Source organism: Pseudomonas sp. MWU12-2037, from assembly GCF_023242345.1.
GTDB lineage: Bacteria > Pseudomonadota > Gammaproteobacteria > Pseudomonadales > Pseudomonadaceae > Aquipseudomonas > Aquipseudomonas gingeri_D.
The window spans coordinates 1-114233 of record NZ_JALLIZ010000001.1; the positions used below are offsets into that span (position 1 = coordinate 1).

The 114233-nt window shown below is 62.0% G+C and carries 110 protein-coding genes and 1 pseudogene (1 of these 111 running past the window's edge); 91 read left to right on the top strand and 20 right to left on the bottom strand.

What is annotated here, in order from left to right; all coding sequences use genetic code 11:
* Positions 1–157: 157 nt before the first annotated feature.
* The 3 genes from M5B42_RS00005 to phhA all read right to left on the bottom strand — a co-directional run bounded on the left by M5B42_RS00005 (position 158) and on the right by phhA (position 2598).
* Positions 158–1357: an amino acid aminotransferase gene (locus M5B42_RS00005; RefSeq protein WP_248744995.1), complete on the bottom strand. Its 1200-nt coding sequence runs from the start codon at positions 1355–1357 to the stop codon at positions 158–160.
* Positions 1354–1710, bottom strand: coding sequence for a 4a-hydroxytetrahydrobiopterin dehydratase (locus M5B42_RS00010; RefSeq protein WP_100938979.1), 357 nt, complete (start codon positions 1708–1710; stop codon positions 1354–1356). Before M5B42_RS00010 ends, M5B42_RS00005 begins: the two co-directional genes overlap by 4 nt.
* 102 nt (positions 1711–1812) lie before the next feature.
* Positions 1813–2598: a phenylalanine 4-monooxygenase gene (gene phhA / locus M5B42_RS00015; protein ID WP_248744688.1), complete on the bottom strand. Its 786-nt coding sequence runs from the start codon at positions 2596–2598 to the stop codon at positions 1813–1815.
* Between the two features lie 292 nt (positions 2599–2890).
* Between phhA and M5B42_RS00020 the strand changes: the two genes are divergently transcribed.
* Positions 2891–4450: a sigma-54-dependent transcriptional regulator gene (locus tag M5B42_RS00020; RefSeq protein ID WP_103496528.1), complete on the top strand. Its 1560-nt coding sequence runs from the start codon at positions 2891–2893 to the stop codon at positions 4448–4450.
* Between the two features lie 24 nt (positions 4451–4474).
* Here M5B42_RS00020 and M5B42_RS00025 read toward each other — a convergent pair whose 3' ends face one another.
* The gene (locus M5B42_RS00025) at positions 4475–5197 is read right to left on the bottom strand and encodes a TylF/MycF/NovP-related O-methyltransferase (protein ID WP_100938982.1); all 723 of its coding nucleotides are present in this window, start codon (positions 5195–5197) and stop codon (positions 4475–4477) included.
* A complete protein-coding gene (locus tag M5B42_RS00030; RefSeq protein ID WP_103496529.1) occupies positions 5194–6060 on the bottom strand; it encodes a hypothetical protein in 867 nt (288 codons plus the stop codon). The genes M5B42_RS00025 and M5B42_RS00030 overlap by 4 nt, the downstream gene beginning before the upstream one ends.
* Before the next feature lie 333 nt (positions 6061–6393).
* Between M5B42_RS00030 and M5B42_RS00035 the strand changes: the two genes are divergently transcribed.
* The 51 genes from M5B42_RS00035 (at position 6394) to flhB (ending at position 60684) form a co-directional block, all read left to right on the top strand.
* Positions 6394–7134 (top strand): flagellar basal body rod protein FlgF, encoded by a 741-nt coding sequence (locus M5B42_RS00035; RefSeq protein ID WP_177100078.1) that lies wholly within the window; start codon positions 6394–6396, stop codon positions 7132–7134.
* Between the two features lie 46 nt (positions 7135–7180).
* The gene (flgG, locus tag M5B42_RS00040; protein ID WP_152738447.1) at positions 7181–7966 is read left to right on the top strand and encodes a flagellar basal-body rod protein FlgG; all 786 of its coding nucleotides are present in this window, start codon (positions 7181–7183) and stop codon (positions 7964–7966) included.
* Between the two features lie 55 nt (positions 7967–8021).
* A complete protein-coding gene (gene flgH, locus M5B42_RS00045) occupies positions 8022–8699 on the top strand; it encodes a flagellar basal body L-ring protein FlgH (protein ID WP_177100080.1) in 678 nt (225 codons plus the stop codon).
* An 11-nt stretch (positions 8700–8710) separates the two neighbouring features.
* Positions 8711–9820: a flagellar basal body P-ring protein FlgI gene (locus M5B42_RS00050; RefSeq protein ID WP_152738450.1), complete on the top strand. Its 1110-nt coding sequence runs from the start codon at positions 8711–8713 to the stop codon at positions 9818–9820.
* Positions 9821–9830: 10 nt separating this feature from the next.
* Positions 9831–11126, top strand: coding sequence for a flagellar assembly peptidoglycan hydrolase FlgJ (flgJ, locus tag M5B42_RS00055; RefSeq protein WP_248744689.1), 1296 nt, complete (start codon positions 9831–9833; stop codon positions 11124–11126).
* A gap of 10 nt (positions 11127–11136) precedes the next feature.
* Entirely contained in the window at positions 11137–13188 is a 2052-nt protein-coding gene (gene flgK / locus M5B42_RS00060) for a flagellar hook-associated protein FlgK (protein WP_103495987.1), read from the top strand.
* Between the two features lie 13 nt (positions 13189–13201).
* Positions 13202–14767, top strand: coding sequence for a flagellar hook-associated protein 3 (locus M5B42_RS00065; RefSeq protein ID WP_103495986.1), 1566 nt, complete (start codon positions 13202–13204; stop codon positions 14765–14767).
* Between the two features lie 112 nt (positions 14768–14879).
* The gene (locus M5B42_RS00070; RefSeq protein ID WP_248744690.1) at positions 14880–18473 is read left to right on the top strand and encodes a glycosyltransferase; all 3594 of its coding nucleotides are present in this window, start codon (positions 14880–14882) and stop codon (positions 18471–18473) included.
* Between the two features lie 170 nt (positions 18474–18643).
* Positions 18644–19417 (top strand): glucose-1-phosphate cytidylyltransferase, encoded by a 774-nt coding sequence (rfbF, locus tag M5B42_RS00075; protein ID WP_103495984.1) that lies wholly within the window; start codon positions 18644–18646, stop codon positions 19415–19417.
* Complete coding sequence (gene rfbG / locus M5B42_RS00080) at positions 19399–20481, top strand: CDP-glucose 4,6-dehydratase (RefSeq protein WP_152738459.1); 1083 nt, start codon at positions 19399–19401, stop codon at positions 20479–20481. The genes rfbF and rfbG overlap by 19 nt, the downstream gene beginning before the upstream one ends.
* Positions 20478–21038: a dTDP-4-dehydrorhamnose 3,5-epimerase gene (gene rfbC, locus M5B42_RS00085; protein WP_152738462.1), complete on the top strand. Its 561-nt coding sequence runs from the start codon at positions 20478–20480 to the stop codon at positions 21036–21038. The genes rfbG and rfbC overlap by 4 nt, the downstream gene beginning before the upstream one ends.
* Positions 21035–22261, top strand: a complete 1227-nt coding sequence (locus tag M5B42_RS00090) for a class I SAM-dependent methyltransferase (protein WP_248744691.1) — start codon at positions 21035–21037, stop codon at positions 22259–22261. Before rfbC ends, M5B42_RS00090 begins: the two co-directional genes overlap by 4 nt.
* Before the next feature lie 5 nt (positions 22262–22266).
* Positions 22267–23124, top strand: a complete 858-nt coding sequence (locus tag M5B42_RS00095; RefSeq protein WP_103495997.1) for an NAD(P)-dependent oxidoreductase — start codon at positions 22267–22269, stop codon at positions 23122–23124.
* The gene (locus M5B42_RS00100) at positions 23114–24184 is read left to right on the top strand and encodes a class I SAM-dependent methyltransferase (RefSeq protein ID WP_248744692.1); all 1071 of its coding nucleotides are present in this window, start codon (positions 23114–23116) and stop codon (positions 24182–24184) included. The genes M5B42_RS00095 and M5B42_RS00100 overlap by 11 nt, the downstream gene beginning before the upstream one ends.
* Positions 24185–24201: 17 nt before the next feature.
* Positions 24202–24939, top strand: a complete 738-nt coding sequence (locus M5B42_RS00105; protein WP_103495979.1) for a cephalosporin hydroxylase family protein — start codon at positions 24202–24204, stop codon at positions 24937–24939.
* Between the two features lie 53 nt (positions 24940–24992).
* A complete protein-coding gene (locus tag M5B42_RS00110) occupies positions 24993–27935 on the top strand; it encodes a TIGR00180 family glycosyltransferase (protein WP_248744693.1) in 2943 nt (980 codons plus the stop codon).
* Positions 27936–27965: 30 nt separating this feature from the next.
* Entirely contained in the window at positions 27966–28967 is a 1002-nt protein-coding gene (gene pseB, locus M5B42_RS00115; protein ID WP_103495977.1) for a UDP-N-acetylglucosamine 4,6-dehydratase (inverting), read from the top strand.
* Positions 28964–30133, top strand: a complete 1170-nt coding sequence (pseC, locus tag M5B42_RS00120) for a UDP-4-amino-4,6-dideoxy-N-acetyl-beta-L-altrosamine transaminase (protein WP_177100100.1) — start codon at positions 28964–28966, stop codon at positions 30131–30133. Before pseB ends, pseC begins: the two co-directional genes overlap by 4 nt.
* Before the next feature lie 34 nt (positions 30134–30167).
* Positions 30168–30788, top strand: coding sequence for a pseudaminic acid biosynthesis-associated methylase (locus M5B42_RS00125; protein WP_152738474.1), 621 nt, complete (start codon positions 30168–30170; stop codon positions 30786–30788).
* Positions 30785–31495, top strand: coding sequence for a pseudaminic acid cytidylyltransferase (gene pseF, locus M5B42_RS00130; protein WP_248744694.1), 711 nt, complete (start codon positions 30785–30787; stop codon positions 31493–31495). The genes M5B42_RS00125 and pseF overlap by 4 nt, the downstream gene beginning before the upstream one ends.
* Complete coding sequence (pseG, locus tag M5B42_RS00135; protein WP_248744695.1) at positions 31492–32997, top strand: UDP-2,4-diacetamido-2,4,6-trideoxy-beta-L-altropyranose hydrolase; 1506 nt, start codon at positions 31492–31494, stop codon at positions 32995–32997. Before pseF ends, pseG begins: the two co-directional genes overlap by 4 nt.
* Positions 32990–34042, top strand: coding sequence for a pseudaminic acid synthase (pseI, locus tag M5B42_RS00140; RefSeq protein WP_103495972.1), 1053 nt, complete (start codon positions 32990–32992; stop codon positions 34040–34042). The genes pseG and pseI overlap by 8 nt, the downstream gene beginning before the upstream one ends.
* A gap of 229 nt (positions 34043–34271) precedes the next feature.
* Positions 34272–35198, top strand: coding sequence for a ketoacyl-ACP synthase III (locus M5B42_RS00145; RefSeq protein ID WP_103495971.1), 927 nt, complete (start codon positions 34272–34274; stop codon positions 35196–35198).
* A gap of 79 nt (positions 35199–35277) precedes the next feature.
* Entirely contained in the window at positions 35278–36570 is a 1293-nt protein-coding gene (locus M5B42_RS00150) for a 6-hydroxymethylpterin diphosphokinase MptE-like protein (protein WP_177100106.1), read from the top strand.
* Positions 36567–36836 (top strand): hypothetical protein, encoded by a 270-nt coding sequence (locus tag M5B42_RS00155; RefSeq protein ID WP_248744696.1) that lies wholly within the window; start codon positions 36567–36569, stop codon positions 36834–36836. Before M5B42_RS00150 ends, M5B42_RS00155 begins: the two co-directional genes overlap by 4 nt.
* Positions 36837–37028: 192 nt before the next feature.
* Positions 37029–37880, top strand: a complete 852-nt coding sequence (locus tag M5B42_RS00160; RefSeq protein ID WP_152738494.1) for a flagellin domain-containing protein — start codon at positions 37029–37031, stop codon at positions 37878–37880.
* Positions 37881–37953: 73 nt separating this feature from the next.
* The gene (locus M5B42_RS00165) at positions 37954–38325 is read left to right on the top strand and encodes a flagellar protein FlaG (RefSeq protein ID WP_152738497.1); all 372 of its coding nucleotides are present in this window, start codon (positions 37954–37956) and stop codon (positions 38323–38325) included.
* 82 nt (positions 38326–38407) lie between these two features.
* Complete coding sequence (gene fliD / locus M5B42_RS00170; RefSeq protein WP_248744697.1) at positions 38408–39844, top strand: flagellar filament capping protein FliD; 1437 nt, start codon at positions 38408–38410, stop codon at positions 39842–39844.
* 129 nt (positions 39845–39973) lie between these two features.
* Positions 39974–40369: a flagellar export chaperone FliS gene (gene fliS, locus M5B42_RS00175; RefSeq protein ID WP_103495966.1), complete on the top strand. Its 396-nt coding sequence runs from the start codon at positions 39974–39976 to the stop codon at positions 40367–40369.
* Positions 40370–40379: 10 nt separating this feature from the next.
* Positions 40380–40676, top strand: a complete 297-nt coding sequence (locus M5B42_RS00180) for a flagellar protein FliT (protein WP_152738503.1) — start codon at positions 40380–40382, stop codon at positions 40674–40676.
* 171 nt (positions 40677–40847) lie between these two features.
* Positions 40848–42323, top strand: coding sequence for a sigma-54 dependent transcriptional regulator (locus M5B42_RS00185; RefSeq protein WP_248744698.1), 1476 nt, complete (start codon positions 40848–40850; stop codon positions 42321–42323).
* A gap of 128 nt (positions 42324–42451) precedes the next feature.
* A complete protein-coding gene (locus M5B42_RS00190) occupies positions 42452–43651 on the top strand; it encodes an ATP-binding protein (RefSeq protein ID WP_248744996.1) in 1200 nt (399 codons plus the stop codon).
* Positions 43648–45060 carry a sigma-54 dependent transcriptional regulator gene (locus M5B42_RS00195; protein WP_248744699.1) on the top strand — a complete coding sequence of 471 codons (1413 nt, stop codon included), beginning with the start codon at positions 43648–43650 and terminating at the stop codon, positions 45058–45060. Before M5B42_RS00190 ends, M5B42_RS00195 begins: the two co-directional genes overlap by 4 nt.
* 132 nt (positions 45061–45192) lie before the next feature.
* On the top strand, positions 45193–45522 hold the full coding sequence (gene fliE / locus M5B42_RS00200; protein WP_103495961.1) for a flagellar hook-basal body complex protein FliE: 330 nt from the start codon (positions 45193–45195) through the stop codon (positions 45520–45522).
* 21 nt (positions 45523–45543) lie between these two features.
* Positions 45544–47331, top strand: a complete 1788-nt coding sequence (gene fliF / locus M5B42_RS00205) for a flagellar basal-body MS-ring/collar protein FliF (RefSeq protein WP_103495960.1) — start codon at positions 45544–45546, stop codon at positions 47329–47331.
* Complete coding sequence (gene fliG / locus M5B42_RS00210) at positions 47324–48343, top strand: flagellar motor switch protein FliG (protein ID WP_100939016.1); 1020 nt, start codon at positions 47324–47326, stop codon at positions 48341–48343. The genes fliF and fliG overlap by 8 nt, the downstream gene beginning before the upstream one ends.
* A gap of 10 nt (positions 48344–48353) precedes the next feature.
* The gene (fliH, locus tag M5B42_RS00215; RefSeq protein ID WP_248744700.1) at positions 48354–49136 is read left to right on the top strand and encodes a flagellar assembly protein FliH; all 783 of its coding nucleotides are present in this window, start codon (positions 48354–48356) and stop codon (positions 49134–49136) included.
* Positions 49126–50484 carry a flagellar protein export ATPase FliI gene (fliI, locus tag M5B42_RS00220; RefSeq protein WP_103495958.1) on the top strand — a complete coding sequence of 453 codons (1359 nt, stop codon included), beginning with the start codon at positions 49126–49128 and terminating at the stop codon, positions 50482–50484. The genes fliH and fliI overlap by 11 nt, the downstream gene beginning before the upstream one ends.
* A gap of 6 nt (positions 50485–50490) precedes the next feature.
* Positions 50491–50940 carry a flagellar export protein FliJ gene (fliJ, locus tag M5B42_RS00225; RefSeq protein ID WP_103495957.1) on the top strand — a complete coding sequence of 150 codons (450 nt, stop codon included), beginning with the start codon at positions 50491–50493 and terminating at the stop codon, positions 50938–50940.
* A gap of 88 nt (positions 50941–51028) precedes the next feature.
* Complete coding sequence (locus M5B42_RS00230) at positions 51029–51334, top strand: STAS domain-containing protein (protein WP_040069840.1); 306 nt, start codon at positions 51029–51031, stop codon at positions 51332–51334.
* Between the two features lie 6 nt (positions 51335–51340).
* On the top strand, positions 51341–53047 hold the full coding sequence (locus M5B42_RS00235; protein WP_248744701.1) for a SpoIIE family protein phosphatase: 1707 nt from the start codon (positions 51341–51343) through the stop codon (positions 53045–53047).
* Between the two features lie 41 nt (positions 53048–53088).
* Positions 53089–53433: an Hpt domain-containing protein gene (locus M5B42_RS00240; protein ID WP_152738612.1), complete on the top strand. Its 345-nt coding sequence runs from the start codon at positions 53089–53091 to the stop codon at positions 53431–53433.
* A gap of 104 nt (positions 53434–53537) precedes the next feature.
* Entirely contained in the window at positions 53538–55031 is a 1494-nt protein-coding gene (locus M5B42_RS00245) for a flagellar hook-length control protein FliK (protein ID WP_248744702.1), read from the top strand.
* Between the two features lie 245 nt (positions 55032–55276).
* On the top strand, positions 55277–55783 hold the full coding sequence (gene fliL, locus M5B42_RS00250; protein ID WP_103495953.1) for a flagellar basal body-associated protein FliL: 507 nt from the start codon (positions 55277–55279) through the stop codon (positions 55781–55783).
* 9 nt (positions 55784–55792) lie between these two features.
* Positions 55793–56761, top strand: a complete 969-nt coding sequence (fliM, locus tag M5B42_RS00255; RefSeq protein WP_103495952.1) for a flagellar motor switch protein FliM — start codon at positions 55793–55795, stop codon at positions 56759–56761.
* 56 nt (positions 56762–56817) lie between these two features.
* Positions 56818–57285: a flagellar motor switch protein FliN gene (gene fliN / locus M5B42_RS00260; protein ID WP_103495951.1), complete on the top strand. Its 468-nt coding sequence runs from the start codon at positions 56818–56820 to the stop codon at positions 57283–57285.
* Positions 57286–57720, top strand: a complete 435-nt coding sequence (fliO, locus tag M5B42_RS00265) for a flagellar biosynthetic protein FliO (protein ID WP_152738520.1) — start codon at positions 57286–57288, stop codon at positions 57718–57720.
* Positions 57720–58472, top strand: coding sequence for a flagellar type III secretion system pore protein FliP (gene fliP / locus M5B42_RS00270; protein WP_152738523.1), 753 nt, complete (start codon positions 57720–57722; stop codon positions 58470–58472). Before fliO ends, fliP begins: the two co-directional genes overlap by 1 nt.
* 15 nt (positions 58473–58487) lie before the next feature.
* A complete protein-coding gene (gene fliQ / locus M5B42_RS00275) occupies positions 58488–58757 on the top strand; it encodes a flagellar biosynthesis protein FliQ (protein WP_100939027.1) in 270 nt (89 codons plus the stop codon).
* Position 58758: 1 nt separating this feature from the next.
* The gene (gene fliR, locus M5B42_RS00280) at positions 58759–59541 is read left to right on the top strand and encodes a flagellar biosynthetic protein FliR (RefSeq protein WP_248744703.1); all 783 of its coding nucleotides are present in this window, start codon (positions 58759–58761) and stop codon (positions 59539–59541) included.
* A 3-nt stretch (positions 59542–59544) separates the two neighbouring features.
* A complete protein-coding gene (gene flhB / locus M5B42_RS00285) occupies positions 59545–60684 on the top strand; it encodes a flagellar biosynthesis protein FlhB (protein ID WP_248744704.1) in 1140 nt (379 codons plus the stop codon).
* A 38-nt stretch (positions 60685–60722) separates the two neighbouring features.
* On the opposite strand, the gene M5B42_RS00290 is transcribed toward flhB, so the two are convergent.
* Entirely contained in the window at positions 60723–61976 is a 1254-nt protein-coding gene (locus tag M5B42_RS00290; protein WP_248744705.1) for a hypothetical protein, read from the bottom strand.
* Between the two features lie 446 nt (positions 61977–62422).
* Between M5B42_RS00290 and M5B42_RS00295 the strand changes: the two genes are divergently transcribed.
* The 15 genes from M5B42_RS00295 (at position 62423) to M5B42_RS00365 (ending at position 77600) form a co-directional block, all read left to right on the top strand.
* On the top strand, positions 62423–63082 hold the full coding sequence (locus M5B42_RS00295) for a hypothetical protein (protein ID WP_248744706.1): 660 nt from the start codon (positions 62423–62425) through the stop codon (positions 63080–63082).
* A gap of 119 nt (positions 63083–63201) precedes the next feature.
* A complete protein-coding gene (flhA, locus tag M5B42_RS00300) occupies positions 63202–65331 on the top strand; it encodes a flagellar biosynthesis protein FlhA (RefSeq protein ID WP_177100135.1) in 2130 nt (709 codons plus the stop codon).
* Positions 65332–65342: 11 nt separating this feature from the next.
* On the top strand, positions 65343–66671 hold the full coding sequence (gene flhF / locus M5B42_RS00305; protein ID WP_103495943.1) for a flagellar biosynthesis protein FlhF: 1329 nt from the start codon (positions 65343–65345) through the stop codon (positions 66669–66671).
* Between the two features lie 121 nt (positions 66672–66792).
* A complete protein-coding gene (gene fleN / locus M5B42_RS00310; protein WP_040069867.1) occupies positions 66793–67626 on the top strand; it encodes a flagellar synthesis regulator FleN in 834 nt (277 codons plus the stop codon).
* A complete protein-coding gene (fliA, locus tag M5B42_RS00315; protein WP_103495942.1) occupies positions 67623–68363 on the top strand; it encodes an RNA polymerase sigma factor FliA in 741 nt (246 codons plus the stop codon). Before fleN ends, fliA begins: the two co-directional genes overlap by 4 nt.
* A gap of 172 nt (positions 68364–68535) precedes the next feature.
* Entirely contained in the window at positions 68536–68907 is a 372-nt protein-coding gene (locus M5B42_RS00320) for a chemotaxis response regulator CheY (RefSeq protein WP_003183998.1), read from the top strand.
* Positions 68908–68929: 22 nt separating this feature from the next.
* On the top strand, positions 68930–69718 hold the full coding sequence (locus M5B42_RS00325; RefSeq protein WP_103495941.1) for a protein phosphatase CheZ: 789 nt from the start codon (positions 68930–68932) through the stop codon (positions 69716–69718).
* A gap of 14 nt (positions 69719–69732) precedes the next feature.
* Positions 69733–71997 carry a chemotaxis protein CheA gene (locus tag M5B42_RS00330; RefSeq protein ID WP_248744707.1) on the top strand — a complete coding sequence of 755 codons (2265 nt, stop codon included), beginning with the start codon at positions 69733–69735 and terminating at the stop codon, positions 71995–71997.
* A 52-nt stretch (positions 71998–72049) separates the two neighbouring features.
* Entirely contained in the window at positions 72050–73183 is a 1134-nt protein-coding gene (locus M5B42_RS00335; protein WP_103495939.1) for a chemotaxis response regulator protein-glutamate methylesterase, read from the top strand.
* The gene (locus M5B42_RS00340) at positions 73183–73923 is read left to right on the top strand and encodes a flagellar motor protein (RefSeq protein ID WP_103495938.1); all 741 of its coding nucleotides are present in this window, start codon (positions 73183–73185) and stop codon (positions 73921–73923) included. Before M5B42_RS00335 ends, M5B42_RS00340 begins: the two co-directional genes overlap by 1 nt.
* Positions 73924–73933: 10 nt before the next feature.
* Positions 73934–74821, top strand: coding sequence for a flagellar motor protein MotD (gene motD / locus M5B42_RS00345; protein WP_103495937.1), 888 nt, complete (start codon positions 73934–73936; stop codon positions 74819–74821).
* A 51-nt stretch (positions 74822–74872) separates the two neighbouring features.
* Positions 74873–75661, top strand: a complete 789-nt coding sequence (locus M5B42_RS00350) for a ParA family protein (RefSeq protein WP_103495936.1) — start codon at positions 74873–74875, stop codon at positions 75659–75661.
* A gap of 84 nt (positions 75662–75745) precedes the next feature.
* The gene (locus M5B42_RS00355; protein WP_248744708.1) at positions 75746–76651 is read left to right on the top strand and encodes a CheW domain-containing protein; all 906 of its coding nucleotides are present in this window, start codon (positions 75746–75748) and stop codon (positions 76649–76651) included.
* Positions 76652–76724: 73 nt separating this feature from the next.
* Positions 76725–77207 carry a chemotaxis protein CheW gene (locus tag M5B42_RS00360; RefSeq protein ID WP_040069887.1) on the top strand — a complete coding sequence of 161 codons (483 nt, stop codon included), beginning with the start codon at positions 76725–76727 and terminating at the stop codon, positions 77205–77207.
* Positions 77208–77600, top strand: coding sequence for a DUF2802 domain-containing protein (locus M5B42_RS00365; RefSeq protein ID WP_248744709.1), 393 nt, complete (start codon positions 77208–77210; stop codon positions 77598–77600). It abuts the gene before it with no gap.
* Positions 77601–77651: 51 nt separating this feature from the next.
* On the opposite strand, the gene M5B42_RS00370 is transcribed toward M5B42_RS00365, so the two are convergent.
* Together M5B42_RS00370 and M5B42_RS00375 are read right to left on the bottom strand one after the other, a co-directional pair.
* Entirely contained in the window at positions 77652–78446 is a 795-nt protein-coding gene (locus M5B42_RS00370; RefSeq protein ID WP_103495935.1) for a hypothetical protein, read from the bottom strand.
* A 252-nt stretch (positions 78447–78698) separates the two neighbouring features.
* A complete protein-coding gene (locus M5B42_RS00375; RefSeq protein ID WP_248744997.1) occupies positions 78699–79700 on the bottom strand; it encodes an alpha/beta fold hydrolase in 1002 nt (333 codons plus the stop codon).
* A gap of 79 nt (positions 79701–79779) precedes the next feature.
* Between M5B42_RS00375 and aroC the strand changes: the two genes are divergently transcribed.
* The 6 genes and pseudogenes from aroC to M5B42_RS00405 all read left to right on the top strand — a co-directional run.
* On the top strand, positions 79780–80871 hold the full coding sequence (aroC, locus tag M5B42_RS00380; protein WP_152737249.1) for a chorismate synthase: 1092 nt from the start codon (positions 79780–79782) through the stop codon (positions 80869–80871).
* Entirely contained in the window at positions 80871–82031 is a 1161-nt protein-coding gene (locus tag M5B42_RS00385; protein ID WP_248744710.1) for an MFS transporter, read from the top strand. The genes aroC and M5B42_RS00385 overlap by 1 nt, the downstream gene beginning before the upstream one ends.
* Entirely contained in the window at positions 82028–82648 is a 621-nt protein-coding gene (locus tag M5B42_RS00390) for a methylthioribulose 1-phosphate dehydratase (RefSeq protein ID WP_248744711.1), read from the top strand. Before M5B42_RS00385 ends, M5B42_RS00390 begins: the two co-directional genes overlap by 4 nt.
* A 101-nt stretch (positions 82649–82749) precedes the next feature.
* Entirely contained in the window at positions 82750–83295 is a 546-nt protein-coding gene (locus M5B42_RS00395; protein WP_248744712.1) for an acireductone dioxygenase, read from the top strand.
* Between the two features lie 29 nt (positions 83296–83324).
* A complete protein-coding gene (gene mtnC / locus M5B42_RS00400; protein ID WP_248744713.1) occupies positions 83325–84008 on the top strand; it encodes an acireductone synthase in 684 nt (227 codons plus the stop codon).
* 405 nt (positions 84009–84413) lie between these two features.
* Positions 84414–84608: pseudogene (locus M5B42_RS00405) on the top strand (helix-turn-helix transcriptional regulator); the annotation flags it as partial.
* 93 nt (positions 84609–84701) lie between these two features.
* Here the strand turns inward: M5B42_RS00405 and M5B42_RS00410 are convergent.
* On the bottom strand, positions 84702–84974 hold the full coding sequence (locus tag M5B42_RS00410; RefSeq protein WP_103495929.1) for a DUF3509 domain-containing protein: 273 nt from the start codon (positions 84972–84974) through the stop codon (positions 84702–84704).
* Positions 84975–85301: 327 nt separating this feature from the next.
* Here M5B42_RS00410 and M5B42_RS00415 point away from each other — a divergent pair, with 327 nt between their 5' ends.
* Positions 85302–85820, top strand: a complete 519-nt coding sequence (locus tag M5B42_RS00415) for an ankyrin repeat domain-containing protein (protein ID WP_103495928.1) — start codon at positions 85302–85304, stop codon at positions 85818–85820.
* A gap of 33 nt (positions 85821–85853) precedes the next feature.
* Here the strand turns inward: M5B42_RS00415 and M5B42_RS00420 are convergent, their stop codons facing one another.
* The 6 genes from M5B42_RS00420 to M5B42_RS00445 all read right to left on the bottom strand — a co-directional run bounded on the left by M5B42_RS00420 (position 85854) and on the right by M5B42_RS00445 (position 91042).
* Positions 85854–86762, bottom strand: a complete 909-nt coding sequence (locus M5B42_RS00420) for a MurR/RpiR family transcriptional regulator (protein WP_100939052.1) — start codon at positions 86760–86762, stop codon at positions 85854–85856.
* Positions 86763–86864: 102 nt separating this feature from the next.
* Complete coding sequence (locus M5B42_RS00425; RefSeq protein WP_248744714.1) at positions 86865–87629, bottom strand: ABC transporter ATP-binding protein; 765 nt, start codon at positions 87627–87629, stop codon at positions 86865–86867.
* A 19-nt stretch (positions 87630–87648) separates the two neighbouring features.
* Positions 87649–88761: a succinylglutamate desuccinylase/aspartoacylase family protein gene (locus M5B42_RS00430; RefSeq protein WP_248744715.1), complete on the bottom strand. Its 1113-nt coding sequence runs from the start codon at positions 88759–88761 to the stop codon at positions 87649–87651.
* A gap of 9 nt (positions 88762–88770) precedes the next feature.
* Entirely contained in the window at positions 88771–89469 is a 699-nt protein-coding gene (locus tag M5B42_RS00435) for an ABC transporter permease (protein ID WP_103495925.1), read from the bottom strand.
* Between the two features lie 14 nt (positions 89470–89483).
* Positions 89484–90173 carry an ABC transporter permease gene (locus M5B42_RS00440; RefSeq protein ID WP_103495924.1) on the bottom strand — a complete coding sequence of 230 codons (690 nt, stop codon included), beginning with the start codon at positions 90171–90173 and terminating at the stop codon, positions 89484–89486.
* Between the two features lie 92 nt (positions 90174–90265).
* Positions 90266–91042, bottom strand: coding sequence for an ABC transporter substrate-binding protein (locus M5B42_RS00445; protein WP_152737255.1), 777 nt, complete (start codon positions 91040–91042; stop codon positions 90266–90268).
* A gap of 262 nt (positions 91043–91304) precedes the next feature.
* Between M5B42_RS00445 and M5B42_RS00450 the strand changes: the two genes are divergently transcribed.
* From M5B42_RS00450 to speE, 4 genes are all read left to right on the top strand, one after another.
* On the top strand, positions 91305–91835 hold the full coding sequence (locus M5B42_RS00450) for a hypothetical protein (RefSeq protein WP_248744716.1): 531 nt from the start codon (positions 91305–91307) through the stop codon (positions 91833–91835).
* Between the two features lie 89 nt (positions 91836–91924).
* Positions 91925–92113 (top strand): PLDc N-terminal domain-containing protein, encoded by a 189-nt coding sequence (locus M5B42_RS00455; RefSeq protein WP_103495922.1) that lies wholly within the window; start codon positions 91925–91927, stop codon positions 92111–92113.
* A 228-nt stretch (positions 92114–92341) separates the two neighbouring features.
* Positions 92342–92545 (top strand): hypothetical protein, encoded by a 204-nt coding sequence (locus tag M5B42_RS00460; protein ID WP_247263009.1) that lies wholly within the window; start codon positions 92342–92344, stop codon positions 92543–92545.
* A 177-nt stretch (positions 92546–92722) separates the two neighbouring features.
* Positions 92723–93598 carry a polyamine aminopropyltransferase gene (speE, locus tag M5B42_RS00465; RefSeq protein WP_152737257.1) on the top strand — a complete coding sequence of 292 codons (876 nt, stop codon included), beginning with the start codon at positions 92723–92725 and terminating at the stop codon, positions 93596–93598.
* A 66-nt stretch (positions 93599–93664) separates the two neighbouring features.
* Here speE and M5B42_RS00470 read toward each other — a convergent pair whose 3' ends face one another.
* Positions 93665–93817, bottom strand: coding sequence for a DUF3309 family protein (locus M5B42_RS00470; protein ID WP_103495920.1), 153 nt, complete (start codon positions 93815–93817; stop codon positions 93665–93667).
* A gap of 309 nt (positions 93818–94126) precedes the next feature.
* On the opposite strand from M5B42_RS00470, the gene M5B42_RS00475 reads away from it, so the two are divergent.
* The 3 genes from M5B42_RS00475 to csrA all read left to right on the top strand — a co-directional run bounded on the left by M5B42_RS00475 (position 94127) and on the right by csrA (position 95709).
* Positions 94127–94942 carry an SDR family oxidoreductase gene (locus M5B42_RS00475; RefSeq protein WP_103495919.1) on the top strand — a complete coding sequence of 272 codons (816 nt, stop codon included), beginning with the start codon at positions 94127–94129 and terminating at the stop codon, positions 94940–94942.
* A 65-nt stretch (positions 94943–95007) separates the two neighbouring features.
* Complete coding sequence (locus M5B42_RS00480; RefSeq protein ID WP_103495918.1) at positions 95008–95340, top strand: YnfA family protein; 333 nt, start codon at positions 95008–95010, stop codon at positions 95338–95340.
* A 168-nt stretch (positions 95341–95508) separates the two neighbouring features.
* Entirely contained in the window at positions 95509–95709 is a 201-nt protein-coding gene (gene csrA / locus M5B42_RS00485) for a carbon storage regulator CsrA (protein WP_103495917.1), read from the top strand.
* Between the two features lie 3 nt (positions 95710–95712).
* Here the strand turns inward: csrA and M5B42_RS00490 are convergent, their stop codons facing one another.
* Positions 95713–95940, bottom strand: coding sequence for a YheU family protein (locus tag M5B42_RS00490; protein WP_103495916.1), 228 nt, complete (start codon positions 95938–95940; stop codon positions 95713–95715).
* A gap of 185 nt (positions 95941–96125) precedes the next feature.
* Here M5B42_RS00490 and M5B42_RS00495 point away from each other — a divergent pair, with 185 nt between their 5' ends.
* Positions 96126–96935 (top strand): DNA/RNA non-specific endonuclease, encoded by an 810-nt coding sequence (locus tag M5B42_RS00495; protein WP_248744717.1) that lies wholly within the window; start codon positions 96126–96128, stop codon positions 96933–96935.
* Between the two features lie 280 nt (positions 96936–97215).
* Entirely contained in the window at positions 97216–102075 is a 4860-nt protein-coding gene (locus M5B42_RS00500; RefSeq protein WP_248744718.1) for an NEL-type E3 ubiquitin ligase domain-containing protein, read from the top strand.
* A 20-nt stretch (positions 102076–102095) separates the two neighbouring features.
* On the opposite strand, the gene mnmC is transcribed toward M5B42_RS00500, so the two are convergent.
* A complete protein-coding gene (gene mnmC, locus M5B42_RS00505; RefSeq protein ID WP_248744998.1) occupies positions 102096–104108 on the bottom strand; it encodes a bifunctional tRNA (5-methylaminomethyl-2-thiouridine)(34)-methyltransferase MnmD/FAD-dependent 5-carboxymethylaminomethyl-2-thiouridine(34) oxidoreductase MnmC in 2013 nt (670 codons plus the stop codon).
* A gap of 140 nt (positions 104109–104248) precedes the next feature.
* Here mnmC and pap point away from each other — a divergent pair, with 140 nt between their 5' ends.
* Together pap and M5B42_RS00515 are read left to right on the top strand one after the other, a co-directional pair.
* Positions 104249–105757, top strand: a complete 1509-nt coding sequence (gene pap, locus M5B42_RS00510) for a polyphosphate:AMP phosphotransferase (protein WP_248744719.1) — start codon at positions 104249–104251, stop codon at positions 105755–105757.
* A 108-nt stretch (positions 105758–105865) separates the two neighbouring features.
* Positions 105866–107050 carry a thiolase family protein gene (locus M5B42_RS00515; RefSeq protein WP_248744720.1) on the top strand — a complete coding sequence of 395 codons (1185 nt, stop codon included), beginning with the start codon at positions 105866–105868 and terminating at the stop codon, positions 107048–107050.
* A gap of 20 nt (positions 107051–107070) precedes the next feature.
* Here the strand turns inward: M5B42_RS00515 and M5B42_RS00520 are convergent, their stop codons facing one another.
* Positions 107071–107280, bottom strand: coding sequence for a DUF6316 family protein (locus tag M5B42_RS00520; protein ID WP_103495911.1), 210 nt, complete (start codon positions 107278–107280; stop codon positions 107071–107073).
* 211 nt (positions 107281–107491) lie between these two features.
* Between M5B42_RS00520 and M5B42_RS00525 the strand changes: the two genes are divergently transcribed.
* Positions 107492–108451: a DMT family transporter gene (locus M5B42_RS00525; protein WP_248744721.1), complete on the top strand. Its 960-nt coding sequence runs from the start codon at positions 107492–107494 to the stop codon at positions 108449–108451.
* Positions 108452–108460: 9 nt separating this feature from the next.
* Here the strand turns inward: M5B42_RS00525 and M5B42_RS00530 are convergent, their stop codons facing one another.
* Positions 108461–109855, bottom strand: a complete 1395-nt coding sequence (locus M5B42_RS00530; RefSeq protein WP_248744722.1) for a class II fumarate hydratase — start codon at positions 109853–109855, stop codon at positions 108461–108463.
* 191 nt (positions 109856–110046) lie between these two features.
* On the opposite strand from M5B42_RS00530, the gene M5B42_RS00535 reads away from it, so the two are divergent.
* The 5 genes from M5B42_RS00535 to M5B42_RS00555 all read left to right on the top strand — a co-directional run.
* Positions 110047–110571 (top strand): DUF2059 domain-containing protein, encoded by a 525-nt coding sequence (locus M5B42_RS00535; RefSeq protein ID WP_103495908.1) that lies wholly within the window; start codon positions 110047–110049, stop codon positions 110569–110571.
* A 12-nt stretch (positions 110572–110583) separates the two neighbouring features.
* Complete coding sequence (locus M5B42_RS00540) at positions 110584–110880, top strand: BolA family protein (protein ID WP_100939074.1); 297 nt, start codon at positions 110584–110586, stop codon at positions 110878–110880.
* 117 nt (positions 110881–110997) lie between these two features.
* Complete coding sequence (locus tag M5B42_RS00545; RefSeq protein ID WP_248744723.1) at positions 110998–111936, top strand: rhodanese-related sulfurtransferase; 939 nt, start codon at positions 110998–111000, stop codon at positions 111934–111936.
* 36 nt (positions 111937–111972) lie between these two features.
* Positions 111973–112575 (top strand): DsbA family protein, encoded by a 603-nt coding sequence (locus M5B42_RS00550; protein WP_177100248.1) that lies wholly within the window; start codon positions 111973–111975, stop codon positions 112573–112575.
* Positions 112576–112606: 31 nt separating this feature from the next.
* Positions 112607–114233, top strand: partial view of an ABC transporter ATP-binding protein gene (locus tag M5B42_RS00555; RefSeq protein ID WP_177100246.1) — the 5' portion only. The gene runs 152 nt beyond the window's last position; 1627 of the gene's 1779 nt are visible here — the first part of the coding sequence; it begins with the start codon at positions 112607–112609; its stop codon lies beyond the right edge, outside the window.

Here is a 114233-nt window from a genome sequence, read left to right on the forward strand (position 1 = left end):
CACTCACCGCTCTCACCACCAGTCTAATCCTGACGCCAGACACAAGACGGCTTGCTGGCGATGCAGACGCTGCGGTGTCTCAGACAGACCGCGTTATCGTTCATCGCCAGCAAGCCGGCTCCTACAGGACCATGTCCAGCCAGCACGTGTCGTTGTGTCAGTCCTTGCAGACCGCGGCAATCGCCTGCGCCAGCGCATCCAGGCGCGTCGCGTCGATACCTGCCACGTTGGCCCGGCCGGAGCTGACCATATACACGCTGTGCTCGTCGCGCAGGCGTTTGACCTGGGCCGGTGACAAACCGGTGTAGGAGAACATGCCGCGCTGTACGCCAATATGCGCGAAGCGCTCGGCCAGGCCATGGGGCTGCAGGGCTTCCACCAGGCCGCTGCGCAGTTGCGCAATACGCAAACGCATGGCTTCCACTTCATCGGCCCACAGGCTTTTCAGCTCGGGGTCGCCAAGAATGGTGGTGACCACCGCCGCGCCATGATCCGGTGGGTTCGACCACAGGTTACGGGCCACCGCCGCCAGTTGACTGCGCACATCCAGCAGTTTTTCAGCATCGCCGGTGCAGACGATCAGTGCGCCGGTGCGCTCGCGGTACAGGCCGAAATTCTTCGAGCAGGAACTGGTGATCAGCACTTCCGGCAATTCCCGGGCGAACAACCGCGCGGCCCAGGCATCCTGCTCCACGCCATCGCCAAAGCCCTGGTAGGCGAAGTCGATCAGCGGCAGCAGTTCGCGGCGACGGACGATGTCCAGCACCTTGTACCAGTCGTCGTGGGACAGGTCGAAACCGGTCGGATTGTGACAGCAGGCGTGCAGCAGCACCACGTCACCCTGCGGCACCTGTTCCAGGGCGGCGAGCATGCCTTCGACATCCAGGCGGTTATCGCTGTCGACATAAGGGTAGTGACTGATCTTCAAGCCGGCGGCGGCGAAGATGGTCTCGTGGATCGGCCAGGTCGGATCGCTGAGCCAGATGCCGCGACCCGGCAGGCAGTGGGCGATAAAGTCGGCACTCAGGCGCAAGGCGCCGGTGCCGCCCGGGGTCTGGGTCGCGCCGACACGTTGGGCGGCGATCAGCGGCGAGTCCGCACCCATCACCAGCTCGTTGAGCAGGCTGCCAAAGCGCAGGTCGCCGTGGCCACCGATATAGGACTTGGTCCGCTGCTCGTCCACCAGCCGTTGTTCAGCCAGCTTGACCGACCGCAGGATCGGGGTCAGGCCCTGGGCATCCTTGTAGACGCCTACGCCCAGGTCGAACTTGCGAGGATTGGGGTCCTGGGCATAAGCCTCCAGCAACCCGAGGATCGGGTCGCCGGGTACACGCGCGATGGCGTCGAAATGCATTATTTACGGCCCTCGGCGGCGTGGCTGACCTCGTCGGTGCGTGCCGCCATGATGAAATCGTTACGGTGCAGGCCCTTGATCGAATGGCTCCACCAGGTGACGGTGACTTTGCCCCACTCGGTCAGCAGACCCGGGTGATGGCCTTCGGCTTCGGAAATCTCGCCGACGGCATTGGTGAAGGCCAGGGCGAACTTGAAGTTCTTGAACAGGAAGACCTTCTCCAGCTGCATGATGCCGTCCCGCACTTCGATGTTCCAGTCCGGAATCTGTTTGATCAGCAGCGGCAGTTCTTCGTCGCTGACCTGGGGGGCATCGGCGCGGCAGGCTTCGCAGTGGGCTTGGTTCAAGGTGTTCATGATGGATTCCTGAAATCGTTTTTTTATTCAAGGACGCCGTTCGAATACGCTATTCGAAAACGTCGGTTCGAGAAAGACGCACGTAGCGCTCAATGTCGCGGATCAGGCGGCCTTGGGCGGGAATTTCGGGGCGTGCAGACCCAACTGCATGCCGCGCTCGACCATGCCCATGATGTCTTCGTGGGCCAGGTCGAACAAGCGCTTGAGGTTCGGCAGGACAAAGTACAGCGGTTGCAGGATGTCGATGCGATACGGCGTGCGCATGGCTTCCAGCGGATCGAAGGGCTGATGCTCGGGCTGGTTGGACAGGCTGTACACGCTCTCCTTCGGCGAGGAGAGAATGCCGCCGCCATAAATGCGCCGACCTTGCGGGGTGTCCACCAGGCCGAATTCGATGGTCATCCAGTACAGGCGCGCCAGGTACACCCGTTGCTCCTTGCTGGCTTGCAGGCCGAGCTTGCCGTAGGTGTGGGTGAATTCGGCGAACCAGGGGTTGGTCAGCAGCGGGCAGTGGCCAAAGATCTCGTGGAAAATGTCCGGCTCTTGCAGGTAGTCGAGCTCTTCTTCGGTGCGAATGAAGGTCGCCACCGGAAACTGCTTGTTGGCCAGCAGTTCGAAAAAAGTCTGGAACGGAATCAGCGCCGGCACCCGGGCGACTTGCCAGCCGGTGGTGGCGCCGAGGACCTGGTTGATTTCGCCGAGTTGCGGAATCCGGTCGTGGGGCAGGGCCAGTTTTTCGATGCCGTCCAGGTATTCCTGGCACGCGCGGCCTTCGATCACTTTCAGTTGACGAGTGATCAGGGTGTTCCACACGGCATGCTCGGCGGCCGGGTAGTCGATAAAACCTTGCGCATCGGGCTCGCGAGCCACGTAGTGCGTCTGCTTCATACCGCTCTCCTGCTGGGGGATTCGTTCTTGTTATGTGCTGCGATGGGCTTAGTGTTAACCCGTTGAGGGGGTGTGCGCATCCAGGGCAAAGCGCGAAGGGGTAGGATGCATGCCGATATTTCGTAAAGAAATCGTTACGAAATGGCGTTTTGCTGATGCGTAAGGCGTTTTGACGTGGCGATCAAGCGGGTTTTCGTCACATAATCTTTACGACTAACTGCGGCGTACTGAAAAAAGTGCCCGCTCCGCAGGGGCCCATGGGGCCCGGCTATCACCCTTTTCGAGCCTTTCCATGCGTATCAAAGTGCACTGCCAGAACCGCATCGGCATTCTTCGCGACATTCTCAATCTGCTGGTGGACTACGGCATCAACGTCGCCCGTGGCGAAGTCGGCGGTGATCAGGGCAATGCCATCTACCTGCACTGCCCGAATCTGATCAACCTGCAGTTCCAGGCCCTACGGCCGAAGTTCGAAACCATCGCCGGGGTGTTTGGCGTCAAACGCGTCGGCCTGATGCCCAGCGAGCGTCGGCATATGGAGCTCAACGCCTTGCTCGGGGCGTTGGAGTTTCCGGTGCTGTCCATCGACATGGGCGGCTCGATTGTCGCGGCCAACCGCGCGGCGGCGCAGTTGCTCGGGGTCAGGGTTGACGAGGTGCCGGGCATCCCGCTGGCGCGTTATGCGCCGGATTTCGACCTGCCGGAACTGGTGCGCGCCAACCAGTCGCGGATCAATGGCCTGCGGGTCAAGATCAAGGGCGACGTTTTCCTGGCGGATATCGCGCCGTTGCAGTCGGAACACGATGACAGCGAGGCGATGGCCGGCGCGGTGCTGACCTTGCATCGCGCCGACCAGGTCGGCGAGCGCATCTACAACGTGCGCAAGCAGGAGTTGCGCGGCTTTGACAGTATTTTCCAGAGCTCGAAAGTCATGGCCGCGGTGGTTCGCGAGGCCCGGCGCATGGCACCGCTGGATGCACCGCTGCTGATCGAAGGCGAGACCGGGACCGGCAAGGAATTGCTGGCGCGGGCCTGCCACCTGGCCAGCCCGCGCGGACAGGCGCCGTTGATGGCCCTCAACTGCGCCGGCTTGCCGGAGTCCATGGCTGAAACCGAGCTGTTCGGCTACGGCCCCGGCGCGTTCGAGGGCGCACGTGCCGAGGGCAAGCTCGGGCTGCTGGAACTGACCGCCGGCGGCACCTTGTTCCTCGACGGGGTGGGGGAGATGAGTCCGCGCCTGCAGGTCAAGTTATTGCGCTTTCTCCAGGATGGCGGGTTCCGTCGGGTCGGCAGCGACGAGGAGGTGTACCTGGATGTGCGGGTGATCTGCGCGACCCAGGTCGACCTCTCGGAGCTGTGTTCGCGGGGTGAGTTTCGCCAGGACCTCTATCACCGTCTCAACGTGTTGTCCCTGCATATCCCGCCCCTGCGTGAGTGCCTGGACGGGCTGACCCCGTTGGTGGAGCATTTTCTCGACCAGGCCAGTCGGCAGATCGGTTGCCCCTTGCCGAAGCTGGCGCCGGCGGCGATGGATCGTCTTGCGCACTATCACTGGCCGGGCAATGTCCGGCAGTTGGAGAACGTGCTGTTCCAGGCGGTTTCCCTCTGCGAGGGCGGGGTGGTCAAGGCCGAGCATATCCGGTTGCCGGACTATGGCGTGCGCCAACCCCTGGGGGATTTTTCCCTGGAGGGCGGGTTGGACGAGATTGTCGGGCGGTTCGAGCGGGCGGTGCTGGAGCGTCTGTACTCGGAGCATCCGAGCAGTCGCTTGCTGGGCAAGCGGCTGGGGGTTTCCCATACCACCATTGCCAACAAGCTGAAGGAATATGAGGTCGTCAAGGGCGGGCAGTAACCAGGCCTCCCGCCCCTGGCTCGATCAGATGTGGAAGTAACCCACGCACGAGTCGAACGGCAGGCGCTTGAGCTCGATCTTGTTCATGTCGAAGACTTCGCGCAGGGCCTTGGTTTCACCCGGGAAGTTGCGATAGGCAACCTCGTCGAGCACCACGATGGCGCCTTTGGGCATGTACGGCAGGAAGGTTTCCAGGGCGACCTTGGTCGGTTCGTAGAGGTCGGTATCGAGGATCAGCATGGCCACCACCAGGTCCGGACGGGACTTGACGAATTCCGGCACGGTCTTGCAGATATCGCCCTTGACCAGTTCGCAGCGCGGGATGCGGTTGACCGGACGCAGCAGGTCGTTGGCATCGATCATGTCCTGGATCAGCGACTGGTCGGTGTCGGAGAACATGTTCTCGTTGATGTCGGCCGGGTCTTCATCCTTGTTGATGCTGGTGAAGCCTTCGAAGGTGTCGAAGCCGACGATCGAACGGTTGATCGCGTACGGCTCGAGGATCATCGACAGGTGCATGTAGAGCATCAGCGAGTTGCCCTTGTACACGCCGCATTCGATGATCGCGCCCGGCACGTCCATGACCTTCTTGAACAGCTCCATGCGCGACAGGGCGGCGGTCACGTTGATGCGGTTGGCGAACACGAACGGCGCGTCGGCCACGTATTCGGCATCGACCCGCTTGAGCACGCCGGCACGGGTTTCGTTGTATTGAGCCTCGGCAGGCGTAATGCGGCGCTTGGTCATTGATAGATTCCTTGGAAATTCGAGAAGTCGTGGGCGTGGAAGTAGTCTTTGAAGCCGGCCCCGACATCCGGGCAGGCGCTGTCGACGTTGGGGGCGCCGCGCTTGTGTTGCAGGTCGTCCAGGTGCATCAGGCGGAAGTCCACGCTGAAGCGGGTCTGTTCGGTGTAATTGGGTACGGTGCCATGCAAATGTGAACCGGAGAAGATCAGCATCTCACCGGTGTTGCCGGCAATGCGGACTTCCGACGACGTATCGATGTCGGCCAGCGGCACCGGGTGCACGCGCACTTCCTCGGTCAGGTTTTCCTTGGCCTTGTGCCGCTGGTTGTTGATCCAGTCGTTGAGGCTCCAGTCCTTCGAGGTATTGAGCACCGGCTTTTCGAAGTAGCCGGCGTTGATCATCATGGTCTGGTTCGGGGCGATGGTGTAGACCGGCATCCAGGTGTTGATCTGGCAATCGACGCTGCCGTACCAGGTGTCGCGATGGGGCTTGTAGGCGTAGCTGACGCCGGCGTGCAGGTAGTTGTAGTTGGGCACGACGCGCAGGCGCGGCACATCGAAGATGTACTCGCGCGGGTCGATGCCGACTTCATGGATGAACGCCAGGATCAGGTCCTTGACGCGCTGGCTGTTGGTGAACTGGCCCTTGAGGCGGGTCACCCGGCTGACGAATTCCTCGACCGGCATCATCGTGTGCAGGGACTGGTGATCGGTCTCGCCGTCAAAGGCCAGGGTGATGCTTTCCTTGGCAAAACCACAGAGCTCCTTGGCGGTCGCCAACTGGGTGTCCAGGAAGATGGCGCCTGAATAGATCTCTTCCTTGAAGTCAGCTTTTTTCTGTAGTTGGTTGATGTACAGGTTCACGTCAGCCCTCCTGAATACTGTGGCTAATTCTGAATGTCGGCAGTCACGGGGCAAACTTGACGTTGGTTGCCGTCTGCCGGGTTGGCTTGCAAGGTCTATTCCAGGGTGGTTTTCTGGCGCCCACCGCACGAGGGGAAACGACCGATACTTGCCGCCAGCGGCATAACCGCGCCGTTTTTTCGTCTGCCCTCAAGACCTTGAAAGCCAGCCAAAGGTACTCAAGCCCCGTCACGAGGGCTTGTCCTGCGTCAAGAAAAAAGTTGGTTCGGAAATTGCTTGCGCCTCTCGCAGTACAGCGGTGGCGGCAAACGCCCGTCAGGAAGAGGAAAGACTGTGGACAAGTACCTTTACGTGGCAATGACCGGTGCGGCCCAGAATGCTCTGGCGCAAAAGGCCCATGCCAACAATCTGGCGAACCTCTCGACCAACGGTTTTCAACGTGACCTGGAACAGGCTCGTTCCATGCCGGTGTTCGGTGACAGCTTTCCGTCACGTGCCTACGCCATGTCCGAGCGCCCGGGCACGGATTTCGACTCGGGTCCGATGGTCGAGACCGGTCGCGATCTCGACGTGGCGGTGGCCGGTGACGGCTGGGTGGCCGTGCAGACACCTGACGGCGGCGAAGGTTACGTGCGCACCGCGAGCATGAATATTGACGCCCTCGGGGTGCTGCGTGCCGGCAACGGCATGCCGGTCATGGGCAATGGCGGGCCGATCGCCGTGCCACCCGAGTCGAAGATCGAAGTGGGCGAGGACGGCACCATCAGCATTCGCGCCATGGGTGAAGGGCCGCGGGTGGTGGCGGAAGTCGACCGCATCAAGCTGGTCAACCCGGATCTGAAGAACATGATCAAGGGGCCGGATGCCGTGGTGCATACCAAGGACGGCACGACCGCGCCGGTCGACGCCAACGTCAAGGTGGTCTCGGGCTTCCTGGTGGGCAGCAACGTCAATGCCGTGGAGGAAATGACCTCGGTGCTGGCCCTGTCCAAGCAGTTCGAATTGCACATCAAGATGATGAACACCGCCAAAGAAGATGACACGGCTATGGCTCGGGTCTTGCAGAACAGCTAATCACCAGAACGTAGCGCCGTAAAACAGGCGCGCGAAGGAGAACAGAATGCTTCCGGCTCTATGGGTTGCAAAAACAGGTTTGGCGGCACAAGACACCAACCTGACGACTATTTCCAACAACTTGGCCAACGTCTCGACCACCGGCTTCAAGCGTGATCGCGCCGAGTTCCAGGACCTGCTGTACCAGATCAAGCGTCAGCCGGGTGCCGAGTCGACCCAGGACAGCGAACTGCCGTCGGGCCTGCAACTGGGTACCGGTGTGCGGATCGTCGGCACCCAGAAGAACTTCGCCGCCGGTAGTCTGCAAACCACCGACCAGCCGCTGGACATGGCCGTCAACGGTCGCGGTTTCTTCCAGATCCTGCAACCGGACGGCACCACGGCCTACACCCGTGACGGTACCTTCCACCTGAGCAACACCGGGCAGATCGTCACCGCCAACGGTTTCACCCTGCAGCCGGCGATCATCATCCCGAACAACGCCCAGACCTTCACCGTCGGCCAGGACGGCACGGTCTCGATCACCGTCGCCGGCAGCCCGACTTCGCAAGTGATCGGCAATATCCAGACCGCCGACTTCATCAACCCGGCCGGCCTGCAGGCCAAGGGCGGCAACCTGTTTCTGGAAACCGCCGCCAGCGGCGCGCCGCAGGTCGGCACCCCGGGTCTCAACGGTTTCGGTACCACCGAGCAGAGCACCCTGGAAACTTCCAACGTCAGCACCGTGGAAGAAATGGTCAACATGATCACCACCCAGCGTGCCTACGAGATGAACTCCAAGGTGATTTCCACCGCCGACCAGATGCTCCAGTACGTTGCACAGAACCTGTAATCAAGTCTATGAGGCGGCCTGAAGGGCGCCTGCAACACCGTGAGGTAATAGGGTCATGAATCGGTTGTTTTCCATGCTCGCGTTGAGCGCGATGGCGCTGTTGGCCGGCTGCATGAGCCCGCCACCCAAGCCCAATGACCCGTATTACGCGCCGGTGTTGCCGCGTACCCCGTTGCCCGCCGCGGCGAACAACGGTTCGATCTACCAGGCCGGCTTCGAGCAGAACCTGTATGGCGACCGCAAGGCTTTCCGGGTCGGTGACATTGTCACCATTACCCTTAATGAAGCCACCCAGGCGAGCAAAAATGCCAACTCCGACCTGTCGAAGAAAGATGCCAACAACTTTGGCCTGACCACGCTCTTCGGCTCGGCGGTGACCAGCGGCAACGCAAACCTGAATATCGGCTATGGCGGTACCAAGACCACCGACGGTTCCTCCAAGGCCGCGCAGAGCAACAGCCTGACCGGCTCGATCACCGTGACCGTGGCTGACGTGCTGCCCAACGGCATCATCGCCGTACGGGGCGAGAAGTGGTTGACCCTCAATACCGGCAATGAGCTGGTGCGCATCGCCGGGATGATCCGGGCGGATGATATCGCCACCGATAACACCGTTCCGTCCACTCGCGTGGCCGATGCACGCATCACCTACTCGGGTACCGGCGCCTTTGCCGATACGAGCCAGCCGGGTTGGCTCGACCGCTTCTTCCTCAGCCCGCTCTGGCCTTTCTAGGTGCTACGACCATGTTCAATCTCAAGCATCTGATGGCGGCTGTGCTGCTGATGTCCACCGCTCTCGGTGCCCAGGCCGAGCGGTTGAAGGACATCGCCAGTATTTCCGGTGTGCGCTCCAACCAGCTGATTGGTTATGGCCTGGTAGTCGGTCTCAACGGTTCGGGTGACCAGACCACGCAGACACCGTTCACCCTGCAGACTTTCAACAACATGCTCTCGCAGTTCGGCATCAAGGTGCCGGCCAACGCCGGTACCGTGCAGTTGAAGAACGTCGCGGCGGTGTCGATCAGTGCCGACCTGCCGGCGTTCGCCAAGCCGGGGCAGGTGGTGGATATCACCGTCTCGTCCATCGGTAACGCCAAGAGTCTGCGCGGTGGCACCCTGTTGATGACGCCACTCAAGGGTATCGACGGCAACGTCTACGCCATCGCCCAGGGCAACCTGGTGGTGGGCGGTTTCGATGCTTCTGGCGCGGACGGTTCGAAGATCACCGTCAACGTTCCGTCGGCCGGGCGGATCCCCGGCGGGGCTTCGGTGGAGCGCGCGGTACCGAGTGGTTTCAACCAGGGCAACAGCCTGACCCTGAACCTCAACCGTTCCGACTTCACCACCGCCAAGCGGATCGTCGACAAGGTCAACGACCTGCTCGGCCCGGGCGTGGCCCAGGCCATCGACGGCGGCTCGATTCGCGTCACCGCGCCGCTGGATCCGAGCCAGCGGGTCGACTACCTGTCGATGCTGGAAAACCTCGAGGTCGACCCGGGCCAGGCGGTGGCGAAGGTCATCATCAACTCGCGCACCGGCACCATCGTGATCGGCCAGAATGTCAAGGTGTCGCCGGCCGCGGTGACCCACGGCAGCCTGACCGTGACCATTACCGAAGACCCGATCGTCAGCCAGCCGGGGCCGTTGTCCAATGGCACCACGGCGGTGGTACCGCGTTCGCGGGTCAACGCCCAGCAGGAAGCCAAGCCGATGTTCAAGTTTGGCCCGGGGACCACCCTGGACGAGATCGTCCGTGCGGTGAACCAGGTGGGTGCGGCGCCAGGCGACTTGATGGCGATCCTCGAAGCCTTGAAACAGGCCGGCGCCTTGCAAGCCGACCTGATCGTGATTTGAGGCCGTCGCTATGGTGGATATGCGCAAGAGCGGGTTGGCAAGCACCGGCGACTCCGGTGCCTACAGCGACCTGAACCGGATGAACAGCCTGAAGGTCGGCAACCGCGACAGCGATGCCAACATTCGCAAGGTGGCGCAGGAGTTCGAGTCGCTGTTCGTTGGCGAAATGCTCAAGTCCGCGCGCGCGGCCACTGATGTAATGGCCCAGGACAATCCGCTCAATACCCCGGCGACCAAGCAGTACCAGGAAATGTACGACCATCAGTTGGCCGTGACCATGTCGCGCCAGGGTGGCGGTATCGGCCTGGCCGATGTGCTGGTGCGCCAGATGAGCAAGAACAAACCGACGCATCCCTCCCAGGGCGGGCTCAAGGTCGGGCCGCCGGCCGGTACGGTTGCGAGCGAAGCACCGGTGCCGACACCGATCAATGCTGGCACCACCACGGCCGCGACCGCGGCTTCGCCGTTCGCGCGCTCCAATGGCCAGCGGCCGTTGTGGGCCTCGCGGGTCGCCAGCCCGATCCACAACAGCGACGGCAGCCTGCATAACGACATGGCCAAGCTCAACGAGCGCCGCCTGGCGTTGCCGAGCAAGTTGACTGATCGCCTGGTCGCCGGGCTGGTGCCGTCGGCCGACGGCAGCCTGGCCACGGTCAACGCCCAGGCTGTGCCGGCGCGCAACAGCGCCGCCAGCGATTCCGTGCTCCAGGGTCAGGCCATCCACGGCTTGAGCAATGTGCCGAGCACGCGCATGCAGATCTATGGTCGCGCCGTGGCCCAGCCGCCGTTGGCGCCGGCCAAACAGGCGTTCAGTTCGCCCGACGAATTCGTCGCCACCATGCTGCCGATGGCGGAGCAGGCGGCCAGGCGCATTGGTGTCGACCCGCGTTACCTGGTGGCCCAGGCAGCCCTGGAAACCGGTTGGGGCAAATCGGTCATGCGCCAGCAGGACGGCAGCAGCAGTCACAACCTGTTCGGCATCAAGGCCGGCAGCAGTTGGCAAGGGCCGCAGGCCCGCGCCATCACCAGTGAGTTCAAAAATGGCCAGATGGTCAAGGAGACGGCGGACTTCCGTTCCTATGCCTCCTACCAGGACAGCTTCCACGATCTGGTGACCATGCTGCAAAGTAATAATCGCTATCAAGATGTACTGAAGTCGGCCGATAAACCTGAACAGTTTGTACGCGAGTTGCAAAAGGCCGGGTATGCCACTGACCCGGACTACGCCAGCAAGATTTCGCAAATAGCAAAACAGATGAAGAGCTACCAGAACTACGCTGCGGCGGGCGCTTCCACGAATTTATAAGGTCTGAATCATGAGCTTGCTCAATATTGGTATGACGGGGTTGAACGCGGCCTCGACGGCTTTGAACACCACCGGCAACAACATTTCCAACGTTGATACGGCCGGCTATTCACGTCAGTCAACCGTTCAGACCAGCTCTGCCTCGCAGCAATACGGCAACGTGTTCATCGGTACCGGCACGACCCTGGCGGATGTCCGTCGGGTCTACAGCGCCTACCTGGATGCGCAGTTGCAAACCTCGACCTCGCTCAACAGCGATTCGTCCTCGTACCTGGCCCAGGTCACGCCGACCGACTCCATGCTGTCGGATACCAACACCGGCATGACCGCTTCGTTGCAGAAGTTCTTCAGCTCGCTGCAAAGTGTGTCGACCACCCCGACGGACGATGCGTCCCGCCAGACGACGCTGACCAGCGCCCAGGCGTTGAGCGACAAACTCAACTCCCTCTCCCAGCAATTGAGCGCCCAGAACACCGGGATCAACAGCAACCTGTCGGACATGGCCGGCCAGGTGAACAAGCTGGCGAGCACCATCGCCCAGTACAACGATCAGATTTCCAAAGTCACCACCGCCGCCGGTGCCCCGAACGACCTGCTGGACCAGCGCAGCGAGGCGGTGCGCCAGTTGTCCGAGCTGGTCGGGACCCAGGTGGTCCAGCGCGGTTCGAGTTATGACGTCTATATCGGCAGCGGTCAGCCGCTGGTGATGGGCAACAGCACCAACACCCTGTCCGCCGTGCCGAGCAAGGACGACCCGAGCCAGTCGGCCTTGCAACTGGATCGCGGCACCAGCACCGTCGATATCACCTCCACCGTGACCGGTGGCGAGATCGGTGGTCTGCTGCGCTATCGCAGCGATGTGCTCGACCCGTCGATCAACGCGTTGGGGCGCATTGCCATGGTCGCGGCCGACCAGATGAACAAGCAGCAGGCCCAGGGCATCGACAAGAACGGCAACTTCGGTTCGCCGATCTTCAACGATATCAACAGCGCCACCCTGATCAGCCAGCGCAGCATCGCCAATGGGAACAACAGCGCCGGTTCCGGCAACCTGAACGTGACCATCGCCGACACCGGTGCGCTGACCACCAACGATTACCAGGTCACCTTCAGCAGCGCGACCAACTACAGCGTCACGCGCTCGGACGGCACCGCGATGGGGTCCTTCAGCACCACGACCACGCCACCCCCGGTCATCGACGGGATCACCCTGAGCCTCAATGGCGGCGGCGCGATGAGTGCCGGCGACACCTTCAAGGTGACCCCGACCCGCAGCGGTGCCAGTGATATCCAGACGGTGATGACCAACGCGCAGAACATTGCCGCGGCGGCGCCGCTGGCCGGTGTCACCAGTGCCAACAACGGCGGCACCTACACCCAGCCGACCCTGGTCGACCAGTTGGGCACGTCCAACGCGACCAACAACGCGCAGTTGCAGGATGCCATCAAGTACGGCACGCCGGCCAAGATCGTCTTCGGCGCACCGGGTACCGGTGCGACCGCGGGTACCCAGGGCTACACCCTGACCGATGCCCAGGGCAACGTGATGGGCACCGGTACCATAGTGCCGGGGCAGGCCAACACGCTGAACCTGAAAATCAACATGGTCGACGCCAGCGGCAATCCGGTGTTGGACGGCGCAGGCGTGCAGAAGACCTTCACCGTTCAGACCACGGTCAGCGGTAATCCGAAGTCCGGTGAAAGCTTTACCATGTCGATGACCGGCGCCGGTTCTTCGGACAACCGCAACAGCACCGCCCTGGTCGCCCTGCAAAACAGCAAGACCGTGGGCACGAGCGCCACGAACGGCGGCAGCAGCATCTCCGACGCCTACGGCACCTTGGTCTCCACTGTCGGTACCAAGGCATCCCAGGCCACCTCGGACAACACGGCGACGACGACCATCCTGACCAACGCCAAGGGCGCGCGCGACTCCCTGTCCGGCGTCAACCTGGACGAAGAGTCCGCCAACCTGGTCAAGTACCAGCAGTACTACACGGCCGCGTCGCAGATCATCAAAGCCGCCCAGGCCATCTTCAGCACGCTGCTCAGCAGCCTTTAAGGAGTCGTGATTCATGCGCATTTCCACCGCCCAGTATTACGAAACCACGGCTGCCAACTACCAGCGCGGTTACAACGACACGCTCAAGACCAGTGCCGAGGCCAGCAGCATGGTCAAGGTCAATACCGCCGCCGATGACCCGGTAGGGGCCGCGCGGCTGTTGCAACTGGGCCAGCAAAGCGCTGCGCTGACCCAGTACTCCAGCAATATCAGCTCGCTCAAAGGCTCTTACAGCCAGTCGGAAACGGCCTTGACCGCGATTCAGAGCGCCATGCAATCGGCTCGCGAAATCGGGCTGTCGGCCATCAGCGGCACCAACACCGATGCCGATCGCAAGGCCTATGCCCAACAGTTGGGACAGATCCAGCAAACGGTCCTCGGGCTGATGAACAGCCAGGATGCCAACGGCAACTACCTGTTCGGCGGTTCGAAGACCAGCGCTCCGCCCTATACCGCCAACTCCGACGGCACCTACAGCTACAACGGTGATCAGTCGCAGTTGAACCTGGCCATTGGCGACAATAGTTCGGTGGCCAGCAATGTGACCGGCTGGGACGCGTTCCAGCAGTCCATCAACACTGCCCGCACCCAGGTCACCATGACCTCGCCGGCCGTGGACGACGGTCGCGTCACCCTGTCCAACGGCCAGGTCAGCAATAGCGCGACCTACAACGCTCAGTTTGCCGGCGGTCAGCCGTATACCGTCAGTTTCCTCAGCAGTACCCAGATCAAGATCACCGATGCCAGCGGCGCTGACGTCACTTCCGAAGCCAGCCAGAACGGCGTGATCAGCAACAGCAACGGCGCGAACCAGACGGTCACCTTCCGAGGCGTGGACCTGGGGCTGAACCTCAACCTGAAGTCCGGTGATGTGCCGGATACCGTGATTGCCGGGCATAGCTTCACCCTGGCGGCGCAGCCGGATACCTTCAATACCTCGCGCAGCGCCGGCAACCCTTCGACCGCGGTGGTGACCGGGGCGACGACGACCAACCAGGCGGCCTACGACAGCACCTTCCCTGCCAGTGGGGCGATCCTCAAGTTCACCAGCGCCACGGCCTATGACCTGTATGCATCGCCGATCACGGCCAGCAGCCGGCCGGTGTCCTCGGGGACCATGGCCGGTTCCACGGCGACGGCCGCGGGGGTCAGCCTGACCTTGGGCGGTACGCCGGCGGCCGGTGATCAGTTTGTCGTCCAGCCGAACAATCACCAGACCCAGAATATCCTCGATACCTTGAACCAGATGATAGGTACGTTGAACACGCCGGCCGATGGCAATCCGGTTGCCCAGCAGAAGCTGCTGGCAAGCATGAACGCCGGGGTCAGCAACGTCACCAGCGCCATGGACCAGGCGGGCAGTGCGGTCACCGCCATCGGCACCCGCGGCCAGGTCCTGGATGCCCAGGACGCCACCAACCAGAGCCTGGTGCTGGCCAACACCACCAGCCAGGGGGCGATTCGCGACGCCGACCCGGCGGCGGTCATGACCCAGCTGACCCTGCAGCAGACCATGTTGCAGGCGGCGCAGTTGGCCTTCAGCAAAATCAGTCAATTGGGCCTGTTCAACAAGATCTGATTCGACCCGGGCGCGGGAGCCATCGTGGCTCTCGCGCCTCCATCAACCGCCTTTTTCAGCGGTTCCAGTGGCTCGTCCGATCGGGTGAGTCGCGCCGCTTGCGAGCCCCGTCGTGAACCCAGTCCCACTCGTCAGTCTCGTCATTCCCGCCGTCAATCCACGCTTTTTTGGCAAAGCCCTGCACAGTGCCTTGGGCCAGAGCTACGGCAATCTCGAAATCATCGTGTGCGATGACAGCCAGGATGACGAAATTGGCCGCCTGGTCGAGACCATGAGTGAAGAGGCCGGCCGGCCGGTACGTTATGTCCGTAACGCGCTCAAGCTCGGGCATGTGGCTAATTTGCTCGCGGGTCTTGAGTTGGCCCAGGGCGAATTCATCAAGTTTCTCTATGATGACGACCAACTGTTTGGCGCCTGTATCGAGCGCCAGGCGCAGGTCCTGGTCGAGCAGGCCGACGTCAACCTGGTGCTGGCGCAACGCATGTTCTGGGACGCCGACGATCTGCAACTGCCGATTCGTCTTGAGAACGCTACGTTGGCGCCCACTTGTTCGGTCTTCAAGGGCGAAGACCTGCTGGCGATTTTCGAGACCTTTCCAGTCAATATCCTGGGGGGATTCAGCAATGCGCTGTTGCGTCGCGCGGATGTGCTGGAGTGGTTGCCCGCCTTGACCCAGCCGGGGCATTGTTTTGTCGCTTCGCTGGAGTTCGCGCTGTATATCTGCCTGTTGCGTCGCGGCAATATGGTGATGCTGAACCACGTCCTGAGTGTCGAGCGTCGTTACCCGGAGCGGCCCAATCGGCAGCAGGCGATGCTTGATGCGGTGCTCTCCGAGCGTGAGTGGCTGCTGCAAATGCTCAAGGCGCGCAGTGGCGAGTCGGCCCCGGCCCATGGCTGGGTCCGTTTGTTGCCGCTGACCCGTGCCAATGAGTCGCCACGGGTCTGGGGTGAACTGGCGTTGCTGCGGACCCTGGGCACCAAGCAGACCACCGAGATCTGGCGCGTCGGGGTTACCAGCGACAGTTTTTCCGAAATGTATGCCCAGTGGCTGGCGTGTCGGACCCTGACGGAGCCCGAGCGCAAACTGCTGCCCGATGCACTGCTCGAGTGGGCGTGGCAGCCGAAGATCGTGGCGGTGGTGATTGATCGGGAGGGTGGTCTCTCCGGCCTGGACAGCACCCTGCAGAGTCTGGCCGGGCAGCTCTATCCCGCGGAGTTGACACTGGTACTGTCTGACGCCTGTAGCGAAGCCGTGCTGTTGGACCGGGTGTTTACCTTGCCTTTGCAAGAGGACTGGCAGCAGCAACTCAATGAGCTGTTGGCCCAGATTGACGGTGCTGACTGGTTTTATCTGTTGCGTGCCGGGGATCGCCTGGTGGAGCCCGCGCTGCTGGTGCTGGCTGATCGCATCGTACAGGCCGGCGAGGAATGCTGTTTCTATAGTGACGAGAGCTGTTTGCGCGACGGCGAGCCGGCGGAGCCGGTTTTCAAGTCCGACTTCAACCTGGACCTGATGCGCAGCTATCCGTATGTGGGGCGTGTCCTGGCCTTCAAGCGTGAGCCTTTCCTGGCGCTCGGTGGTTTCGACTCGCGACATGGCGAACTGGCGCCTCACGACCTGCTCTGGCGGCTGGTCGAGCAAGTCGGTACCCAGGTCGTCGGGCATATCGCCGAGGTACTGGTGGAGTCCGTGTTGTCGCTTTCCCAGTGGATGTCGCTGCCCGAGTTGCTCGAACTGAACGCACCGCTGCTCGAGGCGCATCTGGGGCGTCTCGGCGTGGACCATGAGTTGCGTGACAGAGGGCAGGCGCTGTTCAACCGTGTGGATTATCTGCACGCGGATCGACCGCTGGTCTCGATCATTATCGTCTGCAAGGATCAGTTGGCGGCGGTACAGCGTTGTGTCGAAACCTTATTGGAAAAAACCCTTTACCGCCAATACGAGCTGCTGCTGGTGGACAACGGCAGTGAAAGTCCCGAGGCGCTGGCCTGGCTGAGCGCCATGGCCAGTATGGGCAGCGATCGTTTGCGCGTATTGACCTTTGCCCGCCAGAGTCAGGCTGCCGTTATCAACGCCGCTGCCGGGCAAGCCCGGGGCGACTATCTGTTGCTGTTCAACCCCTACCTGATGGTGACTGACGGCCTCTGGCTCGACGAGATGCTCAATCATGCGCAGCGCCCGGAAGTCGGCGTGGTGGGCCCCAAACTGTTCAATGCCGACGGACGCGTGGTACATGCCGGCCTGGTGTTGGGATTGCATGGGCCTGCGGGCCTGCCTTTTCATGGCGAGTCCCTGCAGTCCGCGGGCTATATGCACCGTTTGCAGATCGCCCACGATCTGAGTGCGGTCGGTGCCGATTGCCTGATGGTGCGCAAGACCGTGTTCGACAGCGTGCAGGGGCTGGATGAAGCGCAGTTTGTGCAGACGCTCGGTGAAGTCGATTTGTGTCTGAGGATTGGCCGCGGCGGTTATCTGGTGGTCTGGACCCCGCATGCGCAACTGGCCCTGGGGGCCCGCCCAAGCGTGGTTCTCGAGGTGGACCAGCAAGCCCTGCGCGAGGCTGAGCAGGAGGCGTTCTATCTGCGTTGGCTGCCCGTGATCGCTCGGGATCCGGCCTACAATCCCAACCTGAGCCTGCGCACCCTGGGCGGCAGCAGTTTTGGCCTCGAACCGGGTCTGCTTTCCGGCTGGAGCCCGTTTTCAGTCCGCAACCTGCCGAAGGTCCTGGCGCTTCCGGTCAACGCCTCGGCCATCGGCCATTACCGGGTGACGCAGCCACTGATCGAATTGCAGGCCGCGGGGCGGGCGGTGGGGCGGGTCATGTATGAAATGCCGTCGATTATCGAAGTGGAGCGTCAGTCTCCTGACGTTATCGTGCTGCAGGGGCGTTATACCGAAGGGCCGATCAATGAGTGCGTGCCGCTGAAGACTTACTCGAATGCCCGGCGCGTCTACGAGCTGGATGACTATGTGATCCAGCCGACCAAGAAAAACGCCCATGTGCGCAACATGCCGACCCGTGACGAGATGGAGGCGCTGGTTCGTCGCGGCATCGGCCTGTGTGATCGGGTCGTGGTGTCGACCGAGCCGCTGGCCGATGCCCTGTCGTCCATGCACAGCGATATCCGGGTCGTTCCCAATATGCTCGCGACCCACCTGTGGACGGGCTTGAAGGGACAGCGCCGGACCTCGAAAAAGCCCCGTGTCGGTTGGGGCGGCGGTACCAGTCACTCCGGCGATCTGGCGGTGATCGCCGAGGTTGTGCGCGAGCTGGCGACGGAGGTCGACTGGGTCTTTTTCGGCATGTGCCCGGACGATTTGCGCCCTTACATGCATGAGTTCCATGGGGTGATCGGGCTGGAGGTGTACCCGGCGAAGCTGGCCAGCCTGAACCTGGACCTGGCCCTGGCGCCGTTGGAGTTCCATATCTTCAACGACTGCAAGAGCAACCTGCGGCTGTTGGAGTACGGCGCCTGCGGCTATCCGGTGATCTGCACCGATACCAAGGCCTATACCGGCTACCTGCCGTGCACCAAGGTCAAGAGCAACTCCACCGATGAGTGGCTGCAGGCGATTCGCATGCACCTGTCCGATCCCGATGCCAGCTACCGCATGGGGGATGAACTGCGTGAGATCGTCTTGCGCGACTACATGTTGCGTGGCGACAACCTGCGTTACTGGGAGAACGGCTGGCTGGCCGATTGATCCCGCTGTGGAGCTGGCGCGTTTCCTGCAAGTCCCCCTGCATATCGCCATAAATCGTGCATTTGGCGGCGCGGCCCACGGGCCGCGTGCCGCTGGCGCGATTTGACCCGGCAGTCTGGGAAGTCCCACAGCGCCTGAGCAGGCCCTGTGTCGAACAAGAGGGGACGTTGATGAAGGCAGTTATTCTGGCGGGTGGCCTGGGCACGCGGATCAGCGAGGAATCGCACCTCAAGCCCAAGCCGATGATCGAGATCGGCGGCAAGCCAATTCTCTGGCACATCATGAAGCAGTACTCGGCCCACGGTATCCACGACTTCGTGATCTGCCTTGGGTACAAGGGCTACGCCATCAAGGACTTCTTCGCCAACTACTTCCTGCACACCTCCGACGTCACCTTCGACATGAGCAACAATCGCATGGACGTTCACCAGAACTACAGCGAGCCATGGCGCGTGACCCTGATCGACACCGGCGAAGACACCATGACCGGCGGCCGCCTGCGTCGTGCCGGGCGTTACCTGGAGAACGAAGAGGCCTTCTGCTTCACCTACGGCGACGGCGTCTCGGACCTGAACATCGGCGCGCTGGTGGACTTCCACCTTTCCAGCGGCAAGTTGGCGACGGTCACTGCGGTACAGCCGCCAGGCCGCTACGGCGCGCTGGAGCGCGACGGTGACATGGTCCGTGGCTTTATCGAAAAGCCCCGTGGCGATGGCGGTTGGATCAATGGCGGTTTCTTCGTCCTGTCGCCCAAGGTGCTGTCGCTGCTCAGTGACGACAGTACCGTCTGGGAAGCCGAACCCTTGGCGGAACTGGCCACCCTGGGGCAACTGAACGCCTTCCAGCACGACGGCTTCTGGCATCCGATGGACACCCTGCGGGACAAGAATCACCTGGAGCAACTGTGGCAGAGCGGGGAGGCCCCATGGAAGCAGTGGGACTGAGCCGGGCATTCTGGAGCGGCAAGCGGGTCCTGCTGACCGGCCATACCGGGTTCAAGGGCAGTTGGTTGGCACTGTGGCTCGAGAGCCTGGGTGCCCAGGTCAGCGGCTTCGCCCTTGATCCCAGTACCGACCCCAGCCTGTTCGAACTGGCCCGGGTCGGCGAGAGTCTCAACGACCAGCGCGGCGACCTGCGCGACCTCGGCGCCTTGCTTGAACTGATCGCCGAGACCGAACCGGAAATTGTCCTGCACCTGGCGGCCCAGCCGCTGGTGCGCGAAGCCTATCGCGATCCGCTCGGCACCTATTCGAGCAATGTCATGGGTACCCTCAACCTGTTGGAAGCGATTCGCCAGGTCGGTGGGGTGCGTGCCTGTGTGCTGGTCACCACCGACAAGGTCTACGCCAACCAGGAGTGGGCCTGGCCCTATCGCGAGAACGAAGCCCTCGGCGGCCATGATCCCTACAGCAGCAGCAAGGCCTGTTGCGAACTGTTGGCGCAGTCCTATGTGGCCTCCTTTTTCCCGGCCGAACGCTACGAGGCCCATGGCCTGGCGGTGGCGACCGCGCGGGCCGGCAACGTCCTGGGCGGCGGCGACTTCTCCCCGGAACGGCTGATTCCCGACGTGCTCCGGGCCTGGTCGGCGGATGAGCCGGTGACCCTGCGTTATCCACAGGCGGTACGGCCCTGGCAGCATGCGCTGGAGCCGCTGGCCGGTTACCTGCAACTGGCCGCCGCGCTGTATGAGCGTGGGCCGGAAGCGGCCGGGGCGTGGAACTTCGGGCCTGGCGAGGACGACATGTGCAGTGTCGGCGACGTCGTCGCTCGACTCGCCGGGCGCTGGCCCCAGGCGCCGGGCCTGCGGGTCGAGCCCAGCGAGCTGCACGAGGCCGGTCTGTTGCGCCTGGACAGCAGTCGCGCCCGGCAGTTGCTCGGCTGGCAACCGCGCTGGTCCTTGCAGCAATGCCTGGAACAGACCCTCGATTGGCACCTGGCCTGGAAAAACGCCGAGGACATGCGCAGCGTGACCCTGGCGCAATTGAATCTGTACCGGGGTGAGCTTTGAGTGAATTCCTGATTCATGCCTTGCCCCTCAAGGGGCTGTTCAGCGTACAGCACAAGCATCACGCCGATCAGCGCGGGCATTTTTCCCGGTTGTTCTGCGAAGGCAGCCTGAGTGCGTTCGGCGAGCCGTTTCATATCCGCCAGATCAACCACTCCTGCACCCGCGAGCGTGGCAGCGTGCGCGGCCTGCATTATCAGAATGCCCAGGCCCCGGAGGCCAAGCTGATCACCTGCCTGCGTGGCGAAGTCTGGGATGTGGCGGTGGACCTGCGTGCGGATTCGCCGACCTTCCTGCATTGGCACGCCGAGTACCTGCGTGCCGGCGACGGTCGCGGCCTGTTGATTCCCGCCGGCTTCGCCCACGGTTTCCAGACCCTCAGCGACGATGCTGAACTGCTTTACCTGCACAGCGCCGACTACACGCCCGCGTCCGAGGGCGGTCTGTCAGTGCTCGACCCGCGCCTGGCAATCACCTGGCCCGAGGCTGTCAAAAATCTGTCGGCCAGGGACAGCAGTCACCCCCTGATCGATGCGTCTTTCCCTGGAGTACGTTTATGAACTGCCGAGGTTGCGGCACCCCGCTGGTCTTGCCGTTGATCGATCTGGGGACTTCGCCACCGTCCAATGCCTACCTGCGGGCTGACCAGTTGGAGCAGGCCGAGCCGTGGCTGCCGTTGAAAGTCGCGGTGTGCCAGAGCTGCTGGCTGGTGCAGACCGAGGACTACACCCGTGCCGATACGCTGTTCGACGCCGACTACGCCTATTTCAGTTCGTTTTCCAGTACCTGGCTGGAGCATGCCGAGCGTTATGTGACCGAGATGGTCGAGCGCTTCGAACTGACCGCGGACAGCCGCGTGGTGGAGGTGGCCGCCAACGATGGCTACCTGCTGCAGTATGTCGCCGGGCGCGGTATCCGCTGCCTGGGTGTCGAGCCGACCCGCAGCACCGCCCAGGCGGCGCGGGACAAAGGCCTGGAGATCCGCGAGCTGTTCTTCGGGCGCGATACCGCGTTGCAGTTGCGCGAGGAGGGTTGGGCGGCTGACCTGATGGCGGCCAACAACGTGCTGGCCCATGTGCCGGACATCAATGATTTTCTCCAGGGCTTCGCGACGCTGCTCAAGCCCACGGGCGTGGCCACCTTCGAGTTCCCGCACCTGCTGGCCCTGATCGCCGGGAAGCAGTTCGATACCTTGTATCACGAGCACTATTCCTACCTGTCGCTGACCGCGGTGCAGGCCTTGTGCGTGCGCAATGGCCTGGAAATCTTCGATGTCGGCGGCTTGCCGACCCATGGCGGTTCACTGCGGGTCTTCGTGCAGCGCGCCGACGGTGCGCGTCGCCCGGTGCAGGCAGTGGTCCGCCAGGTGCTGGACGCCGAGCTGGCCGCGGGGGTGAAAACCCCGGCGTTCTACGCCACCCTGGCGCCGGCCGCCGAGCGCATCAAGCACGAGCTGTTGCGTTTCCTGTTGCAGGCCAAGGCCGAAGGCAAGCGCGTGGTCGGTTATGGCGCGGCGGCCAAGGGCAACACCTTGCTCAACTATGCCGGGGTCCGTCCGGACCTGCTGGCCTGGGTCGCCGATGCCAACCCGCACAAGCAGGGCAAGTTTCTCCCTGGCAGTCGTATTCCCGTGGTCTCGCCTGAGCGTATCGAGGCGGAAAAGCCCGACTACGTGCTGGTGTTGCCGTGGAACCTGTTGCAGGAAGTGAGTCAGCAGCAGGCCGTGGTGCGTGAATGGGGCGGGCGTTTTGTCGTCGCCGTACCCGAGTTGACGATCCTGTGAGCGGCCTGAAAGTGCTGGTGACCGGTGCGACCGGCTTTGTCGGTCGCCATCTGGTATCGGCCTTGCTGGCGCGCGGGCATTCGGTGCGGGCCGTGGCTCGCGATCCCGAGGCCGCGCGCAAGTTGCCGTGGATCGACGATGTGGAGTTTATCGCCGCCGACGTGCATGCCGTGGACCTTGATGTTGCCATGCTGACCCAGGGCGTCGATGCCCTGGCCCATTTGGCCTGGCCGGGGTTGCCGAACTACCAGGCGCTGTTTCACTTCGAACACAACCTGTTCGCCGATTACCGTTTTATCAAGCAGGCGGTCGAAGCCGGTGTGCCCCAGGTCCTGGTGACCGGCACCTGCTTCGAATATGGCTTGCAGAGTGGGCCGTTGAGCGAAGCGACGCCGGCGCAGCCGAGCAATCCCTACGGTCTGGCGAAGAACACCCTGCGCCTGTTCCTGGAGACGTTGCGTCAGCAGATGCCGTTCAACCTGCAGTGGGCGCGCCTGTTCTATTTGCACGGCGAGGGGCAGAACCCCAATAGCCTGCTGGCCAGCCTGGACCGTGCCATTGCGGCCGGTGACAGTCACTTCAACATGTCGGCCGGCGAGCAACTGCGTGATTACCTGGCCATTGAAGTGGCCGCCGATTACCTGGCCCGGTTGCTGGAACAGCGGGATTTTTCCGGCGTGGTCAATTGCGCCAGCGGCCGCCCGATTGCGGTCCGGACCCTGGTCGAGCAGCGTCTGCGCGAGCGCGGATCGTCCATCGCGCTGAACCTGGGTCACTACGGTTATGCCAGTCACGAGCCCATGGCGTTCTGGGCCGTGGCCGAGCGACTGCAACAGCTACTGGGAGTCGAACATGGCGCATGAGTTGTATCGGGCAGGTGATCTGCCGGTCCTGCAAAACCGCACCTTTGCCGACGCGGCCTCGGCCAGGGCTTCGGCCCGCGCCGATATCGTGCTGGTACAGGACGAAGTCAGCGGCTTGATCTTCAACCAGGCCTTCGATGCCGACAAGTTGAGCTACGACAGCGACTATCAGAACGAGCAGGCCCATTCCGGCCAGTTCCAGCAGCACTTGAGCGACGTGGAAGGCATCATTGCCCGGCACTTCAAGGGCCGGAGCCTGATCGAGGTCGGTTGCGGCAAGGGTTATTTCCTCGAGCTGCTGCGCGGCCTCGGCTACGCCATCACCGGTATCGACCCTGCCTACGAAGGCAGCAACCCCGAAGTGATCAAGACACCGTTCACCCGTGGCCTCGGCCTGGCCGCCGATGCCCTGGTGTTGCGCCACGTGCTGGAGCATATCGCCGACCCGGTGGCGTTCCTGGCGGCGATGGCCGAGGCCAACCAGGGCGGGCAGATCTATATCGAGGTGCCGTGCTTTGACTGGATCGTCGAGCACCGGGCCTGGTTCGACCTGTTCTACGAACACGTCAACTACTTCCGTCTCGATGACCTGCGCCGCTTGTTCGGCACCGTACACGAGGCCGGCCATCTGTTCGGCGGGCAGTACCTGTATATCGTCGCCGACCTCGGCAGCCTGCGCCTGACGCCGACCGAGCCGGTGTTGCGCCAAGACCTGCCGGATGACTTCACCGCCAGCCTGGCCAAGGCGATCCGCATCATCCGCGAGGCGCCCGAGCAAGGCTCGTGTATCTGGGGCGCGTCCTCCAAGGGGGTGATCTATTCGCTGTTCCTGCAGCGGGCGGGAGTGGCGGTGGACCAGGTGGTGGATATCAACCCGGCCAAGCAGGGGCGTTATCTGCCCCTCAGCGGTGTGCGCGTGTCGTCGCCGGAGGAAGCCCTGGATGCCTTGCCCATTGGCGCCAACCTGTTTGTGATGAACTCCAATTACCTCGAAGAAATCAAGCGCATGACGGGCGGACGTTACGTCTACCACGCCGTCGACAGCGCCTCCTTTCAATGAACTTTTGCCGAGACTGAATGATGACCAAGACCGTTATGCAAGCCTTCGAAGCCGAATGCCAAGCCGAAATCGCCGCCCAGGGCCAGGACGAAAAACTCCAGGGCCTGGCCCGCGACTTCTTCAACGAGTCGGCCAAGCACAAGTACAGCTACCACTTCTCCTGGATGGGCCGGCCGATCATTCAACTGCCCCAGGACATGATGGCGATGCAGGAGATCATCTGGCAGGTCAAGCCGGACCTGGTGATCGAGTGTGGTATCGCCCATGGCGGTTCGATCATCTACTACGCCTCGCTGCTTGAGCTGCAAGGCCACGGCGAAGTGCTGGGCATCGACCTTGATATCCGCCGGCACAACCGCGAGGCCATCGAGAGCCATCCGATGAGCAAGCGCATCCGCATGATCGAGGGTTCGAGCATCGAGCAGTCGACCGCCGAGCAGGTCCGTGCGGCTGCCGCGGGCAAGAAGGTCATCCTGGTCCTGGATTCCAACCATACCCACGATCACGTACTGGAAGAGCTGCGCCTTTACGCGCCGCTGGTTTCCGTCGGCAGCTACTGCGTGGTGATGGATACCGTGGTCGAGGACATGCCGCCGGAGTTTTTCCCTGATCGTCCATGGGGCCCGGGTGACAACCCGAAGACCGCGGTCTGGGCGTACCTGCAAGAGAACAGCGATTTCGAGATCGATAAGCAGCTGGAGAACAAGCTGCTGGTCACCGTCGCGCCTGACGGCTACCTGCGCCGGGTTCGCTAAATAGCCACATCATCCTGAGTTCATTGGTCGATTCGCAGTTTTGGGGAAAGGTTATGCAAGGCAAGTACGTTTCTGAACAGGCATCGCGTCAGGGGAATGTGCAGCTCCTGGGTGATTTGTTGACCGTGGTGCTGGTTACCCATAACCGGCCGGCGTTCCTGCGTCGGGCGGTGAAGTTCTATAGCGCGTTGCCTTGCAAACTGCTGGTGCTGGACTCTTCCCCCGTGGCCTACGCCGAAGTCGCGCAGGGGCATGACTCGATCGAGTACCTGCACGTGCCGCAGTACGACTACTGGAAACTGCAGAACAAGTTCGCCCATGGCGTGATGAGCGTGACCACGCCGTACATGGTGTTTGCCGCCGACGACGACTTTATCGTTCACGGGGCGTTGGCCGAGGCGGTTGCGTTCCTGGAGAACAATGCCGACTACGGCATGTGCCATGGTTACTGCATGATGTACCTGTCGTTGGCGGGCAGCGTCAGCTACTACCGTCGCGACAAGAAGGTCTGTGAGGACTACGCCTCCGAGCGGGCCCAGGATCGCGTGGTGGACTATATGTACCAATACCTACCGCCGTTCTACGCCGTCCATCGTACCGCCCTGATGCGCGACTGGCATTCGGCCTTGCCTGAAGGCACCAGTTTCCAGTGGCAGGAAATCGGCCATGTCTACTACATGCTCGCCCGGGCCAAGGCGCGGATCCTGCCGATTCCCTATGTGGTCCGTGAGGTCAACTATGGCGATTCGGAACACAGCACCGAGGTCTACCACTCGCTGACCTACACCGATGCCAAGTCGGTGGCCGAACGCGAGGCCTTCGCCGAGTTCCTGGCCTCCCTGCCTACCGCGATCGAAGGGCTTGATCCGGCACAGGGCAAAGCCTTCGCCCTGGAAAGTTTCGAAGCCATGACCGACAGCCTGCGCACCGGACGGGCACTGACCATGGAAGGGCTGTTCGAGTCCACCTGGATCAGCATCAAAGACGCCCCGGTGCGGCGCTTCGGGCCCAAGCAGTACGTGGAAATGCCTTACTACAACCAGGCATTTTTCGATCAGTTGACCCAGTTCGAATTCCTGCTCCATGCGATGCCGGCCGGTCGTGTGCAACTGATGGGACTGGAGGGTGTATGGACCCGTCAGGACGCGCTGATGCGCGCGCACAACAACGACACCCCGGAAAGCGTGGCGGACCGCCTGTGGCAGGCCCAGGAATGCAACCTGTTCAACCGGCGGGTGGTCAAGCGCCTGGCCCGGCAACTGGAGATTCTCGGCGAAGAGGACGAGGCACGGGATATGTTCGCCTGGGCCGAGCGCCTGGACGCCGTTTCCACTGAAGACAATCGCTCGACCTTCGAGACGATGCTCTCGGGACGCCTGCTCGATTGGCTGCAGGTTCGCGAGCCGTCTGCCGGCGAACTTGAGGCGATCGGCGATTACCAGGTCGAGCAGGGCAGCGGTCCGGTCTTCGGCCTGCTGGTACTGGACCTGAACAACGACATCGGCAAGTTGCAGGTCACCCTCGACAGCCTGCTGGAAGGGCACAGCAAGGCCTTCCGCATCGTCGTCTTCACCACGGGCGAACCCCAGGCGGCGACTACCCTGCAGAACACCTTGCACTTTATCCGGGTGACACCGGGCAACCTGGTCGACAAGTTGAACCAGACCACTCGCCAGTTGCCCTGCGACTGGCTGTTGCTGGCCGAGGCGGGTGACGAGTTCACTGCCAGCGGTTTGTTGCGCGCCGGTCTCGAACTGCGCGCGGCCGAAGGTTGCCGTGCGGTGGCCACCGATGAAATCCAGCGCGACGCCAATGGCGCGCTGATCGATGTGTTCCGTCCGAGCTTCAACCTCGACCTGCTGCAAAGCGTACCGGCGCTGATGGCCAGGCACTGGTTGATTCGCCGTGAAGTCTTGCTGGAGGTTGGCGGCTACAAGGCCGACTTCAGCAAAGCCCTGGAATTCGATCTGCTGCTGCGTCTGATCGAGCAGGGCGGCATGGCCGGACTGGCCCATCTGGACGAGCCATTGCTGATTTCCAGCGTACCGGCACTTGAAGAGAACGCCCATGAGCGCCTGGCGTTGCTGCGCCATCTGGGCACGCGGGGCTACAAGGCCCAGGTCACTTCGCAGAATCCGGGCAGCTACTTTGTCGATTATCGGCATACCGAACGCCCGCTGGTGTCGATCATTCTCCATGGCCAGGCCGACTTCGCCGAACTGGAGCGCTGCCTGAGCGCAGTGCTGCAAAAAACCCGGTACCTGAAATACGAAGTGCTGGTGGCCGATCACCCGAGCTACAGCGAAGCCCTCACGACCTGGCTCCGAGAACAGCCTCAGGCCGGCAAAGTCAGTGTGTTGCAAGCCGACTGGTCGAGCACCTCGGCATTCTGCAACGCGGCGGCAGATCAGGCCCTGGGTGAGTACCTGGTGCTGCTCGCGCAAGACAGCGAAGTGGTCAACCCCAACTGGATCGAGTCGCTGCTCAACCAGGCCTTGCGCCCGGAAGTCGGCGTGGTCGGCGCCAAGCTCTACAGCCGTGATACCAAGGTCTCCCAGGCCGGGCTGATTCTCGGCTTGAACGGTGGTGTCGGTTCGCCTTTTGTCGGTGAAAAGACGGATGCCAGGGGCTATATGCAGCGGCTGGCGGTGGAGCAGAACTATTCGGCGGTCTCGGCGACGTGCCTGATGGTGCGCAAGGCGTTCTTCGAGGCGGTCGGTGGCCTGGACGAAGGCGACTTCGCCGAGGCCTTCGCCGATGTCGATCTGTGTCTCAAGATCGGCCAGGTCGGCGGCCTGGTGTCGTGGACGCCGCAAGTGCAAGTGTTCCACCCGGGTCTTCTGCCCGAGGCGCCAGAGGCTCTGGCGGCCCTGCTCGAGAAGTGGGCGGCGAACTTCCAGCGCGACCCGGCCTACAACCCGCACCTGTCCCTGGCAGGAAAAGGTTTCAGTCTGGGCAGTGCCAGTCCAGTGGGATGGGCGCAGTTGCTCGTTTAAGCCTGGCAGACAGTTAAAGGGACTCACGGTATGTTCAACGGCAAATCGATTTTCATCTCCGGCGGCACCGGCTCGTTCGGCCGCAACTTCATCCGTCGTCTGCTGGAGCAGTACCAGCCGCGGCGGGTGGTGGTGTTCTCGCGCGACGAGCTCAAGCAGTACGAGATGCAGCAGACGTTCAACGCGCCGTGCATGCGCTATTTTCTCGGTGATGTCCGGGATGCCGAGCGCTTGCGCCTGGCCATGCGCGGGATCGATTTTGTCGTGCATGCCGCGGCCCTGAAACAGGTGCCGGCGGCCGAGTACAACCCCACCGAGTGCATTCGCACCAACGTCAACGGGGCGGAAAACATCATTGCCGCGGCCATCGATAATGGCGTGCAGAAGGTTGTCGCCCTGTCCACCGACAAGGCGGCCAGCCCGATCAACCTCTATGGGGCCACCAAGCTGCTGTCGGACAAGTTGTTCGTCGCCGCCAACAATATCGCCGGCGAGCAGGCGACCCGCTTTGCCGTGGTGCGCTACGGCAACGTGGCCGGCTCTCGGGGTTCGGTGGTGCCGTTTTTCAACAAGCTGATTGCCGAGGGGGCCCGGGAACTGCCGATCACCGACGAGCGCATGACCCGCTTCTGGATCACCCTCGACCATGGTGTGCAGTTCGTGCTCGACAGCTTCGCGCGCATGCACGGTGGTGAAGTGTTCGTACCGAAGATCCCGTCGATCCGCATCGTCGACCTGGCGTCCGGCATGGCCGCGCATCTGCCGCACAAACACGTGGGCATTCGGCCGGGCGAGAAGCTGCATGAGTTGATGGTGCCGCTGGACGACGCGCGCATGACCCTGGAATTCGCCGACCACTACACCATCCAGCCGTCGATTCGTTTCACCAGCGTCGATGTCGATTTCGCGGTTGACGGTCTGGGGGAGCGCGGCAAGGCGGTGGATGAGGACTTCGAATACCGCTCCGATACCAACCCTGACTTCCTGGACGTGATGCAGATTGCCGATCTGCACGCCGGGCTGCCGGTATGACGCCTTATCAGATTCCTTATGGTTGCCAGAGCATCGAACAGGCCGATATCGATGCGGTGGTCGAGGTGCTCAAGTCGCCCTGGTTGACCCAGGGACCGACCATCCCGCGCTTCGAGGCGGCGTTGGCCGAACATTGCCAGGCCGATTTTGCCGTGGCGGTGTGCAATGCCACGGCGGCCTTGCATATCGCCTGCCTGGCGGCGGACCTGGGGCCGGGGGATCGCTTGTGGACCAGCCCGAATACCTTTGTCGCCTCGGCCAACTGCGCTCGCTACTGCGGCGCCGAGGTGGACTTCGTCGACATCGACCCCCTGACCTTGAATCTCGACGCCGGCCTGCTGGCGCGCAAACTTGAGGTTGCCGAGGCCAGCGGGCGGTTGCCCAAGGTGGTGGTGGCCGTGGCCTTTGCCGGCCAGAGTTGCGATATGCGCGCCATCGCCGCATTGTCCGAGCGCTATGGCTTCACGCTGATCGAGGATGCGTCCCATGCGGTCGGCGCGTCCTACCTCGGGCGACCGGTGGGTTGCGGTGCCTTTGCCGCGATGACCATCTTCAGTTTCCATCCGGTGAAGATCATCACCTCGGCCGAAGGCGGCATGGTCCTGACCAATAGCCCCGAACTGGCCGAGCGCCTGCGTCGTCTGCGCAGCCATGGGATCACCGGTGATCCGGCGCAGATGAACGTTCCCGCGCAAGGGCTGTGGTACTACCAGCAACTGGAACTGGGCTTCAATTACCGGATGACCGACCTGCACGCCGCGCTGGGGCTGTCGCAAACGGCCCGGCTCGACAGCTTTGTCGCCCGTCGTCGTGAACTGGCCGGCCGCTATGACCTTTTGCTGGCCGACCTGCCGCTGCAATTGCCGGTGGCCCAGGCGGGTGCCGAGTCCGCCTGGCACCTGTACGTGGTGCGCCTGCAGCTTGAACAGATGAGGGTCAGCCAGCGCGAAGTCTTCGACGCCTTGCGGGCAGCCGGCATCGGGGTGAACCTGCATTACATTCCCGTGCACCTGCAACCTTACTACCGCGAGCAGGGCTTCAAGGACGGTGACTTCCCCGAAGCCGAGCGTTACTTCGGCGAAGCCCTCAGCCTGCCGTTGTTCCCGCTGCTCACCGAGGAGCAGCAGGACTATGTGGTCGAACAATTACGAAATCTTGTCGGTTAAACGACGCTCAATGGCCCGAGGATAAACACCCGACATGCGTGAGTTCAGCGAACAGGAAGTGTTCTGGCGTGGCGAGTTCGGCGACCAATACGTGGGCCGCAACCAGGGGCAGGCGCTGGTCGCCGCCAACCTGGCGCTGTTCGCCAAGGCCCTGGCGCGCACCGGCCGGCTCTCCAGCCTGCTGGAACTGGGCACCAACACCGGCAACAACCTGCTGGCCTTGCACCAGCTCCTGCCCGAGTGTGCCCTGCAGGGCGTGGAGATCAACGCCAAGGCCTGCGAGCAGGCCCGTGACCTGGGCATTGCCGAGATCTGGCACGGCTCGTTGTTCGATTACCCGCGCGAGCGGACCTTCGACCTGACCCTGAGCAAGGGCGTGCTGATCCACCTGGCGCCTGAGCTGCTGGCCACGGCCTATGATCAGCTATACACCCTGAGCGGACGCTATATCCTGATTGCCGAGTACTACAACCCGGTGCCGGTGGAAGTGTCCTATCGTGGTAACAGCGGCAAGTTGTTCAAGCGTGACTTTGCCGGGGAAATGCTCGATCGTTATCCGGACCTGCAACTGCTGGACTACGGCTTCAGTTACCACCGCGATCCGCAGTTTCCGACCGACGATATCAACTGGTTCCTGCTGGAAAAACGCCCTTGAGTGCGATTGCAATCATTCCGGCGCGTGGTGGCAGCAAGCGCATCCCGCGCAAGAATCTCAAGCTGTTCCATGGCGAGCCGATGATTGCCCGTTCGATTCGCCTGGCGCTCGATTCGGGGTTGTTCGAGCGGGTGATCGTCAGTACCGATGACGAGGAAATCGCTGCCCTGGCCCGGGCCAGGGGGGCACAGGTGCCGTTTATGCGTCCGGCGGCCCTGGCCGATGATTTCGCCGGTACTGCCGCTGTGATCGCCCATGCGGTGGAGGCCTTGCAGCAGGCCGGATACCTGTTTGAGCATGCCTGCTGTATCTACGCCACGGCGCCGTTGTTGCAGGCGCGTTTTTTGCGCCAGGGGCTGGAGCTGCTCGAAGCCCATGCTGAAAAGTCCTTTGCGTTTTCGGTTTGCGAATTCGGTTTTCCGGTACAGCGCGCTTTGACGCTCGGCGCGGACGGCGCTCTGACGCCGCTGTATCCCGAGCATCGACAGACCCGTTCCCAGGATCTGCCCCGCGCCTTCCAGGATGCCGGGCAGTTCTACTGGGGGCGCAGCGCGGCCTGGCTGCGAGGCGACGCGCTGTTTTCGGAAAAAAGCCTGCCGGTCATCCTGCCGCGCCATCTGGTCCAGGACATCGACACCGACGAGGATTGGCGGCGCGCCGAGTACCTTTACAGCGCGTTGCTAGCTGGTGGAGAGCTGGAGCCATGAGAGTGTTGATCCGTGCCGATGCCTCGCCGGCCATTGGCAGCGGGCATGTGGCGCGCTGCCTGAGCCTCGCGCAGGTGCTGCGCAGTGGCGGCGCCGAGGTGCTGTTCGCTTGTCGGGCCTTGCCCGGCCACTCGTTGGCACGCATCGCCGAGCAGGGCTTTCGGGCCCTGGCGTTGCCGGCCGAGTACGCAGGCGAGGAGCCCGGTGCGGACATCGAGGCCCCGTTGCCGTGGCAGGCGGATATCGCCGCGCTGGGTGCCTGCCTGGTCACCGAGCCGGTCTTCGACTGGATTATCGTCGATCACTATGGCCTCGATCACGCCTGGCAAACCGCCGCTCGCCAGTGGGCGCGGCAGATTGCGGCGATCGACGACCTGAACAATCGCCAGCATGCCGTGGATCTGCTCTTCGACCAGAATTTCACCGCCGGCGACCCCGAGTACGCCCACCGCTGCTTGCGGCCCTGCCGTGAGCTCTTCGGTCCCCGTTACGCGCTGATTCGTGATGAGTTCCGCCAGGGGGCTGTGCCGATCGTCTTGCAGCCCCGGCGGGTAATGGTGAATTTTGGCGGCCTGGATGCGGCCGGCGAAACCTGGAAGGCCATTCAGGCCCTGGCGGACTTCAACGAGTTGGAAGTGGATTTTATCGCCGGCACCGCCAACCCGATGCTGGCTTCGATCCAGGCCATGGCGGTTGATCGTCCGCAGTGGCGGGTGCAGACTTTTGTCAGCGATTTCGCCGCGCTGATGGCCCGGGCCGATCTGTTTATCGGGGCCGGTGGCGGTACCAGCTGGGAACGTGCGGTCCTCGGCCTGCCGACCCTGTGCATTGCCGTGGCGGAGAATCAGCGGGCGAATGCCGAGCGGCTGGCGGCCGCCGGGGTGCATGTCTACCTGGGCAGCAGCGACGAGGTGACGGTCGACAGCCTGCGCCAGGCCATCGGTTTTGTCCTGGGCAATGTCAGTCTGCGGCGCAGCCTGGCCGCACAGTCGCGGCGTCTGGTGGATGGGCTGGGGGCGCGACGGTTTGCCGTGGCCTTGGCCGGCTCCAGTCTGGCCTTGCGCCGGGCCACGGTCGCGGATTCGCAGTTGTTGTTCGACGGCCGTAACGCCGAGTCGGTACGCCGTGCCTCGTTGAGTTCCGAGCCCATCGGCTGGGAGGCGCATCAGGCTTGGCTGGCCGCGAGCCTGCTCAACCCCGGACGCCTGCTATTGATCGCCGAGGCCGCGGATGGCCCGGTGGGCGTGCTGCGCTACGATCTGGCGGGCAGTCGCGCGGAAGTCTCGCTGTATCTGTTCCAGGGCCGCGCCGGCCTCGGTTGGGGCCGGGCGCTGCTGGCTCGTGGCGAAGCCGTCATGGGCGAGCACTGGCCGCAGGTGACGGTGATCGACGCCCAGGTACTGCCGGATAATCCGGCTTCCATCGAATTGTTCCGTCACGGCGGCTATGTCCAGTCGGCCTGCCGTTTCGAGCGCGTGGTAAAGGATGAGCACCATGACTAGTTTCAAGATCGGCCAGCGGGTCATAGGCGCGGACGCGCCACCCTTCATCATTGCCGAGATGAGCGGCAACCATAACCAGTCGCTGGAGGTGGCGCTGCGCATTGTCGAAGCGGCGGCCAAGGCCGGTGCCCATGCGCTCAAGCTGCAAACCTATACCGCCGAGACCATGACCCTGGACCTGGACGAAGGCGAGTTCTTTATCCAGGACCCGGCCAGCCTATGGGCTGGCTCGTCGCTCTATGCTTTGTATGAAAAGGCCCATACGCCCTGGGAGTGGCACGCGCCGATCTTCGCCCGTGCCCGGGAGCTGGGCATGTTGGCGTTTTCCACGCCTTTCGATGAAACGGCGGTGGACTTTCTCGAAAGCCTCGACGTGCCGGCCTACAAGATCGCCAGCTTCGAAAACACCGACCTGCCGTTGATCCGGCGTGTGGCCGCGACCGGCAAGCCGCTGATCATTTCCACCGGCATGGCCAGTGTCGCCGAGCTGGATGAGAGCGTGCGCGCCGCCCGGGCTGCCGGTTGCAAGGACCTGGTACTGCTCAAATGCACCAGCACCTACCCGGCCAGCCCGGAAAACAGCCATGTGCGAACCATTCCTCACCTGCGCGAATTGTTCGGCTGCCAGGTCGGCTTGTCCGATCACTCCATGGGCGTGGGGGTGGCGGTAGCCGCGGTGGCCCTGGGGGCAACGGTGGTGGAGAAACATTTCACCCTGGATCGCGCTGATGGCGGGGTGGACTCGAGCTTTTCCCTGGAGCCGGCGGAACTGGCCAGCCTGGTCATCGAGACCGAACGCGCCTGGCAGGCCCTGGGCCAGGTGCACTACGGCGTTACCGAGGCGGAACGCAAGTCCCTGGTGTATCGCCGCTCGCTGTATATCACCCGCGATATGGCCGCGGGTGAAACCTTCAGCGCCGACAACCTGCGGGCGATCCGCCCCGGTCTGGGACTGGCACCCCGGCATCTCGACGCCGTGCTCGGGCGCACGGCCCGACAGGCCCTCAAGCGTGGGACGCCGCTGTCCTGGTCGCTGGTCGAATAGTGTTTTGTCGCGCTGATTCGGCAAAATAGCGTGACCTGCGAGTCATAACGCGCATCTTCACTGTATTGTATCGACCTGGAAGATGGCGCCCGGCTCATAAAGGGTCCGGTGATAGCCTTTTACTCTTCCGGCAGTCGCTCCCCCGTGGGCGGCGTCAAATCTCTGTTTGTCGGCAGCCCTTGGTCCTGGTGAACGAGGGTTTTCAGCTGTTTATTATTGGGAAGCCGTAATGATTGGCATAAAGAGCATTGCGAGCTACGTGCCTGTAGCCGGCGTGGACAATTACGCACAAGGTGCAAAATTCGAGAAGGATGAAGCCTTCATCCTCGGCAAGATCGGTTCGGCCTTCCTGCCACGCAAGGATGACGGTCAGGAAACCTCGGATCTGTGTGTCGAAGCCGTGAATGCGCTGTTCGCCCGCAATCCCGAGCTCAAGCGCGAATCCATCGACGCGCTGATCGTGGTCACCCAGAACGGCGATGAGGAAGGCCTGCCGCATACCGCCGCCATCGTCCAGGACAAACTCGGCCTGCCCACCAACGTGGCGGCGTTCGATATTTCCCTGGGTTGCTCCGGTTATGTCTATGGCATCTACGCGATCAAGGGTTTCATGGAAGCGGCGGGTCTGAAGAACGGCCTGTTGGTCACCGCCGACCCGTATTCGAAGATCGTCGATCCGGAAGATCGCAACACCACCATGCTTTTCGGCGATGCGGCGACGGCCACCTGGATGGGTGAAGACGCGCCCTGGCAGTTGGGCAAGGCCAAGTTCGGCACCGACGGGTCCGGCGCGCCGCATCTGAAGGTCAGCAATGGCGTGTTTTTCATGAACGGCCGCCAGGTCTTCAACTTCGCCTTGCTCAAGGTTCCGGCGCACCTGCACGAGTTGCTGGAAGAGTCCGGCCTGCAGGCGGACGATATCGATGCGTTCTGCATTCACCAGGGCAGCGCGGCGATCGTGGATGCCGTGGCGCGGCGTTTCGAGGGCGAGCCGGAGAAGTTCATCAAGGACATGGTTGAGACCGGTAACACGGTGTCGTCGAGTATTCCGTTGTTGCTGGAAAAACATGTCCTGGACTCGACCTGGAAGCGCGTAGCCCTCAGTGGCTTTGGCGTGGGCTTGTCGTGGGGATCGGCGATTATTCATCGGCCTTGATGCCAAGGGTCGCAAAATGGCGCTCCAGGTGAGATAACCTTGAGCGCCATTTTTTTGCGCGGATGTTGAGGGCGGCGGCATGAGCGAAAGTTTCGAGCAGAATCTGCAGGTCATCGGCGACCGTTGGCCGGGTTTGCTGGCGCGGCTATTGGCCGAGGACAGCGAGTCGTTGCCGGTCGAACTGCTGGAAGGGCTGGGCTCGACCCTGAGCGTGGGTGGCATCCAGCTCACCAGTCGGCATGATCGCGTCGCCGAGGCCCGCCTGCAGGCCGCCAGTCTGCCGCCGGACAGCGACTTGCTGCACCTCTACGGCACCGGCTTGGGCGATCTGCAACAGATCCTGCTGGAGCGCCCGACCCTGAAACGCCTATGTGTCCATGTCCTCAATGGCGCGTTGTTCAAGTTGGTGCTGGGGCTGTTGGATCAGCAATCCTGGCTGACCGATCCTCGGGTCGATCTGAGCTACGCCGCCGACCATCCCGAGATTCTCTTGCCGTTTTTTGCCCTGCCGGCCGAACTGGTGCTGGCCGATGATTGCAATGCGCGGATGCGTGATCGTCTGGTCGGCGAGGTACACCTGACCTTCAATAATCGCGAGTTCGATCCGCAGTCCGCGGTTATCGTCCAGCGTCTGCTGGACACCCGCGAGGTGTTTGGCGCGGACCGCGATGTCTCCGAGCTGTTTGCGACGCGTCCGGGCCAGCATATCTATGTGATCGGCACCGGGCCGACGCTGGAGCAGCAGTTCGCCAAGCTGCGCGCGATCAGCGAGCAGCCGGACCGGCCGTTGTTCATCAGTGTCGACACTGCCTACCGGCCTTTGCGTGAGCAGGGGATCCGGCCGGATATCGTGGTCAGCATCGACCAGCGCATCGGTTTCCGGCATTTGCCCGTCGAAGCGTCCGACGGTATTCCCCTGGTCTATATGCCGATGAGCGATCCCCAGGTGCTGCACGCCTGGAAAGGCCCGCGTTACGGCGGCTATTCCATCAGTCCGATCTATGCCTCGGTACGTGAGCGGTGCCGGCGCGGCCTGTTGTTCGTCGGCGGCAGCGTGCTGCACCCGGCGGTCGACCTGGCGGTGAAGATGGGCGCGGCGCGCATCACCCTGTTCGGCGCCGACTTCGCCTTCCCGATGAACAAGACCCATGCGGGCTGGAAGGATGGCGATCTCGGCCCGGGTGTCGAGCTGGCGCAGCACTGGGTACTGGACGGCCAGGGGCAACGGGTCAGGACGCAGTTGAACTTCCGTCGTTACCTGGTGGAGTTGGAGCGCTATATCGCCCGTCACCCGCAGGTGGCATTCCTCAACAGCAGCAGGGCAGGGGCGCAGATCGTCGGTACCGGGTTCGACCAGGAGTTTGTCCAATGAGCCGGCTGGCGCAGTGTGTCGAGGATGCCCGCGAATGCGCCGGGCTGTTTCGTCTGGGTCGTGATGTGGAGGCGGCCTTGAACATGGTCGAGGTGTTCGATGCCGCGCAGTTGGCGTTGGCGAGCGCGCCTGGGGAGGTTCGGCAGCAGTGGGCGCAACTGCTGACCCGAATGCTGGTTTGCCAGGAATCCCAGGACTGGTTGGGGCTGGCCGACTGGATGGAGTACGAACTGGTGGGGCTGCTGGAGTCGGTGGCAATTCCCTGACGTCATTTTTCCTCCTGGAGCAGGGCGCCAAGCCCTTGTTTTCAAAGGGGTGGCAGGGTGATGGCAAAATTTTTGAAAAAAGCCCTCAAGCAACTTGCAATCCCGACGATAACTATTACGAAGGTTCTCTAGGCCATACCCGGCGCTTGCCAGGGCCGGAAGCCGCAGTACCCAACCAACGAGGATTTCGTCATGGCTTTAAGCGTAAATACTAACGTCACTTCTCTGGCTGTTCAGCAGAACCTGAACCGCGCAGCCGGCTCCCTCTCCACCGCCATGCAGCGCCTGTCTTCCGGCCTGAAAATCAACAGCGCCGCGGACGATGCTGCCGGCCTGCAGATCTCCACTCGTATGAGCAGCCAGATCCGCGGCCAGACCGTTGCGATCAAGAACGCCAACGACGGTATCTCCCTGGCACAGACCGCCGACGGCGCGATGGCAACCGACACCGACATTCTGCAGCGTATGCGTGAACTGGCTGTTCAAGCCCGTAACGGTACCAACAGCACCGCTGACCAGACCGCAACCAACTCCGAATTCGCCCAGATGTCGGACGAATTGACTCGTATCTCCGCGAGCACCCAGATCAACGGCAAGTTCCTGCTGAACGGTACTGCTGGCGTCGTAACCCTGCAAGTGGGTTCCAACACCGGTTCGGCCAACCAGATCAGCCTGACCCTGAGCTCCAAGTTCGACGCCGTCAGCCTGTCCGTGGACAGCGGTACTCTGGTTCTGACCGGTGCCACCAGCGCCGCCGCGGCCTCCAACATCGACAACGCGATCACCGCGATCGACGCTGCAATCGCCGCCATCGGTGCTACCCGTGCCAACCTCGGTGCTTCGCAGAACCGTCTGACCAGCACCATCTCCGTCCTGAACAACGTGACTCAGAACGTGACCGCTGCACAGGGTCGCGTACAAGACACCGACTTCGCCGCTGAAACCGCAGAACTGACCAAGCAGCAAACCCTGCAACAGGCTTCTACCTCGGTTCTGGCTCAGGCCAACCAACTGCCTTCCGCTGTACTGAAGCTGCTTCAGTAATTTCGGAATGAGTTTTGGCGGGGGGGTGCGCTGGTCGCACTCTCTCGCTTTTTCATGTTGAGAGGTGATAGATATGGACATGAGTGTAAAGCTTGGTCTGTCTTACCCCGCTGTTACGCCGGCCAGTTCCAGTTCTGTTGCCGGCAAGCCGGTATCGGCCACGGCGGCGCCTCAGGCGGATCCGGTAAAACCCGTTTCGGCCACCAGCAATGATTCGGATTCTTCCGACAGACTCAAAAAGGCTGTGCAGGATATCGAGAAGTTCGTTCAATCGATCAAGCGCAACCTGGAATTTTCCATTGACGAGCACTCCGGGCAAGTCGTGGTCAAGGTGATCGCCAGCGACAGCGGCGAGGTGGTTCGACAGATCCCCTCCGAGGAAGCCTTGAAACTGGCTGACAGTCTGAGTTCAGCGAGTAATGTGCTGTTTGATGCGAAAGCCTGACAGCTGGCATGAATCGTGTGTGCAGTTGCCTTTGGCGCTGGCAAGGGTCAAAAGACTGGCTGCAAATTGAAGGGAGATAAACATGGCAAGTCCAATTGTACCAACTACGGGCCTGGGTTCCGGCCTGAATATCGGCTCGATCGTGACCGCGTTGGTCAACGCCGATTCAGCTGCCGCGACGCAGCAGATAAGCACGTCGCAAGCAACCAACACGCTGAAGCTTTCTGGCGTGGGTGCGCTGAAAAGTGCGTTGACGACCTTCCAGACCGCACTGACCGCCCTCAACAGCTCGACCACTCCGCAGTTCGCCGGCTTCTCGGCAACCTCCGGATCGCCGTCCGTATTGACGGCTACCACTGACAATACCGCGGTAGCCGGTAACTACAGTATTACGGTGAATAACCTCGCCACGAGCTCGAAGGTTTCCAGTGCTTCTTTTTCCGGCGGTGCAACCAGTGCCATTCCGAGTGGTACCCTGACCATCAGTCAGAATGGCACTAATTACAATGTCACCATCCCGGCCAATGCAACGCTGCAGAGCACCCGTGACGCAATCAACTCCACGCTGGCGGGCAACGGTATTTCCGCCAACATCGTGACCGACAGTAGCGGCGCGGCGCGTCTTGTGTTCGGCTCCAACACCACTGGCGCGGGTTCCGACTTGTCGGTCAGTGGTATTGCCGGCCTGACAATCGACGGTACCCAGGCAATGGCCAATCCCCCGACAGCGTCAAGCTCGGGCGCGGTCAATGGTCTGGCCAAGGATGCAAGTATCACCATTGATGGCCTGGCGGTTACCAGCAAGACCAATACCGTCACCGGTGCCGTCAGTGGTCTGACACTGAACCTGCTCTCGGGGACTGGAGGCGCGGGTTCTACTTCGGTGGTCACCGTGGGCACCAACACCAGCGGTCTGCAGACCTCGATCCAGACGTTCGTGAGCGCCTACAACAGCTTGATGACGACCATCGGCACCCTCAGTGCCCCGACGACCGACTCCAGTGGCAATAGCAAGCCGGCGGCGTTTACTGGCGACTCCATGCCTCGGGCACTGATTGCCAGTGTCCGTGGCGTGCTCACCACGCCCGGGTCGGGCAATAAGTTGGCGGTGCTCTCGCAACTGGGGGTGGGGACCGATCCGCAGACGGGGCAGTTGAACTTCAACTCCACCACGTTCAATCGGGCCATGACCACCGATGGTCTGAGCGGCCAGGTGCAGACGCTGTTTACCGGGACCACCGCCAACGCGGGGGCGGACGGTGTGCTGGCACGGATGACCGCGGCGATCGCCCCCTACGTCCAGACCGGCGGTTTGCTCGATCAGCGCAGCACCAGCTTGAACACCCAGGCCAGTGCCCTGGCGAGTCAGCAGGCGGCACTGGATTTGCATGTCACCAGCCTGACTGCGACCCTGACGGCCAAGTACAACGCCATGGACGCGTTGGTCGGGCAGTTGAAGGCGACGGGGGACAGCATCACGGCGTTCTTCACTTCGTTGACCGCGCAGAAGTCGGGCTAACTTCCGATGGATCGCCAAAAACCCGGCTGCGTTTAGCGCGTGCCGGGTTTTTGCCTTCTGGGTCTAAAGTTTTATGACTCAAAGGCGATACACTTCTTATACGAACCCTGAGTGTTAAAGAGGTAGAACATGAATCCGATGCTAGCCCTTCGGCAATACCAGAAGGTGGGAGCCCAGGCTCAGACCTCCGAGGCCAGTCCTCACCGTCTGGTGCAGATGTTGATGGAAGGTGGCCTGGATCGTATCGCCCAGGCCAAAGGTGCCATCGAGCGCAAGGACATCCCCGCCAAGGGAGTCGCCATCGGCAAGGCCATCGATATTGTCGGTGGTTTGCGCGAGGGCCTGGATCTGGAAAAGTCAGCCGATTCGCTGACCGATCTGGACAATCTTTACGCCTATATGATGACGCGCCTGCTGCAAGCCAATGTAAACTCGGACATCGGGATGCTCGACGAAGTCGCCGGCCTGCTGACAACGGTCAAGGAAGGTTGGGACGCTATCGCACCACCGGGTCCGCAGTTCTAAGGAGCGCATCATGAGTCTCGTACTGCAGCGTATCGAAGAAACCCGCGAAGCCCTGGTAAGGGCTTTGGCCGAGCGTGACTGGGAGGCCATCACCCAGCTGGACCTGGCCTGCCGCGCTTGCATGGAAGATGTGCTGGGCGAGACGGGGTTGGACGAGGATGCGCTGCGCGTCAAGCTTGAGGAGTTGTTGCACGTCTATCGTCAGTTGCTGGAAGCAGCGATGACCGAACGTCAGTCAATAGTCGATGAGATGTCGAAGATCCAGCAAGCAAGGAACGCCGCAAAGGTTTACCATCTGTTCGGTTAATGTTGGGTTAATCGAACCGTATTGCGCCATAAATTTGACTATGTACGCTTTTTTGACTTAACTAGTGCTGTTTCCAGATTTCAGTCGTCCTTGGAGGCCCTGTCCGGCCTCGGATGTCTAGCTTGCCCCACCCATACCGGGCATCGAGTTGACTAGGGAAGTTGCTATTGCATGTGGCGTGAAACCAAAATTCTGCTGATCGATGACGATAGCGTTCGCCGCCGCGACCTGGCGGTGATCTTAAATTTTCTCGGCGAAGAAAATATTTCCTGCTCCAGCGATGACTGGCAGCAGATGGTCGGCCCCTTGTCGTCCAGTCGTGAGGTATTGTGCGTCCTGATCGGGACGGTCAATGCCGTGAGCGGACTGACAGGCTTGCTTAGGACACTGTCAACCTGGGATGAGTTCCTTCCCGTGTTGCTTCTCGGCGAAATTTCTTCTGCCGACCTGCCCGAAGACCAGCGTCGCCGGGTCCTGTCCAGCCTGGAAATGCCACCCAGCTACAGCAAGTTGCTCGACTCCCTGCACCGTGCCCAGGTCTATCGCGAGATGTACGACCAGGCCCGTGAGCGCGGCCGGCAGCGCGAGCCCAACCTGTTCCGCAGCCTGGTCGGCACCAGTCGTGCCATCCAGCATGTGCGCCAGATGATGCAGCAAGTGGCCGACACCGACGCCAGCGTGCTGATCCTTGGCGAGTCCGGCACTGGCAAGGAAGTGGTGGCGCGCAACCTGCACTATCACTCCAAGCGACGCGACGCGCCGTTCGTACCGGTCAACTGCGGGGCGATCCCGGCCGAGTTGCTGGAAAGCGAACTGTTCGGTCACGAGAAGGGCGCCTTTACCGGGGCCATCACCACCCGTGCCGGGCGTTTCGAGCTGGCCAACGGCGGTACCCTGTTCCTCGACGAGATCGGTGACATGCCGCTGCCGATGCAGGTCAAGCTGTTGCGCGTGCTGCAGGAGCGGACCTTCGAGCGCGTGGGCAGCAACAAGACCCAGAGCATCGATGTGCGCATCATCGCGGCCACCCACAAGAACCTCGAAAGCATGATCGAGGTCGGCAGCTTTCGCGAAGATCTCTACTACCGCCTGAACGTGTTCCCCATCGAGATGGCGCCGCTGCGTGAGCGGGTCGAAGACATTCCGTTGCTGATGAACGAATTGATCTCGCGCATGGAACACGAAAAGCGCGGTTCCATTCGCTTCAATTCGGCGGCGATCATGTCGCTGTGCCGTCACGCCTGGCCGGGCAACGTCCGCGAGCTGGCCAACCTGGTGGAGCGCATGGCGATCATGCATCCGTATGGGGTGATCGGCGTCGCCGAGCTGCCGAAGAAATTCCGCTACGTCGATGACGAAGACGAGCAACTGGTGGACAGCCTGCGCAGCGACCTCGAAGAGCGGGTCGCGATCAACGGCCATACCCCGGACTTCACCACCTCGGCAATGCTGCCGCCCGAAGGCCTGGACCTCAAGGACTACCTCGGTGGCCTCGAGCAGGGCCTGATCCAGCAAGCGCTGGACGACGCCAATGGCATCGTGGCGCGCGCCGCCGAGCGCCTGCGTATCCGTCGCACCACCCTGGTGGAGAAGATGCGCAAGTACGGGATGAGTCGTCGCGAGGGTGATGAACAGGCGGATGATTGACGCCTGTTTTTCAAGCTGCTGAAAAATGGCTGGTTTTTTTTCGGCACGGGTATTGCTAAGTCTCTTGTAACGTTCCGTTTAAATGACGGTCAGCCAAGCGAGAGAGCACCATGCCCCAAGCCGCCCCGATGTCACCTGTCCCTGAAGCCTCGGGATCTTCGTCGTCCGTCGAGCAGGCCGGTCGGTTGGGTCTGGAGCAGGCTTTCTCGCTGTTCAGTCAGATGTCGACGCAACTCAACGATTCCTACAGCCTGCTTGAAGCCCGGGTCACCGAGCTCAAGGGCGAGCTGGCCGTGGTCAGCGCCCAGCGCATGGCCGAACTGGCGGAAAAAGAGCGCTTGGCCAATCGTTTGCAGAACCTGCTCGACCTGTTGCCGGGCGGGGTCATCGTCATCGATTCCCTGGGGATCGTCAGCGAAGCCAATCCGGCGGCCCGGGAGTTGCTCGGCCTGCCTCTGGTCGGCGAGCTCTGGCGTCAGGTGATCGCTCGTTGCTTTGCTCCACGTGAAGACGACGGTCATGAAATCTCCCTCAAGGACGGCCGGCGTCTGTCGATCTCCACCCGCTCGCTGGATGCCGAGCCGGGTCAGTTGGTGTTGCTCAATGACCTGACTGAAACCCGTCGCCTGCAGGATCAACTGGCCCGGCACGAGCGCCTGTCCTCGCTCGGACGTATGGTTGCGTCCCTCGCGCACCAGATCCGTACGCCGCTCTCGGCGGCCTTGCTCTATGCCAGCCATCTCGCCGAGCAGGCCTTGCCGGTCGAGACCCAGCAACGCTTTGCCGGGCGCTTGAAGGAGCGCCTGCACGAGTTGGAGCACCAGGTCCGCGATATGCTGGTGTTCGCCCGTGGCGAGCTGCCGCTGACCGATCGGCTGACGCCTAATGGCTTGATGCAGGCGCTGCAGGCAGCGGCGCAGACCCATGTCCAGGGAGCCTCGGTGCGCTGGCAGTGCGACAGTCATGTCGGTGAGTTGCTGTGCAATCGCGACACCCTGGTGGGCGCGCTGCTGAACCTGATCGAAAACGCCCAGCAGGCCACCACCGGCCAGGTGCGCCTGAAGGTGCACCTGTACGCCCGTGGCGCGACCTTGCGCCTGTGCGTCAGTGACAATGGCTCGGGTATCGACCCGACCGTGCTGCTGCGCCTGGGCGAACCCTTCTTTACCACCAAGACCACCGGCACCGGCCTCGGCCTGGCGGTGGTCAAGGCCGTTGCCCGGGCGCATCAGGGTGACATGCAATTACAATCGCGGCTGGGGCGTGGCACCTGTGCGATGGTCTGCCTGCCGCTGATTCCTGGCGCCATGGAGGAGGCTCAACAATGAGACCGCTGCTCAAGGTCCTGCTGGTCGAGGATGATCATGCCTTGCGTGAGGCGCTGGCCGATACCTTGCTGCTGGCCGGGCATCGGTTCCACGCGGTCGGTTCGGCCGAGGAAGCACTGGAGGCGGTGGCCGCGGAGTCGTTCGGCCTGGTGATCAGCGACGTTAATATGCCGGGCATGGACGGGCATCAGTTGCTCGGCCTGTTGCGCGCGCGCCAGCCGCAATTGCCGGTATTGCTGATGACCGCCCACGGGGCGGTGGAGCGGGCAGTGGATGCGATGCGCCAGGGCGCGGCCGATTACTTGGTCAAACCGTTCGAGCCCAAGGCCCTGCTCGATCTGGTGGCGCGGCATGCCCTGGGGCAGCCGGGCGCGGTAGACAGCGAGGGGCCGATCGCCTCGGAGCCGGCCAGTGCGCAGTTGCTCGAGCTGGCGGCGCGGGTGGCGCGCAGCGATTCGACGGTGCTGATTTCTGGCGAGTCCGGCACCGGCAAGGAGGTGCTGGCGCGGTATATCCACCAGCAATCACCCCGTGCCAGCCAGCCGTTTATCGCCATCAACTGCGCGGCGATTCCCGACAATATGCTTGAGGCCACCCTGTTCGGCCACGAAAAAGGCTCGTTCACGGGGGCCATCGCGGCCCAGGCCGGCAAGTTCGAGCAGGCCGATGGAGGGACCATCCTGCTCGATGAGATTTCCGAAATGCCCCTGGGTCTCCAGGCCAAGCTGCTGCGTGTGCTCCAGGAGCGCGAGGTCGAGCGGGTCGGTGCACGCAAACCGATCACCCTGGATATCCGCGTGGTGGCCACCACCAACCGCGACCTGGTGGGAGAAGTGGCGGCGGGACGCTTCCGTGAGGACCTTTACTATCGCCTGTCGGTTTTTCCGCTGGCCTGGCGTCCGTTGCGCGAGCGTACCGCCGATATTCTGCCGTTGGCCGAACGTCTACTTGCCAAGCACAGCGCCAAAATGAAACATGCCTCTGTTCGACTGTCGGCCCAGGCGCAGGCTTGTCTGATCGGCTATCCGTGGCCGGGCAATGTGCGCGAGCTGGACAATGCGATCCAGCGGGCGCTGATCCTGCAGCAGGGTGGGCTGATCCAGGCCGAGGATTTCTGCCTGGCCGGCCCGGTCTGCGCGGCGCCGCTGCCAGGGCTAGCGCCGACCAACCGGTCGTCTGTCGGCGAGCCGGTGCTGGCCGAGGCGGTAGCGGGGGAGCAGGTGGGTGGCCTGGGCGACGACCTGCGTCGGCGCGAATTCCAGATGATTATCGACACCCTGCGCGCCGAGCGCGGGCGGCGCAAGGAGGCCGCCGAGCGACTGGGTATCAGCCCGCGTACGCTGCGCTACAAACTGGCGCAGATGCGCGATGCCGGAATGGATGTCGAGGCCTATCTGTTTGCCAGCTAGGCCGATTCGGGCTTGTGTGTCGTGTATCGGATTTTGTTCGAGAACGACAAGGAGCTGGCACCCTTGTTGCTAACCCTTCACTAACAGCTGCATAAGTGTCAAAAAATTGCAGGCCGCCGGAGAGAGACGTTCATGAGCCAGGGTGTTGAATTTAATCGATTGATGCTGGACATGCGCTCCATGCAAATGGATGCCATGGCTCAACCCAAATCGGCTGTGGCCGCGCCGGAAGTCAGTGGCAGCAGCTTTTCCGATTTGCTCGGCAATGCCATCAACAAGGTCAACGACGTGCAGCAAGCCTCTGGCCAGCTGTCCACGGCGTTCGAAATCGGCAAGAGCGGTGTCGACCTGACGGACGTCATGATCGCCTCGCAGAAAGCCAGTGTCTCGTTCCAGGCCTTGACCCAGGTGCGCAACAAGCTGGTCCAGGCGTATCAAGACATCATGCAGATGCCGGTCTAAGGGTTAGGGACGTAAATAGTCATGGCAGAAGTTCTCGCCGATAACGTACCGGCCAAGTCCGGCCCCGCAGACGGTAAACCGCCGCTGTTCGGGTTGTCCTTTCTGGAAAATCTTTCCGAAATGACCATGCTCCGTCAGGTTGGCCTGATGGTCGGCCTGGCGGCCAGCGTGGCGATCGGTTTTGCCGTGGTGTTGTGGTCCCAACAGCCTGACTACCGGCCGCTGTATGGCAGCCTGGCGGGTATGGATGCCAAGCAGGTCATGGAAACCCTGGCGGCGGCGGATATTCCCTACACCGTCGAGCCGAACTCCGGCGCGCTGCTGGTCAAGGCCGATGACGTGTCCCGCGCCCGCCTCAAGCTGGCCGCCGCCGGCGTGACGCCGAGCGACGGCAACATCGGTTTCGAAATTCTCGACAAGGACCAGGGCCTGGGCACCAGCCAGTTCATGGAGGCGACCCGTTATCGGCGCGGCCTGGAAGGCGAACTGGCACGGACCATTTCCAGCCTGAACAACATCAAGGCCGCCCGCGTGCACCTGGCGATCCCGAAAAGCTCGGTGTTCGTTCGCGATGAGCGCAAGCCCAGCGCTTCGGTATTGGTCGAGATGTATTCCGGCCGTACCCTGGAGCCCGGACAGGTGCTCGCGATTATCAACCTGGTGGCCACCAGTGTTCCGGAACTCAGCAAGTCGCAGGTCACCGTCGTCGACCAGAAAGGCAACCTGCTCTCCGACCAGGCGCAAAACTCCGAATTGAGCATGGCCGGCAAGCAGTTCGATTACAGCCGGCGCATGGAAAGCATGCTCACCCAGCGGGTGCACAACATCCTGCAACCGGTGCTGGGCAACGATCGCTACAAGGCCGAAGTCTCCGCCGACGTGGACTTCAGCGCGGTCGAGTCGACCTCCGAACAATTCAACCCTGACCAGCCGGCGCTACGCAGCGAACAGTCGACCACCGAACAGCGCACCGCCAGCAGCGGCCCACAAGGCGTGCCGGGGGCCCTGAGCAACCAACCGCCAGGCCCGGCCACCGCGCCGCAGACCACCGGCGGCGCAGCGGCTTCTTCCGGCGCCATCGCCGCTGGCCAGCCGCTGCTCGATGCCAACGGCCAGCAGATCATGGACCCGGCCACCGGCCAACCGATGCTGGCGCCGTATCCGGCGGACAAGCGTCAACAATCGACCAAGAACTTCGAACTGGATCGCTCCATCAGCCACACCAAGCAACAGCAAGGTCGCGTGACCCGTCTGTCGGTGGCGGTGGTGGTTGACGATCAGGTCAAGATCAACCCGACCAATGGCGAGACCACCCGTTCGCCGTGGAGCGCCGACGAACTGGCGCGCTTCACTCGCCTGGTCCAGGATGCCGTCGGTTTCGAGGCCAGCCGCGGCGACAGCGTCAGCGTGATCAACGTGCCGTTCTCCGCCGAGCGCGGGGAAGTGATCGCCGATATTCCGTTCTACTCGCAACCCTGGTTCTGGGATGTGGTCAAGCAGGTACTGGGCGTATTGTTCATCCTGGTACTGGTATTCGGTGTGCTGCGTCCGGTACTCAACAACATCACCAATGGTGGCAAGGGCAAGCAGTTGGCCGGTTTTGGCGGCGACGTCGAACTCGGTGGCATGGGCGGCCTGGATGGCGAACTGGCCAACGACCGCGTCAGCCTGGGCGGTCCGCAGAGCATCCTGCTGCCGAGCCCGAGTGAAGGTTATGACGCACAGCTGAACGCCATCAAGAGTCTGGTAGCCGAAGATCCGGGCCGTGTGGCACAGGTCGTCAAAGAGTGGATTAACGCCGATGAGTAATAACGCCGCCGTCAACCAGAAGCTGACCCGGGTCGACAAAGCCGCGATCCTGCTGCTGTCGCTGGGCTCCACGGATGCTGCACAAGTGTTGCGCCACATGGGCCCCAAGGAAGTCCAGCGGGTCGGCGTGGCGATGGCGCAGATGCGCAACGTGCACCGCGAGCAGGTCGAGCAGGTCATGAGCGAGTTCGTCGAGATCGTCGGCGACCAGACCAGCCTGGGCGTCGGCTCCGACGACTACGTGCGCAAGATGCTGACCCAGGCCCTGGGTGAAGACAAGGCCAACGGCCTGATCGACCGGATCCTGCTGGGCGGCAACACCAGCGGCCTGGACAGCCTCAAGTGGATGGAGCCGCGGGCGGTGGCGGACGTGATCCGTTACGAACACCCGCAGATCCAGGCGATCGTCGTGGCGTACCTCGACCCCGATCAGGCCGGCGAAGTGCTGAACAACTTCGACCACAAGGTGCGTCTGGACATCATCCTGCGGGTCTCGTCGCTGAACACGGTGCAGCCGGCGGCCCTCAAGGAACTCAACCAGATTCTCGAGAAACAGTTCTCCGGTAACTCCAACGCGGCCCGGACCACCCTGGGCGGTATCAAGCGTGCCGCGGACATCATGAACTTCCTCGACAGCTCGATCGAAGGCCAGTTGATGGACTCGATCCGCGAAGTCGACGAGGACCTGTCGACCCAGATCGAAGACCTCATGTTCGTCTTCAACAACCTCTCCGACGTCGACGACCGCGGTATCCAGGCGCTGCTGCGCGAAGTGTCTTCGGACGTGCTGGTGCTGGCGCTCAAGGGCTCCGACGAAGGCGTCAAGGAAAAGATCTTCAAGAACATGTCCAAGCGTGCGGCGGAACTGCTGCGCGACGACCTCGAAGCCAAGGGTCCGGTTCGCGTCAGCGACGTGGAGACCGCGCAGAAGGAAATCCTTACCATCGCCCGCCGTATGGCCGAAGCCGGAGAGATCGTGCTCGGTGGCAAGGGCGGCGAAGAGATGATCTAAGGATCAAGCCATGACTGATCCAACCGATCTGATCCGCGCCCGGGACGTGGGCGGTTTCGACCTCTGGTCGCTGCCCAGTTTCGACCCGCATGTCGAGGAGCCCGAACCCGAGCCGGTGGAAGAACCGCCGGCCGAGATGGAAGAAGTGCCGCTGGAGGAAGTCCAGCCGCTGACCCTTGAAGAACTCGAAAGCATTCGCCAGGAAGCCTACAACGAAGGCTTTGCCGTGGGCGAGCGCGAAGGTTTTCACAGCACCCAGCTCAAGGTCCGCCAGGAAGCCGAAGTCGCCCTCAGTGCCAAGCTCAAGTCCCTGGAAGCGCTGATGGGCAATCTGTTCGCGCCCATCGCCGAGCAGGACCGGCAGATCGAGCAGGGCCTGGTGGGTCTGGTCGAGCATATGGTCCGCGAGGTCATCCAGCGTGAGCTGAAGACCGATTCCAGCCAGATCGAGCATGTCCTGCGCGAAGCCCTCAAGCTGTTGCCGCTGGGCGCCGAGAATGTCCGCTTGCACATCAATCCCCAGGACTTCGACCAGGTCAAGGCCTTGCGCGAGCGCCACGAAGCCAGCTGGCGCATCGTCGAGGACGAGGCCCTGCTGGCCGGCGGCTGCCGGGTCGAAACCGAGCACAGTCGGATCGATGCGACCATTGAAACCCGTATCAGCAAGGCCATCGCACAGTTGTTCGATCAGCTCCACGAGCAATCCCTGCACCCGGCGGTGCCGGACATGGCCCTGGAGCTGGAGGAAGCGCTGACGACGGCTCCCGAAGCGGACCTGTCCGATGCGTCTTGAACGCACCAGCTTCGCCAAGCGCTTGAGCGGTTACGCTGAAGCCATTGACCTGCCTGGGCAGCCGATTCTCGAAGGACGCCTGTTGCGCATGGTCGGCCTGACCCTCGAAGCCGAGGGCTTGCGCGCCGCCATGGGCGCGCGCTGCATGGTCATCAATGACGACAGTTATCACCCGGTGCAGGTCGAGGCCGAGGTGATGGGGTTTTCCGGTGGCAAGGTCTTCCTGATGCCGGTGGGCAGCGTGGCCGGCATTGCGCCGGGTGCCAGGGTGGTGCCGCTGGCCGATACCGGGCGCCTGCCGATGGGCATGAGCATGCTCGGGCGGGTGCTGGACGGCGCCGGCCGTGCCCTTGACGGCAAGGGCGGGATGAAGGCCGAGGACTGGGTGCCGATGGACGGCCCGACCATCAACCCGCTCAACCGCGATCCCATCAGCCAGCCGCTGGACGTGGGCATTCGCTGCATCAATGGTTTGTTGACCGTGGGCCGTGGCCAGCGCCTCGGACTCTTCGCCGGTACCGGCGTGGGCAAGAGCGTGCTGTTGGGCATGATGACCCGCTTCACCGAGGCCGACATCATCGTCGTCGGCCTGATCGGCGAACGGGGTCGCGAGGTGAAGGAATTCATCGAGCACATTCTCGGCGAGGAAGGCCTCAAACGCTCGGTGGTGGTGGCTTCGCCGGCGGATGACGCGCCGCTGATGCGTTTGCGCGCGGCCATGTACTGCACGCGGATTGCCGAGTATTTCCGCGACAAGGGCAAGAATGTCCTGTTGCTCATGGATTCCCTGACCCGTTTCGCCCAGGCCCAGCGGGAAATCGCCCTGGCCATCGGCGAACCACCGGCGACCAAGGGCTATCCGCCGTCAGTGTTCGCCAAGCTGCCCAAGCTGGTGGAGCGGGCCGGTAACGCCGAGGCCGGCGGCGGCTCGATCACCGCGTTCTACACCGTGCTGTCCGAAGGCGATGACCAGCAGGACCCGATTGCCGACTCGGCGCGGGGCGTGCTCGACGGCCATATCGTCCTGTCCCGGCGCCTGGCCGAGGAAGGCCATTACCCGGCGATCGATATCGAAGCGTCCATCAGCCGGGTCATGCCGGCGGTGGTCAGCCCTGAACACATGAGCCGCGCCCAGCACTTCAAGCAGCTCTGGTCGCGTTACCAGCAGAGTCGCGACCTGATCAGCGTCGGTGCCTATGTCGCCGGCGGCGATCGCGAGACCGACACGGCGATTGCCCTGCAGCCGGCGATGGTCCAGTACCTGCGCCAGGGTCTGAACGCCAATATCAGCCTGGGCGAAAGCGAAGCGCACCTGGCGTCGGTGTTCGCTCCCGTGGCCGGCGGTTAATCGATCATGGCCCTGAGCCGTGCCGCGCGCCTGGCCCCGGTGGTCGATATGGCCGAAAGTACCGAGCGTACCGCGGTCCAGCGTCTCGGCTATTTCCAGGGGCAGGTGCGGGTGGCGCAAAACAAGCTGGAGGATCTCGAGCGTTTTCGTCTCGAATACCAGGAGCAGTGGATCCAGCGTGGCAGCCTTGGGGTCTCCGGTCAGTGGCTGCTGGGCTACCAGCAGTTCCTCACCCAGTTGGATACCGCGGTCGGCCAGCAGCGCCAGAGCCTGGCCTGGCACCAGAACAATCTCGACAAGGCGCGCGAAGCCTGGCAGCAGGCCTACGCCCGGGTCGAAGGCTTGCGCAAGCTGGTGCAACGTTATGTCGACGAGGCGCGCCATCTGGAAGACAAGCGTGAACAGAAGTTGCTGGATGAGCTGTCCCAGCGTTTGCCCCGGCAGAGTCCGTATTGATCTGCAGGATTTTTGACGCTCACGGTTGCCCTACCCTCGGTGGGGTGCTAAACCTTGTACACGTCGCCACTGACAAGGAAGCAGGATCATGGCTGTAGTCGCAGAAGTATCGCCCGATGGCGCAAAATTGACGATCTCGATCAAGGGGCGTTTCGATTTTGGCCGGCATCAGGAATTTCGTGAGTCTTACGAGGGACTTGCCAAGAAACCGTCGTCCATTGTGGTCGATCTGAAAGAGGCGACCTATCTGGACAGCTCCGCGCTGGGCATGTTGCTCTTGTTGCGCGATCACGCCGGTGGTGATCATTCCGATGTACGGGTGATCAACAGCAACTCGGACGTGCGCAAGATCCTCGCCATCTCCAATTTCGACAAACTCTTCGATATCGGCTGACCTTGCATGCAGCCGGGAGCGGAGTCGCTGACGGTACTGATCGCCGAGGATGGTGCGGCCGATCGTTTATTGCTCTCGAGCATCGTCAGGCGTCAGGGCCACGGAGTGCTGACCGCCAGCAATGGCGCCGAGGCGGTGGCCCTGTTCGAGGCGCAGCGGCCGCAATTGGTGCTGATGGACGCGATGATGCCGGTGATGGACGGTTTCGAAGCGGCGCGGCGGATCAAGTTGCTGGCCGGCGAGTCGCTGGTGCCGATCATCTTCCTCACCTCCATGACCGAAGTCGATGGGCTGGTGCGTTGCCTGGAGGCTGGCGGCGACGACTTTCTGGAAAAACCCTACAACCAGGTGATCCTCGGGGCCAAGATCAAGGCCATGGACCGTCTCCGGCGCCTTCAGGATACTGTTCTGCAACAGCGCGACCTCATTGCCCGGCACCATGACTACCTGCTCAACGAGCAGCGGGTGGCCAAGGCGGTGTTCGACAAGGTGGCTCACGCCGGCTGCCTGAACGCGCCGAATATCCGCTATATGCAATCGCCTTATGCGCTGTTCAACGGTGACCTGTTGCTGGCGGCCTATACCCCGGCCGGTGACATGCACGTGCTGCTCGGCGACTTCACCGGCCATGGCCTGCCGGCGGCGGTCGGGGCGATGCCGCTGGCGGAAGTCTTCTACGGCATGACCGCCAAGGGCTATGGCCTGGCGGAAACCCTGCGGGAGATGAATGCCAAGCTCAAGCGCATCCTGCCGGTGGACATGTTCTGCTGCGCGACCTTTCTCTGCCTGAGCTCGCAGCGCCAGGTGGTGGAGGTGTGGAATGGCGGCATGCCGGACGGCTACCTGCATCGGGTCGCCACGGGAGAGCGCCAGCCGCTGGTGGCGCGGAACCTGCCGTTGGGGGTGCTGGGGGCCGAGTCGTTCGACCACCGCACCGACGTCTACCCCATGGCCCAGGGCGATCGGGTATTTCTGCTCTCCGACGGGGTGATCGATACCTGCAACAGCGACGAGCAGTTGTTCGGCGTCGAGCGCCTGCAGGAAGTCTTCGCCGCCAATCGGGAGCCGGATCGCCTGTTCGAGGATATCCAGGACGCCTTGCATCGCTTTCGCGGCGAGGCCCGCGATGATGTGAGCATGGTCCAGGTCAGTTTGCCGGCACCGACGCAGCAGTTGCCGAACGCCATGATCTACTCCGACAGCGGCGAGTCCTGCCCACTGGACTGGTCGGTGAGCTTCGAATTTCGCGCGGCCACCCTCAAACGCTTCAATCCGTTGCCGTACATGCTGCAACTGCTGATGGAGGTGCATGGCCTGCGCACCCAGAGCGGGGCGCTCTACAGCGTTCTCGCCGAGCTCTACTCCAACGCCCTGGAACATGGTGTCCTCGGCCTGGATTCGAGCCTCAAGCGCGATGTGCAGGGATTTGCGCAATACTATGAGCAACGCAATCGGCGACTGCTCGAACTGGAGGAGGGCTTCGTCCGTGTACGCCTGCAGGTGATCCCGCAGGGCGAGGGCGGTCGGTTGAGCATACAGGTCGATGACAGCGGCAAGGGTTTTGACGTGACCCGTGTGATGGAGCGTCCCGTGGGGGCCGAACGGCTGTCGGGGCGTGGTGTGGGGCTGGTGCGCCAGCTCGGCCGCAATGCCTGCTGGTCGGACGGCGGGCGCAGCGCCCACGTGGAGTTTTCGTGGGAGGCTCAGGCATAATTCGCGTGTGTGGAGCAGGGAGCGATCAAGTGAACAACGATATGGAACATCTGGACCGCGATGCACTCAGTGCATTGCAGGACATCATGGAGGATGAGTATCCGCTGTTGCTGGATACCTTTCTCGAGGATTCGAGCAAACGCCTGGGGCAATTGCACCAGGCGAGCAATGCTGTGGATCTCGGCGCGGCGGCCCACAGTTTCAAGGGCAGCAGCAGCAACATGGGCGCGTTGCGCCTGGCCGAACTTTGCCGGCAGCTGGAGCAGTTGGCCGCGCAATCGCCGCGGGTCGGTGTCGAAGAGCTGATCAACCAGATCGACCGTGAATATGAAGTGGTGCGGCGTTTTTACGAAAGCGAGCGCGAGCGCTTTCCGGTCCGGCCCTAGCCCCGTTAAGGGGAGCATCCGAGTCGGTCGGGCAAAGATGGCCCGAACCTTGCTGTTGCTTCCTGCACTGTACTTACGATCCTTGTGCAGCGGAGACCGTATCCATGTCACTCGTCCCTAATTCGCTCCTCCAGGCCAACGCTGCCGTCAAGCCGCAGGCGGACCCTGTCATTCCTGCGCCGAGCGTTGTCGCACCGCCCAAGGACAATGCTTTCAGCTTTGCGCAGGTCTACCAGAACACCCAGAGCAATCCGGTGAAGGTCGCCTTCAATCCGCTCAAGTCGATGGCGGAGAAGGCCCCCGTGGCGCCGGCCAAGCCGGACGCACCGGCCAGCAAGGCCGACAACCCGAATGCCTCCGCGCAGTCATCGGTTGCCGGTAGCGGCAAATCCTTGCCTGCCGACAAAACGACCAAGGTGGATGGCAAGACAGCGTCCGCCGATGACAAGGGCGCCTCTGACAAGACCGCGGCCGACGGTACGACGACATCGAGCGATACTTCGAAGCCCGATGACAAGACCGCTTCCAGCGACGGTACCGACACCACGGCGACCGATACCCCGGTCGCCGTAGCGACGCCGGACCCGGCCGTTGATCCGGCTCTGCTCCAGGCGGCCGCTGCCGCGGCGACCCAGGCTCCGGCTCCGGCTCCGGCTCCGGCTCCGGCAACGCCGGTCGACCCGGCCCTGGTCCAGGCGCCGGTGGCGGCAGCGGTCAGCGCCGCGGCCAAACCGGCTGCCGCGACAACCCCCGCCGCTGGCGATGATTTCGATCCGGCCGCCGACCCGTTGGACAATCTGCCGGCGGTACGCCTGGCCATGGAGCAGGGCGGTCACGTATCGAGTGGCAGCCAGGCTACTGCGAAATCCACCGACAACACCGATGCCACCGATTCGACGCTGGCGCAGAACCAGGCCAATAACGTCGTGACGATGCTGGATCAGAAGACCGATCCGGGCAGCAGCGACCAGGGCGGCGACAAATCCTTCAAGGCCCTGATCGATGACGGTCTCAAGGATATCAAGAGCGCCTCCAGCGATACCCGGGTCGACGACTTCGCCAATCGCCTGGCGGCGCTGACCCAGGCGGCCACGCCCAAGACCGCGAATGCACTGCCGGCCAACCAGCCGTTGGCGATGCACCAGAGCGGTTGGAGCGAAGAAGTGGTCAATCGGGTCATGTACCTCTCCAGCGCCAACCTCAAGTCGGCGGAGATCCAGTTGCAGCCCGCCGAACTGGGGCGCCTGGATATCAAGGTGAACATGTCCGCCGACCAGCCGACGCAGATCAGCTTCATCAGCGCCCACGCCGGGGTGCGCGATGCCCTTGAAGGCAACATGCCGCGCCTGCGGGACATGCTGCAACAGCAAGGTCTGGGGCAGGCCGACGTCACGGTTTCCGACCAGGCCCGTGGCTGGGCCGGCCAGGGCCAGGGCGCGCAGCAGCAACAGCAGCAGGCGCACAGAGGTAGCGGCAGTGGCGCTAGCCTCAGTGGCGACAGCGAGGATGACCTGTCGGTTGCCGCGGTCAGCGAAGCCGCCGCTGCCGCCAGCACCAGCGTGGTAGTGGGGTCCAGCGCGGTCGACTATTACGCCTGATCCCGGGGCTTTCGGTGTGCATCCATTTTTCGGCTGCACACGGTACTGTAGGAGCATGGCTTGCCAGCGAAGCTTTTGGCGGTCTCAAGGGCCTCATCGCGGCGCTACGGCGTCCCGACAAGCCCTGCTCCTACAGGTTCCGCTGTATTTCGAAGACAGTACTTCCCTCATGCCCGATCTGGCATAACACTTGCTCCAGCCTTGCCGTGCGACTATGAAAAATCGAATAGTGACGGATTATTGGCATGGCGAAGAGCGAAGCAGCGGTAAAAGAACCCGGCAGTAAAAGCAAACTCAAGCTGATCATCGTCATTGTGCTGGGCGTGCTGCTGGCCATCGGCCTGTCGGTGGGTGCGACCTGGTATTTCATGCACAGTGCCCAGAGCAAGCCGGCACCGGCAGTGGCCGAAGCTGCCCCCAGCGGCAAACAGCCGGCGATCTACGAGCCCATGGCCCCGGCCTTTGTCACCAACTTCAAGGACGCCAGCGGCCGCCAGCGCTACATGCAGGTGAGCATCACCTTGCTGGCGCGTAACCAGGCCGACCTGGATGCCCTCAAGGTGCACATGCCGGTGATCCGCAACAACCTGGTGATGCTGTTCTCCGGCCAGACCTACGAAACCCTCGCGACCCCGGTCGGTCAGGAACTGCTGCGCCAGAAAGCCACTGCCAGCGTGCAGGAAGTGGCGCAGAAGGAAGTCGGCAAAGTGGTGGTCGAACAGCTGCTCTTCACTAACTACGTATTGCAGTAGGATCACGACATGGCCGTGCAGGATCTGCTGTCCCAGGATGAGATCGACGCCCTCTTGCATGGCGTCGATGACGGTCTGGTACAGACCGAAACCGCTGCCGAGCCCGGCAGTGTCAAAAGTTACGACCTGACCAGCCAGGATCGCATCGTCCGCGGACGCATGCCGACCCTGGAAATGATCAACGAACGTTTCGCCCGCTACACCCGCATCAGCATGTTCAACATGCTGCGCCGTTCCGCCGACGTGGCGGTCGGCGGCGTCCAGGTGATGAAGTTCGGCGAATACGTGCACTCGCTCTATGTTCCCACCAGCCTCAACCTGGTGAAGATCAAGCCGTTGCGCGGCACCGCGCTGTTCATTCTCGACGCCAAGCTGGTGTTCAAGCTGGTGGACAACTTTTTCGGTGGCGACGGTCGCCACGCCAAGATCGAAGGCCGTGAATTCACCCCCACTGAACTGCGGGTGGTACGCATGGTGCTGGAGCAGGCATTCATCGACCTCAAGGAAGCCTGGCAGGCGATCATGGAAGTCAATTTCGAGTACATCAACTCGGAAGTGAACCCGGCCATGGCCAACATCGTCGGTCCCAGCGAAGCGGTGGTGGTCTCGACCTTCCATATCGAACTCGACGGTGGCGGCGGCGACCTGCACGTGACCATGCCGTACTCGATGATCGAGCCGGTGCGGGAAATGCTCGACGCCGGTTTCCAATCGGACCTGGACGACCAGGACGAGCGCTGGGTCAAGGCCCTGCGCGAAGACGTGCTCGATGTGGCCGTGCCGCTCAGCGCTACGGTCGCCCGTCGCCAGTTGCGCCTGCGGGACATCCTGCACATGCAGCCGGGTGATGTGATTCCGGTGGAACTGCCGGAAGAGATGGTGATGCGCGCCAATGGCGTGCCGTCGTTCAAGGTCAAGCTCGGTTCCCACAAGGGCAACCTGGCGCTGCAAGTGATTGAGGCGATCGGGCGCCGCTAGGGCGTCGATCAGGAATGCGCTGTGTTAACTGAATTTCTGCTTGCCGAGGACAACTGATGGCTAATGATAACGATATGACTTCCGCCGACGACCAGGCCCTGGCCGACGAATGGGCGGCTGCCCTGGAAGAAACCGGCGATGCCGGCCAGTCCGATATCGATGCCTTGCTGGCGGCCGACTCCGGCAATTCGTCGGGCGGCAGCCGCCTGCCCATGGAAGAGTTCGGCAGCGTGCCGAAGAACAACGACCCGGTGACCCTGGACGGTCCGAACCTGGAAGTGATCCTCGATATTCCGGTGTCGATTTCCATGGAAGTCGGCAGCACCGATATCAATATCCGCAACCTGCTGCAATTGAACCAGGGGTCGGTGATCGAACTCGATCGCCTGGCCGGCGAGCCGTTGGACGTGCTGGTCAATGGCACGCTGATCGCCCACGGTGAAGTGGTGGTGGTCAACGAAAAGTTCGGTATCCGTCTGACCGACGTGATCAGCCCGAGCGAACGCATCAAGAAGTTGCGCTGAATGAACAGGCTTCTCGGCATCCTGCTGCTGTCGCCGCTCAGTGCCTGGGCGGCCGAACCGCTGGCCACGGCGACAGCGGCCACGCCGAGTACGCCCGGCAGCATGGCCGGGCAACTGACGCAACTGGTGCTCGGCTTGCTGCTGGTGCTGGGGATCATCTTTGTCCTCGCCTGGCTGCTGCGCCGTATGCAACAGGTCGGGCCGGGGGCGAAGGGGCGGCAGGTCATCGAACTGATCGGCTCGCGTGCCCTCGGGCCGCGTGACCGTCTGGTGCTGGTGCAGGTCGGCAACGAGCAGATCCTGCTCGGGCTGTCGCCGGGCACCATCACCCCGCTGCATGTGCTCAAGGAACCGGTCCAGGTGCCGAGCGGCGAACAGGCCACGCCTGAATTCGCTCAGCGCCTGATGGAATTGCTGGGTAAGGATAAGAAGTGATGGGTGCTTTGCGGTTTGTCTTGACGTTGGCCTTGCTGCTGGCGGCGCCTCTGGCGCTGGCGGCCGATCCATTGTCGATCCCGGCGATCACCCTCGGCACCGGGGCCAACGGCCAGCAGGAATACTCGGTCAACCTGCAAATCCTGCTGATCATGACGGCGCTGAGCTTTATCCCGGCGTTCGTCATGCTGATGACCAGTTTCACCCGGATCATCATTGTCTTCTCGATCCTGCGCCAGGCCCTGGGCCTGCAGTCGACGCCGTCGAACCAGATCCTCACCGGCATGGCGCTGTTCCTGACCATGTTCATCATGGCGCCGGTCTACGACAAGGTGAACCATGACGCCCTGCAGCCCTACCTGGCCGACAAGATGACGGCCCAGGATGCGGTGCTCAAGGCCGAAGTGCCGATCAAGGAGTTCATGCTGGCGCAGATCCGCACCAGTGACCTGGAGCTGTTCATGCGCCTGTCCAAGCGCACCGACATCGCCACCCCCGACCAGGCGCCGCTGACCATTATCGTGCCGGCCTTCATCACCTCGGAATTGAAGACCGCGTTCCAGATCGGCTTCATGATCTTCATTCCCTTCCTGATCATCGACCTGGTGGTGGCCAGTGTGCTGATGGCCATGGGGATGATGATGCTGTCGCCACTGATTATTTCCCTGCCGTTCAAGATCATGTTGTTCGTGCTGGTGGATGGCTGGGCCTTGATCATCGGTACCCTGGCCAGCAGTTTTGGCGGTGTCTAGAGCGAGTGATGTGTAATGACTCCTGAAGTCGCAGTCGACATATTCCGTGATGCCCTCTGGCTGACCACCCTGATGGTCGCCGTGCTGGTGATCCCGAGCCTGGTGGTGGGCTTGATTGTGGCGATATTCCAGGCCGCCACCCAGATCAACGAACAGACCCTGAGCTTCCTGCCGCGCATGCTGGTGATGCTGGTCACCCTGATTGTCGCCGGGCCTTGGCTGGTGCAGAAGTTCATGGAGTACATCCTGTCGCTGTACGGCAGCATTCCGCAGGTCATCGGCTGATATGTCGCTGCTCGCGCTGACCGACACGCAGATCAGCAGCTGGGTCGCGAGCTTCATGCTGCCGGCGTTCCGGGTCGGCGCGGTGATCATGACCATGCCGGTCTTCGGGACCACCCTGTTGCCGCGCCGGATCCGCATGTATTTCATCCTGGCAATCACGGTGGTCATCGCCCCCGGCCTGCCGCCGATGCCCGAGGTGCATCCGCTGGACCTGAGCGGGTTGCTGCTGATCGCCGAGCAGATCATTTTCGGTGCCTTGCTCGGTTTTTCCCTGCAGTTGTTTTTCCAGGCCTTCGTGGTGGCCGGACAGATCATCGCGATCCAGATGGGCATGGGCTTCGCGTCCATGGTCGACCCGGTCAACGGTGTCTCGGCGGCGGTGATCGGGCAGTTCTTCACCATGCTGGTGACGCTGATGTTCCTGGCCATGAACGGTCATCTGGTGGTCATCGAAGTGCTGACTGAGAGTTTCACCACCTTTCCGGTGGGCAGCGGGCTGTCGACCACGGATTTGTGGGAAATCTCCGGCAAGCTCGGCTGGGTGCTCGGGGCGGCGTTGGTGCTGGTGCTGCCGGCGATCACCGCGTTGCTGGTGGTGAACATCGCGTTCGGCATCATGACCCGTGCCGCGCCGCAGCTGAACATCTTCTCCATTGGTTTTCCGCTGATCCTGGTGCTGGGGATGATCATTCTCTGGATCAGCCTGGGCGATATTCTCAACCAGTATCAACCGCTAGCCGATGAGGCCCTGCAGTTTTTACGTGGACTGGCACGGGTGCGCTGAACCATGGCAGAGAGCGAGAGCGGCCAGGACAAGACAGAAGACCCCACGGACAAAAAGAAAAAAGATGCCCGGGAGAAGGGTGAGGTTGCCCGCTCCAAGGAACTCAATACCTTTGCCGTGATGATGGCCGGTGCCGGCGCGCTGCTGGTGTTCGGCGGCGCCCTGGCCCAGGATCTGGCCGAGTTGATGCGCATGAATTTCACCCTGAGCCGGGAAGTGGTGCTCGACCAGCGCTACATGGGGATTTTTCTCATGCGCTCCGGGGAAATGGCTATCTGGGCCGTGCAGCCGATCCTGCTGACCGCCCTGGCCGCCGCCCTGATCGGGCCGATCGCCCTCGGCGGGTGGTTGTTCTCGCCCGGCACCCTGGCACCGAAGTTCAGTCGGATGAACCCCTTCCCGGGGATCAAGCGGATGTTCTCGGCCAAGTCGGTGATGGAGCTGCTCAAGGCGGTCGGCAAGTTCACCATCATTCTGTTCGTCGGGCTGTCGGTGTTGTCCTCGGATATCGACGACCTGGTACGGATCGCCCATGAACCGCTGGAGTCGGCGGTCATCCACAGCCTGCAACTGGTGGGCTGGAGTACCTTGTGGATGTCCCTGGGGCTGTTGATCATTGCCGCGGTGGATGTCCCGGTGCAGCTCTATACCGCCCGCCAGCGACTGTTGATGACCAAGCAGGAAATACGTGACGAACACAAGGACCAGGAGGGGCGGCCGGAGGTCAAGCAGCGGATTCGCCAGTTGCAGCGCGAAATGTCCCAGCGGCGGATGATGGCGGCGATTCCCGAGGCGGATGTGGTCATCACCAACCCGACCCACTATGCCGTGGCGCTCAAATACGACGCGGAGAAGGGCGGGGCGCCGGTGTTGCTGGCCAAGGGCAGTGACTTCCTGGCCTTGAAGATCCGCGAGATCGCCGTCGAACACGACGTCCTGCTGCTTGAATCGCCGGCCCTGGCGCGTTCGATCTACTACTCCACCGAGTTGGATCAGGAGATTCCGGCGGGCCTGTACCTGGCGGTGGCACAAGTGCTGGCGTACGTCTTCCAGATCCGCCAGTACCGTGCCGGCAAGGGCAAGCGCCCGGACCCGCTCAAGGGCGACCTGCCGATTCCGCCGGATTTACGCCGCGATTCCTGAACAGGCCCGACAAACACCGAGCCTCCGGGCCGCCTGGCCTATGTTCCGAGGTAGCGGGAGACGACGTTCCTCGGGGTATCACCCGTAACTACGATGCCTTTGTCCGGCTGGACGATCACTGACTCCCATACACCGCGTGAGCCTGGAAAAAATCGTCTGACGTATCCTGATCCATTGCCAAAGTTGGTGTCGAGATTACCATTGGCCAGATAGCGTGCGATAAGGCCGCTCTCCCTTGACAGCAAACCTGCATAACCCACGACAACTATTTCATCGGGTGTACCGCCTATATCAAACCAGCCCATGCCGTCTGTAATGCCAAAGTCGCTCACCAGGGGCGCGCCATTATTAAATGCCGGATCCAGGCGACCATTGGCGGTGAATGCCGCGAGCAATCCCCTGAGCCCTGCTCCCCATATATCGCCGGGATCCATGTCTGACACACCGGTTGCGAATATACGCCCGTCATCATGTAGGGACAGGCTTATGGCGGCTGAAGGATAACCTACGCCGAATGAAGTCCTGCCGCCGTGCCCGAAGTCGAGGTCTGGAGATCCATCGACATTGAAGCGTGCCAAGTTGGCCCCTTCGCTATCCACTCCCGCGATGGTGATTTTTCGATCGGCCGACACAGCAACCGCGTTGATGACGGTATTAGGATTAAGATGACCGGTCTGGTTAAAGCTATGGTCGATCTCTCCGTTTTTTTCCAGCCTCAGCAGAAGCGCGTTTTGTCCGATGATAATTTTTTCATCGGGGTCCACAACGATATTTGACCTGGGGTGGCTCAGCAGCGTTCTGCGGTTTCTCAGGGTGGAAAGGTGGTCCTGGGGGAGGTTGGGTGGCGCGTCGGTGAGACGAGGGAGAATAACGCTGCCCTTATTGCCAAAACTTTCGTCAGGCGCCCCATTTTCCAGGAAGCGTGCCAGTGCAATTCGGGACTCTCCTGCGAATGAACGGTGATGGCCGGCCAAGAGTATTTTGCCATCCTTGAGTATCTGAGCCCCGGTGGCGGTGGCCTCGCTTCCTGTTTTGAATACGCCGAGGAGGCTGCCGGTGCCATCTGGGCCAAAAGACGGATCAAGGCGTCCCAGATCGGTGAGTTGCGCCAGTTGAAAACTCAGTTGGTTGTTTTCCAGATGCGTCCCGACAAAGAGTATTTCTCCGCGGGGGCGCAGACCAGCGATGCTCATGAGCAGAGTGCCCGCCCTGAAGTCAGAGAACGAGCCTAGAAATCCAAATTCACTATCTATGCTTCCAGGAGCAGTTAAGTTTTGAGTGGGTCCTTTCATGAGGATGTCTCTCTTTGTTTGGATGAATCTGCATCCGTTGAGTTTGGAGGGGTAGGGGCAAGCTAACCCCCGCGATGGTGGATATTCGATGTGTGCTTGTCATTCCGTGTTGCATAACGATGATAGGGGCGGGAAAGATTTCTCGTGAACTGTCAGAACTGACAGTTTTTTATGTTGAGTTGTACTAAGAGTGTGGTTTATTGGATTGTTTTTAACTAAAGCGGCAATAGGGCGGGGATGAGGCTATCAGAGTGGTTTTTTTGGCTGCACGTCTTCTGCGTTGCGCACCCTGCGCCAGCTCTTGTCTCGGCGGCACGACCAGTGGCAGTACTTTTTGCATAAAACTGTCAATTCTGACAGTAGACCGCGTTCGTTTGCCTGGCGCCTCATAGGCTCCATGGAGGTTTCATTCTTCTCAGGGATGGCCATCATGGGAGCGAACGATCATGAGCAACGAGCAATATGAGCGGCTGGAAGGGATGGGGTTGCTATTTGTATCGGGCAGGTTGGAGGACAAACCTGAAATCGGTGCGATCGGCTATTCGATCACTTTCAGGTTGTTACTGGATTTTGAACGTTTCAAAGAAGCAGCCAACACCCATATTCCGGGTTACCTCGATGCTCCTATCAACGCCATCCGTCCCGAGTTGGCCGGTCTGGCCTATCACTATTCGTACAATTACTTTTCCGGCAATGCGGGAAGTATTCGTTCATTCGAGCAACTCTGCGGGGTATTCAGCAATCCGAATGACTATATGAGTGATTGGTCCGCCAATGGGCTTTCGAGGCGTTACGGCAAGCCGGTTTTCGAGTTTTTCGACGATGATGTCTTTATCACGGTCCAGCAGGACTTCCGCTGGAGCGACCGCAAGCGCCGGATCGTCATTGCCGATTTGCCCATCATCGAATTTCAGTGGGCACTCAATTTGATGCTGGGGCATGACCTGCTTTCGCGTGCCCCGACGGCGATTGTCGTTCTGGGGTATTTCCATGAAGACCAGGTCAAGGTCGAGGATGCCTGGTTGAATCACGGGATCCTGTACGTGAAAGGGAGTGATCTGCAGTTTGGCAAGTTGACCGCGAACGACATCCGGGTCGCCCAGTAGAACCCCTGGTTCGAGGCGGCTCGTTACCTTGGACTGCAAAAGTTGGAAGGCTTCTTGCAGTGGCAGGCCTATGACGCTCCCGGCGTCAAAAGTTTGCTTCAAGGTGACGAGGAATACCGGTGGATCGCTCTCAACTTCTCAACTCGGCGCGCAGCAACCTGAGCAGCCTCGGCCGCGGCAACCTCGGTGTGCCGGTGCTGCTGTTGATCATGCTGGCGATGATGATGTTGCCGGTGCCGGCGTTTCTGCTGGACGTGTTCTTCACCTTCAACATTGCCCTGTCGATTGTCGTCCTGCTGGTCTGCGTCTACGCCCTGCGACCGCTGGATTTCGCGGTATTCCCGACCATCCTGCTGATCGCCACGCTGCTGCGCCTGGCGCTGAACGTGGCGTCGACCCGGGTGGTCATGCTCCACGGCCAGGAAGGTCATGCCTCCGCCGGTAAGGTGATCCAGGCCTTCGGCGAGGTGGTGATCGGCGGCAACTACGTGGTCGGTATCGTGGTCTTCGCGATCTTGATGATCATCAACTTCGTCGTGGTCACCAAAGGCGCCGGACGGATTTCCGAGGTGAGCGCGCGTTTCACCCTCGATGCGATGCCCGGCAAGCAGATGGCGATCGACGCCGACCTCAACGCCGGCCTGATCGATCAGCCACAGGCCAAGCTGCGCCGCCTGGAAGTCGCCCAGGAAGCCGAGTTCTACGGTTCCATGGACGGTGCCAGCAAGTTCGTCCGCGGTGACGCCGTCGCCGGCCTGCTGATTCTGTTCATCAACCTGATCGGCGGCATGGCGGTCGGGATCTTCCAGCACCATATGAGTTTTGCCGACGCCGGCAAGGTCTACGCCCTGCTGACCATCGGTGACGGTTTGGTGGCGCAATTGCCATCACTGTTGTTATCCACAGCGGCGGCGATCATGGTGACCCGGGCTTCCGGCTCGGAAGACATGGGCAAGCAGATCAGCCGGCAGATGTTCGCCTCCCCCAAGGCCCTCGGTGTCGCCGCCGGCCTGATGGCGGTGATGGGCCTGGTGCCGGGCATGCCGCACTTTTCCTTTATCAGCCTGGCGGCCGTCGCCGGTGGCATCGCCTATCTGGTCTGGAAAAAACAGAACGTCGCCAAGGTCCAGGCCCTGGCCGAAGTCCAGCGCCAGCAGGAGCTGCTGCCGTCGCCGGCGCGAACCCAGGAAACCAAGGAGCTGGGTTGGGATGACGTGAGCCCCATCGACATGATCGGCCTGGAAGTCGGTTATCGCCTGATTCCGCTGGTGGACCGCAACCAGGGCGGGCAGTTGCTGGCGCGGATCAAGGGGGTGCGCAAGAAGCTCTCCCAGGACCTCGGCTTCCTGATGCCCACGGTGCATATTCGTGACAACCTCGACCTGGCACCCAGCGCCTACCGCCTGACCCTGATGGGCGTGACCCTGGCCGAAGCCGAGATCTACCCGGATCGCGAACTGGCGATCAACCCGGGGCAGGTCTACGGTCCCCTCAACGGGATCACCGCCAAAGACCCGGCCTTCGGCCTGGAAGCGGTCTGGATCGAGGTCAGCCAGCGGTCCCAGGCGCAGTCCCTGGGGTATACCGTGGTCGACGCCAGTACCGTGGTGGCGACGCACCTCAACCAGATTCTCTACAAGCACTCCAGCGAACTGATCGGCCACGAGGAAGTCCAGCAACTCATGCAGTTGCTGGCCAAGGGCTCGCCGAAACTGGCCGAAGAGCTGGTGCCGGGGATCATTTCCCTGTCGCATCTGCTCAAGGTGCTGCAAGCCCTGCTCGCCGAACACGTGCCGGTCCGGGATATCCGCAGCATTGCCGAAGCGATCGCCAACAATGCCAGCAAGAGTCAAGATACTGCCGCTATGGTTGCCGCGGTTCGCGTCGGATTGTCCCGCGCAATCGTCCAAAGCATTGTGGGGCTTGAGTCCGAGCTGCCTGTGATCACCTTGGAGCCAAGGTTGGAACAGATATTGCTCAATAGTCTGCAGAAGGCCGGACAAGGCTCGGAAGAAGGCGTTCTTCTGGAGCCGAGCATGGCTGAGAAACTCCAGCGTTCGTTGATCGACGCCGCCCAGCGCCAGGAAATGCAAGGGCAGCCGGTGATCCTGCTGGTAGCTGGACCGGTTCGCGCGATGCTTTCGCGGTTTGGACGACTGGCGGTGCCAAGTCTGCATGTCTTGGCCTACCAGGAAATTCCGGACAACAAGCAAGTGACCATCGTTGCGACAGTAGGGCCCAACGGCTGAGGTAGTGGGTTATGCAAGTTAAGCGTTTTTTCGCCGCCGATATGCGTCAGGCCATGAAGCTCGTTCGTGATGAGCTGGGCTCCGACGCGGCCATTATCGGCAACCGCCGGATTGCGGGCGGTGTCGAGCTGACGGCTGCCCTGGACTACAAGCTCTCGGCGCTGTCGCCGCGGGTGCCGAACATGGAACTCGAAGACGAGCTGCGCAAGACTCAGTCGCGTATCGTTACCGCCCAGGCCGAGCTGAGCCTGCGCAGCGACGGCGATACCGACGCCACGACCAATCGCCAACTGTTCGCCGGCCTGCCGCTGACCGCCGCCGAGCCGCTGATCGAACCGACTTTCGAAGAGCCGCGGCGCCCGGCGCCAGCGCCTGTCGCACACGCCCCGGCGGTGGACCAGCGAGTGTTCGACTCGATGCGTTCGGAGCTCAACGGCCTGCGCGAGCTGCTGGAAGTCCAGCTCGGCTCCCTGGCCTGGAACCAGTTGCAAGGTCGTCAGCCGCAACAGGCCAACCTCTGGCGTCGCCTGCAGCGTATCGGCCTGTCCGGGCCGTTGTCGCGGGACCTGCTGGAACTGGTGAACGGGATCGAGGAGCCGCGCCAGGCCTGGCGCATGCTGCTGGCGCACCTGGCGCGGATGATCGTCACGCCCGAGATCGAGCCACTGGAAGAAGGCGGTGTAATCGCCATGGTCGGCCCGGCCGGCATGGGCAAGACCACCACCCTGGCCAAGCTGGCGGCGCGTTATGTGCTCAAGTACGGCGCGCAGAACATCGCGCTGGTGAGCATGGACAGCTTCCGTATCGGTGCCCAGGAGCAACTCAAGACCCTGGGGCGGATCCTCAACGTCTCGGTGACCCATGTCGACCCGGGCCAGTCCCTGGCCCAGGCCCTCGACCCGCTGCTGCGCAAGCGCGTGGTGCTGATCGATACCGCTGGCCTGCAGGCCAGCGATCCGGCGTTGCGCATGCAACTGGAAAGCCTGGCCGGACGCGGGATCAAGGCGAAGAATTATCTGGTCCTGGCCACCACCAGCCAGAAACAGGTGCTGACCGCCGCCTACCACAGCTACAAGCGCTGCGGGCTGGCCGGTTGCATCCTGACTAAACTTGATGAAACGGCGAGCCTCGGCGAAGTGCTGAGCCTGGCCATCAGTCACGAATTACCAGTGGCCTACCTGACCGACGGGCCACGCATTCCGGATGATCTACACCTGCCGCGCCGGCATCAATTGGTGTCCAGGGCGGTCAGTGTGCAAATGCAGGAAGAACCCAGCGAGGAAGCCATGGCCGATATGTTCGCTGATATCTACCACAGCCCGTCAAAACGGGTGGGTTGAGATGAGTATTCAGACGTTGCAAATTACCTACATCGATGGTCTGCCACGCATTGTTCCGACAAGTGAACGCGCAGCCAGTTATGTGGCCTTCCGTCTAAGCAAGACAAGGTAAGAAGAGAACATGGGCAGCATGCATCCCGTACAGGTGATCGCGGTGACCGGCGGCAAAGGTGGCGTCGGGAAGACCAACGTGTCAGTGAATTTATCCCTGGCCCTGGCTGAGCTTGGCCGGCGCGTCATGCTGCTGGATGCGGATCTGGGGCTGGCGAATGTCGACGTCCTGCTGGGCCTGACACCCAAACGCACCCTGGCCGACGTGGTCGAAGGCCGCTGTGAGCTGCGCGATGTGCTGTTGCAAGGCCCAGGCGGGATTCGTATCGTGCCGGCGGCCTCGGGGACCCAGAGCATGGTGCACCTGAGCCCGGCGCAGCATGCCGGCCTGATCCAGGCATTCAGCGATATCGGCGACAACCTCGACGTGCTGGTGATCGACACCGCCGCGGGCATTGGTGAGTCGGTGGTCAGCTTCGTCCGCGCGGCCCAGGAAGTGCTGCTGGTGGTCTGCGACGAGCCGACTTCCATCACCGATGCCTACGCCTTGATCAAGTTGCTCAACCGCGACTACGGCATGAACCGCTTCCGCGTGCTGGCCAACATGGCCCAGAGCCCGCAGGAAGGCCGCAACCTGTTCGCCAAGTTGACCAAGGTCACGGATCGTTTCCTGGACGTGGCCTTACAATACGTCGGCGCCGTTCCCTATGACGAGTGTGTGCGCAAGGCCGTGCAAAAGCAGCGTGCGGTCTACGAGGCATTCCCTCGTTCGAAATGTGCCTTGGCGTTCAAGGCTATCGCTCAGAAGGTCGACACCTGGCCGCTTCCCGCCAATCCACGGGGGCATCTGGAGTTTTTCGTCGAGCGTCTGGTGCATCAAACGAGTGCGGGACCGGTGCTATGACTGCCAGTGGCTATCGCATGTATTCCAAGTCGTCGCGTGACAGCCAATATGAATTGATCGAACGTTACGCGCCGTTGGTCAAACGTATCGCCTATCACCTGCTGGCGCGGCTGCCGGCCAGTGTCCAGGTCGAGGATCTGATCCAGGCCGGGATGATCGGGCTGCTGGAAGTCTCGACCAAGTACGACGCGAGCAAGGGTGCCAGTTTCGAGACCTATGCCGGCATTCGTATCCGCGGCGCGATGCTCGATGAAGTGCGCAAGGGCGACTGGGCACCACGTTCGGTACACCGCAATACCCGTATGGTCAGTGACGCAATTCGCGCAATTGAAGCAAAAACCGGCCGTGACGCTAAAGATCACGAGGTTGCAGCCGAACTCCAATTGAGTCTCGACGATTATTACGGGATTTTGAACGATACCTTGGGCAGCCGCCTGTTCAGTTTCGACGACCTGTTGCAGGACGGCGACCATGAAGGGCTGCACGAGGACGGCGCAAGTGCTCATCTCGAGCCGTCGCGCGACCTGGAGGATGAACGCTTCCAGGCAGCGCTGGCGGATGCGATTGCCAATTTGCCGGAGCGTGAGCGACTGGTCTTGGCGCTGTACTACGACGAGGAGCTGAACCTCAAGGAAATTGGTGAGGTGCTGGGGGTCAGCGAGTCGCGAGTCAGCCAGTTACACAGCCAGTGCGCGGCCCGTTTGCGGGGGCGTTTGGGGGAGTGGCGAGCGCGCTGAGGGCAGTGTGGGAACACTGCGAACGAGACCGGCAAGGCGTTTGACGCCTTGTGGGTGACTCGGCCGGATGGCGTTTCCATGCAGTCGTTGAGTGCTGTGCCGAATTGATTGAACAGCGCGTCCAGGTGCTGTACGCGTTTAAGACTGCTTGGAGGTCGAATTGGACAAGAACATGAAAATCCTCATCGTTGATGATTTTTCAACGATGCGGCGGATCATCAAGAACCTGTTGCGTGACCTCGGGTTCACCAACACGGTTGAGGCGGACGACGGTACTACCGCGATTCCCGTCCTCAACAGCGGTAGCATCGACTTTCTGGTCACCGACTGGAACATGCCCGGCATGACCGGTATCGATCTGCTGCGCCACGTGCGCGCCGATGAAAAGCTCAAGCACCTGCCGGTGCTGATGGTGACCGCTGAAGCCAAGCGCGAGCAGATCATCGAAGCTGCCCAGGCCGGTGTAAACGGCTATGTGGTCAAACCATTCACGGCCCAGGCGTTGAAAGAGAAGATCGAGAAGATCTTCGAACGCATCGGTTGATGAAGTCCACCACGGGGGCGCTATGGAGCACAACGAATCTTCACTGGGTGATTTTGAACTAACCCTGAAAAAACATGCCCGCGAGCTGGTCGACAGCCTTGAAAAAGGCCGGTTTGGCGACGCGGTGCAAATGATCCATGAGCTGAATCAGACCCGTGACCGTGGCCTGTACCTGGAAGTCGGCAAGCTCACCCGCGAATTGCACAGCGCCATTGTCAACTTCCAGATCGACCCGCATATGCCGCAGGCCGAGGAAGTGTCGCAGATCACCGACGCCACCGAGCGCCTGTCCTATGTGGTCAGGCTGACCGAAGCGGCGGCCAATCGCACCATGGACCTGGTGGAGAGTGCGACCCCGAGGATCACTGGCCTGAACGTCGAGGCCAAGGCCCTGGGCGCCGACTGGGGCCGTTTCATGCGGCGCGAAGTCGGTGCCCAGGAGTTTCGCGAGCTGGCGCGGCGGGTCGAGACATTCCTGTCCCGCAGCGAGCAGGAAACCCGCGCTGTTTCGAGCGAGCTGAACGATATTCTGCTGGCCCAGGATTACCAGGACCTTACCGGCCAGGTGATCAAGCGCGTGACCCAGATGGTCACCGAAGTGGAAAGCAATCTGCTCAAATTGGTGCTGATGGCCAGTCAGGTCGACCGCTTTGCCGGTATCGAACATGACCGCGATGCGCTTCTTGCCGAAAAAGACCCACAAAAACAGATGGCCCAGGGTGAAGGTCCGCAGATTCATGCCGATAAACGTGAAGACGTTATGTCCGGTCAGGACGATGTCGACGATTTGCTTTCCAGTCTTGGATTCTAGGAGCACCCAAACACATGAGCTTCGGCGCCGATGAAGAGATCCTTCAGGATTTTCTGGTTGAGGCCGGCGAGATTCTGGAGCAACTGTCCGAACAACTGGTCGAGCTGGAAAGCCGGCCAGATGATGCGGATCTGCTCAATGCAATCTTTCGCGGTTTTCACACTGTAAAAGGGGGCGCCGGCTTCCTCCAGCTCAACGAGCTGGTGGAGTGCTGTCACATCGCCGAGAACGTGTTCGATATCCTGCGCAAGGGGGAGCGACGCGTCGACTCGGAGCTGATGGACGTGGTCCTGGAAGCGCTGGATGCGGTGAACGGCATGTTCAGCGAAGTCCGTGAACGTGGCCCGATCACTGCGGCCACCCCGGAGCTGCTGGCGGCCTTGGCGCGCCTGGCGGAACCGGCGGGTGCCGAGGAAGTGGCCGCGCCAGTGGCCGAAGTGGCGGAGCCGGAACCGGTCGCTGAAAGCGAATCCGGCGACATCACCGATAACGAATTCGAAATGCTGCTCGACTCCCTGAACAGCGTCAAGGCCGAAGCCGAGGCGCCCAAGGCCGTGGCGGCGGTACAAGGCGAGGCCGGTGGCGATGAAATCACCGACGCCGAGTTCGAATCCCTGCTCGACCAGTTGCACGGCAAGGGCCAGTTCGCGCCGGATGCCGTGGCGGCGCCGACTCCGCCGGCAGCACCGGCGGCGCCCAGCGGTGGGGCTGAAAAAAGTAGCGATATCACCGACGACGAATTCGAAGCCTTGCTCGACCAGTTGCATGGCAAGGGTTCGTTCAAGGTCGAGGCGCTCGATACCACTCCGGCTGCGGCCCAGGCAGCAGAGAAAACCGGCGCTGCAGGCGGTGATCTGATCACCGACCAGGAATTCGAATCGCTGCTCGACGAGCTGCATGGCAAGGGCAAGTTCACCGAAGTGGCCGCGACCACGGCGGTGGCCACGCCGGCCGCGACCAAACCGGCTGCCGCTGCACCTGCACCTGTTGCCAAGGCGCCAGCGACGCCAGCACCGGCCAAGGCCGCACCGGCACCTGCCGCCGCACCGGCTCCGGCCCGTGCCCCGGCGCCTGCCGCTGCGGCTGGCGACAAGCCGGCCGCCAGCGAAGCGGAAACCACCGTGCGGGTTGATACCGCGCGCCTGGACGAGATCATGAACATGGTCGGCGAACTGGTGCTGGTGCGTAACCGCCTGGTGCGCCTGGGCTTGAACAGCGGCGATGAAGCCATGTCCAAGGCCGTGTCCAACCTCGACGTGGTGACCGCCGACCTGCAGACCGCGGTGATGAAAACCCGCATGCAGCCGATCAAGAAAGTCTTCGGCCGCTTCCCGCGCCTGGTTCGCGACCTGGCCCGGCAGTTGAAGAAAGAGATCAACCTGGAACTGGTGGGCGAAGAGACCGACCTCGACAAGAACCTGGTGGAGGCCCTGGCCGACCCGCTGGTCCACTTGGTGCGCAACTCGGTCGACCACGGTATCGAAGAACCGGCCGACCGCGAAGCCATGGGCAAGTCCCGCAGCGGTCGGGTCATCCTCTCCGCCGAGCAGGAAGGCGACCACATCCTGCTGTCGATCTCCGATGACGGCAAGGGCATGGACGCCGACGTGCTGCGCAGTATCGCGGTGAAGAAGGGCCTGATGGACAAGGATGCGGCCGATCGCCTGAGCGAGACCGACTGCTTCAACCTGATCTTCGCTCCGGGCTTCTCGACCAAGACCGAGATTTCCGACGTGTCAGGGCGTGGCGTGGGCATGGACGTGGTGAAAACCAAGATCGCCCAGCTCAACGGTACCATCAACATCTACTCGACCAAGGGCAAGGGCTCGAAGATCGTCATCAAGGTCCCGTTGACCCTGGCGATCATGCCGACCCTGATGGTCATGCTCGGCAACCAGGCTTTTGCCTTCCCGCTGGTCAACGTCAACGAGATCTTCCACCTCGACCTGTCGCGCACCAACGTGGTCGACGGCCAGGAAGTGGTGATCGTCCGCGACAAGGCCCTGCCGCTGTTCTACCTCAAGCGCTGGCTGGTCAGCTCGGCCGCTCATGAAGAGCAGCGTGAAGGCCACGTGGTGATCCTTTCGGTGGGCACCCAGCGGATCGGCTTTGTCGTCGATCAGTTGGTCGGCCAGGAAGAAGTGGTCATCAAACCGCTGGGCAAGATGCTGCAAGGGACCCCGGGCATGTCGGGCGCCACCATTACCGGTGACGGTCGCATTGCCCTGATTCTCGACGTGCCGAGCATGCTCAAGCGTTACGCCGCACGGCGTATTTGATTCTGGCCCGGCGGCTGGGCTTAAGCCCGCCGCCGTGCCTAACGGAGTGTTTATGGTAGTCAAGGTCCTGGTGGTGGATGATTCGGGGTTTTTCCGCCGCCGCGTCTCGGAAATTCTTTCGGCGGATCCAAGCATTCAGGTCGTCGGTACGGCGACCAACGGTAAAGAAGCCATCGATCAGGCCCTGGCCCTCAAGCCGGACGTGATTACCATGGACTACGAGATGCCGATGATGGACGGCATCACGGCGGTGCGGCATATCATGCAGCGCTGCCCGACGCCGGTGCTGATGTTCTCGTCCCTCACCCACGAAGGCGCCCGGGTCACCCTCGATGCGCTGGACGCCGGGGCCGTGGACTTCCTGCCGAAGAATTTCGAAGATATCTCGCGCAACCCGGAGAAGGTCAAGCAGCTGCTGTGCGAGAAGGTTCACAGCATCTCGCGCAGTAACCGCCGCTTCAGCAGTGTGCCTGCTGCCGCGCCGTCTCCGGCCCCTACGCCGACACCGGCGTCCAGCAGCTACGGCAGCCCGGCTCCGGCACCCGTGCGCACCACCCCGGTGGCCAGTCGCGCTCCGGCGCCCGCACACGCCGCGGTCTCGACCTCCGGCGCGCCGAAGCGCAAGGCCTACAAGCTGGTTGCCATCGGTACCTCCACCGGTGGTCCGGTAGCCCTGCAGCGGGTCCTGACCCAGTTGCCGGCCAGCTTCCCGGCGCCCATCGTGTTGATCCAGCATATGCCGGCGGCCTTCACCAAGGCTTTTGCCGAACGTCTGGACAAGCTTTGCCAGATCAGCGTCAAGGAAGCCGAGGATGGCGACATCCTGCGTCCCGGGCTGGCCCTGCTCGCCCCGGGCGGCAAGCAGATGATGATCGACGGGCGTGGCGCGGTGAAAATCCTGCCAGGCGATGAGCGTCTGAACTACAAGCCTTGTGTGGATATCACCTTTGGTTCCGCGGCCAAGTCCTACGGTGACAAAGTTCTGGCGGTGGTCCTCACTGGCATGGGCGCCGATGGTCGTGAAGGCGCGCGCCTGCTCAAGCAGGGCGGCAGTGCCATCTGGGCCCAGGACGAAGCCAGTTGCGTGATCTACGGCATGCCCATGGCCATCGTCAAGGCTGAGCTGGCCGATGCGGTGTACAGCCTCGATGAAATCGGCAAGCACCTGGTCGAGGCTTGTCTCTGATGGATGTGTTGAGCCTTATCGGGATGATTCTGGCGTTTGTCGCCATCATCGGCGGCAACTTCCTCGAAGGTGGTCACCTGGGGGCCTTGGCCAACGGTCCGGCCGCCTTGATCGTGCTGGGCGGGACCATCGGCGCGGCCTTGCTGCAATCGCCGATGAGCGCGTTCAAGCGCGCCATGCAGATTCTTATCTGGATCCTCTTTCCACCGCGTATCGATCTGCCTGCCGGCGTCGAGCGCGTGGTCAACTGGAGTCTGACGGCGCGCAAGGAAGGCCTGTTGGGCCTGGAAAGCATCGCCGAGGCCGAGCCCGACACCTACTCGCGCAAGGGCCTGCAACTGCTGGTCGACGGTGCCGAGCCGGAAGCCATCCGCAGCATTCTCGAAGTGGACTTCTACACCCAGGAAAGCCGTGATATCGAGGCCGCCAAGGTCTTCGAAAGCATGGGCGGCTATGCGCCGACCATCGGTATCATCGGTGCGGTGATGGGCTTGATTCACGTGATGGGCAACCTCGGCGACCCCTCGCAACTGGGTAGCGGGATTGCCGTGGCCTTTGTCGCGACCATCTACGGCGTGGCCAGTGCCAACCTGATACTGCTGCCGGTGGCCAGCAAGCTCAAGTCGATTGCCTTTCGCCAGTCGCGTTATCGGGAAATGCTCCTCGAGGGCATCCTGTCGATTGCCGAGGGCGAGAACCCGCGCTCCATTGAATTGAAGCTGCAAGGCTTCATGGAGTGATGGAGTAGACATGGCCAGACGTCGCCAACACGAAGAGCATGTGAATCACGAGCGCTGGTTGGTTTCCTACGCTGACTTCATCACGCTGCTGTTCGCCTTTTTCGTGGTCATGTACTCGATTTCCTCGATCAACGAAGGCAAGTACAAGGTGATCTCCCAGGCGCTGGTCGGGGTCTTCAACGACGCCGACCGCAGCCTCAAGCCGATTCCCATCGGTGACGAGCGCCCGGTCACGGTCAAGCCGGCCGACCCGCTGATCAAGGATGTCGATCAGACCGATGCCGCCATCGGCCAGGGGGCCAAGGACCCGCTCAAGAGCATCGCCGACGATATCAGCGCGGCGTTCGGCGACCTGATCAGTTCCAACCAGATGACCGTGCGCGGCAACGAACTGTGGGTCGAGATCGAACTCAACTCCAGCCTGCTGTTCGGCAGCGGCGATGCAATGCCCAGTGACATGGCGTTCAACATCATCGAGAAGGTGGCGAAGATCCTCAAACCCTTCGACAACCCGATCCACGTCGAAGGCTTTACCGACGACCAGCCGATCCGTACCGCGCAATATCCCACCAACTGGGAGCTGTCCTCGGCCCGTTCGGCGAGTATCGTGCGGATGATGGCCATGGACGGGGTCAACCCCGGCCGGCTGGCATCGGTGGGGTATGGCGAGTTCCAGCCGGTGGCCAACAATGCCACCGCCGAAGGCCGGGCGCGCAACCGGCGGGTGGTGCTGGTGGTGTCGCGTAATCTCGACGTACGCCGCAGCCTGACCGGTACCGGCACGGCCAATGCAACACCGGACGCGGCCTTGAAGCGTGCTGGCACACAAACTGCACCGCCAGCGATAAAGCAAGCGGTACGCGAGAAGGCCGTCAAATCTCCGGCACCTGCTCTATAACTTGGCGCTATTTCTCGGCCGGCTTGACGCCGGGCGGGAGGAATACACTGAATGAGAGTCTGGGCAGTAGCCAATCAAAAGGGTGGCGTCGGTAAGACCACTTCCTCCATCGCTTTAGCCGGATTGCTGGCCGAGGCGGGCAAGCGCGTGGTCGTGGTCGACCTCGACCCCCACGGCTCGATGACCAGCTATTTCGGTTATGACCCCGATACCCTGGAACACAGCACCTTCGACCTGTTCCAGCACCGGGGCACGGTGCCTGTGGGCTTGCCCGGGCAATTGCTGCTGTCCACCAGCGACGAGCGGATTTCCCTGTTGCCCTCCAGCACCGCCCTGGCGACCCTTGAGCGCTTGTCGCCGGGCCAGAGCGGCCTGGGCCTGGTGATCGCCAAGAGTCTGGCGCAGCTGTGGCAGGACTTCGATTACGCGGTGATCGACAGCCCGCCGCTGCTGGGTGTATTGATGGTCAACGCCTTGGCGGCGAGCCAGCAACTGGTGGTGCCGGTACAGACCGAACATCTGGCGGTCAAGGGACTGGAACGGATGGTCAACACCCTGGCGATGATCAACCGTTCACGCAAGCAGGCTTTGCCCTACACCATCGTACCGACCTTGTTCGATCGCCGGACCCAGGCGTCCATGGGGACTCTGCGGGTCCTGCGCGACAAGTTCCCGGAAACCATCTGGGAAGGCTACATTCCGGTCGACACGCGCCTGCGCGATGCCAGCCGGGCGGGTGTCACACCATCGCAGTTCGACGGCAAGAGCCGGGGCGTGCTGGCCTATCGGGCCTTGCTCAAGCACTTGCTGACCCAACAACTCATTCCGCAGGTGGCCTGACGTGTCCCAGTCCTCAAGTCATCTGCCTGTCCAGCCGATACCCTTTACAGGTTACTGTAACGGGACATCTCCATGGGCATGCACATGATCCGTCCTGTCGAAATCACCACACGGCCGCAAGTGGCGCTGCAATCCTATCTGGATGCACTGCTGCAGGAGGCGACCGAAGAGTTGCCGGTGGAAATCGCCGTCGCCGTCGAGGTGCCGGTCGCGGTACCGCTGCTGGTAGAGACGAGCGTGGCCAGCGAGCTGGACGAGTTCCAGGCCGCCGTGCTCGAAGAGCAGGCCCGCGATGCCCTGGCCGCGCAAGCCGTGGTTGCCGCACCCGTGGTGACGGCGCCTGCGCCAGTGCCAGTGGCGTTGGAAGCGCCGGTGGCGATACCGCAGGTTGTGCCGGTCGCGCCCGTGGTGGTGGAGCCGGTGGTCGAGGTGCATCTGCCGCCCGCGGCGAATATCCCGCCGCCACCGATGCAGGGCGACGAGCGTCCCCATTGGGCGGCCGAGCCTTTCGAATGCCTGCTGTTCGACGTCGCCGGGCTGACCCTGGCGGTGCCGCTGGTGTGCCTGGGGTCGATCTATTCGCTGGCGGGGCACGAGCTGACGCCATTGTTCGGACAGCCGGAATGGTTCCTCGGGATCCTGCCGAGCCAGGCCGGCAACCTGAAAGTGCTGGATACCGCGCGCTGGGTGATGCCGGACCGTTATCGCGACGATTTCCGCCAGGGGCTGCAATATGTGATCTCGGTCCAGGGCTACGAATGGGGGCTGGCGGTGCATCAGGTCAGCCGTTCCCTGCGCCTGGACCCCAACGAAATCAAATGGCGTACCCATCGTGGACAGCGGCCGTGGCTGGCCGGCACGGTCATCGAACACATGTGTGCGTTGCTCGACGTCTCCGAACTGGCTGAACTGATCGCCAGCGGTGCGGTGAAACATCTGCAAACGAACAAGCCGGCCGGTAAACCAGCCAGCAAACCAACGAACAAATAACGGCGTCCTAGCGGTCCCCCCGCGAGGCTTGCCAGAGCACACACCGTATCAACGGTCATTGAGGGTCAGGGGTATGAATAAGTCGTCGTCCGCACAGAGTTCCGAAGATCCGATCCTGCAATGGGTAACCTTCAAGCTGGATAACGAGTCCTATGGGATCAACGTGATGCGCGTCCAGGAAGTCCTGCGCTACACCGAGATCGCCCCGGTACCGGGTGCACCGAGCTACGTGCTGGGGATCATCAACCTGCGCGGCAACGTGGTCACCGTGATCGACACCCGCCAGCGTTTTGGCCTGATGCCGACCGAAGTGAACGACAACACCCGTATCGTGATCATCGAGGCCGACAAGCAAGTGGTCGGCATCATGGTCGACAGCGTGGCCGAAGTGGTCTATCTGCGTCAGTCGGAAGTCGAAACCGCGCCGAACGTGGGTAACGACGAATCGGCCAAGTTCATCCAGGGCGTGTGCAACAAGAACAACGAACTGCTGATTCTGGTTGAGCTGGACAAAATGATGAGCGAAGAAGAATGGTCCGAGCTGGAGAGCATCTGATTGATTCTTGAGGTCGCCGTTATTCTCCTGTCCCTGTTGTGGGCCGGGACCGTAGGGATGTTTGTGGTCTATGCCCGCAACCAGCGTCTGATTGCCGGGCAGCAGGCCGAGGGCGATGCGTTGCGGGACCAGCGCATCAAGGAGCTGGCGCGGCGCGTGGATAACTTCCAGAACGGCACCGTGCGCATGGGCGAGGACCTGCACGAGCTGCGGGCCGTCGTCGCGCCGCTACCGGAAAAGCTTGCCCAACTGGAGCAGCGTGATCCGTCGAGCCTGTCCTTCGCCCAGGCGGCACGGCTGGTGGGGATGGGGGCCAGCGTTGATGAATTGACGCAGTCCTGCGGCCTGACCCAGGCCGAGGCGGAACTGATGAGCAAGTTGCATCGGGGTTGAAGCCTTCGTCGTTGGCCTGACCCTGGCGCCCTTGGATGGGCGCCACAAGGTTCAGTGACGGGTCGCGATCCAGATCAGCAAGCCGGCCTGGAACATTGCAAAGGCCACCAGGCAGGTGATGGTGAAGCGCAGGCCGGTGTCTTCACGCTTGAATTTGCTCACGCGTTCTTCCTGCTGGCGCAGCTTCACTTCCTGTTCCAGCAGGTTCTGTTCGGCGGTCTGCAGCATCTGCGCCGCTTCGAGTATTTCGACGAATTGCAGTTTTTCGGTGTTCCACGCCGTGCGCAGGTCGCCGACCCGCACGTCCTTGTAGCTGCCCTTGAGGTGCAGGGGGGCATCCGCGTATTCGACTTCGTAACCCTGGACTTTCAGGAAGTGATCGCGGCGCAGGCGGGTGTCTTCGTTCAGGGCGTCCTTGTTTTGCAGGGTGGCGCCATCGACCACGTAATGTGAGCCCTTCTTCTGGGCCCAGATCGCCGCCTGGGCGGCCAGGAAACGTCCGATACCGCGATTCATCGGCTCGACCTGCAAGCCGCTTTCCGGTCCGAAATGCACGCGCTTGGTGCTGTGGTCGACCCACACGTCCAGGTGGTTCTGTTCCTTGCGCACCCGTTGTCCCGGCAGCTGGATCTCCAGGCGCAGCAGGCTGCGTTCCTTGCTATGGCGCTCGGCGTAGCCGAACTGGACAAACCGCAGGGGGCGGGCGCCGGTGCTGCGCTCGGTGGGCAGGGGCGCCAGGCGCAGCAGCTTGAAATGCTCGGCCTGGACGTCCGCCCACGGCAGCTCCACGGGCGGGGCCTCGGCGGCTTCGGCGGTGTTTTCGGTTGAGGCTTGGGGTTCAGTCATTCGGCAAGATCCTGTCCGTATCCAGCTTGCCGGTCACAATATCGGTACCGGCAATGACTTATCGGCCGTTTTTGGCAGGACTGGAGCAGAAAGTGCCCTTGGGCCTGGCACCGGTCCTGTAGCGGTCTTGAGGGCCTCTTCGCGGGCAAGCCCAGCTCCTACAGTCCAGTGTCGAACACAAATTTTACACACGACACTGAACTGTAGGAGCTGGGCTTGCCCGCGAAGCTTTTGACGCCCTCAAGCCGGGCCTCAGTGATGCGGCAGCCCGTCGATAAAGGCCAGGATCCGGCTGCCCAGTTCGGCGGCCAGAGGCAGTTGCGGGTCCTTGTAGGAGGCCAGCTGGCTCTTGATATCTTCGGGGACGATACGCAGCACATGGTTCATGCCGTCAATCAGCGCCAGCTGCGCGTCCGGCTTGGCGGCCTTGAGCGCCTCGGCATCGCCGACGCCGACCTGGATGTCGTTGCGGCCCTGGACGATCAGTGCGGGTATCTTCAGGCGGGCGAAAGCCGCCGCCGGGTCCTGGCGAAACAGGCTGATCAGGTAGGGCTGGACGCTGGGACGGAAAATCGGCATCAGCGGCGCGGGGATATCGTTGTCCAGGTGCCCGGCCTTGAGGCTGTCGAGCAGAGCGTTGGCCCGCAACATCAAGGCCGGCGGCAGGTTATTGGCCAGTTGCTGGCGGACCACGCTGTCGACCGGGCGGCCGCTGCCGGCGACGCTGATCAGCGCCGCGACGTCCAGCTTGGGCGCCGCCAGGGTGGCGATCAATGCGCCCTCGCTGTGGCCGAGCAGGATCAGTGGCCCGAAACGCGGGTCGGCCTTGAGCTTCTCGCCCCAGGCCACCACATCCGCCGTATATCCCTCGATACTCAGGGTTCGCTCGTCGGGTGCGGCCGCCAGGCTGGCGGCCACGCCACGCTTGTCGAAGCGCACGCTGGCAATATTGTGACTGGCCAGTACCCCGGCCAGACGCTTGAGGCTGTCGGTGCGACCGCCATCGGGATTGTTGCCATCGCGATCGGTGGGGCCTGAGCCGGACACGATCAACACCACGGGTACCGGTGCGTCGGAGCGCGGCAGCAGCAACGAGCCGAACAGCTCGCCGCTGCCGGTGTCCAGGGTGATCGGTTGTTGTAGCAGCACGGAGGCTTGGGCAAAACCGCTGAACAGGGTCAGGGCCATCAGAATCAATCGCAGCATTATCACGCCATTATCTACAGAGTGTCGGTTCGACTCGTCATCGAGGATAAGGTTCGAGGATGAACTACGGGGATAGCCCGCGTATACTGCCACGCTTGATCTAGACTCGATTCGCGGAGCGCCCTGCATGTCCGGCAATACTTACGGCAAGCTGTTCACTGTCACCACCGCAGGCGAAAGCCATGGCCCGGCGTTGGTCGCCATTGTCGACGGCTGCCCTCCGGGCCTGGAGTTGTCCCTGGACGACCTGCAGCGCGACCTCGACCGCCGCAAGCCGGGCACCAGCCGCCACACCACCCAGCGCCAGGAAGCCGACGAAGTGGAGATCCTCTCCGGGGTTTTCGAAGGCCGTACCACCGGCTGCGCCATCGGCCTGCTGATCCGCAACACCGACCAGAAGTCCAAGGACTACTCGGCGATCAAGGACCTGTTCCGCCCGGCCCACGCCGACTACACCTATCACCATAAATACGGTGAGCGCGATTATCGTGGCGGCGGCCGCAGTTCCGCCCGGGAAACCGCCATGCGCGTGGCGGCCGGTGCCATCGCGAAGAAGTTCCTGGCCAGCCAGGGCATCGTTATCCGTGGCTACATGAGCCAGCTGGGCCCTATCGAAATCCCGTTCAAGACCTGGGACTCGGTGGAGCAGAATGCCTTTTTCTGTCCCGATCCGGACAAGGTGCCTGAGCTTGAAGCCTATATGGACCAGTTGCGGCGCGACCAGGATTCGGTCGGTGCGAAGATCACCGTGGTTGCCGAAGGCGTGATGCCGGGCCTGGGCGAGCCGATCTTCGACCGCCTGGATGCGGAACTGGCCCATGCGCTGATGAGCATCAACGCGGTCAAGGGGGTCGAGATCGGTGCCGGTTTTGCCTGCGTGGCCCAGCGCGGCACCGAACATCGCGACGAACTGACCCCGGAAGGTTTCCTCAGCAACAACGCCGGCGGCATCCTTGGCGGGATTTCCTCCGGCCAGCCGATTGTCGCGCACCTGGCCCTCAAACCGACCTCGAGCATCACTACGCCGGGACGCTCCATCGACATCCATGGCAACCCGGTGGACGTGATCACCAAGGGCCGTCATGACCCTTGCGTGGGCATCCGTGCCACCCCGATCGCCGAAGCGATGATGGCGATCGTACTGATGGACCACCTGCTGCGTCACCGCGGGCAGAACGCGGATGTGCGGGTTGGCACACCGGTACTGGGCCAGCTGTAATGCCGGGGGCGCCGCTCCCTTACTGGCGGTTGTCCAGTTTCTACCTGTTCTACTTCGCCTTGCTGGGAGCGACGGCGCCGTTCCTGGCGCTGTACTTCCACCATCTGGGGTTTGCCCCGGCGCGGATTGGCGAACTGGTAGCGATTCCCATGCTGATGCGCTGCGTGGCGCCGAATATCTGGGGCTGGTTGGGTGACTACACGGGCCGGCGCCTGGCGATCGTGCGCTTCGGCGCGGTCTGCACCTTGCTGGCGTTTTCGCTGATCTTTTTCGACAAGAGCTACGCCTGGCTGGCGCTGGTCATGGCCCTGCATGCGTTTTTCTGGCACGCGGTGCTGCCACAGTTCGAAGTCATCACCCTGGCCCATCTGAAGGTCCAGGGCCAGGCGGCACGTTACAGCCAGATCCGCTTGTGGGGTTCCATCGGTTTCATCCTCACGGTGGTGGCACTCGGACGCCTGTTCGAGGCCCTGAGCCTGGATATCTACCCGGTGGCCATTGTGGTGATCATGACCGGTATCGTCCTGAGCAGCGCCTGGGTGCCCAATGCCCAGCCGCCGAGCCAGGGCCCGAGAGTGCCTGGCGAAGGTTTTCTGCGACAGTTGCGCCGCCCCGGGGTGTTGGCGTTCTATGCCTGTGTCGCGCTGATGCAGATGAGCCATGGTCCTTACTACACCTTCCTGACCCTGCACCTGGAAAGCCTCGGCTACACGCGTGGGCTGATCGGCATGCTCTGGGCACTGGGGGTGGTGGCGGAAGTGCTGATGTTCCTGGCCATGAGCCGGATCCTCGCGCGCTTTTCGGTCCGTCGGGTGCTGCTGGCCAGTTTCCTCCTGGCCGCCGTGCGCTGGTTGCTGCTGGGCGCGTTGGCCGATCACCTGGCGGTGCTGTTGTTCGCCCAGGTGCTGCACGCGGCGACCTTTGCCAGCTTTCACGCCTCTGCCATTCATTTCGTGCAACGTAGCTTCGGCGCGCGCCAGCAAGGCCAGGGGCAGGCGTTATACGCTGCACTGGCCGGTACGGGCGGGGCTTTGGGCGCGTTGTACGCCGGTTATAGCTGGAACAGCCTGGGGCCGACCTGGACCTTCAGCATCGCCAGCCTCGCGGCCCTGGCCGCGGCCATTATCATTGCCACACGCATGGAAGAGGAGCGGCCATGAACCTGACCCGTGAACAATTGAGCCTGGAGATCATCGAGGCCGGGCGCTTTCTGTATGGTCGCGGCTGGTCGCCGGCCACCAGCAGCAACTATTCGACCCGCCTGTCGGCCAGCCAGGCGCTGCTGACGGTGTCTGGCAAGCACAAGGGGCAGTTGGGCCCGGACGATGTGCTCGCCACCGACCTGGCGGGCAACAGCCTGGAGCCGGGCAAGAAGCCCTCGGCCGAAACCCTGTTGCACACCCAGCTCTATACCTGGCGCGGGGAGATCGGCGCGGTGTTGCACACCCATTCGGTGAATGCCACGGTGTTGTCGCGGATGACGCCCGGCGAGTTCATCGAGTTCGAAGACTATGAGCTGCAAAAGGCTTTCTCCGGGGTCACGACCCATGAGTCCCGGGTGCGGGTGCCGATCTTCGATAATGACCAGGATATTGCGCGGCTGGCGGCCAAGGTGCAGCCTTGGCTCGAGGCGCATTCCGATTGCGTCGGTTATCTGATTCGCGGGCACGGTCTCTACACCTGGGGGGCGCGCATGAGCGACGCCCTGCGCCAGATCGAAGCGTTCGAGTTTCTCTTTGAATGTGAGTTGAAAGTCCGTTCGCTGCGGTCTTCCTGAATATCGGTTTTTGCACGAACTGTTGATTATCTGATTATCCGGCGCGTCGGACCGGCCTCCAGAGCAGGTCGACGCAGAGCCCAGTCGAGGAATAGAGTCCCATGAGCAGCCTGTCCGTTTATCACGTTTCAAGCCCGGACCTCCCGAACAAGGTCCTGACCCACGTCGACGACATCGCTTCGACCCTGGCCGAGCAAGGGGTGCGTTTCGACCGTTGGCAAGCTGCCGCGCCGATTCAGCCCGGTGCCAGCCAGGAAGAGGTGATCGCCGCCTACCAGGCGCAGATCGACCGTCTGATGACCGAGCGCGGCTACATCACCGTCGACGTCGTCAGCCTGAACAGTGATCACCCGCAGAAGGCCGAGTTGCGCGCCAAGTTCCTCGACGAGCACCGGCATGCCGAAGACGAAGTGCGTTTTTTCGTTGCCGGTCGCGGTCTGTTCTCCCTGCACATCGGCGAGTATGTCTACGCCGTGCTCTGTGAAAAGAACGACCTGATTTCGGTACCGGCCGGTACGCCGCACTGGTTCGATATGGGCGAACACCCACATTTCGTCGCCATTCGCCTGTTCAACAACCCCGAAGGCTGGGTCGCCCAGTTCACCGGCGAGGACATCGCCAACCGTTTCCCGCGTCTCGAAGACTGACTCCGCCATTCCACCCAGAAGGATCCGACATGCCGATCAAAGCCATCCTCACGGATATCGAAGGCACCACCAGTGCGGTGAGCTTTGTCTTCGACGTGCTGTTTCCCTACGCGGCCGGGCATTTGCCGGAGTTTGTCCGGCAACACGCCGAGCGCCCGGAGGTGGCGGTGCAACTGGGGGCGGTGCGGCTGGACAGCGGTGAGCCGGCGGCGGATGTCGAGCGGGTGATCGAGATTCTCCTCGACTGGCTTGCCGAGGACCGCAAGGCCACGCCGCTCAAGGCCTTGCAAGGCATGGTCTGGCAGCAGGGTTATGAAGCCGGTCAGCTCAAGGGGCATGTGTACCCGGATGCGGTCCGGGCGCTGCAGGACTGGCACGGGCAGGGCTTGGCGCTGTATGTGTATTCCTCGGGCTCGATCCAGGCACAGAAGCTGATCTTCGGCTGTTCCGAGGCTGGTGACCTGTCGCCCTTGTTCAGCGGTTATTTTGATACCACCTCGGGACCCAAGCGCGAAGTGCAGTCTTATCGATATATCAGCGAAGCCATCGGTTGCCCGGCAAGCCAGATCCTGTTCCTCTCGGATATCGTCGAAGAACTCGATGCCGCCCGCCAGGCCGGCATGCTGACCTGCGGCCTGGCTCGCGACGGTGGAGAACTGCCCGGCCACCCGAACGTGAGCAGTTTTGCCGAGATTGATCTGGCGACTCTTTAGGTTAAACAGAGCATGGACGGTCGTCTTGATTAAAACTTGAGTCGGCCTTGTGTGTTTTAAGTTGTAGGAAATTGCCTGTTGAAATGTCGGGCATCCCTGTTTGTGTTTGTGGTTGCTTGTTAAATCCCCTTTCTGTGTAACTCTCTGTTTTTTGATGGGTGTTTGTCTGTGGCTAAGAAGCATTGGTCACGGCAGGGAGATCTATTGAAACCAGAGGGAGAAACAATCATGAACGTTCCCGAAATGCTGGGTGCCGATGTCGTGCGCAGAGTTTCTTGCAGGGTGGTCGATATTGCCGATTCGCGAGGGCGGAATAAACAGGATTTTATTCAATCCTCCAAGACACCGTCCCACGTTGTCGTCCTGCCCGCGCTGGACAAGCCCCGCCGGTGCCGGTTGTCAAAGAGCAAAACCTTGAGCGAAAAGGAACTGGAAGTGTTGCGCTGGGCACGGGCAGGCAAAACCGTCTGGGAAATCAGTGTTATTCGCGATGTTTCCGAAGCCACGGTCAAGTTTCATCTGCGCAATATCTATCACAAACTGGGTGTGAGCAATCGGGCGCATGCCGTGGGAGAGGCGGTTAATCGTGGCTTGGTGTGAGAGGGTGCAGGCAAGTTGCATGGCACCCGTGGAAGGGCTGCCGGGAGAGTCCGACAGGCTTCAACGGGTGCTTGTGGTTTTCTGCTTACTGACTTACTGATAGGTCGGCAGTGCGAAGCGGTTCTGGCTTTGCAACAGTGCGATCGACGGTAGTTCACCGGGCTCGCTGGCGAGGTCGCGGCGAATGGCGCTGATCACCCAGGTGAGTTGTTCCGCGGTGTGTAATTGTGCGTAGGAAACCGAGCGCCGGACTTGCTTGCCGTCGCTGGCCTGCAGGGTCAGCAGGATGCCGCCATCCGGACGCGCTTGGGTCGTGACCTTGTAGTTGGAAAATACCGAAGCAAACTTTTCCTGGATCAGGCTCATGTCTATGGACTCCTTTAGCTCATGTAGGGCATGGAGTCATAGGTGCAGTGATTGTGCCAGCATGGGATTTTAAAAAATTACTTATAAAACAATAAGTTATGTTTTTGTTGGTTTTACGCGGTCGTGCATTTTGCAAGAAAGGCCATCGTGCATCCTGCATTTTGCCGATGTCTGGTCGTTTGGCGCAGGCCTGGCGCCGGACCTCCCGCTGGCTTTTATTGATTGTCTCTATGGAAGCGCTTGAAAAATAGGGCATGACAGCGAGCAGGAGGCTCGGGAAACTGGAGTCCTTTACAGCCCTGTCCAAGCAACGCCAAGGAGCGCTCCATGTCCGACCAGGCCCGACAAATGACCGAAGACCAAGCCGCCGAGTTCGCCGAACAGGTGTTCGATGTGGCGCGCAAGGGCGATGCGCCGATGCTTGCGGCCCTGTTGAGCAAAGGCCTGCCGCCGAACCTGCGTAACCACAAGGGCGACACTTTGCTGATGTTGGCCAGTTACCACGGGCATGCCGATGCGGTGCGTGTGTTGCTGGAGCACAAGGCTGATCCGCAGATACAAAACGATAACGGCCAGAGCCCGATTGCCGGCGCGGCGTTCAAGGGCGACCTGGAGATGGTCAGGTTGCTGATCGAAGGCGGGGCCCAGGTCGAGGGGACGTCGAAGGACGGTCGCACGGCGCTGATGATGGCGGCGATGTTCAATCGCACCACGATTGTCGATTACCTGCTCAGCCAGGGCGCCGATCCCCGGGCCCAGGACGCCAACGGCGTCACCGCATTGGCCGCGGCACAGACCATGGGCGCCCAGGACACGGCGGCGCAGTTGCAGAAAATCCTCGGCTGACGCGCTGCTGCAAATACCGCGCGGCGGCCATGCTCACTTTTTCGTTGGCTTGCTGCTGCCGGGTATGTGCAGGTAGGACATCACGCTTTCCGTGAGTTCGGTTGCCAGTTTCACGGCTTCCTTGTTGCGCGCCATCACCCCGGCTACCAAGCCTTCGATCAACGCCAGTACCGCGATGTTGGAACTGGTCAACACGGCGTGGTCGGCCGGGGCAAAGAGCACGTGCTGGGCGATGCCGGTCAGCGGCGAGGCCGGCGAGTCGGTGATGGCCAGCACCGTGGCGCCACGCTCGTGGGCAAACCGCGAGAGTTGCAACGTATCCAGGGAATAGCGTGGCAGCGAGATCGCCAGGAGGATGTCCTGGTCGGTAATGGCCGCCAGTCGATAAGCGGCGTTTTCGTTACCGCCCTCCATGCTGATGGCGGTCGCGTCGGCGCAGAAGGGCATCAGGGTCGAAGCCGCGAGGCCGGCCATGTAGACGCTGTTGCCAAACCCGAGGATGTAGATCTTGCGGGCCTGGGTCAGGCAGGTGACAAAGGCTTCGAAGGTTTCGGGGTGGTTGTTGGTGCCGGTGGTGCCGAGGTTACCAATGGCACTCTCGATCTGCTCATGCAGGCCGAAGGCGCCACCGGGGCGGTGCGCCAGTTCGTTGCGCAGTTTGTCCACCGGCGACACCATCTGCTGCAAGGTCGCCACCAGCTCGGCTTTCATACCGGTGTAGCCACCCAGGTTCAGCGCCTTGGCCAGGCGGTTGACCGCGGCGGGCGAGGTGGCGGTGGCCTGCGCCATCTCCTCGATGGTCAGGGTCGCGGCTTTCAACGGATGGCGCAGGATGAAGTCGGCCACCTTGCGCAGCGAGGGCTGCAGGTCGGCAACGATTTCCGCCAGTTTGCGCATGACCGGTGCGGCATAGACCGTAGTGTTTTTCGAGGGGGTCGGCATATCCGGCTCAACAGGTTCTGGGGGTGGAAGGGCGGGTGCCAGTGTATCCGAAGCCGGCCGTCGACGTGCGGGGCCGGCAATGGTCGGGGTGTCAGGCGGCGGCTATTTCAAGCTGCCGCGGAGGAATTGCCGGAGACGTTCGGACTGGGGCTCCCGCAGCACTTCGCGCGGGTTGCCGCGTTCTTCGACCTGGCCTTTGTGGAGGAATACCAACTGGTTGGAGACCTCCCTGGCGAAGCCCATTTCATGGGTCACCACGACCATGGTGCGACCTTCCAGGGCCAGGTCCTGCATGACTTTGAGCACTTCACCGACCAGCTCCGGGTCGAGCGCCGAAGTGGGTTCGTCGAAGAGCATCACTTCCGGTTCCATGGCCAGGGCCCGGGCTATCGCCACACGCTGCTGCTCGCCGCCGGACATGTGCGCCGGATAGGCGTTCAGGCGGTGTCCCACGCCGACCTTGTTCAAGTAGTGTTCGGCCTTTTCCCGGGCTTCTTTCCTGGACACACCGAGGACCTGCACCGGGGCCTCCATGACATTTTCAACGGCGCTCATGTGCGACCACAGGTTGAAGTGCTGAAACACCATGGCCAGTCGCGAACGCATGCGTTGCAGTTGCTTCGGCTCGGCGGCCTTGAGCCCGCCCGAGGCGTTGGCCACCAGCTTGAGCTGTTCACCATTGAGCCGTATCTGACCGGCATTGGGTTGTTCAAGCAAATTGATGCAGCGCAGGAAAGTGCTTTTACCGGAGCCGCTGGAACCGATGAGGCTGATCACATCACCGGCTTTTGCCTCCAGCGACACGCCCTTGAGCACTTCGTGAGCACCGTAGCTTTTGTGCAGGTCCTGAATTTCAAGTTTGTTCATGCTGTTCACTCTGCTGAAGTCAGTCGCTGAGCAAGCGACCCTGGCGAATAGGGGTACGACCGGCGACTTTCGCCAGCCACAAGCCGGGTTGGGCGAAACGCAGGCGTTCGCGGGCATAGAGAATGCCGTCGGTGCTGGCGGTCACCACGCTGTGCTGGTCGGTCACGGGGTCGATGACTTCGAACAGCGGGTCGCCGACCTTGACTCGCGCACCCAGCGGCTGCAGGAAACTGACCACGCCGGGGTGTGGCGCGTAGGCATATTGCGCGCCAGCGAACGGAGTGGCTTCACAGCAGAGGGCGGGCGCGGCCGGCCATTGACCGCTGATCAGGCCCTGTTCGGCCAGGTAGCCGAGGATCTGCTCGGCGCTGGCGATGCAGGGCTCGCTATCGGTGTCGGCCATACCTCGCAACTCAACGGTCGTGGCTATGCAGGCGAGGGGGATATTGGCCAGTGGGAAGCGTTTGGCCAGTTGCACCCAAGGGCTGGCACAGGCTTCGTCAAAGGCATTGCCGCCGGCATCCTCGGCCAGCAGGGCGGCTCCGGCGCCGAGGCGCGCGGCCAGGGAACACAGGCGCGACCAGTTTTGCGGCAGGGCGTAGAGCAGCATGATCGACTCGAAGTCGCAGTGCAGGTCGAGCACCACATCGGCATCACAGGCATGGCGCAACAACTGGCGACGCAAACCGTCAAGTTCCGAGATGGCCGGGGGCAGGTGCTCGATGACCGTGAGCATGGCGCGACGAATCAGTCCGACGTTGGTCACGGCGTCCGCGCCCAGTTGGCCTTCCAACTGCCGGGCCACGGCGTCGGTCAGTTGCGGGAAGTCGCGATTGAAGTTGCTGCCGCTGGAGAACTCGAAGCGACCCTGATGGGTGGCCTGGAACATCTGCCCGATGCCGATGGGGTTCGCCATGGGTACCAGTTCGATCACACCGATCAAGCGCCCCTGGTCTTCCAGTTCACGCAGGCGGCGCTTGAGCTCGACGGCGACGCGCATGCCGGGCAGTTCGTCGGCGTGCAGGGAGGCCTGGATGTAGGCCTTGCGCGAGCCGCTGCCGAAGCGAAACAGTGACAGCTGGCGCTCGGTGCCCGTGGCGCTCCAGGGCAGGACGTAGTTGATCTGCTGCATGGGGGTTCCTTAGTGCTTGCGTGGCGCCAGATACGCCAGCCAATGGCGCTCGGCCAACTTGAACAGACGCACGAGGGCGAAGGTCATGGCCAGGTAGATCAGGCCGGCGGTGATAAAGGCTTCGAAGGGTAAATAGAAGCGCGCGCTGACGGTGCGCGCCGCGCCGGTGATATCGACGAGGGTGACGATCGACGCCAGGCTGGTGGTTTGCAGCATCATCAGCACTTCGTTGCTGTACTGCGGCAGCGCGCGGCGCAAGGCCGAGGGCAGGAGAATGCGTCGGTACAGGGTCATGCGCGACATGCCCATGGCCCGGGCGGCCTCGACTTCGCCGCCGGGTGTCGACTTCAGGCTGCCGGCGAGCAACTCTGCGCTGTAGGCACTGGTGTTGATTGCAAAGGCCAGGCAGGCGCAAAAGGTCGCGCTCGACAGGTAGGGCCAGAGCAGGCTCTGGCGGACTGCTTCGAACTGCGCCAGGCCGTAGTAGATGAGGAACAATTGCACCAGCATCGGTGTGCCGCGGATCACGTAGGTGTACAGCCAGGCCGGGAAGTTGAGCAGCGGCGAGCGGGAGACCCGCAGCAGCGCCAGGGGGATGGCCAGCATCAGGCCCAGGGCCAGGGAGATCAGCAGCAGCTTGAGGGTCAGCAAGGCCCCCCCGAGATACAGCGGCAGGTTTTGCCAGATCAGGTTGTAATCGAGAATCATCGGTGGCTCTCCACTTACAGCTCGACGGCTTTGATGCCGACCGAATAGTGTTTTTCCAGATAACGCAGCACCAGCAGCGACAGGCTGGTCAGCATCAGGTAAAGCGCCGCCACGGCGAGGAAGAAGGTGAAGGGTTCGTGGGTGGCATCGGCGGCGTTCTTGGCCTTGAACATCATGTCCTGCAGGCCGATCACCGAGATCAGCGCGGTGGACTTGGTCAGCACCAGCCAGTTGTTGGTGAAACCGGGAATGGCGAAGCGAATCATCTGTGGCAGCAGGATCCGCCGGAACACCTGCAGGCCACTCATGCCATAGGCCATCCCGGCCTCGCCCTGGCCGCCGGGAATGGCCATGAAGGCACCGCGAAAGGTTTCCGAGAGATAGGCGCCGAAAATGAAGCCCATGGTGCAGACACCGGCCATGAAGGGGTTGATGTCGATGTAGTGGGTGTAGCCGAGTGCAAGAGCCAGGCGATTCACCAGATCCTGACCGCCATAGAAAATCAGCAGAATCAGGACCAGGTCGGGGATGCCGCGGATAAGGGTGGTGTAACCCTCACCCAGCATCGCCAGCCATTTGAGCGGGGATAACCGAAAGGCGGCACCGATCAGACCCAGGACAATGGCCATGGCCATCGCACTCAGGGCCAGGTTGAGGGTCAGCCAGGCACCCTCGAGGATGCTTGATCCGTAACCGTGGAGCATGATGAAACTCCTCGCCCGAAGCGCCGTCGGGCGCGCGGGACAAGTGGGAGAAGGGCGCCCGCGGCAAGCCGGCGCCAAGGTCACGGGAAGGTTTACTCGCCGTAGATATCGAACGCGAAGTACTTGGCCTGTATCTGCTGGTACTTGCCATTGGCGCGGATCGCATCGATGGCCGCGTTCAGGCGCGCGGCGTTCGCGGTGTCACCCTTGCGCAGGGCGATACCGGCGCCCCGGCCGAAGTATTTCGGGTCGTTGATGTCGCGGCCGACCAGCGCGAAGCCTTTACCCGCCGGGGTTTTGATAAAGCTCTCGTCGGTGTTGACGATGTCGGCGAGGGTGGCGTCCAGGCGACCCGACGCCAGGTCAAGAAAGGCCTCGTTCTGTGAGGAATAGCGCACGATCTCGACGCCGGCTTTCTCCAGTTGTTCGGTGGCGAAGCGGTCGTAGGTGGAGGAGCGCTGCACGCCGACTTTCTTGCCCTTGAGATCCACCAGCGGATCGTTGATCAGGCTGCCGGCCTTCATCGCGAACTTGCCTGGGGTGTGGTAGTACTTTTCGCTGAAGTCGACGGATTTCAGGCGGTCGTCGGTGATCGACATCGACGACAGCACCGCATCGATCTTGCGCACCTTGAGCGAGGGGATCATCCCGTCGAACTCCTGGATCACCCATTGGCACTTGACCTTCATTTCATCGCACAGGGCGTTGCCGATGTCGTAATCGAACCCCCCGAGGTTGCCTTCCGGGGTCTTGTAGGAGAAGGGCGGGTAGGCGGCTTCGATACCGATACGCAGACTGTCCTCGTCGGCATGGGCCAGGATGCTGAAGGCGCAGAGGGCCAGGGCACCTAGAAGTCCTGTCTTGTTCATATTGTTGACTCCCGTTGTTTGTGAAGTGTGGGCGAGGTGCCGTCCGGATTGGCGTGGCGGGTAGCTCCGCCTGATCTTGTAGTGGCTATAAATGACATGTTTTATTTCATAAATCAATTTTATGAAAATAAAAATGCCAAATGGTGCCATGGTGATACCGTTCGCCAGCCCGTCGACAGGGATTCAGGCGCGGATGGACCGGCTTCAGGGGGAATTGGTGTATTCTTCGCGGCCGTCATTTTCTCCTCTGCAGGACCTGTCCATGAAAACCGCCCTCGTCGAACTCATCAGCAAAATCAGCTCCGGCTGCATGAGCGAGGCCGAAATCCTGCAGATCGCCGATGAAGCAGCCCAGGCCTACGCCGACCAGGTCGGTTTCCTGGCGGCCAATCCGGACATCAACTACGACGACAGTTTTCCGATTCCCCTGGGCGAGTGGGTGGTGGTCGGTAGCCTGCCCGAGACCGTGCTGTTCCAGGCCGACACCTACATGGATCTGTTCGCCCGGATCGTCGAGTCCTTCGGCAAGGACGTGCCTTTCAATATCAAGCCCAAGCAGCTGGCCAAGGTCGAGGCCTTGACCGCCTTGAACCGTATCCAGGTCCAATTGAGCAGCATGAACCCGGAAATGGGCGGCTACGTACTGGTGAACTTCAGCCAGTTGCTCGACGACGAACTGCAGGCGGTGCTGGTCTACGGCAATGACCTGCCGCGAGTGCTGGCCCTGTGTGGAGAGGTCGGGATTGCCGCCGTGCCCTCCCTGGAAGCCCTGAGAGTCGCGCTGCACGTCTGAGTCGCCGCGGTTGAACGCGCAGCAATAAAGTGAACCCTGGCGGCGGCCGGCTATCCTATGGGGGCAGATCCTCATCTAGGAGCAAGACCATGGGTTCCACTTTCAATGGCCTGATCGGCCTGATCATCCTGGCGCTGGATATCTGGGCCATCCTCAATGTGCTGAAAAGCCCTGCCGAAACCGGGATGAAGATCCTCTGGATCCTGCTGATCATCCTGCTGCCGGTACTCGGCCTGATCATCTGGGCCATCGCCGGGCCGCGTGGCAATCTGCGCTAGTGGCGGTCAAATGCGCGCTTGAACAAGGTGCCACCCTGGCAGAGGGGGCACATTCTGGTTGCGTCTCGGAAATTGCCTACGATTTTGGTTGTAGGGGGCTGATGGTATTTACACGGATGAAGTCCTAGGGTTCGAGCAGGGTAAAAAGCTTGGAAGCTTTGCCCCCAGGTCTCTTCTCTGGCTTCAAGGGAGGACCTGTCCCGAAACCCTACGCTAAAGGATTAGCCCATGCAGGAGATGAGTATGGAACAGGCCCAGCTTGAGAAAACCCATGTCGAGATTGCCAAGCTTATCGCCGAGCAACGCAAGCTCAATGCCGAGGCGGGGAAGATGACCCGTGAAACGTTCTGGTACCCGGTCGCGATTGCCATTGGCTTTGTCGGTACCGTGTCGACAGTCACCGCACTGCTGATCAAATATCTCGTTCCTTGACCGTGGAAGTCGGCGGCCTTTGTCCCGGGACGATTCGACCTGTCATAGTTCGCAACGTAAAATGCGCGCCTTTCCCGGATTATCGAGGCTATGGCCGCTGGTGCCCATTGCTTGTTCGATAGCCCGCCATGGGCGGGGAACCGTCCGTTGCCACTCGCCTTCACCGGAGCACTTCCCATGAGCAATACGCCTGAAACCCACTACCAAGAAACCCTCTACGAAGGCTACGGCCAGCGCTTTCGCATGGACAAGCTGCTGCACGAAGTGCGCACCGGGCACCAGCACCTGGTGATCTTCGAAAACGCCCGCATGGGCCGGGTCATGGCCCTGGACGGTGTCATCCAGACCACCGAGGCCGATGAGTTCATCTACCACGAAATGCTCACCCATGTGCCTATCCTCGCCCATGGCAGTGCCAAGCGCGTGCTGATCATTGGTGGTGGTGATGGTGGCATGCTGCGTGAAGTGGCCAAGCATCGCGGCGTCGAGCGCATCACCATGGTCGAGATCGACGCCACCGTGGTCGAGATGTGCAAGCAGTTCCTGCCGGAGCACTCCAAGGGCGCGTTCGACGATGCGCGGCTGAACCTGGTGATCGACGACGGCATGCGTTTCGTCGCCACCACCGAAGAAAAGTTCGACGTCATCATTTCCGACTCCACCGACCCCATCGGTCCCGGTGAAGTGCTGTTTTCCGAAAATTTCTACCAGGCCTGCCGTCGCTGCCTGAACGAAGGCGGCATCCTGGTGACCCAGAACGGTACGCCGTTCATGCAGTTGGCCGAAGTGCAGACCACCGCGGGACGCCTGCGCAGCCTGTTCCCGGACTGGCACTTCTACCAGGCCGCGATACCGACCTACATCGGCGGTGCCATGACCTTCGCCTGGGGCGCGACCCACACCGCGTCGCGCAAGTTGTCTCTGGAAACCCTGCGCCAGCGCTTTGCTGGCAGCGGTATTGTCACGCGCTACTACAATCCCGAGATCCATCTCGGTGCGTTTGCCTTGCCGCAATACGTGTTGCAGGCCGTGAACAAACCGAGCAACGACTGATACCGCACTCGCTGGCTCGCGATGATCGTCAACCGGACCGTCGCGAGCCGACTCAAGCCAGCAGGTTCATATCCTGCCGAGCAGTACCAGGATCAGCAGTACGATCAAGACTGTCCCGATCACCCCCGATGGACCATAACCCCAGCTTCTGGAGTGTGGGAAAACGGGCAGGCCGCCGACCAGCAGCAGGATCAGGATGACGATCAGAATAAGACTCATGGTGCTTTCCTTGTTCTGTTTTTCGAGACGCTATCGCGCACGTTCAGCTGTTGAATAACAGGCTGCTTGATAAGTCCGACTTGAGCGCCGAGAAGAAAATTCAGTTTTTTTCCGACCTTTCTCGCCCCCTCGTCTTATTGTTTTATTGATCGACCGTTCCCACCTTGGCGGTGTCGAACAATAAAGCTGCGCCTTGCCCCTCAGTCGTCACTTTGCCTGGAGCATTCAGCAATCTGATGGTGCATGGGCCTTCGAGCGTCCTTCGCTACACTGCCGCTCATCGTCCTCAGAACCCACAAGGCATCTGCTATGCACAATCGCATCATGATCACTGGCGCCGGCTCCGGTCTTGGCCGCGAAATCGCACTGCGCTGGGCCCGCGAAGGCTGGCGTCTGGCGCTGTCGGATGTCAGCGAGCCGGGCCTGCTGGAAACCCTCAGGCTGGTGCGCGAAGCTGGCGGCGATGGTTTCACCCAGCGTTGCGACGTGCGTGACTACAGCCAGTTGACGGCATTCGCCCAGGCGTGTGAGGTCAAATTCGGCGGCATCGATGTGATCGTCAACAATGCCGGTGTTGCCTCGGGCGGGTTCTTCAGCGAGTTGTCTCTCGAAGACTGGGATTGGCAGATCGCGATCAACCTGATGGGGGTGGTCAAGGGCTGCAAGGCGTTCCTGCCGCTGCTGGAACAGAGCAAGGGCAAGATCATCAATATCGCCTCCATGGCGGCGCTGATGCAGGGGCCGGCCATGAGCAACTACAACGTGGCCAAGGCTGGCGTAGTGGCGTTGTCGGAAAGCCTGTTGATCGAACTGGCGCAGCAGGAAGTCGGCGTGCACGTGGTCTGCCCGTCGTTTTTCCAGACCAATCTGCTGGACTCTTTCCGCGGGCCTACGCCGGCGATGAAGGCCCAGGTCGGCAAGCTGCTGGAAAGCTCGCCCATCAGCGCGAGCGACATCGCCGACTACATCTATACCCGGGTCGGCCTGGGCGAATTCATGATTCTGCCCCACGAGCAAGGGCGCATGGCTTGGGCCCTCAAACAGAAGAATCCGCAGTTGCTCTATGACGAAATGACCGTGATGGCCGACAAGATGCGGGCCAAGGCCAAACAAGTCCCGCATTGAGCTTGCCCACGGATCGACGGCTGGTTAGGGTTGCCGGCAATGGGCAATCCTGACGAGCGTTTATTGTGATCAACTACCTGTGGTTCTTTCTCGCGGCACTGTTTGAAATTGCCGGATGTTATGCCTTCTGGATGTGGCTGCGCTTGGGCAAGAGCGCCTGGTGGGTCGCCCCGGCGCTGTTGAGCCTGACGCTGTTTGCGCTGCTGCTGACCAAGGTCGAGGCAACCTACGCCGGTCGGGCCTACGCGGCCTACGGCGGTATCTACATCATTGCTTCGATTGCCTGGTTGGGCCTGATCGAGCGTATCCGGCCCCTCGGTTCCGACTGGTTGGGCGCCGCGCTCTGTGTCCTCGGTGCAAGCATCATTCTGTTGGGACCGCGCTTTTCACCGTCCTGAATACAACTCTCCTCGGTAAGTTCTCCGACTCTGCCCGGTAAGTAATCTGATTCTGTAGGGCGAGTCGACCCTGTCGGTCAGGGCCGGCTGATTTGCCGTGCCTGCATTGAAGGCGCTCATCGGGCCGGGCAGTCTTGGGCGCTCATAAACCCTTGAGGATTGAGTGCCATGCTTGTACTGAGCCGCGTCGTCGGCGAGATGATTTCCATCGGCGATAACATCACCGTGAGAATTCTCGCCATTAACGGTAACCACGTTCGTTTCGGTGTCGAGGCACCGAAGAACGTCAATGTGCACCGTGCGGAAATCTACCGTCGGATCCTGACCCAACTGGGGGAGCCGGAGCCTGTCCGCGACTCCGTGGTCTGACGATCAGTCGAAAAACTCTTTCGGCACCGCGTGCCTGGGCAGCAACTGACATTGCTCGCTTTCGAGATCGAAGAGAATCACCGCCTGGCCCTTGCTCAATGCATGGCGTACCCGCAGCACGCGGGTTTCCTGGGGCGTGTCGTCACCGTTGTCGGTACCGTCGCGGCTGACGAAGTCTTCGATCAGGCGGGTGAGGGTGTCGGGTTCGAGTTGGTCGTAGGGAATCAGCATGGAATCGTCTCTGGCGGCTAAGGGGCCTGATGCTACTGTGCCAGGGCCTGTCGGGCTATAACGCCAAGGTGTAATGACAGGCCCCTCGCTCATTTCGTCCCGTTCTGACAGACATAGGCAACAAAAGAATGTTCTCTTCCTGACGGACTGCCAAGGGCAGATCGTTATTGATGAGGAACATCAAAATGAACAATGCAGTACACCCCATCAGGCCGGTTTCGTACGCGGCGTTTACCAGTGCCGGCCGCCGAGCGCTCCTGGGGGGGCTGTTGCTGGGCCTTGGCGGCTGTGTCTCGCCATTGCCGGATCTGGCGCCGCCTCCCGGGCAGATCACCCTGGTCCGCGAGGGCTTTACCCTGACCTATGACTGTGAAAATCGCACGGCGCTCAGGTACGCGTATCAGTTGACCGCCGACAAGGGCAATGCCAAGCGGCCCAGGGGCTTTGAACTGGACCCCGATCTGCCCGCCGGCTGCCCGACGCAATTTTCCTCCCGAGGATACAGCGCGGTACCCGGCTGGGACCGGGGGCATCTGGTGCCCTCCAATCAAATGGACCACAGCAGCCTGGCGATTCGCCAGGCCCATTACATGAGCAATATCGTGCCCCAGGCCGCGTGCTTCAACCAGGGGATCTGGGTGCAAACGGAGGAGGTTTCGGAATGCTATCGCGACCTGGCGCCGGTACAGGTCTACGGTGGGGTGATCCACGATAACCCGGCGAATGACTTCTTCCTCGAGTCCCATGGCATCCGCACACCTGATGCCTTCTGGAAAACCATCTTGACCACCGATGCGGATGGCAAGACCCAGGCCATCGGTTGGTACATCCCCAACCAGGCGAAGCTTGAGCCGCTGGACCGCTACATCCGCAGCATCGCGGAACTGGAGGCCTTGCTGGGGAGTGACACCGTCGGCATCGAAGCGAGCGACGAGGTCAAGGCGCAGAAACCCGCGCGTACCTGGCCCCGGCCACGCGACTGCGACCAGGGCTGAGCCCCGGTGGCGCGGCGTGTTGCGTGCAGAGGTGTTATCCGACTATCCGAAAGGATTTTTATTTTTGATTTAACTTGCTGATAAATAATAGATTTTTTGAGCGTTTCAAGCTTCGGCAGACTGATACCCTCGATGGAAATGGACGCGGCACTCGAGCATTGTCAGCCCCTGGCGCAATTTGCCGGAGCGCGAGTGGCCCAGGCCTTGGCGGATAACTGCCTGGGGCCTTTGTCTGCCCTGATCAGTCGCGGCGGCGGGCTTTTAAAAAAGGATATTTGAAATGTCAGCTATTCCCAGTTTTGTGCCGTCTGCCCTGGACGAGCAAAGCGAAAACGAAGATGTGATCAATGCCCATGCTCCGCCCTGGTTGTTGGCGGCCCGCCCCGAAGATATCGCGCGCCTGCGCGAGCACCTGCGGCGCAGTCTTTTTTTCAAGGAGGAACTGTCCGAGCGGTTCAAGGACCTGAAACCCGTCCGGGAGTTTTGCGCGCCGGTTCTGGAGCACGCGTTGCTGAGTCGATTCGGGCCGGGCCTGGATATCTACCGGGACCACGTGAAAATTGCCGATCGATGGCCGTCACTGCGCTATCCCATCGAGTCGTCTCAAGTCTTTCCGATGACCTATACCAGCCGCAGTTTGCTGGAGGCCGCGTTGCAGAACTTCGAGGCGGACGAACGCCTCCCTCCAAAATCCCATATAAGCCTGAGTGGCGACCCGAAGCGGGTGCCAAAAGTCAGCCTGGAGGATTTCGTCGAACTGGTGCGCCAGCTTGATCTGGGCCGGGTCTATCAGCATCACCTGTGCCAGGCTTTTCATCTCCAGGGAAGTGAGGGGGAGTCGGCGGATGACGACGAGTTTCGCATTGAGTCCGCCATCGTCCAGCAAAAGAAAGCCGATATGCTGGTGGATGCCTATATCGCCTACATGAAAAAAGACATCGATCAGATTGCCCATCAACAGATCTGCAAGTTGATCGAATGGAATATCGCCGTTGCCCCGGATGGCTCAAGGATGGTGGTCAATGGATTGAAAGTGCTGGGTGTTTCGTTACCGGGTATTTGTCTGTTCACGCTGCAGAATGTGCCAGCGAGCGAAACGGCCGCGATGAAGGATCGGGTACTGGTGCATATTCCCAATGATCCACTCACCCGCTTCAAACTCTATGCCTCGCTCGCGGCGTTCCACGCCGAACTGCGTAGCCGTCTTTGGCAGCCCTCGTATGAAGCGTTCTTCTGTGGTTTTGTCAGCCAGCGCGATCTGCCGAGGTTCCTGTCGCAGTTGAGGCTGCGCCTGACCCTTGAGACCCGGGATGCCTATGGAAACATCACGAAGTCCCTGAATCCGTCTGCCGATTTATCGTTGAAGCTGGAGTTGCTGAGCGGCGAGTTGTTTTTTCACCTCTATCGACAACAGATCCTGCGGCTTCAGGACGATGGGCGGGTCGTGGCGGTCCCGACCGAAGATGTTGACGAGGCTGCCCGCGAGGCCAGGAGGCAGTCGCTGTTGGGTCTGGGCATGACCTTGCTCAACCTGGCCGCCTTCGCCAACCCCTGGCTGGGTTTGCTGATGATGGGGGTGGCGGTCGGGCAACTGTTGGCGGAGACCTATGAGGGCTATGAGGATTGGCGGCGCGGTGAGCGTGACGAAGCGATCTCGCACATGATGTCGGTGGCCGAGGACATTGCGACGATGGTGGCCCTGGGTGTGGTCATGCACTGGGGGAGCAAGGCCCTCAAAGGTTTTTTTCAGCGGCCCTCGGACTTTTTTGACAGCCTGCTGCCGATCAAGTCGAGCGATGGTCGCTACCGGCTGTGGCAGGCCGACCTGCGCGCCTATCGCCATGATGTCCCCGAACTGGAGGAAAGGGGGCTGGACCCTGAAGGTTTTTACCTGGGGGACGATGCTGGCGATGGACACCGTTATCTGGATATCGCCGGCGAGCCTTACCGGGCCTACCGGGATAAGGCTTCCGGGGCCTGGCGTCTGTGCCATCCGAACCGTGGGTCGGCTTACGAACCCTGGCTTGAGCACAATGGCGCCGGGGCCTGGAGGCTGGCTCACGAATGGCCTTTGCAGTGGCACGATCCGGTTCACCTGCTGCGTCGCCTGGGGCCTGACGTGCGGTTTTTGAGTGATAAAAACCTCGAGGAGATCCTGTCGATTCATCGACTCGACGAATCGCTATTGCGTCGCCTGCATATGAATAATGCCAAGCTCCCGGCTTCCCTGATGGACTCGATACAGCGCTTCAGGTTGGACAATGAATTGAGCTGGCTGCTGGTGCCGTCCACCGCGCCGAGATCGGCCGCGGCACGTGTGCTCGACCTGAAGCTGCAGATTCTGCCCAGCCTCGAGAGCTGGCCCCGGAATCGCACGCTCATGTTGCTGGACGATGCAGGCAAGCCGCTCAAGGAGTACGGGGCGGATCTGACAACGCAACCGATGCGGCTCATGCTCCGCTCCAGGGACATCGAGGCGGATGGATTGGCGATGGTCCTGGACAAACTGACACTCCAGGAGCAGCGGATGCTGCTCGGTCCGGGGGCGGATCCCGACCAGACGTCGGCGCTTCTGGAAGGGCTGCTGCGCACCCATGTACGCGAACAGCGCCCCACGGTGTTCCAGCGCCTCTACCGTTTGTGCTGCGTGACCAATGTCGGCTTGCCGATGAGCCTCAGGCAAGGCTTTGCCGATTTACCGGACGGGGTCTTGCGTGAAATCCTGGGACAGACGGACGACGTACTGAAAGGGCGCTTGAGCCTTGGCGGGCGTCTGCCCTTGGAATTGATTGAAAAGGCCGGCGAAAGCAGGCGTGAGATTCGAGTCAATCACGCGCTGGACGGTGGTTTTCTCAAAAAAACGGGCGATCTGGATGGCGCCAGGTTGCAGTTGCCCCTCCTGAAAATGATGGTTGGGTGGCCGGCGGATGTGCGCTGGGAGATTCGCCAGGAGCGCTTCGAGGGACGCCTGTTGTTCAAGATGGGCGATGACGACTTGCCCCGGCGCCGGGTTCTGGTCAGGACTGCACAGAGCTATCAAGCCTTTGATAATGAGGGCCTGAGCCTGGGGCCGCTGGTCAATGGGCCCCAGGCCCTGAGCTCGGCGGTATTGAGCGGCTTGCGGGTGAGCGAGCGCGAGGCGATGGGGGTCAAGCTGGGCGAGGCCGACTTGCTGCACCAGTTGCTGATGTCCAAGATCCTGCTGCGTCCACGGGCTGAGCTCGAAGAGACACTCGGCCTGCCGCCACGCAAGCCAGGAACGCGTTCGCCGACATGGCGCGACAGCTATATGGGCGGTTGCCTGCGTGTCAGGCGTGGCATTGTCCATGGCTCGCGACGCGGGTTACGCCGGTTGACCCGGCTGTATCCAGACCTCTGCGAGGCGGAGGCGCGCAATCTCTATTTTTCTTTTGGCGATGATCCTCTTGAGGTCAGAGCTCGGCTCCAGGCGCTCGAAGAGGAGCTCCGGCAACTGCGCTCGACCCTGGCCGATTGGCGAGGAGGGCAGACGGTGAGGGCGCATGCCTGGTTGGGAGGCATGGCCGAGAGCCGTGAACAGGCGGCCGAGATCATCGAGCGTTGCTGGCGACGGCAGACACCGGCTACCTACAACGAAAATGGCGCGGCCATCGGTCACAGCCTGAGCCTGGCGGGCTTGCGCGTCGACAGCCTGCCAAGTTTGCCCACCGGTATCAGTTTTGATCATGTCACCGAGCTTTCGCTGAAGAACATGAGAATCAGTCGGATCCCAGAAGGTTTTCTCGAGCGTTTTCCCAACCTGCGCCTGCTGGAGTTGAATAACAATCGGCTGGAGTACCTGCCGAATGCGATTGCCGATATGAGCCGGCTCAGGGAGCTGTATCTGCAGGACAACCAGATCACCCTGACGCCGAACGCCGTCGGTGTGCTGTCGGGTTTGCACGATCTTGAAACCCTGAACCTGAACGGCAACTTCGATGTCAGCTTGCTGGATGTTGGCCAGATGCCGCGTTTACGCCGCCTGCATCTGCGCGGGACAGGTATCGACGGTTTGCCAGTGGGCCTGTTGACGCGGGTTCGCCTGTACGAGGCGGATCTGCGTGACAACCGGATTCAGGTTGTGCCGAACGCGATCTACACGGCACCTTCGCCGATCAATCGGCGGATCATTCTGCGTAACAACCCCTTGTCGGAGTATCACCAGAACCTGTTGGCCGCCTATCGGGCGCGCACCGGCATTACCTTCGGCATTCCCGATACCGAGTTGGCGTTGGATGACTACAGTGCGCGTCAGCGTTGGCTGGCCGATATCGAGGAGGGCGAGCGCCGCGACAACCTGCGCGACCTGTGGCATGACTTGCGGCAAGAGGAGGGCTCCGGGGAACTGTTCGCGTTGTTGGGACGCCTGGGCAGCAGCGCGGAATATCAGAAGACTCGCGCCGACTTGACGCGACGCGTCTGGGAGGTGCTGGCGGAAGCCGCCGAGAACACCACGTTGCGGCGTGAGCTGTTCGACCTGGCGGCCGATCCGCTGACCTGTGTGGACAGCGCCGCACGCAACTTCAGTCACCTGGAAGTCCGGATGTTGCTGGCCAGGGCCCGGTTTCTGGCGCTCAGGAGTAGTGAGCCGACGGAGTTGCTGAAGTTGGCGCGGGGCCTGTTTCGCCTGGAACGTATCGATGAGATTGCCCGGGAGCATGTCAAGGCGCTGTACGAGCAGCCCGAGCGGCCTTCAGCCGGTATGGTGGATGAGATCGAAGTGAATCTGGCCTATCGGGTCGGCCTGGGACGTTCGCTGTATTTGCCCGGGCAGCCGAAGGAGATGTTCTTCAGATCCATTGCCGGTGTCAGCGAAGAGCAGATCCTGGAAGCCCGCGGTCGCATACGGCAGGCTGAGGCGACAGCGGCCATGAAGACCTTTATTGCTTCGCGCGATTTCTGGATCGACTACCTGAGGAAGAAGTATCCACGGGATTTCGCCCTCTTCAACAGGCCGTTTCATGAGCAGGAGGAACAACTGCTGAACAATTCCCCGGAGATGCTCAGCGACAGGTATTCCCGAAGTTTGTCGATGTTGATGGAGAGCCGCCTCGCCGAGGAGCAACGTTTTCTCGAAGGGCTGACCCAGTACGAACTGGATGAGCATCCCGCCCCGCTCTGATGTCTGGTCGGGGCGCCGGTTCAGGCGTTCGTCCGAGGCTTGACCGTGCCGCGAATCAGGGCGCGCAAGGCGAAACGATTCGGATGACAGGCCTCGGCAATGCTGCGGGGCAGCGGCAACGGTTCGTTCTCCAGCCACGCCGCCAGCAGCTCACCCGAAAGCGGTGCGCTGATCAGACCACGGGAGCCGTGGCCGCTGTTGATATACAGGCCCTCGAGCCAGGGGCAGGGGACCTGTGGCACCTGCCGGGCATCCCGGGCCAGGATGCCGTAGGCCTCGGCGAACGCTTGCGGGTCCGCCAGCGGCCCGACGATCGGCAGGTAATCGGCGCTGGTGCAGCGAAAGGCGGCCCGGCCTTGCAGTTGTTCTGGAGCCAAGCCCGCGGCGTTCAAGCGCAGGGCCAGGTCGGGCGAGATGTCCTGTAGCAATGCCAGGTTGCCGATATGCTCCGCCGTGGTGGGAGTCAGGTCTTCGCTCTTGAAATCGAAGCTGGCTCCCAGGGTATGTTCACCCAGGCGTGCCGGCGCGACATAACCTTCGGCGCAGACCACGGTGTGCAAGGCGGCGCTGCCGGCGGTCTGCGCCAGGCGAGTGATCTGCCCGCGAATGCGCTTGAGCGGCAACGCGGCGCTGGCGGTGAAGCGTTTCACTTCGGCGGCGCCGGCAAGTATCACCACCGGGGCGCTGCCCAGCAGGGTGTCGGCGTCCCACGCCTGCCATTGGTTGTCGACCTTGCGCAGTTCGACGGCGTCGCTATGGGGGCGTATTTCAATATTCGGGTGATGAGCCTGCCACTGGCACAAGGCCGGCGGATGGACCCAGCCGCCCTCCGGGAAGAACAGTCCGCCGTGCTCGAGGGCCACGCCGGCGCGGGCCTGGGCCTGGGCTTGATCGAGGACCTGCAGCAACTCGGGGCTGAAGGCCTTGGCCAATTGGGCCTGGCGCTCGGCCTCTTTCTCATCGAAGGCCAGTTGCAAGACGCCGCAGTCGTCCCAGTCGAGGCCTTTGTGCAACTGCTCGAGCAAGCGCCGGGTATGCCCGAAACCGCTGAGGATCAGTTGCGACAGCGCGGTGCCATGGGCCGACAGCTTGAGGTAGAGGACGCCTTGCGGGTTGCCCGAGGCTTCCCGGGCCAGGGCATCGTGGCGCTCCAGCAGGCAGACCTGCCAGCCACGGGCGGCGAGGCTCGCCGCGCTGGCACAACCGGCCAGGCCGCCGCCGATCACCAGGGCCCGGCGTTCGCCGCCGGGCGGTCGTGGGCGGGAGAACCAGGGCTTGGCCGGCGGCGGTTCGGCGGTGTCTTCGGGCCAGCCGATAAATTCGCCCCGCAGGATTTCCCATTTATGGCCGATGCCCGGCGTGCGGCGCATCTTGAAGCCCGCGGCATTCAACGAGCGACGGACCCAGCCGGTGCTGGTGAAGGTGCTCAGGGTCGCGCCGGGGGCCGCCAGTCGCGCCAGTTCGGCGAACAGCTCGGGTGTCCACATCTCGGGATTTTTCGCCGGGGCAAAGCCATCGAGGAACCAGGCGTCGATCCGGGCATCCAGTTGCGGCAACTGTTCCAGGGCATCGCCGACCAGCAGTGTCAGGGTCACCCGGCCATTGTCCAGCAGCAGGCGCTGGAAGCCCTGGTGAATGGCGACATACTGCCCGAGCAATTGCGCGCTGAACGTCGCCAGTTCGGGCCAGAGGCTGAGGGCGCGTTGCAGGTCGGCGCGGCTCAGTGGGTACTTTTCCACGCTGACGAAATGCAGTCGGGCGCCCGCTACCGCACAGGTTTCGAACAACTGCCAGGCGCAGAGGAAATTCAGTCCGGTGCCGAAGCCGGTTTCGCCGATCACCAGCCGCTCGTTCGGCCCGAGGGCCTCGAAACGCTCTTTCAGACGATTTTGCTCGATAAAGACGTAGCGGGTTTCGTCCAGGCCCGACTGGTCGGAGAAATAGACGTCGTCGAAGACCCTAGAGTGCGGGCGACCTTGATCATCCCAGTCGATCTGGGCGTGGCTGGGAGGAGTGGGCGATACGCGGGTCATGGGGGCACTCGACGGCAACAAGGCGGCTATTCTAGCCCATTGCCGGGCGCTGGATTGATCCATGGCAAGGCCTGGGGATTTCCCGCCACACAGCGTGGTCCGATCCGTTAGTCTTGCTCTATCTTGGAAGGGAGTCGCCCATGTTTGAATCCGCCGAAATCGGTCACGCCATCGACAAAGAAACCTACGACGCCGAAGTCCCGGCCCTGCGTGAAGCCTTGCTGGAGGCGCAGTTCGAACTCCAGCAGCAAAAGCGCTTTCCGGTCATTGTGCTGATCAATGGCATTGAAGGGGCGGGCAAGGGCGAGACGGTCAAGTTGCTCAACGAGTGGATGGACCCGCGTCTGATCGAGGTCCGTACCTTCGACCAGCAGACCGATGAAGAACTGGCCCGGCCACCGGCCTGGCGCTATTGGCGGCAGTTGCCGGCCAAGGGGCGCATGGGGGTGTTCTTCGGCAACTGGTACAGCCAGATGCTGCAGGGACGGGTGCACGGCCATTTCAAGGACGCGGTGCTGGACCAGGCGATCAATGGCGCCGAGCGCCTGGAGCGCATGCTCTGCGACGAAGGTGCGCTGATCTTCAAGTTCTGGTTCCACCTGTCCAAGAAACAGATGAAGGCCCGCCTCAAATCTCTCCAGGATGATCCCCTGCACAGCTGGCGCATCAGCCCGCTGGACTGGCAGCAGTCGGAGACTTACGACAAGTTCGTGCATTTCGGTGAGCGGGTGCTGCGCCGCACCAGCAACGACTACGCACCCTGGCATGTGATCGAAGGTGTCGATCCGCATTACCGCAGCCTGACCGTGGGCAAGATCCTGCTCGAAGGCTTGCAGACGGCGCTCAAGACCAAGGACGCCAAGCCGCGCCCGACCAATGCCGCACCGCTGCAGTCGGGGGTGGACGAACTCAGTCTGCTGGACAGCCTTGACCTGAGTCAGCACCTGGACAAGGACGACTATGAAGAACAACTGATTACCGAACAGGCGCGGCTGGCCGGTCTGCTGCGGGACAAGCGCATGCGTCGGCACGCGCTGGTGGCAGTGTTCGAAGGCAATGATGCGGCGGGCAAGGGCGGAGCGATCCGCCGGGTCGCCGCGGCGCTCGATCCACGGCAGTACCGTATCGTCCCCATCGCCGCGCCGACCGAGGACGAACGTGCCCAGCCGTACCTCTGGCGGTTCTGGCGGCATATCCCGCCGCGTGGCAAGTTCACCGTGTTCGACCGTTCCTGGTATGGCCGTGTATTGGTAGAACGGATTGAAGGCTTCTGCAGCCAGGCCGACTGGATGCGTGCCTACAGTGAAATCAACGATTTCGAGGAGCAACTGAGCGAGGCCGGAGTGATCGTGGTGAAGTTCTGGCTGGCCATCGATAAACAAACCCAATTGGAGCGTTTCCAGGCTCGCGAAGAAATTCCGTTCAAGCGCTTCAAGATCACCGAAGACGATTGGCGCAACCGCGAGAAATGGGAGCTGTACCGCGATGCCATCGGCGATATGGTCGACCGTACCAGCACCGAAGTGTCGCCCTGGACGCTGGTGGAAGCCAATGACAAGCGCTGGGCCCGGGTCAAGGTGCTGCGCACGATCAACCGGGCCATCGAGGACGCCTTCGACGCAGATGGGAAGAAGGGTAAGTCGAAGTAGGACGATGGCCGCGCATACGCCGGATGAATGATTGTCGCAGTCGGGAATCGGGTGGGCTTATGCTCGCTCGATCCTTCCAACCGACAACAACAATCAACGAGGTGGGTCATGCGTGAAGTGGTGATCGTCGACAGCGTACGGACTGGCCTGGCCAAGTCCTTTCGCGGCAAATTCAACCAGACCCGGCCGGATGACATGGCGGCCCATTGCGTCAACGCCTTGCTCAGTCGCAACGGCATCGACCCGGCCAGCGTCGAGGATTGCATCGTCGGCGCCGGCTCCAACGAGGGGGCCCAGGGCTACAACATCGGGCGTAATGTCGCGGTGTTGTCGAAACTGGGCACCGGCACCGCCGGCATGACCCTCAATCGTTTCTGCTCCTCGGGTTTGCAGGCGATTGCCATTGCCGCCAACCAGATCGCATCCGGTTGCAGTGAGATCATCGTTGCCGGTGGCGTCGAGTCCATCAGCCTGACGATGAAAAGTGTCAACACCGAGAACCTGATCAACCCGCTGCTCAAGGAGCAGGTGCAGGGGATCTATTTCCCCATGGGCCAGACCGCCGAGATCGTCGCCCGACGCTACGGTGTCAGTCGTGAGCAGCAGGATCAGTATGCGTTGCAAAGCCAGCAGCGCACGGCCGCCGCCCAGGCCGCCGGTTTGTTCGACGATGAAATCGTGCCCATGGCCGTAACCTATGCGGTTGAAGACAAGGCCAGCGGGCAGATCCAGCATCTGCAAGGCGTGGTGGAGCGTGATGACTGCAATCGCCCGGACACCACATTGCAAAGCCTGGCCGGTTTGAAGCCGGTGTTTGCCGAAGACGGTTCGGTGACCGCGGGCAACTCGTCACAACTGTCCGACGGCGCTTCGATGACCCTGGTGATGAGCCTGGAAAAAGCCCTGGAACTGGGGCTGACGCCCAAGGCCTTGTTCCGTGGTTTTGCCGTGGCCGGTTGTGAACCGGACGAAATGGGCATCGGCCCGGTGTTCTCGGTGCCGCGGCTGCTCAAGGCCAGGGGCCTGAGCGTGGCGGATATCGATCTGTGGGAGTTGAACGAAGCGTTCGCCTCGCAGTGCCTGTACAGCCGTGATCGGTTGGGTATCGACAACGACAAGTACAACGTCAACGGCGGTTCGATTTCCATCGGCCATCCCTTCGGCATGACCGGCTCGCGCCAGGTCGGGCACCTGGTGCGTGAGCTGCAACGACGCAAGTTGCGTTATGGCATCGTCACCATGTGCGTGGGCGGTGGGATGGGTGCGACGGGGTTGTTCGAAGCGTTGCTCTGAACCTGGACCAGACCCTGTTGCTACAGGGTCTGGCTGGCCTGGATGGCATTGGCCCGCTGCATGCGTTTTACATACAGCTGGGTTTCGCGCTCGGCATCGGTGCGAGTAAAGAACGGCCCTTCCAGTGTGTTTTCCCGAGTGCTGAAAAAAAACAATCCGTTGATGGTCGTCACTCGGCCACTGCGAAAATGTATGGCCTCGGTGTTGTCTTGTGCGCGTTTGCCGAACATGGCGAAATCTCGCTGGTGAGCGTAGCTGTCAGAAATCTAGCATAAAACTTATGAGGATAGCTCACCTGATCCTCCGATCAATGGTCATGGCCAGTTTATTGGCGGCGTTTCTGGCATGCTCAAGGTCGTATCGGGCTGTCTTCCCCGGCTGTGTTGCCGACCTGGCAAGGCCTAGAATGGCGACTTCCCCCACACGTCCGCAGGACTCTTCATGCATATCTCATCCGGTCGCTGGGGCTATGGCCTGTTCCTGGCGCTGTTGACCGCCGTGCTCTGGGGCATTTTGCCGATCAAGCTCAAGCAGGTATTGCAGGTGATGGACCCGGTGACCGTGACCTGGTGCCGGTTGATTGTGTCGGGGGGCTTTCTGTTCGTGTACCTGGCGGCGACCCGGCGGTTGCCGAGCCGGCATGTCCTCGGGCCACGAGGCGGCTGGCTGGTGCTGATGGCGGTGCTCGGCCTGGTGGGCAACTACGTGCTTTACCTCATGGGCTTGAACCGCCTCAGTCCGGGCACCGCGCAGTTGGTGGTGCAGATGGGGCCGATTTTCCTGCTGATCGCCAGCCTGTTCGTGTTCAAGGAGCGCTTCAGCCTGGGGCAGGGGCTCGGCTTGCTGGTGCTGCTGTTCGGCTTCGGGCTGTTTTTCAATCAGCGTCTGGAAGAGTTGCTGACCTCCCTGGGGACTTACACCGCCGGGATATTGATGGTGTTGCTGGCGTCCACGGTCTGGACCTTCTATGCCTTGAGCCAGAAGCAATTGCTGACGGTATGGAATTCGTTGCAGGTGATGATGGTGATCTACCTGTTTTGTGCCTTGTTGCTCACGCCCTGGGTGCACCCGAGCGAAGTCCTGCAACTGAGTCCGTTGCAAGGCTGGTTGTTGCTCGGTTGTTGCCTCAATACCCTGGTGGCCTACGGTGCCTTTGCCGAGGCCCTGGCACACTGGGAAGCCTCGCGGGTCAGTGCGACCCTGGCGATCACGCCGCTGGTGACCTTTGCCGCGGTGGCCCTGGCGGCCTGGCTGTGGCCCGGCTTCGTACAGCCCGAAGATATCAATGGCCTGGGGTATGGCGGCGCGTTGCTGGTGGTGCTGGGCTCGGCGCTGGTGGCGTTGGGGCCGTCGCTGATGGCCGGGCTCAAGGCCCGGCGGGTGCGTTTGATGGCAAATTAACGCTCGACGTCAGCCGTTCTTGCCGGATTCAAGCATGTTTTCCGGCCGGACCCAGGCGTCGAACTCGGCGTCGGTCAGGTAGCCGAGGGCCAGCGCCGCTTCACGCAAGGTGAGGTTTTCGCTGTAGGCCTTCTTGGCGATCTGGGCCGACTTGTCGTAGCCGATATGCGGATTCAGCGCCGTCACCAGCATCAGGCCACGCTCCAGGTGCGCGGCCATCTGCACCGGGTCGGGTTCCAGCCCGGCGATGCAATGCTGCTGGAAGTTGCTGCAACCATCGCCGAGCAGTCGGATCGACTGCAGCAGGTTATGGATGATCACCGGCTTGAACACATTCAACTGCAAGTGACCCTGGCTGGCGGCAAAGCCGATCGTCACGTCATTGCCCATGACCTGGCAGGCCAGCATCGATAGCGCCTCGCACTGGGTCGGGTTGACCTTGCCGGGCATGATCGAACTGCCCGGTTCGTTGGCCGGCAACTTCACCTCGGCAAATCCGGCACGCGGCCCGGAACCCAGCAGGCGCAGGTCGTTGGCAATTTTCATCAGGGCCACGGCGAGGGTTTTCAGGGCGCCGGAGAGGGTGGTCAGGGGCTCATGGCCGGCCAGGGCGGCGAATTTGTTCGGCGCGCTGATAAATGGCAAGCCGGACAACGCCGCGAGTTCGGCGGCAACCGCCTCGGCAAAACCATGGGGCGCATTCAGCCCGGTGCCGACTGCTGTGCCGCCCTGGGCCAGTTCGCAGACCGCCGGCAAGGCCGCGCGAATCGCCCGCTCGGCGTAGTTCAGTTGCGCGATATAGGCCGAGACCTCCTGGCCGAAGGTGATCGGCGTGGCATCCATCATATGGGTGCGCCCGGTCTTCACCAGCTTCATATGGCGTGCCGCCAGTTCCGCCAGCCCGCCGGACAACTCGACAATCGCCGGCAGCAACTGCTGGTACACCGCCTGGACGGCGGCGATATGCATGGCGGTGGGGAAGCAGTCGTTGGAGCTCTGGGAGCGATTGACGTGATCGTTGGGGTGTACTGGCAACTTGCCGCCGCGGCCCTTGCCGGCCAGCTCATTGGCCCGCCCGGCAATCACTTCGTTGGCGTTCATATTGCTCTGGGTGCCGCTGCCGGTCTGCCAGACCGCCAGCGGGAACTGATCGTCATGTTCGCCGGCGAGCACTTCGTCGGCGGCCTGCTCGATCAGCCGGGCGATATCGGCGGGCAGGTCGCCATTGCGGTTGTTGACCCGGGCCGCGGCCTTCTTGATCAGCGCCAGGGCGTGCATGACCGCCAGGGGCATTTTTTCCGTGCCGATGGCGAAGTTGATCAGCGAACGCTGGGTCTGGGCGCCCCAGTAGGCCTCTTCCGGTACGTTTACCTGGCCAAGGCTGTCGGTTTCGATGCGACTCATTCGGTTTCACTCCTGATGGCGGGTTAGCGCAGTTTAGGTCCTGATCGAACGCGTGGGTTCCCTTCCAGGTTTTACTCTCTTCGCGACCATCGGACACCCGAGCATTGGCCACGGGGTTGAGTGACACACTTTGTTAGGCGCAGAATGGATGCCCTTGGGGTTTTACCTCGCCTGTTTAGAAAGGAAACTCGATGACCCGTCTTCGTGCCATCTGTACCGCGGTTGCTCTGGTATGCGCCAGCGGCCAGGTTTTCGCCGATACCGCCAGCCACAACGCCAGTGCCGAGGCTTTCCTGACGTTGGCCCACGCCGACAAGCTGGGCACCCCGGTCTACGCGCAAGTACAGCAAATGTTTGCCCAGCGCTTCGAGCAGACCCAGGCACCGGCCTCGAAAAAGCCGTTGCTCGACACCTACCAGGCCAAGGCCAACGCCGCCCTGGACCAGGCCATCGGCTGGAACAAGCTCAAGCCTGACATGCTCAAACTCTACACCGACAACTTCAGCGAATCCGAACTCAAGGACCTGGTCGCGTTCTACCAGTCGCCACTGGGCAAGAAAGTCCTGGAAAAAATGCCGCAACTGACCCAGCAATCGGCCCAGATGACCCAGGCCAAACTGGAAAGCGCAGTACCGGTGGTGAACAAGCTGCTGGAAGACATGACCAACGAGCTGACGCCCAAGGCACCGGCACCCGCGGTCAAGAAAAAGCCGTAAGCGGAGCCTGGAATGAGCATGCAGCAACGTATCGAAACCGCACTGGGCGCCCTGCAACCCGAGCACCTGCAAGTCCTGGACGAGAGCCATATGCACAGCCGTGGGTTGCAGACCCACTTCAAGGCGGTGCTGGTCAGCGCACAGTTTGCCGGGTTGAACAGCGTCAAGCGCCACCAGAAGGTCTATGCCGCCCTGGGTGACCTGATGAGTGAATTCCATGCGTTGGCCCTGCATACCTACACCCCTGAAGAGTGGGTGAAAATCGGCGTGGCCCCGGCATCGCCGGTCTGCGCCGGCGGAGGGCATTGATGCTGGTTTTTTGACCGGTGTTTTTTTGCTAGAATCCGCAACGCGCCGCACTGTCGGCGCGTTTTTTTTGCATCCGGTTCGCCCTTTGCGAGGGCAGCCACCTGGAGAGAATCACCCATGACTCAACCCATAGTCGTGGCGGCACTTTATAAGTTCGTCACCCTGGAAGATTACGTTGCCCTGCGCGAGCCACTGCTGCAGGCGATGGTCGACAACGGTATCAAAGGCACCCTGCTGATCGCCGAAGAAGGCATCAACGGTACGGTTTCCGGTAGCCGCGAAGGCATCGACGGCCTGCTCGCCTGGCTCAAGCTGGATCCGCGGATGGTCGATATCGACCACAAGGAATCCTATTGCGACGACCAGCCGTTCTATCGGACCAAGGTCAAGCTGAAGAAGGAAATCGTCACCCTGGGGGTCGAGGGCGTGGACCCGAACAAGCAGGTCGGCACCTATGTCGATCCACAGAACTGGAATGCGTTGATTGCCGACCCGGAAGTGTTGCTGATCGACACCCGCAACGATTATGAAGTTTCGATCGGTACCTTCGAAGGCGCCATCGACCCGAAAACCACCAGTTTTCGCGAATTCCCCGACTACATCAAAGCCCATTTCGACCCGGCCAAACACAAGAAGGTCGCAATGTTCTGCACCGGCGGCATTCGCTGCGAGAAGGCCTCCAGCTACATGCTCAGCCAGGGGTTCGACGAGGTCTATCACCTCAAGGGCGGGATCCTCAAGTACCTCGAAGAGGTGCCCCAGGAGCAGAGCAAGTGGCAGGGCGACTGTTTTGTCTTCGACAATCGGGTGACCGTGCGCCATGACCTGAGCGAAGGCGACTACGATCAATGTCATGCCTGCCGTACGCCGATCAGCGTCGAGGAACGGGCCTCGGAGTATTACGTGGCCGGGATCAGTTGCCCGCATTGCTGGGACACCTTGAGCGAGAAAACCCGTCGTAGCGCCATTGACCGCCAGAAGCAGATCGAACTGGCCAAGGCGCGCAACCAGCCGCATCCGATCGGTTACAACTACCGTCAATCTTCCGAGGGCTGAACCATGTCCGCGCGCCTGCTCTATGTAATGGACCCGATGTGCTCCTGGTGCTGGGGGTTTGCCCCGGTGGCCGAGGCACTGGTCAAGCAGGCCCAGGCGGCGGGGGTCGAACTGCACCTGGTGATGGGCGGCCTGCGCACCGGTAGCGGCGCCGCACTGGAGCCGACCACCCGGCGCTATATCATGGAGCACTGGCAGGCGGTTACCGAGACCACCGGCCAGCCGTTCAAGCTCGACGGCGCCTTGCCTGACGGTTTCATCTACGACACCGAGCCTGCCTGCCGCGCCGTGATCACCGCGCGTAGCCTGGCGCCGGACTGTGCGTGGACGCTGGTGGGGCTGATCCAGCGGGCCTTCTATGTCGAGGGCCGGGATGTCACCCAAGCCAGCGTGCTGGTGGAGTTGGCGGAGCAAGCCGGTTTGCCGCGCATCGAGTTTGCCGGCGCCTTCGACACGGCCGAGCAACACGCGGCCACCGCGGCCGATTTCACCTGGGTCCAGGACCTGGGGATTGCCGGTTTCCCGACCCTGCTGGCCGAACGTAATGGCCAGTTGGCGCTGCTGACCAATGGCTACCAGCCGCTGGCTGAACTTGCCCCGCTGCTCGGCCGATGGCTGGAGCGCGCGGCCAGTGCTTGAACAGCCCGATCCCGAACCCGTCAAACCCCCTGTGGACCGCTTGAGCTGGGCCGAAATCCGGCGTCTGGCCCTGCACCATAAGAAAGCGCTGTGGATCGCCAACCTGGTGGCCGTGTTGGCGACCTTGTGCAGTGTGCCGATTCCCCTGCTGTTGCCATTGCTGGTGGACGAGGTCCTGCTGGGGCACGGCGATGCCGCGCTCAAGGTGATGAACCACCTGCTGCCCGATCCCTGGCAGCGCGCCGTCGGTTATATCGGCCTGATGCTGCTGGTGACCCTGACCCTGCGTTGTGCGGCCCTGGTGTTCAACGTGGTCCAGGCGCGGCTGTTCGCCGGGCTGGCCAAGGACATCGTCTACCGCATCCGCACCCGGTTGATCGAGCGTTTGAAGCGTATTTCCCTGGGCGAGTACGAAAGCCTCGGCAGTGGCACCGTGACCACGCACCTGGTGACCGACCTGGACACCCTGGACAAGTTCGTCGGTGAAACCCTGAGCCGCTTTCTGGTGGCGATGCTGACGCTGGTGGGTACCTCGGCCATCCTGGTCTGGATGCACTGGAAGCTGGCGCTGCTGATCCTGCTGTTCAACCCGCTGGTGATCTATGCCACGGTGCAGTTGGGCAAGCGGGTCAAGCATCTGAAGAAGCTGGAAAACGACAGCACCTCGCGTTTTACCCAGGCCCTGACCGAGACCCTCGACGCGATCCAGGAAGTGCGCGCCGGCAATCGCCAGGGCTTTTTCCTCGGCCGTCTGGGGACCCGCGCCCGGGAAGTACGGGATTACGCCGTGGCGTCGCAATGGAAAAGCGATGCCTCGAGCCGGGCCACGGGGCTGCTGTTCCAGTTCGGCATCGATATCTTCCGTGCGGCGGCGATGCTCACGGTGCTGTTCTCGGACCTGTCCATCGGCCAGATGCTCGCGGTGTTCAGTTATCTCTGGTTCATGATCGGGCCGGTGGAGCAGTTGCTGAACCTGCAATATGCCTTCTACGCCGCCGGCGGTGCGCTCGAGCGGATCAACGAACTGCTGGCACGTGCCGATGAACCGCAGTACCCCGGTGGCGTCGATCCTTTCATTGGGCGCGACACCGTGGGTATCGAGGTACAGGGCCTGAGTTTTGCCTATGGCGAGGAACCGGTGCTCGATCAGTTGGACCTGTCCATCGCCCCTGGCGAAAAAGTCGCGATTGTCGGCGCCAGCGGCGGCGGTAAAAGCACCCTGGTGCAACTGCTGCTGGGTCTTTACACGCCCCAGTCCGGGACCATTCGCTTTGGCGGCGCGTCCCAGGCCGAGATCGGCCTGGACACCGTGCGCGAGAACGTCGCGGTGGTGTTACAGCACCCGGCGTTGTTCAACGATACCGTGCGCGCCAATCTGACCATGGGCCGCGAGCGCAGCGATGAAGCTTGCTGGCGGGCACTGGAAATTGCCCAGCTCGACGCTACGATCAACCTATTGCCACAAGGCCTGGACAGTATTGTCGGGCGCTCCGGGGTGCGTTTGTCCGGTGGTCAGCGTCAGCGTCTGGCGATTGCCCGGATGGTCCTGGCCGAACCCAAAGTGGTGATTCTCGATGAAGCGACCTCGGCCCTCGACGCAGCCACCGAATACAACCTGCATCAGGCCCTGAGCCGGTTTCTCAGCGGTCGCACGACCC

Coding starts and splice junctions, on each gene's coding strand:
- M5B42_RS00520 (WP_103495911.1), bottom strand. CDS start 107,280: ATGTTCGGCAAACGCGCACAAGACAACACCGAGGCCATACATTTTCGC.
- fliF (WP_103495960.1), top strand. CDS start 45,544: ATGGCAGAAGTTCTCGCCGATAACGTACCGGCCAAGTCCGGCCCCGCA.
- flhF (WP_103495943.1), top strand. CDS start 65,343: ATGCAAGTTAAGCGTTTTTTCGCCGCCGATATGCGTCAGGCCATGAAG.
- M5B42_RS00450 (WP_248744716.1), top strand. CDS start 91,305: ATGAAAACCGCCCTCGTCGAACTCATCAGCAAAATCAGCTCCGGCTGC.
- M5B42_RS00190 (WP_248744996.1), top strand. CDS start 42,452: ATGTCACCTGTCCCTGAAGCCTCGGGATCTTCGTCGTCCGTCGAGCAG.
- pseG (WP_248744695.1), top strand. CDS start 31,492: ATGAGAGTGTTGATCCGTGCCGATGCCTCGCCGGCCATTGGCAGCGGG.
- fliL (WP_103495953.1), top strand. CDS start 55,277: ATGGCGAAGAGCGAAGCAGCGGTAAAAGAACCCGGCAGTAAAAGCAAA.
- M5B42_RS00110 (WP_248744693.1), top strand. CDS start 24,993: ATGCAAGGCAAGTACGTTTCTGAACAGGCATCGCGTCAGGGGAATGTG.
- M5B42_RS00460 (WP_247263009.1), top strand. CDS start 92,342: ATGCAGGAGATGAGTATGGAACAGGCCCAGCTTGAGAAAACCCATGTC.
- M5B42_RS00425 (WP_248744714.1), bottom strand. CDS start 87,629: ATGAACAAACTTGAAATTCAGGACCTGCACAAAAGCTACGGTGCTCAC.
- fliM (WP_103495952.1), top strand. CDS start 55,793: ATGGCCGTGCAGGATCTGCTGTCCCAGGATGAGATCGACGCCCTCTTG.
- motD (WP_103495937.1), top strand. CDS start 73,934: ATGGCCAGACGTCGCCAACACGAAGAGCATGTGAATCACGAGCGCTGG.
- M5B42_RS00395 (WP_248744712.1), top strand. CDS start 82,750: ATGAGCAGCCTGTCCGTTTATCACGTTTCAAGCCCGGACCTCCCGAAC.
- M5B42_RS00515 (WP_248744720.1), top strand. CDS start 105,866: ATGCGTGAAGTGGTGATCGTCGACAGCGTACGGACTGGCCTGGCCAAG.
- fliN (WP_103495951.1), top strand. CDS start 56,818: ATGGCTAATGATAACGATATGACTTCCGCCGACGACCAGGCCCTGGCC.
- M5B42_RS00105 (WP_103495979.1), top strand. CDS start 24,202: ATGATGACCAAGACCGTTATGCAAGCCTTCGAAGCCGAATGCCAAGCC.
- fliS (WP_103495966.1), top strand. CDS start 39,974: ATGAATCCGATGCTAGCCCTTCGGCAATACCAGAAGGTGGGAGCCCAG.
- M5B42_RS00430 (WP_248744715.1), bottom strand. CDS start 88,761: ATGCAGCAGATCAACTACGTCCTGCCCTGGAGCGCCACGGGCACCGAG.
- M5B42_RS00490 (WP_103495916.1), bottom strand. CDS start 95,940: ATGCTGATTCCCTACGACCAACTCGAACCCGACACCCTCACCCGCCTG.
- M5B42_RS00330 (WP_248744707.1), top strand. CDS start 69,733: ATGAGCTTCGGCGCCGATGAAGAGATCCTTCAGGATTTTCTGGTTGAG.
- M5B42_RS00535 (WP_103495908.1), top strand. CDS start 110,047: ATGACCCGTCTTCGTGCCATCTGTACCGCGGTTGCTCTGGTATGCGCC.
- M5B42_RS00240 (WP_152738612.1), top strand. CDS start 53,089: ATGGAACATCTGGACCGCGATGCACTCAGTGCATTGCAGGACATCATG.
- fliG (WP_100939016.1), top strand. CDS start 47,324: ATGAGTAATAACGCCGCCGTCAACCAGAAGCTGACCCGGGTCGACAAA.
- M5B42_RS00495 (WP_248744717.1), top strand. CDS start 96,126: ATGAACAATGCAGTACACCCCATCAGGCCGGTTTCGTACGCGGCGTTT.
- M5B42_RS00230 (WP_040069840.1), top strand. CDS start 51,029: ATGGCTGTAGTCGCAGAAGTATCGCCCGATGGCGCAAAATTGACGATC.
- M5B42_RS00415 (WP_103495928.1), top strand. CDS start 85,302: ATGTCCGACCAGGCCCGACAAATGACCGAAGACCAAGCCGCCGAGTTC.
- M5B42_RS00125 (WP_152738474.1), top strand. CDS start 30,168: ATGCGTGAGTTCAGCGAACAGGAAGTGTTCTGGCGTGGCGAGTTCGGC.
- M5B42_RS00020 (WP_103496528.1), top strand. CDS start 2,891: ATGCGTATCAAAGTGCACTGCCAGAACCGCATCGGCATTCTTCGCGAC.
- M5B42_RS00295 (WP_248744706.1), top strand. CDS start 62,423: ATGAGCAACGAGCAATATGAGCGGCTGGAAGGGATGGGGTTGCTATTT.
- fliJ (WP_103495957.1), top strand. CDS start 50,491: ATGGCCCTGAGCCGTGCCGCGCGCCTGGCCCCGGTGGTCGATATGGCC.
- M5B42_RS00385 (WP_248744710.1), top strand. CDS start 80,871: ATGCCGGGGGCGCCGCTCCCTTACTGGCGGTTGTCCAGTTTCTACCTG.
- pseC (WP_177100100.1), top strand. CDS start 28,964: ATGACGCCTTATCAGATTCCTTATGGTTGCCAGAGCATCGAACAGGCC.
- M5B42_RS00525 (WP_248744721.1), top strand. CDS start 107,492: ATGCATATCTCATCCGGTCGCTGGGGCTATGGCCTGTTCCTGGCGCTG.
- M5B42_RS00025 (WP_100938982.1), bottom strand. CDS start 5,197: ATGACCAAGCGCCGCATTACGCCTGCCGAGGCTCAATACAACGAAACC.
- fliO (WP_152738520.1), top strand. CDS start 57,286: ATGAACAGGCTTCTCGGCATCCTGCTGCTGTCGCCGCTCAGTGCCTGG.
- fleN (WP_040069867.1), top strand. CDS start 66,793: ATGGGCAGCATGCATCCCGTACAGGTGATCGCGGTGACCGGCGGCAAA.
- csrA (WP_103495917.1), top strand. CDS start 95,509: ATGCTTGTACTGAGCCGCGTCGTCGGCGAGATGATTTCCATCGGCGAT.
- M5B42_RS00195 (WP_248744699.1), top strand. CDS start 43,648: ATGAGACCGCTGCTCAAGGTCCTGCTGGTCGAGGATGATCATGCCTTG.
- M5B42_RS00290 (WP_248744705.1), bottom strand. CDS start 61,976: ATGAAAGGACCCACTCAAAACTTAACTGCTCCTGGAAGCATAGATAGT.
- M5B42_RS00320 (WP_003183998.1), top strand. CDS start 68,536: ATGAAAATCCTCATCGTTGATGATTTTTCAACGATGCGGCGGATCATC.
- fliI (WP_103495958.1), top strand. CDS start 49,126: ATGCGTCTTGAACGCACCAGCTTCGCCAAGCGCTTGAGCGGTTACGCT.
- M5B42_RS00435 (WP_103495925.1), bottom strand. CDS start 89,469: ATGATTCTCGATTACAACCTGATCTGGCAAAACCTGCCGCTGTATCTC.
- M5B42_RS00530 (WP_248744722.1), bottom strand. CDS start 109,855: ATGAGTCGCATCGAAACCGACAGCCTTGGCCAGGTAAACGTACCGGAA.
- M5B42_RS00010 (WP_100938979.1), bottom strand. CDS start 1,710: ATGAACACCTTGAACCAAGCCCACTGCGAAGCCTGCCGCGCCGATGCC.
- pseB (WP_103495977.1), top strand. CDS start 27,966: ATGTTCAACGGCAAATCGATTTTCATCTCCGGCGGCACCGGCTCGTTC.
- M5B42_RS00340 (WP_103495938.1), top strand. CDS start 73,183: ATGGATGTGTTGAGCCTTATCGGGATGATTCTGGCGTTTGTCGCCATC.
- M5B42_RS00355 (WP_248744708.1), top strand. CDS start 75,746: ATGATCCGTCCTGTCGAAATCACCACACGGCCGCAAGTGGCGCTGCAA.
- M5B42_RS00360 (WP_040069887.1), top strand. CDS start 76,725: ATGAATAAGTCGTCGTCCGCACAGAGTTCCGAAGATCCGATCCTGCAA.
- M5B42_RS00420 (WP_100939052.1), bottom strand. CDS start 86,762: ATGCCGACCCCCTCGAAAAACACTACGGTCTATGCCGCACCGGTCATG.
- mtnC (WP_248744713.1), top strand. CDS start 83,325: ATGCCGATCAAAGCCATCCTCACGGATATCGAAGGCACCACCAGTGCG.
- M5B42_RS00100 (WP_248744692.1), top strand. CDS start 23,114: ATGGCGCATGAGTTGTATCGGGCAGGTGATCTGCCGGTCCTGCAAAAC.
- flgK (WP_103495987.1), top strand. CDS start 11,137: ATGAGCTTGCTCAATATTGGTATGACGGGGTTGAACGCGGCCTCGACG.
- flgG (WP_152738447.1), top strand. CDS start 7,181: ATGCTTCCGGCTCTATGGGTTGCAAAAACAGGTTTGGCGGCACAAGAC.
- M5B42_RS00550 (WP_177100248.1), top strand. CDS start 111,973: ATGTGCTCCTGGTGCTGGGGGTTTGCCCCGGTGGCCGAGGCACTGGTC.
- phhA (WP_248744688.1), bottom strand. CDS start 2,598: ATGAAGCAGACGCACTACGTGGCTCGCGAGCCCGATGCGCAAGGTTTT.
- fliH (WP_248744700.1), top strand. CDS start 48,354: ATGACTGATCCAACCGATCTGATCCGCGCCCGGGACGTGGGCGGTTTC.
- flgJ (WP_248744689.1), top strand. CDS start 9,831: ATGGTGGATATGCGCAAGAGCGGGTTGGCAAGCACCGGCGACTCCGGT.
- fliP (WP_152738523.1), top strand. CDS start 57,720: ATGGGTGCTTTGCGGTTTGTCTTGACGTTGGCCTTGCTGCTGGCGGCG.
- M5B42_RS00410 (WP_103495929.1), bottom strand. CDS start 84,974: ATGAGCCTGATCCAGGAAAAGTTTGCTTCGGTATTTTCCAACTACAAG.
- fliQ (WP_100939027.1), top strand. CDS start 58,488: ATGACTCCTGAAGTCGCAGTCGACATATTCCGTGATGCCCTCTGGCTG.
- M5B42_RS00540 (WP_100939074.1), top strand. CDS start 110,584: ATGAGCATGCAGCAACGTATCGAAACCGCACTGGGCGCCCTGCAACCC.
- M5B42_RS00165 (WP_152738497.1), top strand. CDS start 37,954: ATGGACATGAGTGTAAAGCTTGGTCTGTCTTACCCCGCTGTTACGCCG.
- M5B42_RS00090 (WP_248744691.1), top strand. CDS start 21,035: ATGAACTGCCGAGGTTGCGGCACCCCGCTGGTCTTGCCGTTGATCGAT.
- M5B42_RS00445 (WP_152737255.1), bottom strand. CDS start 91,042: ATGAACAAGACAGGACTTCTAGGTGCCCTGGCCCTCTGCGCCTTCAGC.
- mnmC (WP_248744998.1), bottom strand. CDS start 104,108: ATGACCCGCGTATCGCCCACTCCTCCCAGCCACGCCCAGATCGACTGG.
- M5B42_RS00050 (WP_152738450.1), top strand. CDS start 8,711: ATGTTCAATCTCAAGCATCTGATGGCGGCTGTGCTGCTGATGTCCACC.
- fliR (WP_248744703.1), top strand. CDS start 58,759: ATGTCGCTGCTCGCGCTGACCGACACGCAGATCAGCAGCTGGGTCGCG.
- M5B42_RS00455 (WP_103495922.1), top strand. CDS start 91,925: ATGGGTTCCACTTTCAATGGCCTGATCGGCCTGATCATCCTGGCGCTG.
- rfbF (WP_103495984.1), top strand. CDS start 18,644: ATGAAGGCAGTTATTCTGGCGGGTGGCCTGGGCACGCGGATCAGCGAG.
- pap (WP_248744719.1), top strand. CDS start 104,249: ATGTTTGAATCCGCCGAAATCGGTCACGCCATCGACAAAGAAACCTAC.
- M5B42_RS00150 (WP_177100106.1), top strand. CDS start 35,278: ATGAGCGAAAGTTTCGAGCAGAATCTGCAGGTCATCGGCGACCGTTGG.
- M5B42_RS00470 (WP_103495920.1), bottom strand. CDS start 93,817: ATGAGTCTTATTCTGATCGTCATCCTGATCCTGCTGCTGGTCGGCGGC.
- M5B42_RS00155 (WP_248744696.1), top strand. CDS start 36,567: ATGAGCCGGCTGGCGCAGTGTGTCGAGGATGCCCGCGAATGCGCCGGG.
- M5B42_RS00180 (WP_152738503.1), top strand. CDS start 40,380: ATGAGTCTCGTACTGCAGCGTATCGAAGAAACCCGCGAAGCCCTGGTA.
- M5B42_RS00475 (WP_103495919.1), top strand. CDS start 94,127: ATGCACAATCGCATCATGATCACTGGCGCCGGCTCCGGTCTTGGCCGC.
- M5B42_RS00185 (WP_248744698.1), top strand. CDS start 40,848: ATGTGGCGTGAAACCAAAATTCTGCTGATCGATGACGATAGCGTTCGC.
- M5B42_RS00065 (WP_103495986.1), top strand. CDS start 13,202: ATGCGCATTTCCACCGCCCAGTATTACGAAACCACGGCTGCCAACTAC.
- fliD (WP_248744697.1), top strand. CDS start 38,408: ATGGCAAGTCCAATTGTACCAACTACGGGCCTGGGTTCCGGCCTGAAT.
- M5B42_RS00440 (WP_103495924.1), bottom strand. CDS start 90,173: ATGCTCCACGGTTACGGATCAAGCATCCTCGAGGGTGCCTGGCTGACC.
- flgH (WP_177100080.1), top strand. CDS start 8,022: ATGAATCGGTTGTTTTCCATGCTCGCGTTGAGCGCGATGGCGCTGTTG.
- rfbG (WP_152738459.1), top strand. CDS start 19,399: ATGGAAGCAGTGGGACTGAGCCGGGCATTCTGGAGCGGCAAGCGGGTC.
- M5B42_RS00245 (WP_248744702.1), top strand. CDS start 53,538: ATGTCACTCGTCCCTAATTCGCTCCTCCAGGCCAACGCTGCCGTCAAG.
- M5B42_RS00160 (WP_152738494.1), top strand. CDS start 37,029: ATGGCTTTAAGCGTAAATACTAACGTCACTTCTCTGGCTGTTCAGCAG.
- M5B42_RS00325 (WP_103495941.1), top strand. CDS start 68,930: ATGGAGCACAACGAATCTTCACTGGGTGATTTTGAACTAACCCTGAAA.
- M5B42_RS00500 (WP_248744718.1), top strand. CDS start 97,216: ATGTCAGCTATTCCCAGTTTTGTGCCGTCTGCCCTGGACGAGCAAAGC.
- speE (WP_152737257.1), top strand. CDS start 92,723: ATGAGCAATACGCCTGAAACCCACTACCAAGAAACCCTCTACGAAGGC.
- M5B42_RS00370 (WP_103495935.1), bottom strand. CDS start 78,446: ATGACTGAACCCCAAGCCTCAACCGAAAACACCGCCGAAGCCGCCGAG.
- M5B42_RS00335 (WP_103495939.1), top strand. CDS start 72,050: ATGGTAGTCAAGGTCCTGGTGGTGGATGATTCGGGGTTTTTCCGCCGC.
- pseI (WP_103495972.1), top strand. CDS start 32,990: ATGACTAGTTTCAAGATCGGCCAGCGGGTCATAGGCGCGGACGCGCCA.
- M5B42_RS00235 (WP_248744701.1), top strand. CDS start 51,341: ATGCAGCCGGGAGCGGAGTCGCTGACGGTACTGATCGCCGAGGATGGT.
- M5B42_RS00545 (WP_248744723.1), top strand. CDS start 110,998: ATGACTCAACCCATAGTCGTGGCGGCACTTTATAAGTTCGTCACCCTG.
- fliE (WP_103495961.1), top strand. CDS start 45,193: ATGAGCCAGGGTGTTGAATTTAATCGATTGATGCTGGACATGCGCTCC.
- M5B42_RS00145 (WP_103495971.1), top strand. CDS start 34,272: ATGATTGGCATAAAGAGCATTGCGAGCTACGTGCCTGTAGCCGGCGTG.
- fliA (WP_103495942.1), top strand. CDS start 67,623: ATGACTGCCAGTGGCTATCGCATGTATTCCAAGTCGTCGCGTGACAGC.
- M5B42_RS00350 (WP_103495936.1), top strand. CDS start 74,873: ATGAGAGTCTGGGCAGTAGCCAATCAAAAGGGTGGCGTCGGTAAGACC.
- M5B42_RS00390 (WP_248744711.1), top strand. CDS start 82,028: ATGAACCTGACCCGTGAACAATTGAGCCTGGAGATCATCGAGGCCGGG.
- flhB (WP_248744704.1), top strand. CDS start 59,545: ATGGCAGAGAGCGAGAGCGGCCAGGACAAGACAGAAGACCCCACGGAC.
- aroC (WP_152737249.1), top strand. CDS start 79,780: ATGTCCGGCAATACTTACGGCAAGCTGTTCACTGTCACCACCGCAGGC.